The 115,343-nt window shown below is 67.9% G+C and carries 105 protein-coding genes and 3 tRNA genes (1 of these 108 running past the window's edge); 55 read left to right on the top strand and 53 right to left on the bottom strand.

From position 1 onward, the window contains the following. The 3 genes in view from RZ1_RS02695 to RZ1_RS02685 are tightly spaced (at most 10 nt apart) and all read right to left on the bottom strand, a layout consistent with a single transcriptional unit that may run on beyond the window. A protein-coding gene (locus RZ1_RS02695; protein ID WP_072808994.1) for a peroxidase-related enzyme crosses the window boundary here: on the bottom strand, positions 1 to 456 show its 5' portion. It extends 117 nt beyond the left edge of the window; 456 of the gene's 573 nt are visible here — the first part of the coding sequence; its start codon is at positions 454 to 456; its stop codon lies beyond the left edge, outside the window. 10 nt (positions 457 to 466) lie between these two features. Then, positions 467 to 1,462, bottom strand: coding sequence for an alpha/beta hydrolase (locus RZ1_RS02690; RefSeq protein ID WP_072808993.1), 996 nt, complete (start codon positions 1,460 to 1,462; stop codon positions 467 to 469). Further along, positions 1,459 to 2,976 carry a flavin-containing monooxygenase gene (locus RZ1_RS02685; protein WP_072808991.1) on the bottom strand — a complete coding sequence of 506 codons (1,518 nt, stop codon included), beginning with the start codon at positions 2,974 to 2,976 and terminating at the stop codon, positions 1,459 to 1,461. Before RZ1_RS02685 ends, RZ1_RS02690 begins: the two co-directional genes overlap by 4 nt. Positions 2,977 to 3,088: 112 nt before the next feature. On the opposite strand from RZ1_RS02685, the gene RZ1_RS02680 reads away from it, so the two are divergent. From RZ1_RS02680 to RZ1_RS02630, 11 genes are all read left to right on the top strand, one after another. Next, positions 3,089 to 4,324: a PucR family transcriptional regulator gene (locus tag RZ1_RS02680; RefSeq protein WP_072808990.1), complete on the top strand. Its 1,236-nt coding sequence runs from the start codon at positions 3,089 to 3,091 to the stop codon at positions 4,322 to 4,324. Between the two features lie 447 nt (positions 4,325 to 4,771). Beyond that, the gene (locus RZ1_RS02675) at positions 4,772 to 4,984 is read left to right on the top strand and encodes an LxmA leader domain family RiPP (protein WP_072808988.1); all 213 of its coding nucleotides are present in this window, start codon (positions 4,772 to 4,774) and stop codon (positions 4,982 to 4,984) included. Between the two features lie 28 nt (positions 4,985 to 5,012). Continuing rightward, positions 5,013 to 5,621, top strand: a complete 609-nt coding sequence (locus RZ1_RS02670) for a flavoprotein (RefSeq protein WP_505358095.1) — start codon at positions 5,013 to 5,015, stop codon at positions 5,619 to 5,621. 499 nt (positions 5,622 to 6,120) lie between these two features. Further along, positions 6,121 to 6,423, top strand: coding sequence for a hypothetical protein (locus tag RZ1_RS30910; protein ID WP_218020432.1), 303 nt, complete (start codon positions 6,121 to 6,123; stop codon positions 6,421 to 6,423). Then, the gene (locus RZ1_RS02660; protein WP_072808983.1) at positions 6,420 to 7,538 is read left to right on the top strand and encodes a phosphotransferase; all 1,119 of its coding nucleotides are present in this window, start codon (positions 6,420 to 6,422) and stop codon (positions 7,536 to 7,538) included. Before RZ1_RS30910 ends, RZ1_RS02660 begins: the two co-directional genes overlap by 4 nt. Further along, positions 7,535 to 8,521: a T3SS effector HopA1 family protein gene (locus RZ1_RS02655; RefSeq protein ID WP_072808981.1), complete on the top strand. Its 987-nt coding sequence runs from the start codon at positions 7,535 to 7,537 to the stop codon at positions 8,519 to 8,521. The genes RZ1_RS02660 and RZ1_RS02655 overlap by 4 nt, the downstream gene beginning before the upstream one ends. After that, positions 8,515 to 9,720 (top strand): hypothetical protein, encoded by a 1,206-nt coding sequence (locus RZ1_RS02650; RefSeq protein WP_072808980.1) that lies wholly within the window; start codon positions 8,515 to 8,517, stop codon positions 9,718 to 9,720. Before RZ1_RS02655 ends, RZ1_RS02650 begins: the two co-directional genes overlap by 7 nt. Continuing rightward, positions 9,717 to 10,295: a hypothetical protein gene (locus RZ1_RS02645; protein ID WP_072808979.1), complete on the top strand. Its 579-nt coding sequence runs from the start codon at positions 9,717 to 9,719 to the stop codon at positions 10,293 to 10,295. Before RZ1_RS02650 ends, RZ1_RS02645 begins: the two co-directional genes overlap by 4 nt. Further along, positions 10,276 to 10,836 (top strand): hypothetical protein, encoded by a 561-nt coding sequence (locus RZ1_RS02640; protein ID WP_072808977.1) that lies wholly within the window; start codon positions 10,276 to 10,278, stop codon positions 10,834 to 10,836. The genes RZ1_RS02645 and RZ1_RS02640 overlap by 20 nt, the downstream gene beginning before the upstream one ends. 25 nt (positions 10,837 to 10,861) lie before the next feature. Then, positions 10,862 to 11,392 carry a peptidase M16 family protein gene (locus RZ1_RS02635; protein WP_139281749.1) on the top strand — a complete coding sequence of 177 codons (531 nt, stop codon included), beginning with the start codon at positions 10,862 to 10,864 and terminating at the stop codon, positions 11,390 to 11,392. Positions 11,393 to 11,403: 11 nt separating this feature from the next. Continuing rightward, positions 11,404 to 13,386 carry an ABC transporter ATP-binding protein gene (locus RZ1_RS02630; RefSeq protein WP_072809151.1) on the top strand — a complete coding sequence of 661 codons (1,983 nt, stop codon included), beginning with the start codon at positions 11,404 to 11,406 and terminating at the stop codon, positions 13,384 to 13,386. A gap of 15 nt (positions 13,387 to 13,401) precedes the next feature. On the opposite strand, the gene RZ1_RS02625 is transcribed toward RZ1_RS02630, so the two are convergent. Beyond that, on the bottom strand, positions 13,402 to 13,998 hold the full coding sequence (locus tag RZ1_RS02625; protein ID WP_072809149.1) for a TetR/AcrR family transcriptional regulator: 597 nt from the start codon (positions 13,996 to 13,998) through the stop codon (positions 13,402 to 13,404). A gap of 47 nt (positions 13,999 to 14,045) precedes the next feature. Between RZ1_RS02625 and zapE the strand changes: the two genes are divergently transcribed. Continuing rightward, on the top strand, positions 14,046 to 15,080 hold the full coding sequence (gene zapE, locus RZ1_RS02620) for a cell division protein ZapE (protein WP_072808974.1): 1,035 nt from the start codon (positions 14,046 to 14,048) through the stop codon (positions 15,078 to 15,080). A 52-nt stretch (positions 15,081 to 15,132) separates the two neighbouring features. Here zapE and RZ1_RS02615 read toward each other — a convergent pair whose 3' ends face one another. Continuing rightward, positions 15,133 to 16,050: a LysR family transcriptional regulator gene (locus tag RZ1_RS02615; RefSeq protein ID WP_238071616.1), complete on the bottom strand. Its 918-nt coding sequence runs from the start codon at positions 16,048 to 16,050 to the stop codon at positions 15,133 to 15,135. A 94-nt stretch (positions 16,051 to 16,144) separates the two neighbouring features. Between RZ1_RS02615 and mqo the strand changes: the two genes are divergently transcribed. After that, positions 16,145 to 17,605 (top strand): malate dehydrogenase (quinone), encoded by a 1,461-nt coding sequence (mqo, locus tag RZ1_RS02610; RefSeq protein ID WP_072808972.1) that lies wholly within the window; start codon positions 16,145 to 16,147, stop codon positions 17,603 to 17,605. Next, positions 17,488 to 18,102 (top strand): NUDIX hydrolase, encoded by a 615-nt coding sequence (locus tag RZ1_RS02605; protein ID WP_083583479.1) that lies wholly within the window; start codon positions 17,488 to 17,490, stop codon positions 18,100 to 18,102. Before mqo ends, RZ1_RS02605 begins: the two co-directional genes overlap by 118 nt. Positions 18,103 to 18,248: 146 nt before the next feature. Here the strand turns inward: RZ1_RS02605 and RZ1_RS02600 are convergent. Continuing rightward, positions 18,249 to 18,331, bottom strand: a tRNA-Leu gene (locus tag RZ1_RS02600). Positions 18,332 to 18,533: 202 nt separating this feature from the next. On the opposite strand from RZ1_RS02600, the gene RZ1_RS02595 reads away from it, so the two are divergent. The 7 genes from RZ1_RS02595 to pknB all read left to right on the top strand — a co-directional run bounded on the left by RZ1_RS02595 (position 18,534) and on the right by pknB (position 28,386). Continuing rightward, complete coding sequence (locus RZ1_RS02595) at positions 18,534 to 19,850, top strand: FHA domain-containing protein (RefSeq protein WP_072808969.1); 1,317 nt, start codon at positions 18,534 to 18,536, stop codon at positions 19,848 to 19,850. Between the two features lie 157 nt (positions 19,851 to 20,007). Further along, a complete protein-coding gene (locus RZ1_RS02590; protein WP_072809145.1) occupies positions 20,008 to 20,469 on the top strand; it encodes an FHA domain-containing protein FhaB/FipA in 462 nt (153 codons plus the stop codon). Further along, entirely contained in the window at positions 20,466 to 22,010 is a 1,545-nt protein-coding gene (locus RZ1_RS02585) for a PP2C family protein-serine/threonine phosphatase (protein ID WP_072808967.1), read from the top strand. The genes RZ1_RS02590 and RZ1_RS02585 overlap by 4 nt, the downstream gene beginning before the upstream one ends. Then, positions 22,010 to 23,458: an FtsW/RodA/SpoVE family cell cycle protein gene (locus RZ1_RS02580; RefSeq protein WP_072808965.1), complete on the top strand. Its 1,449-nt coding sequence runs from the start codon at positions 22,010 to 22,012 to the stop codon at positions 23,456 to 23,458. The genes RZ1_RS02585 and RZ1_RS02580 overlap by 1 nt, the downstream gene beginning before the upstream one ends. Next, the gene (locus tag RZ1_RS02575) at positions 23,455 to 24,939 is read left to right on the top strand and encodes a peptidoglycan D,D-transpeptidase FtsI family protein (protein ID WP_072808964.1); all 1,485 of its coding nucleotides are present in this window, start codon (positions 23,455 to 23,457) and stop codon (positions 24,937 to 24,939) included. Before RZ1_RS02580 ends, RZ1_RS02575 begins: the two co-directional genes overlap by 4 nt. 1 nt (position 24,940) lies before the next feature. Continuing rightward, positions 24,941 to 26,488: a serine/threonine-protein kinase gene (locus RZ1_RS02570; RefSeq protein ID WP_072808962.1), complete on the top strand. Its 1,548-nt coding sequence runs from the start codon at positions 24,941 to 24,943 to the stop codon at positions 26,486 to 26,488. Further along, the gene (gene pknB, locus RZ1_RS02565) at positions 26,488 to 28,386 is read left to right on the top strand and encodes a Stk1 family PASTA domain-containing Ser/Thr kinase (RefSeq protein ID WP_072808961.1); all 1,899 of its coding nucleotides are present in this window, start codon (positions 26,488 to 26,490) and stop codon (positions 28,384 to 28,386) included. Before RZ1_RS02570 ends, pknB begins: the two co-directional genes overlap by 1 nt. Positions 28,387 to 28,461: 75 nt before the next feature. On the opposite strand, the gene RZ1_RS02560 is transcribed toward pknB, so the two are convergent. Then, positions 28,462 to 29,124 (bottom strand): aminodeoxychorismate/anthranilate synthase component II, encoded by a 663-nt coding sequence (locus RZ1_RS02560; RefSeq protein ID WP_072808959.1) that lies wholly within the window; start codon positions 29,122 to 29,124, stop codon positions 28,462 to 28,464. 22 nt (positions 29,125 to 29,146) lie between these two features. Beyond that, positions 29,147 to 29,851: a DUF881 domain-containing protein gene (locus tag RZ1_RS02555; RefSeq protein WP_072808957.1), complete on the bottom strand. Its 705-nt coding sequence runs from the start codon at positions 29,849 to 29,851 to the stop codon at positions 29,147 to 29,149. Positions 29,852 to 29,978: 127 nt separating this feature from the next. Between RZ1_RS02555 and crgA the strand changes: the two genes are divergently transcribed. Next, entirely contained in the window at positions 29,979 to 30,242 is a 264-nt protein-coding gene (gene crgA, locus RZ1_RS02550; RefSeq protein WP_072808956.1) for a cell division protein CrgA, read from the top strand. 41 nt (positions 30,243 to 30,283) lie between these two features. Continuing rightward, complete coding sequence (locus RZ1_RS02545; RefSeq protein WP_238071763.1) at positions 30,284 to 30,769, top strand: PH domain-containing protein; 486 nt, start codon at positions 30,284 to 30,286, stop codon at positions 30,767 to 30,769. On the opposite strand, the gene RZ1_RS02540 is transcribed toward RZ1_RS02545, so the two are convergent. Further along, complete coding sequence (locus tag RZ1_RS02540; protein ID WP_072808954.1) at positions 30,754 to 31,680, bottom strand: rhomboid family intramembrane serine protease; 927 nt, start codon at positions 31,678 to 31,680, stop codon at positions 30,754 to 30,756. The genes RZ1_RS02545 and RZ1_RS02540 overlap by 16 nt on opposite strands. An 11-nt stretch (positions 31,681 to 31,691) precedes the next feature. Then, positions 31,692 to 32,219 (bottom strand): peptidylprolyl isomerase, encoded by a 528-nt coding sequence (locus RZ1_RS02535; RefSeq protein ID WP_072808952.1) that lies wholly within the window; start codon positions 32,217 to 32,219, stop codon positions 31,692 to 31,694. Positions 32,220 to 32,331: 112 nt separating this feature from the next. Here RZ1_RS02535 and RZ1_RS02530 point away from each other — a divergent pair, with 112 nt between their 5' ends. Then, the gene (locus tag RZ1_RS02530; RefSeq protein WP_072808951.1) at positions 32,332 to 32,772 is read left to right on the top strand and encodes a hypothetical protein; all 441 of its coding nucleotides are present in this window, start codon (positions 32,332 to 32,334) and stop codon (positions 32,770 to 32,772) included. 33 nt (positions 32,773 to 32,805) lie between these two features. Here the strand turns inward: RZ1_RS02530 and RZ1_RS30390 are convergent, their stop codons facing one another. After that, positions 32,806 to 32,961 carry a hypothetical protein gene (locus RZ1_RS30390; RefSeq protein WP_169917841.1) on the bottom strand — a complete coding sequence of 52 codons (156 nt, stop codon included), beginning with the start codon at positions 32,959 to 32,961 and terminating at the stop codon, positions 32,806 to 32,808. A 247-nt stretch (positions 32,962 to 33,208) separates the two neighbouring features. On the opposite strand from RZ1_RS30390, the gene RZ1_RS02525 reads away from it, so the two are divergent. Beyond that, the gene (locus RZ1_RS02525) at positions 33,209 to 35,152 is read left to right on the top strand and encodes an acyl-CoA dehydrogenase family protein (protein WP_072808949.1); all 1,944 of its coding nucleotides are present in this window, start codon (positions 33,209 to 33,211) and stop codon (positions 35,150 to 35,152) included. Positions 35,153 to 35,209: 57 nt separating this feature from the next. Here RZ1_RS02525 and RZ1_RS02520 read toward each other — a convergent pair whose 3' ends face one another. Further along, the gene (locus RZ1_RS02520; protein WP_072808948.1) at positions 35,210 to 36,505 is read right to left on the bottom strand and encodes a lipase family protein; all 1,296 of its coding nucleotides are present in this window, start codon (positions 36,503 to 36,505) and stop codon (positions 35,210 to 35,212) included. A gap of 130 nt (positions 36,506 to 36,635) precedes the next feature. Further along, entirely contained in the window at positions 36,636 to 38,279 is a 1,644-nt protein-coding gene (locus RZ1_RS02515; protein WP_174565153.1) for an alpha/beta hydrolase, read from the bottom strand. A gap of 138 nt (positions 38,280 to 38,417) precedes the next feature. Here RZ1_RS02515 and RZ1_RS02510 point away from each other — a divergent pair, with 138 nt between their 5' ends. Next, the gene (locus RZ1_RS02510) at positions 38,418 to 39,527 is read left to right on the top strand and encodes a hypothetical protein (RefSeq protein WP_072808946.1); all 1,110 of its coding nucleotides are present in this window, start codon (positions 38,418 to 38,420) and stop codon (positions 39,525 to 39,527) included. A 71-nt stretch (positions 39,528 to 39,598) separates the two neighbouring features. Here the strand turns inward: RZ1_RS02510 and RZ1_RS02505 are convergent, their stop codons facing one another. From RZ1_RS02505 to RZ1_RS02490, 4 genes are all read right to left on the bottom strand, one after another. Next, entirely contained in the window at positions 39,599 to 40,573 is a 975-nt protein-coding gene (locus RZ1_RS02505; protein ID WP_072808944.1) for a R2-like ligand-binding oxidase, read from the bottom strand. A 41-nt stretch (positions 40,574 to 40,614) separates the two neighbouring features. Next, positions 40,615 to 41,796, bottom strand: coding sequence for a Dyp-type peroxidase (locus RZ1_RS02500; protein WP_072808943.1), 1,182 nt, complete (start codon positions 41,794 to 41,796; stop codon positions 40,615 to 40,617). Continuing rightward, positions 41,789 to 42,307, bottom strand: coding sequence for a copper chaperone PCu(A)C (locus RZ1_RS02495; protein ID WP_072808941.1), 519 nt, complete (start codon positions 42,305 to 42,307; stop codon positions 41,789 to 41,791). The genes RZ1_RS02500 and RZ1_RS02495 overlap by 8 nt, the downstream gene beginning before the upstream one ends. Positions 42,308 to 42,387: 80 nt before the next feature. After that, positions 42,388 to 42,885 (bottom strand): hypothetical protein, encoded by a 498-nt coding sequence (locus RZ1_RS02490; protein ID WP_072808939.1) that lies wholly within the window; start codon positions 42,883 to 42,885, stop codon positions 42,388 to 42,390. 137 nt (positions 42,886 to 43,022) lie between these two features. Between RZ1_RS02490 and RZ1_RS02485 the strand changes: the two genes are divergently transcribed. From RZ1_RS02485 to RZ1_RS02475, 3 genes are read left to right on the top strand one after another with little or no spacing between them, the layout of a single operon-like run. Beyond that, on the top strand, positions 43,023 to 44,153 hold the full coding sequence (locus RZ1_RS02485) for an ABC transporter permease (protein ID WP_072808938.1): 1,131 nt from the start codon (positions 43,023 to 43,025) through the stop codon (positions 44,151 to 44,153). After that, positions 44,150 to 44,836, top strand: coding sequence for an ABC transporter ATP-binding protein (locus RZ1_RS02480; protein ID WP_072808937.1), 687 nt, complete (start codon positions 44,150 to 44,152; stop codon positions 44,834 to 44,836). The genes RZ1_RS02485 and RZ1_RS02480 overlap by 4 nt, the downstream gene beginning before the upstream one ends. A 26-nt stretch (positions 44,837 to 44,862) precedes the next feature. Continuing rightward, entirely contained in the window at positions 44,863 to 45,447 is a 585-nt protein-coding gene (locus RZ1_RS02475) for a TetR/AcrR family transcriptional regulator (RefSeq protein WP_072808935.1), read from the top strand. Here RZ1_RS02475 and RZ1_RS02470 read toward each other — a convergent pair. Continuing rightward, positions 45,444 to 45,686 (bottom strand): LLM class flavin-dependent oxidoreductase, encoded by a 243-nt coding sequence (locus RZ1_RS02470; RefSeq protein WP_238071762.1) that lies wholly within the window; start codon positions 45,684 to 45,686, stop codon positions 45,444 to 45,446. The genes RZ1_RS02475 and RZ1_RS02470 overlap by 4 nt on opposite strands. Continuing rightward, the gene (locus RZ1_RS02465) at positions 45,674 to 46,147 is read right to left on the bottom strand and encodes a carboxymuconolactone decarboxylase family protein (protein WP_072808934.1); all 474 of its coding nucleotides are present in this window, start codon (positions 46,145 to 46,147) and stop codon (positions 45,674 to 45,676) included. The genes RZ1_RS02470 and RZ1_RS02465 overlap by 13 nt, the downstream gene beginning before the upstream one ends. 89 nt (positions 46,148 to 46,236) lie before the next feature. Here RZ1_RS02465 and RZ1_RS02460 point away from each other — a divergent pair, with 89 nt between their 5' ends. Next, a complete protein-coding gene (locus tag RZ1_RS02460) occupies positions 46,237 to 47,226 on the top strand; it encodes a pirin family protein (RefSeq protein WP_072808932.1) in 990 nt (329 codons plus the stop codon). 117 nt (positions 47,227 to 47,343) lie between these two features. Here the strand turns inward: RZ1_RS02460 and RZ1_RS02455 are convergent, their stop codons facing one another. Both RZ1_RS02455 and RZ1_RS02450 read right to left on the bottom strand, forming a co-directional pair. Then, positions 47,344 to 47,970, bottom strand: coding sequence for a response regulator (locus RZ1_RS02455; RefSeq protein WP_072808931.1), 627 nt, complete (start codon positions 47,968 to 47,970; stop codon positions 47,344 to 47,346). After that, the gene (locus RZ1_RS02450) at positions 47,967 to 49,178 is read right to left on the bottom strand and encodes a sensor histidine kinase (protein WP_072808929.1); all 1,212 of its coding nucleotides are present in this window, start codon (positions 49,176 to 49,178) and stop codon (positions 47,967 to 47,969) included. The genes RZ1_RS02455 and RZ1_RS02450 overlap by 4 nt, the downstream gene beginning before the upstream one ends. Positions 49,179 to 49,306: 128 nt before the next feature. On the opposite strand from RZ1_RS02450, the gene RZ1_RS02445 reads away from it, so the two are divergent. From RZ1_RS02445 to RZ1_RS02435, 3 genes are all read left to right on the top strand, one after another. Next, on the top strand, positions 49,307 to 50,374 hold the full coding sequence (locus tag RZ1_RS02445) for an ABC transporter permease (RefSeq protein ID WP_072809140.1): 1,068 nt from the start codon (positions 49,307 to 49,309) through the stop codon (positions 50,372 to 50,374). Positions 50,375 to 50,407: 33 nt separating this feature from the next. Further along, positions 50,408 to 51,115, top strand: a complete 708-nt coding sequence (locus tag RZ1_RS02440) for an ABC transporter ATP-binding protein (RefSeq protein ID WP_072808927.1) — start codon at positions 50,408 to 50,410, stop codon at positions 51,113 to 51,115. A 142-nt stretch (positions 51,116 to 51,257) separates the two neighbouring features. Further along, on the top strand, positions 51,258 to 51,614 hold the full coding sequence (locus RZ1_RS02435) for a hypothetical protein (RefSeq protein ID WP_072808926.1): 357 nt from the start codon (positions 51,258 to 51,260) through the stop codon (positions 51,612 to 51,614). Positions 51,615 to 51,705: 91 nt separating this feature from the next. Here RZ1_RS02435 and RZ1_RS02430 read toward each other — a convergent pair. The 16 genes from RZ1_RS02430 to dnaA all read right to left on the bottom strand — a co-directional run bounded on the left by RZ1_RS02430 (position 51,706) and on the right by dnaA (position 71,253). Beyond that, positions 51,706 to 51,778 (bottom strand) — tRNA-Ala (locus RZ1_RS02430). A 136-nt stretch (positions 51,779 to 51,914) separates the two neighbouring features. Continuing rightward, positions 51,915 to 51,988: transfer RNA gene (locus RZ1_RS02425), tRNA-Ile, on the bottom strand. Positions 51,989 to 52,063: 75 nt separating this feature from the next. Beyond that, a complete protein-coding gene (locus tag RZ1_RS02420; protein ID WP_072808925.1) occupies positions 52,064 to 53,272 on the bottom strand; it encodes a DUF3566 domain-containing protein in 1,209 nt (402 codons plus the stop codon). Next, positions 53,273 to 55,777 (bottom strand): DNA gyrase subunit A, encoded by a 2,505-nt coding sequence (gyrA, locus tag RZ1_RS02415; protein ID WP_072808923.1) that lies wholly within the window; start codon positions 55,775 to 55,777, stop codon positions 53,273 to 53,275. It abuts the gene before it with no gap. Between the two features lie 155 nt (positions 55,778 to 55,932). Then, positions 55,933 to 56,766 (bottom strand): MHYT domain-containing protein, encoded by an 834-nt coding sequence (locus RZ1_RS02410; protein WP_072808922.1) that lies wholly within the window; start codon positions 56,764 to 56,766, stop codon positions 55,933 to 55,935. A 145-nt stretch (positions 56,767 to 56,911) separates the two neighbouring features. Then, on the bottom strand, positions 56,912 to 57,718 hold the full coding sequence (locus RZ1_RS02405; protein WP_083583477.1) for an MHYT domain-containing protein: 807 nt from the start codon (positions 57,716 to 57,718) through the stop codon (positions 56,912 to 56,914). Beyond that, positions 57,718 to 58,272 carry a GTP-binding protein gene (locus RZ1_RS02400; RefSeq protein WP_068159210.1) on the bottom strand — a complete coding sequence of 185 codons (555 nt, stop codon included), beginning with the start codon at positions 58,270 to 58,272 and terminating at the stop codon, positions 57,718 to 57,720. Before RZ1_RS02400 ends, RZ1_RS02405 begins: the two co-directional genes overlap by 1 nt. Before the next feature lie 13 nt (positions 58,273 to 58,285). After that, the gene (locus RZ1_RS02395; protein WP_072808921.1) at positions 58,286 to 58,660 is read right to left on the bottom strand and encodes a DUF742 domain-containing protein; all 375 of its coding nucleotides are present in this window, start codon (positions 58,658 to 58,660) and stop codon (positions 58,286 to 58,288) included. Between the two features lie 13 nt (positions 58,661 to 58,673). Then, positions 58,674 to 59,090, bottom strand: a complete 417-nt coding sequence (locus RZ1_RS02390) for a roadblock/LC7 domain-containing protein (RefSeq protein WP_072808920.1) — start codon at positions 59,088 to 59,090, stop codon at positions 58,674 to 58,676. Further along, the gene (locus tag RZ1_RS02385) at positions 59,087 to 62,542 is read right to left on the bottom strand and encodes a sensor histidine kinase (protein WP_072808918.1); all 3,456 of its coding nucleotides are present in this window, start codon (positions 62,540 to 62,542) and stop codon (positions 59,087 to 59,089) included. The genes RZ1_RS02390 and RZ1_RS02385 overlap by 4 nt, the downstream gene beginning before the upstream one ends. Positions 62,543 to 62,867: 325 nt before the next feature. After that, a complete protein-coding gene (gene gyrB, locus RZ1_RS02380; RefSeq protein ID WP_072809135.1) occupies positions 62,868 to 64,904 on the bottom strand; it encodes a DNA topoisomerase (ATP-hydrolyzing) subunit B in 2,037 nt (678 codons plus the stop codon). Positions 64,905 to 65,062: 158 nt separating this feature from the next. Continuing rightward, positions 65,063 to 65,956 (bottom strand): alpha/beta fold hydrolase, encoded by an 894-nt coding sequence (locus RZ1_RS02375; RefSeq protein ID WP_072808917.1) that lies wholly within the window; start codon positions 65,954 to 65,956, stop codon positions 65,063 to 65,065. A gap of 133 nt (positions 65,957 to 66,089) precedes the next feature. Continuing rightward, the gene (locus RZ1_RS02370; RefSeq protein WP_138999038.1) at positions 66,090 to 66,644 is read right to left on the bottom strand and encodes a DUF721 family protein; all 555 of its coding nucleotides are present in this window, start codon (positions 66,642 to 66,644) and stop codon (positions 66,090 to 66,092) included. A gap of 8 nt (positions 66,645 to 66,652) precedes the next feature. Beyond that, positions 66,653 to 67,870 (bottom strand): DNA replication/repair protein RecF, encoded by a 1,218-nt coding sequence (gene recF, locus RZ1_RS02365; RefSeq protein WP_072808914.1) that lies wholly within the window; start codon positions 67,868 to 67,870, stop codon positions 66,653 to 66,655. A 25-nt stretch (positions 67,871 to 67,895) separates the two neighbouring features. Continuing rightward, on the bottom strand, positions 67,896 to 69,080 hold the full coding sequence (gene dnaN / locus RZ1_RS02360) for a DNA polymerase III subunit beta (protein WP_072808913.1): 1,185 nt from the start codon (positions 69,078 to 69,080) through the stop codon (positions 67,896 to 67,898). Between the two features lie 568 nt (positions 69,081 to 69,648). Further along, positions 69,649 to 71,253: a chromosomal replication initiator protein DnaA gene (gene dnaA / locus RZ1_RS02355; RefSeq protein ID WP_072809133.1), complete on the bottom strand. Its 1,605-nt coding sequence runs from the start codon at positions 71,251 to 71,253 to the stop codon at positions 69,649 to 69,651. Positions 71,254 to 71,854: 601 nt separating this feature from the next. Here dnaA and rpmH point away from each other — a divergent pair. The 9 genes from rpmH to RZ1_RS02310 all read left to right on the top strand — a co-directional run bounded on the left by rpmH (position 71,855) and on the right by RZ1_RS02310 (position 78,761). Then, a complete protein-coding gene (gene rpmH, locus RZ1_RS02350; RefSeq protein WP_071932098.1) occupies positions 71,855 to 71,998 on the top strand; it encodes a 50S ribosomal protein L34 in 144 nt (47 codons plus the stop codon). Between the two features lie 21 nt (positions 71,999 to 72,019). After that, positions 72,020 to 72,397: a ribonuclease P protein component gene (gene rnpA, locus RZ1_RS02345; RefSeq protein WP_072808912.1), complete on the top strand. Its 378-nt coding sequence runs from the start codon at positions 72,020 to 72,022 to the stop codon at positions 72,395 to 72,397. Continuing rightward, positions 72,394 to 72,687 carry a membrane protein insertion efficiency factor YidD gene (yidD, locus tag RZ1_RS02340; protein ID WP_072808911.1) on the top strand — a complete coding sequence of 98 codons (294 nt, stop codon included), beginning with the start codon at positions 72,394 to 72,396 and terminating at the stop codon, positions 72,685 to 72,687. The genes rnpA and yidD overlap by 4 nt, the downstream gene beginning before the upstream one ends. A gap of 51 nt (positions 72,688 to 72,738) precedes the next feature. Beyond that, positions 72,739 to 73,860, top strand: a complete 1,122-nt coding sequence (yidC, locus tag RZ1_RS02335) for a membrane protein insertase YidC (RefSeq protein ID WP_072808910.1) — start codon at positions 72,739 to 72,741, stop codon at positions 73,858 to 73,860. Positions 73,861 to 73,882: 22 nt separating this feature from the next. Continuing rightward, positions 73,883 to 74,431 (top strand): Jag family protein, encoded by a 549-nt coding sequence (locus tag RZ1_RS02330; RefSeq protein WP_072808908.1) that lies wholly within the window; start codon positions 73,883 to 73,885, stop codon positions 74,429 to 74,431. A gap of 108 nt (positions 74,432 to 74,539) precedes the next feature. Next, positions 74,540 to 75,220, top strand: a complete 681-nt coding sequence (gene rsmG, locus RZ1_RS02325) for a 16S rRNA (guanine(527)-N(7))-methyltransferase RsmG (protein ID WP_072808906.1) — start codon at positions 74,540 to 74,542, stop codon at positions 75,218 to 75,220. Positions 75,221 to 75,888: 668 nt separating this feature from the next. After that, positions 75,889 to 76,860, top strand: coding sequence for a ParA family protein (locus RZ1_RS02320; protein ID WP_072808904.1), 972 nt, complete (start codon positions 75,889 to 75,891; stop codon positions 76,858 to 76,860). After that, positions 76,857 to 78,008, top strand: coding sequence for a ParB/RepB/Spo0J family partition protein (locus RZ1_RS02315; protein WP_072808902.1), 1,152 nt, complete (start codon positions 76,857 to 76,859; stop codon positions 78,006 to 78,008). The genes RZ1_RS02320 and RZ1_RS02315 overlap by 4 nt, the downstream gene beginning before the upstream one ends. Before the next feature lie 57 nt (positions 78,009 to 78,065). Continuing rightward, on the top strand, positions 78,066 to 78,761 hold the full coding sequence (locus tag RZ1_RS02310) for a hypothetical protein (RefSeq protein WP_072808900.1): 696 nt from the start codon (positions 78,066 to 78,068) through the stop codon (positions 78,759 to 78,761). A gap of 85 nt (positions 78,762 to 78,846) precedes the next feature. On the opposite strand, the gene RZ1_RS02305 is transcribed toward RZ1_RS02310, so the two are convergent. From RZ1_RS02305 to RZ1_RS02290, 4 genes are all read right to left on the bottom strand, one after another. Continuing rightward, the gene (locus RZ1_RS02305) at positions 78,847 to 80,022 is read right to left on the bottom strand and encodes an N-acetylmuramoyl-L-alanine amidase (protein WP_072808898.1); all 1,176 of its coding nucleotides are present in this window, start codon (positions 80,020 to 80,022) and stop codon (positions 78,847 to 78,849) included. A gap of 154 nt (positions 80,023 to 80,176) precedes the next feature. Then, positions 80,177 to 80,500 carry a thioredoxin gene (gene trxA, locus RZ1_RS02300; RefSeq protein WP_072808896.1) on the bottom strand — a complete coding sequence of 108 codons (324 nt, stop codon included), beginning with the start codon at positions 80,498 to 80,500 and terminating at the stop codon, positions 80,177 to 80,179. A 56-nt stretch (positions 80,501 to 80,556) separates the two neighbouring features. Beyond that, positions 80,557 to 81,525, bottom strand: coding sequence for a thioredoxin-disulfide reductase (gene trxB / locus RZ1_RS02295; RefSeq protein ID WP_072808894.1), 969 nt, complete (start codon positions 81,523 to 81,525; stop codon positions 80,557 to 80,559). A gap of 241 nt (positions 81,526 to 81,766) precedes the next feature. Beyond that, positions 81,767 to 82,966: an NADH:flavin oxidoreductase gene (locus RZ1_RS02290; protein WP_072808892.1), complete on the bottom strand. Its 1,200-nt coding sequence runs from the start codon at positions 82,964 to 82,966 to the stop codon at positions 81,767 to 81,769. Positions 82,967 to 83,065: 99 nt separating this feature from the next. On the opposite strand from RZ1_RS02290, the gene RZ1_RS02285 reads away from it, so the two are divergent. Further along, entirely contained in the window at positions 83,066 to 83,623 is a 558-nt protein-coding gene (locus RZ1_RS02285) for a TetR family transcriptional regulator (protein ID WP_072808889.1), read from the top strand. Between the two features lie 6 nt (positions 83,624 to 83,629). Here RZ1_RS02285 and RZ1_RS02280 read toward each other — a convergent pair whose 3' ends face one another. From RZ1_RS02280 to RZ1_RS02260, 5 genes are read right to left on the bottom strand one after another with little or no spacing between them, the layout of a single operon-like run. After that, positions 83,630 to 84,310, bottom strand: a complete 681-nt coding sequence (locus RZ1_RS02280) for an RsmA family anti-sigma factor (protein ID WP_072808887.1) — start codon at positions 84,308 to 84,310, stop codon at positions 83,630 to 83,632. Positions 84,311 to 84,365: 55 nt separating this feature from the next. Next, on the bottom strand, positions 84,366 to 84,947 hold the full coding sequence (sigM, locus tag RZ1_RS02275; RefSeq protein ID WP_072808885.1) for an RNA polymerase sigma factor SigM: 582 nt from the start codon (positions 84,945 to 84,947) through the stop codon (positions 84,366 to 84,368). Positions 84,948 to 84,996: 49 nt separating this feature from the next. Continuing rightward, the gene (gene murJ, locus RZ1_RS02270) at positions 84,997 to 88,896 is read right to left on the bottom strand and encodes a murein biosynthesis integral membrane protein MurJ (protein WP_072808883.1); all 3,900 of its coding nucleotides are present in this window, start codon (positions 88,894 to 88,896) and stop codon (positions 84,997 to 84,999) included. Next, a complete protein-coding gene (locus tag RZ1_RS02265) occupies positions 88,893 to 91,253 on the bottom strand; it encodes a DUF6049 family protein (RefSeq protein ID WP_083583476.1) in 2,361 nt (786 codons plus the stop codon). Before RZ1_RS02265 ends, murJ begins: the two co-directional genes overlap by 4 nt. Continuing rightward, positions 91,250 to 91,843, bottom strand: coding sequence for an NUDIX hydrolase (locus tag RZ1_RS02260; protein WP_072808881.1), 594 nt, complete (start codon positions 91,841 to 91,843; stop codon positions 91,250 to 91,252). The genes RZ1_RS02265 and RZ1_RS02260 overlap by 4 nt, the downstream gene beginning before the upstream one ends. A gap of 75 nt (positions 91,844 to 91,918) precedes the next feature. On the opposite strand from RZ1_RS02260, the gene RZ1_RS02255 reads away from it, so the two are divergent. From RZ1_RS02255 to RZ1_RS02230, 6 genes are all read left to right on the top strand, one after another. Beyond that, complete coding sequence (locus RZ1_RS02255) at positions 91,919 to 93,373, top strand: CCA tRNA nucleotidyltransferase (RefSeq protein WP_072808879.1); 1,455 nt, start codon at positions 91,919 to 91,921, stop codon at positions 93,371 to 93,373. 172 nt (positions 93,374 to 93,545) lie between these two features. Next, positions 93,546 to 97,625, top strand: a complete 4,080-nt coding sequence (locus RZ1_RS02250; RefSeq protein ID WP_072808877.1) for a bifunctional nitrate reductase/sulfite reductase flavoprotein subunit alpha — start codon at positions 93,546 to 93,548, stop codon at positions 97,623 to 97,625. Between the two features lie 90 nt (positions 97,626 to 97,715). Beyond that, the gene (locus RZ1_RS02245) at positions 97,716 to 98,120 is read left to right on the top strand and encodes a TOBE domain-containing protein (RefSeq protein WP_072808876.1); all 405 of its coding nucleotides are present in this window, start codon (positions 97,716 to 97,718) and stop codon (positions 98,118 to 98,120) included. Next, positions 98,114 to 98,902 (top strand): molybdate ABC transporter substrate-binding protein, encoded by a 789-nt coding sequence (gene modA / locus RZ1_RS02240; RefSeq protein WP_072809130.1) that lies wholly within the window; start codon positions 98,114 to 98,116, stop codon positions 98,900 to 98,902. The genes RZ1_RS02245 and modA overlap by 7 nt, the downstream gene beginning before the upstream one ends. Then, entirely contained in the window at positions 98,899 to 99,699 is an 801-nt protein-coding gene (locus RZ1_RS02235; RefSeq protein WP_072808874.1) for an ABC transporter permease, read from the top strand. Before modA ends, RZ1_RS02235 begins: the two co-directional genes overlap by 4 nt. Beyond that, positions 99,696 to 100,754 (top strand): sulfate/molybdate ABC transporter ATP-binding protein, encoded by a 1,059-nt coding sequence (locus RZ1_RS02230; RefSeq protein WP_072808872.1) that lies wholly within the window; start codon positions 99,696 to 99,698, stop codon positions 100,752 to 100,754. The genes RZ1_RS02235 and RZ1_RS02230 overlap by 4 nt, the downstream gene beginning before the upstream one ends. Before the next feature lie 18 nt (positions 100,755 to 100,772). On the opposite strand, the gene RZ1_RS02225 is transcribed toward RZ1_RS02230, so the two are convergent. The 3 genes from RZ1_RS02225 to RZ1_RS02215 form a co-directional block, all read right to left on the bottom strand. Continuing rightward, on the bottom strand, positions 100,773 to 102,278 hold the full coding sequence (locus tag RZ1_RS02225; protein WP_072809129.1) for a glycoside hydrolase family 183 protein: 1,506 nt from the start codon (positions 102,276 to 102,278) through the stop codon (positions 100,773 to 100,775). Positions 102,279 to 102,341: 63 nt separating this feature from the next. Next, positions 102,342 to 103,619, bottom strand: a complete 1,278-nt coding sequence (locus tag RZ1_RS02220; RefSeq protein WP_072809127.1) for an MFS transporter — start codon at positions 103,617 to 103,619, stop codon at positions 102,342 to 102,344. A 37-nt stretch (positions 103,620 to 103,656) separates the two neighbouring features. Then, positions 103,657 to 104,604 carry an NAD-dependent epimerase/dehydratase family protein gene (locus tag RZ1_RS02215; protein WP_072809126.1) on the bottom strand — a complete coding sequence of 316 codons (948 nt, stop codon included), beginning with the start codon at positions 104,602 to 104,604 and terminating at the stop codon, positions 103,657 to 103,659. A gap of 134 nt (positions 104,605 to 104,738) precedes the next feature. Between RZ1_RS02215 and RZ1_RS02210 the strand changes: the two genes are divergently transcribed. Next, a complete protein-coding gene (locus RZ1_RS02210) occupies positions 104,739 to 105,476 on the top strand; it encodes a TetR/AcrR family transcriptional regulator (protein WP_072808870.1) in 738 nt (245 codons plus the stop codon). A 21-nt stretch (positions 105,477 to 105,497) separates the two neighbouring features. Then, positions 105,498 to 106,103 carry a YqgE/AlgH family protein gene (locus RZ1_RS02205; protein WP_072808868.1) on the top strand — a complete coding sequence of 202 codons (606 nt, stop codon included), beginning with the start codon at positions 105,498 to 105,500 and terminating at the stop codon, positions 106,101 to 106,103. A gap of 49 nt (positions 106,104 to 106,152) precedes the next feature. Here the strand turns inward: RZ1_RS02205 and gad are convergent, their stop codons facing one another. From gad to RZ1_RS02190, 3 genes are all read right to left on the bottom strand, one after another. Beyond that, on the bottom strand, positions 106,153 to 107,541 hold the full coding sequence (gene gad, locus RZ1_RS02200) for a glutamate decarboxylase (protein WP_072808866.1): 1,389 nt from the start codon (positions 107,539 to 107,541) through the stop codon (positions 106,153 to 106,155). 108 nt (positions 107,542 to 107,649) lie between these two features. Next, positions 107,650 to 108,612, bottom strand: coding sequence for a DUF1648 domain-containing protein (locus RZ1_RS02195; protein WP_072808865.1), 963 nt, complete (start codon positions 108,610 to 108,612; stop codon positions 107,650 to 107,652). 55 nt (positions 108,613 to 108,667) lie between these two features. After that, positions 108,668 to 109,072 (bottom strand): SdpI family protein, encoded by a 405-nt coding sequence (locus RZ1_RS02190; RefSeq protein WP_072808863.1) that lies wholly within the window; start codon positions 109,070 to 109,072, stop codon positions 108,668 to 108,670. A gap of 104 nt (positions 109,073 to 109,176) precedes the next feature. Here RZ1_RS02190 and leuS point away from each other — a divergent pair, with 104 nt between their 5' ends. Continuing rightward, positions 109,177 to 112,023, top strand: a complete 2,847-nt coding sequence (gene leuS, locus RZ1_RS02185; protein ID WP_072808861.1) for a leucine--tRNA ligase — start codon at positions 109,177 to 109,179, stop codon at positions 112,021 to 112,023. Positions 112,024 to 112,054: 31 nt separating this feature from the next. Here the strand turns inward: leuS and RZ1_RS02180 are convergent, their stop codons facing one another. Then, on the bottom strand, positions 112,055 to 112,870 hold the full coding sequence (locus RZ1_RS02180; RefSeq protein WP_072808859.1) for an alpha/beta hydrolase: 816 nt from the start codon (positions 112,868 to 112,870) through the stop codon (positions 112,055 to 112,057). A 147-nt stretch (positions 112,871 to 113,017) separates the two neighbouring features. Here RZ1_RS02180 and RZ1_RS02175 point away from each other — a divergent pair, with 147 nt between their 5' ends. The 3 genes from RZ1_RS02175 to RZ1_RS02165 form a co-directional block, all read left to right on the top strand. Beyond that, positions 113,018 to 113,401, top strand: coding sequence for a nuclear transport factor 2 family protein (locus tag RZ1_RS02175; RefSeq protein WP_072808857.1), 384 nt, complete (start codon positions 113,018 to 113,020; stop codon positions 113,399 to 113,401). Next, the gene (locus tag RZ1_RS02170; protein ID WP_072808855.1) at positions 113,401 to 114,372 is read left to right on the top strand and encodes an alpha/beta fold hydrolase; all 972 of its coding nucleotides are present in this window, start codon (positions 113,401 to 113,403) and stop codon (positions 114,370 to 114,372) included. Before RZ1_RS02175 ends, RZ1_RS02170 begins: the two co-directional genes overlap by 1 nt. Before the next feature lie 81 nt (positions 114,373 to 114,453). After that, a partial coding sequence (locus tag RZ1_RS02165; protein WP_072808853.1) for a DUF6777 domain-containing protein occupies positions 114,454 to 115,343 on the top strand: 890 nt, incomplete at its 3' end.

The raw sequence follows: 115,343 nt of genomic DNA, 5'->3' as shown, positions 1-115,343 counted from the left end.
GTCCTCGTCGGTGAATCCGTGTGCATGCAGGGCTTCGAAGTCGTCGTCGCAGATCTCGTGCGACCGTGCGTTGACCTTGCTCGCGAAGTCGAGCATCGCGCGCTGACGGGGCGTGATGTCGGCAATGCGGTAGTTGGTTGCCACCTGCTCGGCGACGGTCGGCTTCTTCTCATAGATGCGGAGGATCGCCCCGTGCGCGACGACGCAGTACAGACATTTGTTCGCCGCCGAGATGGTGGTCACGATCATCTCGCGGTCACCCTTCGTCAACCCTGATTCGTCGCGCAACATGATCGCGTCGTGATACGCGAAGAACGCTCGCCACTCGGCGGGTCGCCGCGCGAAGGCCAGGAATACATTCGGGACGAAACCCGACTTGTCCTGCACCTCGAGGATGCGCTCGACGATGTCCTCGGGCAGATCCGCGAGGTCGGGCAGCGGGTAGCGTTCACTCATGCCGTGAAAGTTAATCGCAATTAACCGAACTGTCCAGAGTTGCGGCTCGCCGCGGGCCTGCATGGATCGGTCGAACCGACACGATCGAATCAGCCTCGGTCGCGGGTCGGAGCACGCGGGTGAGGAAGTCGAGTTGATCGGCGAGTACCTGCCGCTGCCACACACCTCGGTAGAACTCGAAGTGATCGACGGGGTACGTGCGGAGCCGCGCCCACCTGCCGGCCTTTTGCGCAGTGCGGCGCGCTGCGTCCGGCGGGGCAACACGATCGTCGGTGCCGACCTGGAGCAGGATCGGGCACGTCAGCCGGGAAGCGTGGATGGTCGGGCGGTTCAGTCCGACTTCCAGGGCCGTGCGCGCACAGACTTCGTTGCGCCAGGTGGGCCCGGCGATCGAGAGGTAGGCGTCCTCGGCGCCCGGTGTGCTGATGATCGCTGTCGACCCCGGCTGCGCGACGACGGGCACGTGATACGGCGGTCGGCCGGTGAGGGCGCGCGCCGCATCGCGCAATCCGTGCCCGGCTGCCCGGACGAGTTGGCTCACCCCGGCGTAGCGCGCGATCTGGACGAGTGCGGCGAACCCGTCGGTAGCCGGGTTCATCGACACCACTGCCGCGACCCGCTTGTCCTGGGCGGCGACCGCGATGACATGCCCGCCCGAGTAGGACGTACCCCACAACACGATTCGACCGGGATCGACCCCGGGCAGATGTCGGGCAGTGTCGATGGCCGCGTGGTAGTCCTGCCGCTGCCGGCGGAACCCGACATTCTGACGTGGTTCTCCGGCGGAAGCGCCGAAGCCGCGGTAGTCGAAGACGAACGCGTCGATTCCGGCGGCTGCGAATGCCTCGGCGTAGGCCAGCAGACTGGTGTCTCGGGTGCCGCCGAACCCGTGCCCCAGGACGATGCAGGGCCGGCCCGCCTCACCGGCAAACGCGTCGGTACTCGCCGGGAGGTGCCAGGCGGCGCAGGTGACACCGTGGCTGGTGAACGTCAGGTCGTGCATCATCGTCGTCCTTCTCGCTGCCCTGCGAGCACGCTCGACCGAGGGGAGGTGAATTTCAGCGCTGGATCCTCGACCGGGCCGGCGCGCAGCCGTTCGACATCGGCTTCGTAGGACATCTCGGCCGCCCAGGGACCGCTGGTGCCCGCCTGCGGGAACGCCGCGATCCCGCGCTGGATGTACCCCGAACTCAGGTCGAGGAGGGGGACCCGCTCCATGTCGGGATCGTCGAGAACGGGTTCGACGATGGCATGACCCTGGGAATCCATGTGGTCGAGCAGTCGGCAGAAGTGCTCGCAGACCAGATCCACCTTGAGCGTCCAGGAAATGTTCGTGTATCCCATGGCGAACGCGAAATTGGGCACACCGGAGAGCATCATGGCCTTGTAGACCGTGGTGTCCGGCAGATGCACCGGCCGTCCGTCGACCACGATCGTGATCTTGCCGAGGGCTGACATGTTCAGGCCGGTTGCCGTGACGACGATGTCGGCGGCCAACTCCCGGCCCGACTCCAACCGGATTCCGGTCTCGGTGAATCGTTCGATCCGATCGGTGACCACCGAGGCCTGCCCCGACGAAATCGCCTTGAACAAGTCACCGTTGGGAACCATGCACAGCCGCTGCTCCCACGGGTTGTACCGCGGGGTGAAGTGGGTGTCGACATCGAAGTGCCGGGGCAACTGTCGCCGCACGTTGGCAATCAACAGCGTGCGCATCAGTTTCGGGGCGCGCATACAGGCCTTGAAGATGCCGCGGTTGAGCATGATGTTCTTGCGCCGGACGATTCGATACGCGCGCTCGTGGCCGAGGACCGTGTTCAACGTGTTGGCGATCGCGTCCTCGGCAGGGATCGAGAACACATAACTCGGGGAGCGTTGCAGCATGGTGACATGACCTGCTTCGCCCGCCATCGAGGGAATCAGGGTCACAGCGGTTGCGCCGCTACCGATCACGACCACCCGTTTGCCCGTGTAGTCCAGATCCTCGGGCCAGTGCTGCGGATGAACCAGTGTCCCCCCGAAGTCCTCGACACCGGCGAACTCGGGGGTGAACCCGGATTCGTAGTCGTAGTAGCCGGTCCCCGCGAACAGGAACCGCGCGGTGAATTCGGTCGTCTCCCCGGTGCCGGAACGCTGCGCGGTCACCGTCCACAGGCCTTCCGTGGAAGAGAACTCCGCACCGAGTACCCGGCAGCCGAAGTGGATGTTCTCCGCCAAATCTCTCTCGGCGACGGTCTGCTCCAGATAGTCCATGATGGCATGGCCGTCGGCGATCGCCTTGCGATGCGTCCAGGGCTTGAAGCCGAAACCGAAGCTGGGCATGTCCGAATCCGAGCGAATGCCCGGATACCGGAACAGATTCCATGTTCCGCCGATCGAGTCGCGGCCTTCCAGAATCGCGAACGAGGTGCCCGGGCGACGCATCTTCAGATGGCAGGCAGCACCGAGACCCGAGATTCCGGCACCGATGATCAAGACGTCGAAGTGGGTGGTCACCGTCTCTGCGGGAGTGCTCCTCATCGATCCTCCTTCTCGAATGTGATGCGTTTCACGTTAGGGAGGTATTCACCGCAGAGGAATGTTTGCATGCTCAGTCCTTTCGGCTCGATATGTGCGCTGGCACAATTTGCTCATGAGCGGAGAATCCCCCGAGGTGATCGAGCTGATGGGTGAGGTCGCCGAGCTGATGCTGGGCGAACTCGACGAGCTGGTCGCCGAGATGGACGCCGCCGAAATCGAGCTGACGCCCGCACTGGGTGCAGACGCCGCGATCGCGGCGGACATGTCGGCGAGCAACCGCGCGAATGCCCTGCGTCTGCTCACCACCCTCACCCGACGAAACGACCGAACCGCACCGATCGACGTCCCACCCGAAGCACTCGATATCGCCCGCACCATCGCTCGACGCGGCATCGACTTCGAGGCGATCTTCCAGTCCTATCGCCGCGGACAGAACATCGCCTGGCAGCGCTACATGACACTCGTCGCCGCGCGCGTTCCGGCGAGCCCCCTGCTGATGGACCTGCTGAACGCCTCCTCGCAACGCATATTCGAATACGTCGACCACGTTGTGGCCTGCGTCCTCGCCGAAGCGCAGCGGGAGCGGGAACAGGTGCTCGGCGGCGCTCTCGCACGCCGCACCGAAACGGTCCGGTTGATCCTGGACGGTGCACCGATCGACAGCTCCCGGGCCGGCGAGAGACTCGGCTACGACCTCGCCCGTCACCACACCGCGCTGGTGCTGTGGTCCCAACCGGTCGGCGAAGTCCAAGGCGCCCTGGAGGCGGCTGCCACCATTCTGGCGCGTGCCGTCGGCGCTCGTCACCCCCTCACCCTGCCCGCCGGAACCTCCACACTGTGGGCGTGGCTGGGTACCGAGGCCGACCTCTCCCGCGACGCGATGCGAAACGCTATCGCGCAGGCCCAATCCCACGTCCGGGTCGCTGTGGGACCCACCCGATCCGGCATCACCGGGTTCCGCCGATCCCATGCCGCCGCAGTGGCCATCCAGCGCCTGCTCGCCGGTCACCCCGGCGGTACCCGACTCGCGCTGTACCAGGACCTGGAAGTCACCGCACTGACTGCCCAAGATCACGACCGCGCAGCAGAATTCGTCACCGACACACTCGGATCACTGGCCGCGGACACTCCCACAGCCGAGCGCCTCCGCGAAACCCTTCGGATATACCTCGACGAAGCCGAAAACGCACCCCGCGCGGCAGTACGCCTACACACACACCGCAACACCGTCCTGCAACGAGTCGCCCGCGCAACCGAACTGCTCGGCCACCACCCCGGCGAACACCGACTGGCACTCATGCTCGCCCTCGAACTCGCCCACCAATTGGGTCCCCGAATCCTGCACTGAGCCGACCGGGCTCGAACAACCGGAAACTCTGCGGGTCCCTGAGCCTGCTCCAGCCCCTTCCCCAACGCTGCCCGGTCGCCATGCCCCGATAGACCGTCTCGGCCAGCCCTCGTAGCCCCACGTCGCGGAGGACGTGCGGCAGGTACTGGACCCGGTCGTTCGTGTCGACCCGCACGATCGGGTGCTCCACCACCAGCTGCGGAGACGAGGGAGTGGACTCCCGAGCCGCAAGACTATCCGCTCCAGCCGAAGATGTGTGCACGAGTTCTATTGGTGCAGAGCTTATTTCTGCCACCATGATTCCCGTGCGGTTCACCGTCCCGCGGACCCACCGGATCTCATATGTGTCGTACATCACACAGCAGCACCGGAACCGTAGACGGTGTTCCGCGCATCCAAATCTCCGACGGCACAAACAGTCGTCGGAAAAGGACCGAAAGGAATCAGATGGCACTGTCCGATGGATACCGGATGTACACGACCGATGACGAATTGGCGGCAGGAGGTGCCTCCGGGGTGGGCGCTCCGGCAACCACTCCCGTCCTGACGCCGTTGCTCCTGCGCGCGACTCTCATCGCCCAGAAGTCGTCGCAGCAGTGCGCAATCACGCTCGCCGGCGGAACGCCGAACGTCAAGAACACGATCCAGAAAGTCTGCTGACCGGCGGACCTGGTTGTAGAAGGGGGGCTTGGTTGGCGCGTATTTCCGTGCGCGCCAACCAACATCCGCGATGAAAGTTCTGTTCTATGTCACCGGCGCAGCCATGGCGCCCCTGACTCCCCTCTGCCTGCAGACGCTTCGTGCAATGCGCCCCGCGGACGAGGTACGCGTCGCGCTGTCCGCCGCAGCACTCCGATTCGTCACACGCGATGCCTGTGCGATGCACGCCGACCACGTCCTCCTCGACGACTGGGATCGGATACGGAACGGGCAGCACGTGGAACTCAGCCGATGGCCGGACGTAATCGTGGTCTATCCGGCGAGTTTGAACTTCGTCACGCGATTCTCGCTGGGCACCGTCGATACGCCGGTCATGCTGTCGATCCAGTGCTCCGCGGCCCGAATCGTGATCGCCCCGGCGCTCCCGCCCGGCGGTGCCGAATCGTTCTCGTTCGAGCAGGCGACGGCACGACTCGAGGGCCACCGGCGGGTCGAGTTGCTGCCGACCATCGTCGCACCGAGCGCGGTGCTGGGAACCGAGGTCCGTGGTGCACCCGTCCCGTTCACAGACGTCGTCGAGTTGCTGGACCAGATTGGAAATCATGAAGACATCCGACCCGGTGTCGGTCTCCGTTAGCCGAAACCTCGTCTCCGTCCAACACCGCACTCCCGATTCTCTGAACATCGTGCGGATTCGTTCCGACCGCGGCGAACGAGAGACACCCGATCTCACACGTGTGCAACGGGTATCCGGCGCGGTCGTGCCCTCCGCAACTTCCGACGAGTTCGAGTATCGGCTTCCGGCGGATTCTTCGATCGCGCTGGACGCAGACTCGGCCGAGGATGCACGGATCGCGGTCACCGCGATCGGACATGTGCTCGACGAACTCCATCGAAGCGGCCAGGACATGGTGACATCGGGTGTCCCGACCGGTCCTCCGTGGATTCGGAGACTCGAAGCACACCTACGTGAGCTTCGCTGTGCTGCAACAGAAGTTGATGAGATATTACGGCGCGAGATTCCGGCGGAGTATTTCGATCTCCCCCTGATGCCGCAAGCGTCGTCCAGGCCCGGCCTGCTGCACGGGGCACCCTCCTTGGCGTCGGTGTATCTGACCGCGGACCGGGGAGTCGTCTTGACCGGCGAAGATCTCTCGATCGGCCCGCCCGAGACGGACTGGGGGTTTCTGATCGGGGAGCTCGGAGAAATCGCCCTCTTCGAGTCGTTTCCGATCGCTCACCACTGCCGGGCACTGAGCACGATCATCGACACCCACACGGCGGGATTGGATCGCCGGTCGATCATGGCCTTCGCCCAGCACCGCAGCGTGCTCCACGTCCTGGATTACGCGGACACGTTCGTGGCGACCGCCGACGACCTGACGGACGAGCTGTTCACACTACTGAGGAGCATTCAATGGGACGGGATACTCCCGTGACCGACTGGGTCGAGGCACCACTGCGATACGCCGCCGAGGACTTGGACGACTACCTGGACGTACGCGAGGTGCTGACCGCGGCTGCTGTCGGAACGATGGTCGACCCGATCCAGCTCGGGGGCCGAAATCCGAACTGGGTCAGCAGGACCACGAAGGGTCATTCCCTCTTCGTCAAGTACGAGACGACCGCACCGCCGGCACCGCGAACATGTTCGCGTGCAAAGACTTTCCACGATCTTCTCGACGCCGATGACCGTCTGCGCCGGAACATCTCGACGCCGACGCTGCGCGCGATGTCCGAGGACGGCCGGGTGCAGGTGTACGACGTCGTTCCGCAATCTCCCACGGCGCAGCAGAGATTGGTGGAACGGACCCTGCATCCACGGACAATGTATCGGATCGGGCAATCGGTGGGAGTGCTCCATGCCGCGCGCATCGATACAGCCCCCGCGGTACATCCCGCCGGTGCGATGCCGTCGAGTTTCGCGGTCGGTGACGTCGACGACGCGATCGTGCCCGGGCTGTCCGCAGCGCAACTGGTCGCGCTCCGTCTGCTGCACGGCGATCGTGCGCTTCACACGGCGGCGACCCGCCTGCTGTCGGATCCCTCCCCCACGCCGAGCGGCCCCCTGCACGGAGACCTGCGGCTCGACCAGATCTTGATCTCCGACGACGAACACCACTGGATCATCGACTGGGAGGAGTTCGGGACCGGACCGACCGCCCGGGATCTTGGTTCGTTGATCGGGGACATCGTCAACACCTCGGTCATCGCATCGCTGTGCAGCCTCGGCAGCGACCCATCCGGCAGGGAAGCCCACGAGACGGCCGTCCGAACCGGTCTGGAGAACGCGAAGACGCTGGCAAAAGAGTTGTGCTCGGGCTATCAGGAAGCATGGTGCCGCACCCGTCCGCGACGACTTCTGGACCGGGTCTGGGCCGCGGAGATCTCGCGATTCGCCGGCTGGCACCAGCTCGATCGACTGCTCGCGAACGCGGCCGGCGTAGTCACGCTCACCGCGCAGTCCCGCGCACTCGCCGGGATCGGACGAGCACTGCTCCTCGATCCCGACGCCTTCATCGAAGAGTTCGAGTTGGATCGGATCACGGCATGACGACGAACAGCAGCGTTGCCGTCGCGGAGACACTCCGCGCTGTGCTGGAGCACACCGGCCGGCGCGGAGACGACGTGACGATCACCCTGGAGGGCACCGAGCTGACCGGACCCGCGAGCGTCGTCCGGCACAAGCTGGCTGCGGTCCTGTACGACATCCTGCACGCGCGACACGGCATGCCCGCCTCGACCCGGAGGCGACCACAGTGGTCCGACGAGGCTCTTGCACCCAAGCCTGCCAACGGTTCTCGTATGGAACTCGCTCTCCTTCAGGAGTTCGCCGACCGCACGTTCGTCGTGCGCCGCCCTCTCGTCGAGGAACGAGCAGACTCCGTGGTGTACCTTCAGAACGGGGTTCGCGTGCGGACCACACGGGACAAGGCTGTCCGTTTCCACGGATCCGAGGTCGACATCCGGCTCCAGCACCATTCGAGCGCCGTCTCGCCGGGCTTCTTCTATGTCTACGGACCTTCCTCCCTCGACGAGAGCCGGTACCGGGAGAAGGAAACCCGTGTCTACCTGTCCATCGGCGACCCGGACGCGGCGGTACGACTGTTCGTGGACGTCGTGCGGTGCCTCGACGTGTGGGGCATCGACTTCGATGTGAAGCTGCTGACCTGTCCCGCCGACTATCCCCGCAGCGACTCCATGGTGCTCTATGTCGATCAAGACCCGGACGAGATCTGCGACGCGGTTCACGCCTGGAGCACCGAGCATCGGGACCACTTCGTGGCCGGTTCACTGTTGACCCGGCAGTGTCACCCCGGAATTTCGACGGCACAGGAACCTCCGGTGAATTTCGACGACCCGACGCTGCGGAACCTGAGCTTCGGCCAACATCGCAGCCTGATGATCGCCGACGCCGTGATCGAATTCGCCACTACGGGAGGCACATTGGATGCTGCACTGGAACGTTCCGCCCTCGTGTTCGGCGTTCATCCGCACGACTACTCGTCGAACCTTCCCGTCGAGGCACGATGCTGACGGCGGCCGGCACCCACACGATCGACTTCTCCGCCGCGGCGATGCGGGGAGCGCAGCGGAATCCGATGGTGTCCGTGATCATCGACGGAGGCGCCCACGACGACGTGGAGTACGGTTCCGGGTTCGCCCATCTCCGCGAACACTGGGCGCTGGCTTCCCTCCGCCGCATGTACGGAGATCGCCTCGTCATGTGCAGCGCCAAGACTCTCCAGTACCAGACCGAACTGTTGCTCTTCGTCGATTCGTCGGCGGCCACGCCCCTGGACACCATCGACTGGTGGCAGTGGACCGAGGGGGATCTGGCTCACGAGGTGTCGGTGATCGACGAAGAAATCGTGTCTGCGGAATCGGAGGCGGTGGGCTGCGCATTCGATCGCGAACTGCCACGACGTCTCGGAGTCTACGGCCCCGGGACGGACTGGGGATACGGGCATCGTGCGCTCCTCCACGAGTGGACGGTCGACAGCCTGGCGGCGGCCGTACAGCAGACCTGGGGCCCACGGCCCACCATGTTCTCGACGTCGACCCCCGAGGTCGTCCGGTGGCCGCGCACAGCGAACGAGGCAGCCCACCGTGACGGCACGTCCGGGCTGGAAACCGTGGCGACCGCAGCAGCAGGCGGCCACTGTCCCGATCCCGACACCGGACGGATCGCCTTCTGCGGCTGGCTTTTCCGATACGACGAGTGGCATAGAGCGGCAGAACTCGACGACCTGGCCACACTGATGCGCCTCGTTGTGCACGACCGTCCGGTCGCTGGCCTGGGCCCTTCCCGATGGGAAATTCGGGTGAGCCAGTTCGGGGAGAGACACGTGACTCGCGGTGCGGACTACCTCGGGGTCGGCATTTCCCCGGATCGCGAACTCCCCGCGGAGGAGTATCGGCGACTGGCCCGGCGACCCCTCGAACAAGCCCTCTCCTTGCTGCTCACCGAGATCCGTGCTGTCCGACCCGGCCTGATGGCGGCATTGGATCGCCATCGGCTGTTCCGGTGCGCACGGCTGAATCAGGCGCTGCCGCAGCGCGCAATCGCCCGCAACCGCGCGAAGGTCCACGACGACGTCGCTCATCCCGACCTCCGGACGACCGGACGCACCGAATCCGAGAATCTCGTTCTGGCGAGAAGCCTTGCGGTCCTTGTCGAACAGATGCTGGCGACAGACCCCGAGGTGGTTCCGGTAGGAGTGAGGCCACGATGACACTGCAATGTCGGTCCGTACCGTCGTCGAGCGGCATCGCGACGATCGTCATCGGCGACCCGGGCAATCCGCTCGTGGAGGCGCGGTTCGTGCGGATGGTCGAGACGTGGCCGCGTCACCTCGTGCGGGCCGTCTACCGACGCGCGGTGGACACCCTCGAGGCGGCGACGGACCCGGACGCTGCGTCACCGGACCGCGTGTCGACCGGCTGGGCACGCGGGTCGTCCCTGTCGGTCTCCTACGACGAACGGACGATCATCGTCTCGGCGAGCTGTATCGAAAGCGGGTGGGAACGCACACGCGCGCTCGCGCTGGCAGTCTTCGATGCGACCGCGGAGATCGAGGACCGCGTGTCGCGTCCGGGTGAGGGCGAGCCTGCGGAACCGCACACCGGGCCTCCCGAATCGGCGTATGCACAGCTGCGCCGATCGGTGATGACCCGCGCGCTGGCCACGCCGGAGTGCCTCCCGGTGCAGCTGTACTCTCCAGTCCGATCCTGTTACACCACAACACCATCGGAGTTCGCCGTCATCGGCGGGAATGTGAGGATAGAAGATGACAACAGCAGGTCCTGAACGCACCGCAGTCGACACCCTGATCTCCGGGACGGTGATCATCGAACGATCCGAGAACAGTGTCAGGACGTTCCCCGAGTCCGACGACAGCAATTCCGTCGTCATCGAGCGGATCGGTCCCCGGACCCACAAGTGCCCCCTCGGCACCCGCGATGCCGCTGCCGTCTCCGCCCGCGTGAACGGCCGTGAACTGACGCTGACGATCGGCAGTGGCCGGCTGTTCAAGCGCAACTACCGCATCGTGGCGGAGTTCGACGGCCGATTCGTGAGCCTGCGTCCCAAGGACATCGAGGCGACCACCTATCTGAACGGGAAGCCCCACGAGATCGAGAAGGAATTCGGCGAATTCACCCTTCGTGCGGGCGGCACCGTCGAAGTGTTCTGGGCTCTTCCGAGGAAGGTGCTGCACAAGACGGTGGAGCCTCCCGTCCCGACAGTGGAGGAACTGCTCGTCGGCTATGCGCTTGCGGCCGCGTTCGGCACCGGGGACCTTTCCCTGACGACCATCGTCATGGGGGCCGTGGCCTCGATGATGCCCTGATGAGCCGCGATCGGAGGTGATCGACATGGGCGACAATCGAATCGTCTTCGCTGCCAGGCCCTACTACGACGAGGACGACGACAGGCATATCGCCGCGCGCATCGCAGCGATGCTGGTGAACAACCCCGGCGGGTCGGTTCTGGAGCAACACCTGGCCGCGGCGGGGATTCCGGCGACCTCGGCGATGTCCACGATCGATTCGGTAGGGGCACGCAACGTCATGGTGATCGAGTATCGGCTGAATACGGCATGTGCCCCGGCCCAGATCGTGGAGCGAACCCGCGCCGCGATCGCGGGTGTGGGACGCATGTCCTTCAGCGACCGCGACCTTGCCCGGGCGAAAGCCTGTGCGCAGAGCCTGCTGGACATCAGCGTATCCGGATTGCCGCAGTTCGTGGACGCGGTGTGCGGTTTCGTCGCCCGGTACGGACGCCCCGACGTCATCGACGATTACCGCCGTCTCATCGATGCCGTCGATCGTGACGCGGTCGCGGCTGTGCTCGCGGAGCTGTATGTCGGAGAGGCGTTCGTCGTCGACCAGGTCCGGGCGGCATAGGCGTGGTTGTCATGTATCCAGAGGAACGAGAAACCTTCGAACCTGCGAAGATTGCCCCCGGGGTGGAGGCGTGGACCACCCACGACGAGGCGGTCCGCACGGCGGGGTTCTGGGTCGTCGTGAGGAAGCTGCCGAAGGTCTACGGCCGGTTGCTTCGCGAATGCTTCCGGGCCGGTCCGATGAACACGGTCGCGATCATCGGAGGAGTCACGAGCGCCGAGATCCTGACCGCCGTCGGCTTGCTCGCCACGACCGATGTCCTGTCGAGCCTGCTGACGGCCGGGCCGACTCCGGAGCGGGTGCGAGCGGCGGCACCCGGCCTGGCCCTGATGCTGATCGCGCTCGTCGTGCGCGCGGGACTGCGGGAGATCGTCGACTGGCAACGCAGCCGATTGGTTCCCAAACTCCAACTGGCGATTCGCACCCGACTGCTCACCCTGACCACCGCCGTCGAACTCGTCGCCTTCGATGATCGTCGCTTCCGCGACGTACTCCATCGGGTGCGCGATCGATCCCCGGACGCTGTGACCGGTCTGCTGTTCAGCGGCCTCGAAACCGTCGCCGGTGTCTTCGGACTCGTCGCCGTGGGCGGCGTCCTCACCGTGCTGCATCCGGTCCTGCTGCCTCTGATGGTCGTGGCTGTCGTGCCGAGCTGGTTCGCGTCGGTGCTGGCCGCCCGGCTGGTCTACAACGTGTATGCCGAGACCAGCGGACCCCAGCGCAGGATGGACACCTTCGCCGATCTGATGTCCGACCGACGCTCCGCGGCCGAGATCCGGGCGTACGCAATGGGCGCGTATCTCCTGGAACGGTTCGGCGCGCTGGCGCGATATGTGCGGGACGCGCAATTGACGTCGGAGAACGCCCAGGCCCGATCCCAGGTATTCGGTATGGCGTTGTCGGGGGCCGGCGTCGGCCTCGTCTACGTGGTGTTGCTGATCCTGCTGAACGTCGGTGCGATGCAGTTGGCTGTCGCCGGCACTGCCGCGGTGGCGATCAGGACGGCGTTGTCGGCGATGCGAGGGTTCAGCGCGTCCACGAATGTCGCCTACGAGAACGCGCTGTTCTACCAGGACTATGTGGATTTCGTGCGAGAGGCCGAGCACCGGCAGGAAAGCTCCGGGAACTCGATACCGTATTCCGACCGATTCACCGTCGCACTGCGCAACGTGTCCTTCACCTATCCGTCGGCGGCGACGCCGGCGCTGCGTGGAATCAGCCTGGACATCGCCCCGGGTGAGGTCGTCGCCGTCGTCGGTGGCAACGGCGCAGGGAAGTCGACGCTGGCCAGGATCATCGCCGGACTGTATCGACCGGACAGCGGGCGGGTCTCGTATTCGGGTGTGCCGATCGAGCAGGTGGATCGGCGATGGCTGCGCGACCGGATAGCCGTTGTCGCACAGGATTTCACTCGCTGGCCGTTCTCTGCACGGGAGAACATCACCATCGGCCGTGCACCGAACACCGAACCGGACGTCCGGCTCCGCCAGGCATGCCTGGCTTCGGGTGCCGCAGAGGTGCTGGCGAGACTGCCCGACGGGCCGGACACGATGCTGGATCCGTCCTATGTCGGGGGCACGGATCTTTCCGGCGGGCAGTGGCAGCGCATCGCCATCGCACGAAGCCTCTACCGCAATCCCGGACTGCTGATCGTCGACGAACCCACGGCCGCGCTCGACGCCCCCGCCGAGCGCATGATCTTCGACATGATCCGGGCCGAAGCGGGCGGGCGTGCGGTCGTCCTCATCACCCACCGGCTCTCCGGTGTGAGTCTGGCCGATCGGATCGTGGTCCTCGACCGTGGCCGGATGGTGGATTGCGGCACGCACGCCGAGCTCATGCGACGCGGGGGGATCTACCACGACTTCTATCGGCTCCAGGCCGAGCCGTACGAGGACCGGATGTGGAACGCCGGAACGGAAGCACTGTCCCGCAACAGTTCCGGAGACCCCAGTCCCGGCCGAGCCGTGAACACCGATGACGCTGCCGGGTGACCGCCAACGCGGATGTCATCGGCTCGTGGCGAGGGTGCCTATCCACAGACGGATCGCGGTCCGCAACGACTCACGATGATCGGTGAAAGACCCGCCGGGTACGAGTGCCCTTGTCCCGGAAGCGAAATCGAAAACCATCCCTTCGAGCAGACTTATGAGATCGCGCGCAGCATCCAGGGGCTCGGATGCACCGAGCTCCTCCATCAGTGCGGTTGCGGCGGGAAGCGAGAACAGGCACGACGCCAACCCTGCCCTCAACTCGTCATCCGCGGACGCGTCGACGACCAGCGCGTACCGAGCCAGTACGTCCCTCCGCCGGTCGGTCAGCAGCGTTTCGAGCTGGTCTGCGATCAGGTTCCCGGCTACTTCTATCGTGGGCGGCACGACAGAGGGTGCGGCACTCTCGAAGTGTTCACGGGACCGGCGTGTCAGGTGCGCGATTGCGGCGGACACCAGCGCGTGACGGGTGCGGTAGTAGTACGAAGTCGAGCCCCGGGCCAGGCCGAGGCGTGCATCGATGCCCTGATGTGTCAGCGCATGGTTCCCGCCTTCGGCAGCCAGATCCAACGCGGCCTCGCAGATCAGGTCCCGGCGGGAGCGACGATCAGCCATGTCTACCTCCATTTCCCCGAAGCTCTACGATGCTAGAGTCTCGGACCATGCGTTGGACTCGCCGGACGGCCCCACCGCGTCGTTCACTGCACGTACACGACGCTGCATTCGACACCGCCGCACGAGGTCTGGGATTCACCCTCGACGATTCGCAGCTGGAAGCCGCGGCGGCCCTCGCCGCCGGCGATCTGAATCTGTATCTGTGGGGTCCCGTCGGGCGGGGCAAGAGCTGGCTGATGGCGACGTACTTCGCCGCGCTGCCGACCGATCGGAAGGTGCGGGTTCACTTCCACGAGTTCTTCCGCGACCTGCATCTGGGCATCCGACGGCACGGCAACAACCTTGCCGCTGCCCTGGACGAGCTGTTGGGCGGTGTGGATCTCGTGTGCTTCGACGAGTTCCACGTCCACGATCCCGCGGACGGCAAGTTCATCGCCCGTCTCCTGCCCGCTCTTCTCGATCGGCAGATTCGGGTGATCCTGACTTCGAACTACCCGCCACGTTCCCTGATGCCCAACCCGCTGTTCCACGACGACTTCGTTCCCTCGATCGAGTTGATCGAGCAGTTCTTCACCGTCATCTCCGTCGACGGGCCTGTGGACTACCGCACCGTCTCCGGCCACGAGGCCGGTTTCGCCGCCGGATGGTGGGTCAGCCCCGGCACGCAGGAGCAAGGGGACCGGCTGGGACTGCGTTCGCCCACGCCCGACGAACGCACAATTCTCACTCCGGCCGGACATCCCGTCCATGTCCTGCGCGCAGCTGAGTCATTCCTCTGGGTGGACTACGCCGACCTGTGTGAGAACACCACAGCCCCGGTCGACTACCTCGCCCTCGCGCGACAGTTCAGCACGTGGGTCGTCAGTGCAGTGCCGGACCTTCGAGCCGCGGGGCGTGAGCCTGCTCAACGTTTCGCCAACGTGGTCGACGTGCTGTACGACTGCGACATCACCACCGTCTTCCTCGCAGCCACGCCCCTGAGCGCACTCACCGACAGCGGCCGGCTACCTGTCGACATCGAACGAATCAGGAGCCGACTCGGCCAACTCGCCGAACCCGAACTCGAAGCGGCTGAAAGATAGTCGATTTCGCTGGAAGCGTCACGAATCAGCCACGTGTGCAATCAGGTCCGATCTATCCCCTGCTACAAGGACCGCACAATCGGTCTGCCCGGGCGGCAATATGAGCATGCAGCCGGTTCACCGCCGGTGAAGGATGACGTGTACCGATCGCCAGACCGATAGCCCGATCCCCTATACCGGCCACACGAAGCGTGGTCACGCCGGTGGTCGCGGTCTCGGACGGAGGCAACAGCGCAATCCCGAGTCCTTGCGCCACCAATGCCCGCATCGTGTCGAACTCGCTGATCTCGAACGCGATGTACGGAGCGAATCCTGCTCCAGTACAGCATTCTTCGAGTTCCCTACGGATGTGGTAGGTGGGCGGACCGGCGATGAAGTGCTCGTGCGACAGTTCACCGAGGTCGACTCGTTTACGGCGCGCGAGCCGGTGAGTTTCCGAGACGTGGAGCAGCAGCCGCTGGTGGCCCAGGACGGTCGCGGGTAGGTCGTCCGGGGGTGGGATCATCACAGCGAGATCGAGACGCCCTTCGCGAACCATCTGCGCGAGCGCCTGCCCGTGGGATTGAACCAGGTGCAGGCGGATGCGGGGAGCGATGCGATGGAATTCCGCGAGCACGGACGGCACGCTGACCGGTCCCAGGGTGAGGGGGAATCCGAAACGGACCACGCCGCTGTCGGGGTCGGCGTGACTGCGAACGGTGGTGATCGCGTCGTCGAGCTCCCGGATCATCGACTCGGTGCGCTCGTGGAGGTCACGCCCGGCGGTGGTCAGCGCGACGCCGCGTCCTACCTGCTGGAAGAGCGGCACTCCGAGCATCTGTTCGAGTGACTTGATGCGGCGGCTGACCGATGATTGCGGCACCCCCAGCCGCTCGGCTGCGTGGGTGATGTGGCCTTCTCGGGCTGCGGCGTCGAATGCAGCCAGTAGCGGAACGACCGATGCTGCCTCCTCGGACATGAACCAATCCATATTCGGATGGTAATGCGCATGAAGTCTCATTGGACGGATGAGTTCGGAGCGCGCACCCTGGTAGCACCCACGAGAGGAAGGCAGGTACGCGACCGTGACCATCCGTCGATCCAGCAGTAGTACAAGTCAATTCGATTCTCGTTACGATGTCGTGCTGATCGGCGGCGGCATCATGTCGGCGACACTGGGTGCGTTGCTCACCCGGCTCGAGCCCGACTGGTCGGTGCTCGTCCTCGAACGCCTGGACGACGTGGCCCGAGAGAGCAGTGCGGCATGGAACAACGCCGGGACCGGCCACGCCGGGTTGTGCGAACTGAACTACATGCCTGATCCCACCGATTCGTCCCGGGCCGAGGAGATCGGTCGGCAGTTCCTGCTCTCACGCCAGTTCTGGGCAGCGCTCGTCGAGGCGGGGGACCTGAGCGCTTCATTCGTGACCGCGACCCCGCACATGACCGTGGTGTTCGGCAATCGCGATGTCGCCTACCTGCGCCGACGCTACGAGACCCTGCAACATTCGCCGCTGTTCTCGGCCATGGAATACAGCGAGGACCCCGAGGTGATCGCCAGGTGGGCGCCACTGGTGATGGACGGACGCGACGAGTCCGTCCCGATCGCCGCGACCTTCCACGAGGCCGGCACCGATGTGGACTTCGGCGCTCTGACGCGAGACCTGATCCGGGGCATGCGCGATCGGGGCGTCGAAGTGCGGACAGGGCACGAAGTGACCCGCTTGCGTCGCGTACCGGACGGCTCCTGGATCGTGGCCGGCCGCTCCGGATCCGGCCGCTTCTCGGTGCGCTCGCGGTTCGTGTTCGTCGGCGCGGGGGGTCACGCGCTCAAACTGCTCCAGAAAGCCGGTATTCCCGAAGCGCGCGGCTGTGCTGTGCTTCCCATCGGCGCACAGTTCCTGCACACCGACCGCCCTGATGTCGTGTCCCGCCACCAGGTCAAAGTCTACGGTCGGGCGGACGTGGGTGCCCCGCCGATGTCCGTGCCGCATCTGGACAAACGGGTGATCGACGGACACGACTCGCTGATGTTCGGCCCCTACCCCACATTCAGTACACGACTGCTCAAACAGGGACGGCTCACCGACCTGTTCACTACGATCCGACTCGGCAACGTGGCGCCGTTGATTGCGGTCGGGATTCGAAACCTGGGGTTGGTGCGCTATCTCGTCGGACAGCTCCTGGCCTCACGTGGCCGGAAACTGAAGCAATTGAGACGTTTTCACCCCACTGCCCACGACGGCGACTGGTCGTTGATCGATGCCGGTCAGCGGGCGCAGTTGATCAAGCCTCATCCCCGCAAGATCGGGGTGCTGGCCTTCGGCACCGAGGTCGTCACCGGCGCCGAAGGTACTATCGCGGGTTTGCTCGGCGCCTCGCCCGGGGCCTCGATCGCTCCGGCTGCGATGGTCGAACTGTTGAACACATGCTTCCCGGACCGAACACAGTACTGGCGACCTACACTCGAGCAACTGATGCCCGATCCGGCGCAGCCGGATGGCGCCGGGGTCACGGGCGGACACGACGTGGCTGTCGGTGGGTGATGAGATCCTCACCCGATGGACCCCGCCGAAGCAAGCCGGCGATCCCGCCGCAACACCTCGTGTCCTACGTCGTCGTGATCGATCCGAGAGACTCGAGTGTCTTCCTCATCGACCACATCGGAGCCGGCGTGTGGCTCCCCACGGGTGGACACGTCGAACCCGGTGAACACCCGCTCGACACCGCAATACGGGAGACGCGGGAGGAACTCGGCATCGACGCCGATTTCGGCCTCACAGGTACCGCCCCGGTCTTCCTCACGGTCACACGGACGACCGATATCGTCGGCACACACGTCGACGTCAGCCTCTGGTACGTCATCACGGCCGGGCAGGAAACCGAGTTCACATTGGATTCAAGGGAATTCCGAAGCGGTCGCTGGTGGACCGTGGACGAATTCGGGAACAGCGACGTTCGGCGGTTCGATCCGCACTTTCTCCGTTTCATCGCGAAGGTGCGTTCCTCGGCTTCTGGCTCGAGTCCCCATATTCGGCCGTGACCTCGATGCCTCGCGACGACACGGCCAACTCTTGGCGAGGTCTCGCTTCAGGATCGAGCAGGCGTCGACCATACATACGAGAACGAGGTCACGACCTCTTTCGAGTTCGTGACCTCGTCCGTCGCAGTTCGTGGAACTGCTCTCTGTGGGCGAAGGGGGACTTGAACCCCCACGTCCCGAAGGACACTGGCACCTGAAGCCAGCGCGTCTGCCATTCCGCCACTCGCCCGAGCGACTGGAGAACAGTAACACACCTTCTCCAGATATCACGATTCTCCTGGTCACGCCACGTTTTGGAGGGCTTTCAGGCAGCATCGGGGGCCGAGTTGGACATTCGCTCACCATCCCCCGAGCCGGATCGGGCGAAAAGTCGATACCATGCAGGGGCGAGAACTGCATCGCGACACGCACAGTCCGGAAAGGGGGCCGCCATGGGAATCGCGCAGCGTTTCGAACGCAAGCTTCAAGCCGCAATCGGCGACGCATTCGCGCGCGTCTTCGGAGGCGGTGTGGTCCCCCAGGAGGTCGAAGCCGCGCTTCAACAGGAGGCTACGGACGGTGTCCAGCAGCTCGATCGTGGGCTCATGCTCGCACCGAACAAGTACGTCATCACCATCAGCGAGTCCGATCACGAGGCCCTGGCAGCAGACAGGGACTTGACGGTGAAGGCATTCTCCCGTCACCTTGAGGACTTCATTCGCGAACAAGGGTGGCAAACCTACGGTGAGATCCATGTTGCCTTCGAGTCGTCGTCGGCGCTGCACACGGGGCAGTACCGCACTCGCGGCTCGGTCGATCCCGATACCGGGCGCGCATCCGCGCGTGCCCCGGCCTCGCGTTCGCCCCAGAATCGCCCGACCGTGAAACCTGACCCAGGAGTTGCCCCCATGACGCAGAACCCCGGCTACGAACCCGGCCGCGAGCCCGCCGACCGCGCGGAGCCGCAGTACGCGCGCAACGGTCACGCGCACGTCGGCCAGGATCAGCGCTATGCGCAGGGCTACCGCAACGAGGGTGGCGCTGCCTACCCGCCGGCCGAGGCCTACGGCGGCGAGCGCGGCGGTTACACCGACCAGGGTTACGCGGATCAGGGCTACGACCAGCAGGGTTACGGCCAGCAGGGCGGCTACGACGACCGCAACTACGGTGGCGGCTACGGCGACCAGCAGCAGGCCTACAGCCAGGACTACGGCCGCAACGACTACCAGCAGCAGCCGTACGGCGAGGACCGCTTCCAGGGCGGTTACGGCCAGCCGGGCGCAGCCGGCCCCGCCGGTTACGACCAGGGCTACGCCGACCAGGGCTACCAGGGCCAGGCGTACGGCCAGCAGGGCTACGGCCAGCAGGGCTACGCGGATCAGGGCTACGACCAGCAGGGTTACGCCCAGCAGGGCGGCTACGACGACCGCAACTACGGTGGCGGCGCCGCCTACCCGCCGGCCGGTGCTGCACCGGGTCGTGTGCTGACCGCGACGCTGCAGCTCGAGGACGGCAGCGGCCGCTACTACCAGCTCCGTGAGGGCAGCAACATCATCGGTCGCGGCCAGGACGCCCAGTTCCGCCTCCCCGACACCGGTGTTTCCCGTCGCCATATCGACATCCGCTGGGACGGGTCGGTCGCGATGCTGTCCGATCTCGGTTCCACCAACGGCACCACCGTCAACGGCGCGCCCGTGCAGGATTGGCAGCTCGCCGACGGCGATGTGGTCCGCGCGGGTCACTCGGAGATCCTGGTCCGCATCCTCTGAACGGGTTTCGACACCCGATCGGACCCGACTCGAGACCGGTCCGGCGCGTAACCGACGCGTCGGACGGTGCGTCGAGCCGTGCACAGTCCGTATTGTGGGTGACCTCAGCACACCGGATGCGAGCGCGCCGGTCGACCATGCCGAAGGAGGACGAGCCGTGCAGGGGCTGATTCTGCAGCTGACCCGGGCGGGTTTCCTCCTCCTGCTGTGGCTGTTCATCTGGGCTGTTCTGCGCACGTTGCGCTCGGACATCTACGCCGGTGCGGCACGACCGCTCCCGCGCTATTCGGGCAAGCAGTCGGTGCTGCCGTCGCTCAGTCGCAACAAGACCGCGAAATACCTGGTGGTGACGCAGGGCGCGCTCGCCGGCACCCGCATCTCGCTGGGCACCCAGCCGGTGCTGATCGGACGTGCCGACGATTCGACGCTGGTACTCACCGACGACTATGCCTCCACCCGCCACGCCCGGCTCTCGCCGCGTGGCTCCGACTGGTACGTCGAGGATCTGGGTTCCACCAACGGGACCTACCTCGATCGTGCGAAGGTCACCACCGCCGTCCGCGTACCCCTGGGCACCCCGGTCCGGGTCGGGAAGACCGTGATCGAGCTCCGCCCGTGACCCTTGTATTGCGCTACGCCGCCCGCAGCGACCGCGGCCTGGTCCGCTCCAACAACGAAGACTCCGTGTACGCCGGTGCGCGCCTGCTCGCGCTCGCCGACGGCATGGGCGGTCACGCCGCCGGTGAGGTCGCCTCGCAGTTGATGATCGCGGCGCTCGCCCACCTCGACGACGACGAGCCGGGCGACGACCTGCTCGGCAAGCTCGCAGCCGCGGTCCGCGAAGGCAACGCCTCCATCGCCGATCAGGTCGAGGAGGAACCCGAGCTCGACGGCATGGGCACCACGCTCACCGCGATCCTGTTCGCCGGCAGCAAGCTGGGCCTGGCCCACATCGGCGATTCGCGTGCCTACCTGCTGCGCGATGACCAGCTGACCCAGATCACCCGCGACGACACGTTCGTGCAGTCCCTCGTCGACGAGGGCCGCATCACCGCCGAGCAGGCGCATTCGCATCCGCAGCGGTCGCTGATCATGCGTGCCCTGACCGGCAGCGAGGTCGAGCCGACCCTGACGGTGCGGGAAGCCCGCGCCGGCGACCGTTACCTGGTGTGCTCGGACGGGCTGTCCGACGTGGTCAGCGACGAGACGATCGCCAACACGATGCGCGAGGGCAGCCACGACGAGTGCGCCGACCGGCTCATCGAACTGGCGCTGCGCAGCGGCGGCCCCGACAACGTGACCGTCGTCGTCGCCGATGTCATCGACCTGGACTACGGGCAGAGCCATCCGATCGTCGCGGGTGCCGCGTCCGGTGATGACGAGGACACCCCGCCCCCGAACACCGCCGCCGGCCGAGCCGCGGCGATGCGGCCGCCGCGTGCCACACCGAAGCGGGTGATCAGCAAGCCCGAACCCGAACCGAAGCGCAAGCGCAGCCGCCTGTGGTGGCCGGTCGCCGTGCTCGTCGTGCTGGCTCTGCTCGCGACGGCAGTTGTCGTGGGGCGCATGATGATCCGCAACTACTACTATGTCGGCGCCGACGACGGCCGGGTCACCGTGCTGCGCGGCGTGCCCGGCAACGTCCTCGGCTACTCGTTGCAGGAACAGGCACTCGTGGGTTGCATCACCGACGAGGGCTTGCTGACTTTGATGGAACCCGGCAGCGCCAACTGCCGCGTCATGGTCGTCGACGACCTGCAGCCCGCCGCGCGCGAGCAGGTACGGGCCGGTCTTCCGTCCGGCAACCTCGAGGACGCGAAAGCGCAGATGGGCCGGCTCGTCGACGGTGATCTGCTGCCGGTGTGCGTGGAAGAGAAGCCGGAACCGGCACCGGCACCGGCACCGGCGCCCGGCCCCGTCGCGACTGCCACCCCCGCCCCGGACGGCACGCCCGCCCCGGCGCCCGCCCCGGAAACCCCGCCGGTCACCACTGCCGCGCCGCCCCCGGCGGAGATCCCGGCACCCGCAAGCGCAGCACCCGGAGGCCCGGCACCGGGCGAGACACCCGCTCCCGCGGCCCCGGCCGCTCCGGAGCAGACACCCGAACCGACGCCGGCCGTACCGCAGGTACCGGGCCAGAACTGCAGGGTGGGAGCCTGATGTCGGTGTCTCACGTCGCGGGGGCTTTCCCGAGCCCTCCGGGTGGATTCGCCCCTGCACCACCACAATCCACCCGCCGCAACACCGAACTGCTGCTGATTCTCGCCGCGATCGGCATCACGCTGGTGTCGCTGTTGCTCGTCGAGGCCAGCCAGGAACAGACCTTCACCTGGGACCTCGCCAAGTACGGGCTGACGTACGCCGTGATGTTCCTCGTCGCGCATCTGGCGGTGCGACGGTTCGCGCCGTACGCCGATCCGCTGTTGCTCCCGATCGTCGCGCTGCTCAACGGGCTGGGCCTGGTCCTGATCCACCGTCTCGACCTCGCCGACGAGGAGAACGCCCTGTTCATGGGCGATCCGATCCCGTCACCCGACGCGAACCAGCAGGTCCTGTGGACCGCGCTGGCCATCGCCGGGTTCGTCGCGGTGCTGGTGCTGCTGCACGACTACCGGCTGCTTGCCCGCTACAGCTACACCCTCGGCCTGATCGGCCTGGTCGCGCTGGCCATCCCGGCGCTGCTGCCGTCGAGCCTGTCCGAGGTCAACGGCGCGAAGATCTGGATCCGGCTGCCCGGCTTCAGCATCCAGCCCGGCGAATTCTCGAAGATCCTGCTGATCATCTTCTTCGCGTCGGTGCTCGTCGCGAAACGTGACCTGTTCACCACCGCCGGCAAGCACTTCCTCGGCATGGACTTCCCGCGCGCCCGCGACCTCGGTCCGATCCTCGCCGCGTGGATCCTGTCGATCGGCGTGATGGTGTTCGAGAAGGATCTGGGCACCTCGCTGCTGCTGTTCACGACCGTGCTGGTGATGCTCTACATCGCCACCGAACGGGTGGGCTGGCTGCTCATCGGCTTCGCCCTGCTCGCCGTGGGCTTCTTCTTCGCGTACCAGATGTTCGGGCACGTGCGGGTACGGGTGCAGACCTGGCTCGACCCGTTCTCCGATTACGCGAACACCGGCTACCAGATCTCGCAGTCGCTGTTCGGCATGGCGACCGGAGGTGTCGGCGGCACCGGCCTGGGCAGCGGCCGGCCCGCGCAGGTGCCGTTCGCGAAGACCGACTTCATCGTCGCGACGATCGGTGAGGAACTCGGACTGATCGGCCTGGCCGCGATCCTGATGCTGTTCCTCGTGCTGATCGTGCGGGGACTGCGCACCGCGCTGGCGGTGCGCGACAGCTTCGGCAAACTCCTCGCCGCGGGCCTGTCGTTCACCCTCGCGATCCAGATCTTCGTGGTCGTCGGCGGCGTCACCAAGCTGATCCCGCTCACCGGCCTGACCACCCCGTTCGTCTCGTACGGCGGGTCGTCGCTGCTCGCGAACTACCTGCTGCTGGCTCTGCTGATGAAGATCTCGCACTCCGCTCGGGAACCCGTCCTGCCCCGCAAGAGGCCAGCACCGCCGATCGCGGACGCGCAGACGGAGATGATGGGGCGCGAATGAACGGTCCACTCCGCAAGGTCGCGATGGCCGTGATGTTCATGGTTGCCGCTCTCCTCGCCAATGCCACGTACGTGCAGGTCATCAAGGCCGACGACCTGCGCACCGATCCGCGCAACTCGCGGGTGCTGATCGACGAGTACTCCCGCCAGCGCGGGCAGATCTCCGCGAGCGGACAGGTGCTGGCCGTCTCGGTGCCCACCGACAGCCGCTACAAGTACCTGCGGACCTACCCGGCCACGCCCGAGCAGCCGATGAGTCCGCTCGCGTACGCACCGGTCACCGGCTTCTACTCGATGCAGTACGGCAGCACCGGCCTGGAACGGTCCGAGGATGCCGTCCTCAACGGGTCGGATCCCCGCCTGTTCGGGCGTCGCTTCTTCGACCTGGTGTCGGGACGCAACCCGCGTGGCGGCAACGTCGTCAGCACGATCGACCCGATCATGCAGCAGGTCGCCTACGACGAATTGACCGCCAAGGGCTACACCGGTGCGGTCGTCGCGATCGAACCGAGCACCGGCAAGATCCTGACGATGGTGAGCACGCCGAGCTACGACCCGAACCGGCTGTCCGGGCACGACGGTGCCGCCACGAGCGCCGCCTGGGACGAACTCAACGCCGACCCGGACAAGCCGATGCTCAACCGGGCGGTGTCGCAGACCTACCCGCCGGGTTCGACGTTCAAGGTGGTGGTCACCGCCGCGGCCCTCGCGAACGGCGTCGGCCCGGAGGATCGGTTCACCGCTGCCCCCAACATCACGCTCCCGGACACCACGACGACCCTCGAGAACTACGGCGGATCGACGTGCGGTTCCGAACCGACGGCGACGCTGCGCGAGGCGTTCGCCCGCTCGTGCAACACCGCGTTCGTCGAGATGGGCATCAACACCGGCAGGGACGCCCTCGCCGCCCAGTCCGAGGCGCTGGGGATCGGCGAGAACATGTCGATTCCGCTGTCCGTGGCGGAAAGCACACTCGGCCCCATTCCCGACGGTGCGGCACTCGGACAGTCCAGCATCGGGCAGCGCGACGTGGCCCTGACGCCGCTGGAGAACGCGGTGATCGCCGCGACCGTCGCGAACGGTGGTGTCCGCATGAAGCCGTACCTGGTGGATCAGCTGCAGTCCCCTGACCTGTCGGTTCTCTCCGAAACGCAGCCGGAGTCCGCCGGCCAGGCGATCGCCCCGGAGGTTGCCGCGATCCTCACGGAACTGATGATCGGCGCCGAGAATTACGCGGGCGGCGCGGGCAAGATCCCCGGTGTCCAGATCGCATCGAAGACCGGCACGGCCGAGCACGGCAGCGACCCCCGTAACACTCCGCCGCACACCTGGTATATCGCCTTTGCGCCCGCGCAGCAGCCCACGGTTGCGGTGGCGGTGATCGTGGAGGACGGCGGCGACCGGGCGCTCGCGGCAACCGGCGGCTCCGTGGCCGCACCCATCGGACGTGCCGTCATTTCGGCCGGATTACAGGGAGGCTGACATGGCTGTGAACAGCGGCACCATGATCGCCGACCGATATCGTCTGCAGCGGCTCATCGCGACCGGCGGTATGGGCCAGGTGTGGGACGGACTCGACACGAGGCTCGACCGCCGGGTCGCGGTGAAGATCCTCAAAGCGGAACTGTCGGACGACCCGGACTTCCTGACCCGGTTCCGGTTCGAGGCGCGCACCACCGCCCAGTTGAACCATCCCGGTATCGCCGGGGTGTTCGATTACGGCGAGATCCACGACGCCGAAGGCCAGTCCATCGCCTACCTGGTGATGGAACTCGTGCACGGCGAACCGCTCAACGCGGTGCTGGCTCGCGTCGGCCGGTTGTCGCTGGCGCACAGCCTCGACATGCTCGAGCAGACCGGCCGTGCCCTGCAGGCCGCGCACAACGCGGGCGTCGTGCACCGCGACGTCAAACCGGGCAATATCCTCATCACCCCGACCGGCCAGGTCAAGATCACCGATTTCGGCATCGCGAAGGCCGTCGACGCGTCCCCGGTGACGCGCACCGGCATGGTGATGGGCACCGCCCAGTACATTTCGCCGGAGCAGGCCCTCGGCCAGGAGGCGACCTCCGCGAGCGACGTGTACTCGCTGGCCGTCGTCGGCTACGAGGCCCTGTCGGGCCGGCGACCGTTCCTCGGGGACAGCGTTGTCACCGTCGCGATGAAGCACGTGCAGGAGGTGCCCGCGCCGCTGCCCGCGGATCTGCCGGCCGGCGTGCGCGAGGTCGTCGAGATCGGCATGGCGAAGGATCCGGCACACCGCTACTCGAGCGGCGGCGAGTTCGCCGACGCCGTCGCGGCGGTCCGCGCGGGCCGTCCGGCGCCGCCGCCCGGCAATGTGCCGCCGATCACGAACGCCAACCGGGTGCTGCCGCCGGGCGTGCCGGGCACGACACCGCCGACCGCGGCGACGCGGGCGATGGCGACGCCCCCATCGCAGGCCTACACCGGCGACGTGTATTCGGGTGCGACCCCGCCGCCGCAGACCCCGTACACGGGCCAGAACTATGTGACGGGCACCCAGCCGCCGATCGGCGACTCCGGGGGCGGACGGTCCCCCAAGGTGCTGCTGTGGGCCGCAGGTATCGCGGTCGCGCTCGCGGCGATCGCGCTGGGAGTCGTGCTGTTCGACCGGGCCGGCTCGGACGAACCGGTACAGGCTCCGTCGCCGACGACGCAGATCACCACGACGGTCAAGCCGACGACCACCACGACGCGGCCGCGGGTGACCACGACGACTGTGGAGCCGACGATCCCGGTGCCGCCGCCGGTGACGACGATCCCGACGACCACACCGGAACCGACGACCACACCGCCGCCGACGACCACCACGGCTCCGACGACCACACCGCCGCCGACCACCACGACCACCACCACGACGGCTCCGACCACCACCACGACCACCACGACCACCACCACGACCGAGCCCGCCGCCGGAGGCGGCACCGGGGCCGGGAATAGTGGCGGGGAGGTCGCACCCGGGGCCAGCAACAACACGAATTCGAACATCGAGCCGGAAACAGGAACGTGATGACCACACCGCGCAAGCTCTCCTCCCGCTACGAGCTGGGTGAGATCCTCGGCTTCGGTGGCATGTCCGAGGTGCACCTTGCTCGCGATCTCCGGCTCGGTCGCGACGTGGCGATCAAGGTTCTGCGCGCCGATCTCGCCCGCGACCCCACGTTCTACCTGCGGTTCCGCCGGGAAGCACAGAATGCGGCGGCACTGAACCACCCGGCGATCGTCGCCGTCTACGACACCGGCGAGGCCGAGACCGAAACCGGGCCCCTGCCCTACATCGTCATGGAGTACGTCGAGGGCGAGACGCTGCGCGACATCGTGCGCGGCACCGGACCGATGGCGCCGAAGCGGGCGATGGAGGTCATCGCCGACGTCTGCGCGGCCCTGGACTTCAGCCACCGCAACATGATCGTGCACCGCGACGTCAAACCCGCGAACGTCATGATCAACAAGGCCGGCGCCGTGAAGGTCATGGACTTCGGTATCGCCCGTGCGATCTCGGACGCGGCCAGCCCGATGACGCAGACCGCCGCGGTGATCGGCACCGCGCAGTATCTGTCGCCCGAGCAGGCGCGGGGCGAACAGGTCGACGCTCGCTCCGATGTCTATTCGGTGGGCTGCGTGCTCTTCGAAATCCTCACCGGCGAGCCTCCCTTCAAGGGCGATTCGCCGGTCGCGGTGGCCTACCAGCATGTGCGGGAGGATCCGCCGCTGCCGTCGTCGGTGAACCCGTCGGTGCCGCCGGAACTGGATTCGGTGATCCTCAAGGCGATGGCGAAGAACCCCGCCAACCGGTACCAGAGCGCCGCCGAGATGCGCAGCGACCTGATTCGCGTTCTCAGCGGGCAGCGGCCCAGCGCACCGATGGTGATGACCGACGACGAACGCACCAACTTCCTCGGTGCCGTCGACTCCGACTCGAACTACCGGGACGGGGCCGCTCCCGCCGCGGCCGCATCTGCGGGCGGATCCGGTGGGGGCTCGGTCACGAAACGCGTCCTGCTGGGTGTGGCCGCTGCCGTCGTCGTCGGCATCGTCGGCCTGTTCCTGTGGTCGCTGGGTCCCGGATCGTCCGCGGCCCAGGTCGCGGTGCCCGACGTGCGGAACCTCGCGCAGCCGATCGCCGAGGCGCAACTCCAGGACGCGGGATTCCGCGTGTCCGTGCAACCGAAACCGGACGCGGTGGTCGCGACCGGCAACGTGATCAACACCCGCCCGGTCGCGGGCGCTCAGGTCGAGGAGAACTCGACGGTGACGTTGGAGGTGTCCAGCGGCCCGGAGCAGGTGCAGGTCCCGAAACTCAGCGGGATGAGTCAGCAGGAGGCGGCGCGGGCGCTCGCCGAGATCGGTCTGCGGCTCGACACGAACATCGGAAGGGCGGCGTCCACGCAGGCGCAGGTCGACACGGTCGTCAAGCAGGACCCTTCGTCCGGCAGCAACATCGACCGCGACAGCGCCGTCACCATCACCCTCGGTTCCGGCCCGGAACAGGTGCGGGTGCCGAACGTCGCCGGTCAGACGCTCGAGGTGGCGCGGGAGAACATCGAAAGCGCCGGTTTCACCGTCGAGGTGCAGGAGATCGAATCCGGTCAGACCGCGGGCACCGTCGTCTCGACCAGTCCGGCGGGCGGCGCGAATGCCACGAAGGGCCAGACCGTCACGATCCAGGTGTCCAACGGTGACCGGGTCGAGATGCCGGTGATCACGAACCGGTCGGTGTCCGAGGCGCTGGCCGCGTTGCGGGCCGCGGGCTGGACGGGCTCGGCGTCGCAGTTGCAGCAGACCCGGGAGGCGACGCTCGCCCCCGAACTGGTCGGCATGGTCATCACGCAGCAGCAGCCTCCGGGTTCGGAGATTTCCAAGACCCAGACGATCACGGTCGGGGTCGGGGCGCTCGGTATCCGCTAGCGCATTCGATACGAGCGAGGGGCTCGGGCACCATGCCCGAGCCCCTCGCTTTCGTTCTGCGGCGGTTCCGTCCGGTCAGGCCGCTCCACCGTCGAGGGCACGCGCCATCTCGGCCTCGAGCTGCGCGACGAGGCTTTCCTCCGGTGCCCGGCCGCACACCGACAGCCAGTTCGCGAGCATCCGGTGACCGCCCTGCGTGAGCACCGACTCCGGATGGAACTGGACACCGTGGATCGGCAGGTCGGTGTGCCGCAACGCCATCACCACACCGGACTCGGTGTGACCGGTCGGTTCCAGCTCGGCCGGCATCGTCTCGGGCAGCACCGTCAGCGAGTGGTAGCGGGTCGCGGTGAACGGGTCGGGCAGTCCAGCGAGGACCCCGGTGCCGTTGTGGTGCACCAGGCTGGTCTTGCCGTGCAGCAACTCGGGAGCCCGGTCGACGGTCGCGCCGAATGCGACACCGATGGACTGGTGACCCAGGCACACTCCGAGCAGCGGCGTCGCGGTGTCGGCACACGCCTTCACCAGGTCGATGCTCGCCCCCGCGCGTTCCGGGGTGCCCGGTCCGGGGCTCAGCAGGATCCCGTCGTAGTCCCTCGCGACGGTCGAGAGCGCGCCGGGGGCGGTGAGGCGTTCGTCGTCGTTGCGCCAGACCTCTGCTCGCGTTCCGAGCTGACCCAGGTACTGGACCAGATTGAACACGAAGCTGTCGTAGTTGTCGACCACGAGAATGCGCATGACACGCAGCGTACCGACCGGGTCAGCGAACGGTCGCGCTGCCGGTGTAGGCGGGGACGGTCAGGTCGTCGGACGCCTGCTGCGTGTATCCGAGACCGAACCGGGCCGCGTACTGCTTGTAGACATGGATGCCCGGTTCCGCGGCGAGTGCCGCCTCGAGCCGCGCGCGGTCGCCGAGCGCGGTGATCACGTACGGCGGCGAATAGGTCCGTCCGTGCAGCAGCAACGTGTTGCCGATGCAGCGCGGCGCGGACGTCGCGACGATCCGCTGGTCCTGCATCGCGATCGCCTCGGCGCCTCCCGCCCACAGGGCGTTGAGCACGCTCTGCACGTCCTGCTGGTGCACGACCAGATCGTCGGGTGCAGCATCGGTCGGGTAGCGGCCGTCGGGTCCGCGCGGGGCGTCCGTGAGAGTGACGGTGACGCCCGGCCCGCGGCGGGCGGTGAGTCCCGCCGGCTCGGCGAGGGCGTCCGCGGTGGACAGCACGCCTGCGACATCGTCGTCGGTGGTCGCGGCCTGGTTCTGCAGGGCGGCGACGCGGGCGGCGAGGTCGTCGCGCAGCACGCCCAGCTCGTCGACCTTCACCTGTGCTGCCCGGACCAGATCGGACAGGCGAGTGGAGTCGGAGGCGCGCAGTTCGTCGCCGTCGGAGACCCCGCGCGTGGTGCCGAGCAACAGGCCGGCGACCAGGCACACGGCCAGTGCTGCGGAACCCCAGGCCAGCATGCGTATCCGCCCGTCGGACACCCCGAGCCTCCCCTCCCCGGTCTGCGTTAGCGTGTACTGGACACACACGTAGCTGCCCAACCTACTCTGCCCGCCGCGCGGGCGGTTCCGCACGAGCGAGGACACCATGCCCAAGTCGAAGGTCCGGAAGAAGAGCGATCAGCCGCTCAAGTCGGTGAGCCGCACTCCTGTCAAGATCAAGGCCGGACCGTCCAGCACCGTGTACGTCGCGGTGATGCTGGGTCTGATGATCGTGGGCTTGCTGTGGCTGGTCGTGTACTACCTGGCCGCCGAGCAGATCTCGTGGATGAACGATCTGGGCGCGTACAACTTCCTCATCGGGTTCGGTTTCATGGTGGTCGGGCTGATCATGACCATGAAGTGGCGCTGAGATTACACAATTGTGATTCATCCCCACCTGTGGAGAAACCTGTGCACTACCAGTGCATCCGTGCCGGCACGGGTCCCGCGGTGAGCGAACTGCGGTGGTCCACCCCACCCGTGGCGATCGCCGCGCTCGTCGTCGGTGGCGGGGTGCTCGCGCTCGCCGCGGTGGCGTTCGCAACGGACCCGGCGGGGCGTTTCCTCGCGGGTACGGCCGCGCTGCTCGTCCTGGCGACCGCGGGGCTCGCGACCCGGCAACGGCCACGACTCGAGGTGCTCGGGGACGGTTCCGGGCTGGCGTGCACACGCCTGACCGGCCGCCGCGTGTTTCCCCGCGAGGCGCTGATCCGGGTGCGGATCGTCGAGTATCCGCGGTTCGGCCGGCGGGTGCCGATGCTGGAGATCGACGCACGCGACCCCGACGGCACCGAACGGCTCATGATCTTCGGCCGCTGGGATCTCGGTGCCGACCCGCGGGACGTGTACGACGCGCTGGTGCTGCGCGACCTGGCGCCCGATCAGAGTCCGAGCTGAGACCGCAGCCGCAGCACCCCGAGCGCGATGACCAGCACGACCGCGACCGCGACCGCGCCGAGCGCGATCCAGCCGGTCCGGACCACGCGATTGCGATCGGTACCGGCACCGAGCAGTTGCGGTCCGTACAGGAACGCCGCGGTCGCCGCGGCGCCGATCACCAGGCCACCGAGATGTCCCCACAGTGAGATGCCGGGGATGGTGATGCTGATGAACACGTTGACGGCGACGACGGTGAGTACCGGGGCGGGACTGCGCCGCAGCCGGAGCAGGATGACGGCCTGGGCACCCATGAGTCCGAACACCGCGCCGGAAGCGCCAGCGGTGACCGCGTCGGTCTGCATCAGCATCACCGCCGCCGATCCGCCGAGGATCGACAGCAGGTACACGGCGATGTAGCGGGCGCGACCGAGCACGATCTCGGTGTCGCGGCCGATCACCCACAGGGCGAACATGTTGACCGCGAGGTGGATCGGCCCGAAGTGCAGAAAACCGCTGCCGAGCAGACGCAGATATTCGTCGTTGCCCGCGATCATCGGCGGCCACAACGCGAAGTCGTGGAACAGGCCGGACCGCAGCTGGTTGTTCATCACGCTCGACGACTGCGCGGCGGTGATCGCGAAGACCAGGACGTTCAGTCCGATGAGGAGGTAGGTGACCAGCGGGATCGGATGGTCGCTGCGTGCGGGGGCGCCGGCGACGGTGCGGGCCTGCGGGGTGGAGGCGCGGGCCGCGGCGACGCAGTCCACGCACTGTTTCCCGACCGACGCGTCCCGCAGGCAGTCGGGGCAGGCGGGCCGCCCGCAGCGGGTGCAGGAGAGCAGGGTCGGACGGTCGGGATGGCGAACGCACCGCGGCTGGGGCGGATGGCCGCCCCCTTCGGCCGCCGGGCCCCAGCCGGGGTTCGTCATGGAGTTCCTTCTCAGGCGATGGTGATGCTCTCGATGACGACGGCGTCGACGGGGCGGTCGGCCCGGTCGGTCGCGGTCGTCGCGATCGCGTCGACGACCTTGCGCGACGCCTCGTCGACGACCTCACCGAAGATGGTGTGGCGGCGGTTGAGGTGCGGCGTGCGGTCGACGGTGATGAAGAACTGCGAGCCGTTGGTGCCCGGGCCGGCGTTCGCCATGGCGAGCAGGTACGGACGGTCGAACTGCAGCTCCGGGTGGAACTCGTCGCCGAACTGGTAGCCCGGGCCGCCGCGGCCGGTGCCGGTGGGGTCGCCGCCCTGGATCATGAAGCCGTCGATGACACGGTGGAAGACCGCGCCGTCGTAGAACGGACCGCTGGTCTCGCCCTTGGCGTTCTGCGTCTTGTATTCCTTGGTGCCGTCCGCCAGGCCGACGAAGTTCTCGACGGTCTTGGGTGCGTGATTGCCGAACAGCGAGATCACGATGTCGCCGCGGTTGGTGTGCAGCGTGGCGGTGGCGGTCTGATGAGGTGAAGTCACCTCCCCATCGTGCCATCCGGACATCTTGTGCGGGGCGAGTGCCCGAACCGGGGCGCGTATGGGCATCCCTGCGCGCCCGATGTGTCTGCGCCCGTTGTGTCACAGTGGAACGATGACGCGTTCGAGAGAGTCCAGCAGTCACGGTGGATCCGGCACCGGGCTCGTGCATCCACTGAAGGAATCGACCAACCTCGGCGGTGCGCTGCACGTGGTGGGTCAGGGCGCGCTCGCGTTGGCGCAGGGTTCTTCGAGTGCGGCGCTGTGCGTGGCCCGTCGGTCGGTGGATCTCGCGAAGTCGGTGGCGAGCCGCGCGCGGCGTGCGTCTTCTCCTACCAATGTGGTGGCGTTGGTGCAGCCCGTCGACACCCGCACCGGCCGCGGTCGCAAGGCTCTGATCATGGCCGGCACGGTGGGTGCCGTGGTTGCCGGTGGTGTGGTGTTCTTCCGTGTGCGGCGGTTCGAGCATCCGCCGGTGGCGCCGGAGCCGCCGCGCGTCGATCAGGTCCCGCCGGTGGCCGATCAGGTCCCGCCGGTGTCGGGGGGCACCGACTGACGTCGGTTCGACGAGTCCGGATCGACCACCCGGTCACTTGCTGGTACAGGTGACCGGGTCGTCGTTCTCGGTCTGCTCGTCGATCTCGCGTGCGGCAGCGCGGATCTGGTGGTCGACGATGAAACAGGACAGGACGTAGACCGCTGCGAGGAGTACGAACAGGATCGGTACTGCAGCAATGATTTCCATGTGACGCCTCCGTCGGCGACCGGGGTCACCGGGGGAAGTGGACGGTCGAGGGATGTCTGCGTCGACGTTGCTCAGACTACGGACTCACCGGCGGCCCGGCAGGCTCACAATCACCCGTGAGCCGTGATTCCGTTCACATGCCACGTCGACCTCGGGTTACCGGTCGGTACCGATATTTCGGAATACGTGTTTTACCTCACATCGACGTGGATACTGGCCGGTAGGAACCCGATCGTGGAGGCCTGCGATGCCAGAACCAGTCCAGATCAGCGAAGAAGTAGCCCGGGCGGTGGCCGAGGAGGCCCGCGAATCCGGATGGGAAAAACCCTCGTTCGCCAAAGAACTGTTCCTCGGCCGACTCACCCTCGACCTCGTCCACCCGTTTCCGCGTCCCACGCCCGACGAGGACGCCCGAACCGAGGCGTTCCTGACTAAACTGCGCCGGCTCTGCCTCGAGATGGACGGCGCCCGTATCGAACGCGACGCGCAAATCCCCGACGAGTACGTCGCCGGGTTGACCGAACTGGGCTGCTTCGGCATGAAGATCTCACCGGAGTACGGCGGGCTCGGACTGTCGCAGGTCGCCTACAACCGTGCCCTGATGCTCGTCGCGAGCGTGCACCCCAGCCTCGGGGCACTGCTGTCCGCGCACCAGTCGATCGGCGTTCCGGAGCCGTTGAAACTCGCCGGGACACCGGAGCAGAAGCAGGCATTCCTGCCGCGCTGCGCGCGCGGCGCGATCTCGGCGTTTCTGCTCACCGAACCGGACGTGGGCTCGGATCCCGCCCGGCTCGCATCGACCGCGACCCCGGTCGAGGACGGCGCTGCGTACGAACTCGACGGCGTGAAGCTGTGGACCACCAACGGGGTCGTCGCCGAACTGCTCGTCGTGATGGCCCGGGTGCCGCGCAGCGAGGATCGCCGCGGCGGCATCTCCGCGTTCGTCGTCGAAGCGGACTCGCCGGGCATCACCGTCGAACGCCGCAACGCGTTCATGGGCCTGCGGGGCATCGAGAACGGGGTCACCCGTATGCACCGGGTGCGGGTTCCGAAGGAGAACCTGATCGGCCGCGAAGGCGACGGCTTGAAGATCGCGCTGACCACGCTGAACGCGGGACGGCTCGCGATCCCCGCGATGTGCGCGGGGGCCGGAAAGTGGTCGCTGAAGATCTCCCGCGAATGGTCCGCAACGCGGGTGCAGTGGGGCCGGCCGGTCGGCGATCACGCCGCGGTCGCCGCGAAGATCTCCTACATCGCCGCCTCGACGTACGCGCTCGAGTCCGTCGTCGAGCTGTCCGGGCAGATGTGCGACGAGAACCGCAACGACATCCGCATCGAGGCGGCGCTGGCGAAGCTGTGGTCCAGCGAGATGGCCTGCCGGATCGCCGACGAACTCGTCCAGATTCGCGGTGGTCGTGGCTACGAGACGGCCGCGTCCCTCGCGGCGCGTGGCGAGCGGGCGGTCCCGGCCGAACAGTTGCTGCGAGACCTGCGCATCAACCGGATCTTCGAAGGCTCCAGCGAGATCATGCGGCTGCTCATCGCCCGGGAGGCCGTGGACGCGCACCTGAAGGCGGCCGGCGAGCTCGCCGACCCGAAGGCGGGTGTCGAGGAGAAGGCGAAGGCCGCCGCGAAGGCCAGCGGTTTCTACGCGAGGTGGCTGCCCAAGCTCGTCGCCGGCAGGGGGCAGTTGCCGACCTCGTTCTCGGAGTTCGGGCAGCTCGCGCAGCATCTGAGGTACATCGAGCGCTGCTCCCGCAAGCTCGCCCGATCCACGTTCTATGGGATGGCGAGGTGGCAGGCCGGTCTGGAGAAGCGGCAGAACTTCCTCGGCCGGATCGTCGACATCGGCGCCGAACTGTTCGCGATGGCGGCGTGCTGTGTGAGGGCCGAGCGGCAGCGGGCGGACGGCCACCCGGACTCGGCCGGCGCCTTCGAGCTGGCGGACGTGTTCTGTCGTCAGGCCCGGCTGCGCATCGACACGTTGTTCGACGAGTTGTGGACGAACACCGACGACGCCGACCAGCGCCTGACCGGCAGCGTTCTCGAGGGCCGGTACGCGTGGCTCGAACACGGCGTGATCGACCCGAGCGAGGGCACCGGGCCGTGGATCGCGGATTGGGCGCCGGGACCGTCGACCGAGGAAAACCTGGCCCGCCACTTCACCGAGACCCGGAACCGAACCCAGTAGATCCCCGAAACCGCGAAAGGCCCGCACTCCAGAAAGTGCGGGCCTTTCGTCAGGGCGTCAGAACCCGCCGCAGTTCGAGGGTGCCGGCTTCCCGTGGAAACGGTCGATCATGTACGACACCGACTCCGGCATGCTCATCAGCATCGGCGACAGGTGGTTGATCACGAAGCCCGGCAGGATCGGCGGGGTCAGGTTCGGCGAGAACTGGACGGTCGCGCCCTGTGCGCACCAGTCCAGTGCGAGCTGACGACCCTGACCGTAGGGAACGGCGTCGTCCTGGGTGCCGTGCTGCACCAGCACCGGGACCTGCGGCTTCAGGCGGCCGATGCGCTGCTCGTCGACGACGGCCTGCGCCTGGGGCAGGCGCTCGAGGACGACGGCGAGCGGCTCGCCGGTCCTGGTGTAGTCGCTCGTGCGCTGGAAGCCGTGCCGGAAGATCGTCTCGGGGACGCATTCGTTCGCGACCTGCGTGAGCATCTCGCGGCCGTGGTCGTTGATCTCGGCGTCGATCTCGTCGGTGATCTCCGGGTACGCCTCCTGCAGGCCGTTGATCGTGTAGCCGATCACACCGGTCAGCGCGGTGCCGTCGATCTGAGCGAGGGTCGCGGCGAGGTCGGCGGGCGGGGCACCCGCGTAGACGCCACGCAGGTCGAGGTCGGGGGCGTAGCTCGGAGCCAGTTCGGCGGCCGCCGCAGCGGCGCCACCGCCCTGCGAGTAGCCGAAGAGGCCGACCGGGCCGTTGTCCGGGATGGATGTGCCGGGAAGTTGCTGCGCCGCGCGCGCCGCGTCGAGCACGGCATGGCCCTCGGCGAGGCGGTTCACATAGGTGTGATGTCCCGGCGTGCCCAGACCGTCGTAGTCGGTGACGACCACGGCGATGCCTTGCAACAGCATCACGTTGATGGACAGCAATTCGTATTCGGTGAACAGGTCCAGGGGCGGGTTGTAGTCCACCAGGTAGTTCAGGGCCTTCGACGGCGCGCACCGGTCGCCCTGACCCTGGGTACCGGGCGCGAGCACGACGAGGGGTCGCTCGCCCGGACCCGACCACGGGGTGGACGGCTCGAGGTAGGTGCCGCCGACCGCGTTCGGAACACCGTTGGCGTCGTGGCTGCGGTACAGCAGGCGGGTGCCCTGGGCTGGGAAGACCCCGTTGGTCGTGGGGACGCGGATCGCGAGGTCCGAGGGTTCGCTGCGCAGCACGTCACCCGGGTTGCCGGCGGGCAGCGGGCTCGGCGGCGCGTAGAAGTCGCCCGCGGCGTCGGCGATCGCGGGAGCCGCGAGCACGCTTCCCATCACCGCGGCGGACGTCACCGCCGCCGAGAACCAGCGTCCGACACGGCCGATCGCCATATTCCCCCCAGATGTTCTGTGTTCCGATCCGAAATCTGTGCCCTGCGACACAAGCGGTACGGACTGTAACACGTAACTTACCGGTCCGTAAGATCCGATCGAGACAGCCTGGAAGCGACGTAGAACCAGGTCAGCCACCCAATGCGGCACGCACCGCGTCGGTATCGGCCTGCGTCCATCCCTCGGGGGCGAGGATGTCCGCCCACAGGTCCGCCGCCTCCGGGCCGTACGAATGGCCGAATCCGGCGGGCACCTCGGCCGAGAACACCATGTCGAGGGTCACCTGCCAGAACGTCACGAACGGTATCCAGCGCATCCCCGGATCCACATCGGGCCCGAGCGGTTCACGCAGCCAATCGGGCTGGTGCAGCAACAGATCGAACGACCACCAGGTGATCGGGTCACTGCCGTGCTGCCAGAACACGATCCGCGGAAATTCCCACGGCTCGGGCAGATTCGCATCGTCCGGGTTCGAGGCGAAACGAATGTTGCGGCCCTCGTCGACGATCGGCAGCCGTTCGAGCGAACCCGGGTCCCGCTGCTCGGTGATCCGCCCCCACGGCTGCGCGAAGTTGGGGGTGCCGACAAGCAACGCCCCGTCGGTCCGCGCGACCAGGTCCGCACCGGACGCGAACGCGGACTGGCCGCCGTACGACCCGAGACTCTCGCCGAACACCACGAGCTTCGGCCGGGCATCCTCGGGAAGATCGATCCACACGGCGTAGACGGCCTCGAACAGGGCCTGTCCCGCCTCCATCGGTGACTCCCGGTCGGCGATGAACGCGAGCGGGCTCGGCAGATACGAGTACTGCATCGCCGCGATCGCCGAATCCCCGCCGTTGAGGTATTCGAAGGAGGCCGCGACTCGGCCGTTGACCCAGCCCCGGCCGGTCGTCGTCACGACCGCGAGTGCCTTGCGGTCGAATGCACCCGTGCGCTTCAACTCGGCGACGACCCGCTCGGCGATGCCCTCCATCGTCTCCGCCGACTCCCGGCCCGCGTAGGCGCGGATGGGTTCGAGGGCCGGTCGTCCCGTCACGGCCTCGATCTGTGCGGCATCCGGACCACCGGCAACGAACGTGCGTCCCTCCTGGCCGAGGGTGTCCCAGGTCTCCCCCGATTCCGGCGACCCGGAGCGTTCCGGCGCGGTCGGCTGTTGCACACCCTCGGCGGTCCCGGCGTCGGCGGCCTCGAACGCCTCCTCTGCGGTGCCGAGAATGCCGCGGTAGAGCGCACCGTTGACGAGCACGACGAGCAATACCACGACGACCACGAGTGCGGTCACCCGCGCAACCGGCGTCGGAGTGTAGCGGTCGACGAACCCTGTGAGCTTGTTCGTACCGGCCCGCAGGCCTCGCCCGATCAGCAGCAGCAGCAGCGCCACCGCCAGCGCGATCAGCAGAACCGGCAGATAGAGGGACCGTTCGACCCGCTCCATGGTCACGAGATCGCGCACGATCTGCTGCCACCACGATCCGAGGATCAAGAATGTCGGTATCACCACGGCCGCGACACCCGCGAGCACCCACCAGCCGATGCGGCGCGTCCTCGGCGACCAGTCCGGCTGCACACCACAGCGCCGCAGTATCCACGCGACCAGGCAGCCGATGCCGTACCCGGTCACCATGCTGATCCCGGTCGCGACGCCCTGGAGGTACCACGCGCGCGGCAACAGAGAGGGGGTCATCGACCACACGAAGAACAGCAGCGCAAAAGCGAGTCCGACCGGGTGGAAGGAGCGCGTGAAAGGCCGGGCGCGCATCGGAACCGTCATTTACCGGAGTGTATGAGGTGAAACCGTCCGGTCCGTATCGACACGCCGTAACACGGATACTGTCCGGTATGGGCCCCGATCGGCGGTTTCGGTAGCAAGATGTAGGCGGTTCGTTACCTGTGAGGGGAGAGGGCTGTCATGGCAATCGGGGTCGGGCTCCGGATCGGCAGGGTCGTTTCCACGGCAGTGGTGGCGTCCAACGAACCCGGCACCCAGGATCCGGTGGTGATCGCCCGCGACACGGTCCTGCACATCGACGAGGACGGCACCACCTCCCTCGGTTCCCGCCCGTCCGACAACGAGGCGCGCACCCTCGCGGGGTTCCTCGCCCGCGTCGGCGAGCCCGCAGGTGTCACGGCGAGCGACGGCCGCGTGTACCGGGCCGAGGACGCGATGGCGACCGCCATCCAGTGTCTGCTCAACGAGACTCAGCCGCTGCCGGCGTTCGGCGGCGACGACGACGGTTCCGAACCCGGCTACACCGCGACCTATCCCTCACACTGGGATTCCGACTCCGTCGCGTCGTTGCGCGCGGCTCTCGACTACGCGGAGTTGCGGCACGTCGACCTGGCCTCGGACGCCCAGGGCGCCGCGACCTGGTACGCCTCCGAGATCTCCGAGTCCCCGGGCCAGCTGATCGGTGTCTTCCACATCGACGACGCCGGTTCGACGGTGACGCTGGTGCGATCCGGAGTTCCTGCCGGCAAGGCGTTCCGGGTACCGACGAAGGGCGCACCGTCTCCTGCCTCGCAGTTGGCGACCGCGCTCGGTTCGTTCGGGTGGCTACCCCCGAATCTCGACGCGGTCGTGGTGATGGGCGACGGGCTCGTCGCCCGCGACCGTTCGCGCATCCAGGAGATCGCGAACAGCATCTCGACGAAGCTGACGGTCCGCACCCTCGTCGGCCCGGGCCCGGAGCAGACCGCCGCGCTGGGGGCGGCCATTCTGGCAGCCGGCTTCGTTCCGGCACGCGAAACGAACAGTGCCCGCATCGGGCTTCCCCCGTCGTACGACCAGACCGATGTGCTTACCGGTGGGCTCGCGCGGATCCGGGCCCAGGAAATGCTCGAGGCCGGGGAGAACGACATCGTGGCGGCGCGACTGCTCGCCGTCCAACCGGCGGACGAGGACGAAGTCGCGGTCGAGAACGCTGAGGACGACACCGACTCGCCGCCGCGGAAGCCGCTGATCCCGATCCTGATCGGCGTCGTGCTGATCGTCGTGCTGCTGCTCGTATTTCTCCTCTGAGCACCGAGGGGTCCGGTTGTCCACTGCGACCGTCGTGGGGGCGGCTGAGCGCCGACCGGATACCCGAGGATCTACCCGGTGCCCGATCGCTTTTCGGTAATCTCCGCGAGTTCGGCGGCGTCCTCTGCACCGAACTTCTCCTCGAGCGTCTCGGGCGTGTAGTCCAGGTCGATCTCCTCGACCGGGCGACCGCGCGCGGATTCGATCGCCCCGAGCCGACGCTGCGCCCGGTCCGCGGCGTACGCCACGAACTCGTCGGGGTCCAACCCGAACGGCTGTTCCTCGAACTGATCGTTGATCCACTGGATCACGCCGAGCGCGTGCGGTAGCAATTCCCCCATACGTTGTTGCACCACATCCCAATTCGCGTCGTCTGCGGCGACGTGCCGTCGGCAGGTGAACGTTCCCCACGCCATGTGGCGGCGCTCGTCGTCGCCGATCCGCCGCACGAGTTCCTGCATGCCGGGCAGGATTCCGCGGGTCGTGCACACCTTCTGCCACGCGTAGTAGCCGGTGAGCGCGAGGCTGCCCTCGATGACGTGGTTGTAGGTGACGCTCGCGCGCACCTGGTTCGCCGGACTGGGATCGTGTTCGAGGATCCGCAGGGAGTCGGGCAGTTCCTCGTAGAACAGGGCGCGGTAGTGGGGGTTCTCGGCGACGTAGGGCAGCAGGTCGCCGGTCAGACCCACCGCGTCCATCCACAACCGGAACACCTGGGTGTGTTTGGCCTCCTCGAAACAGAACTGCGTCAGATACATCTCGTCGCCGAGCCGGTTCTCGGTGGCCATCGCCCGCAGGAACGGCTGGATGTCCTGGGTGACGGCCTCCTCCCCCGCCGCGAAGTGCGTCACCAGGTAGGCGGAGCTGCGCTGCTGTTCGCTGTTCAGATCCACCCAGTCCGCAGCGTCCTGCGAGAAATCGAGGTCGAGCGGATCCCAGAACTTGGCGTTGCCCTTCGCGAACAGGCGCAGCGGGAAGGCGTCCCAATTGAGTCCGCCTTCCCGCAACGACGCGAATCCTTCTCGCCGCGGTGTCACCTCGGTCACCCGTCCAGGCTAGCCCCGCTCCACCGCCACGATCGGCGTTTTCAGCCTTCGAGCAGCGTCTCGCCGGGATAGCCGTCGACGCCGAACCCCGGTGGGATCGCGAACACCGCCGAACCGATCGGGGTGATCCACCGGTTCAGGGCGTCGTGGTCGGCCAGACGCTGCTGCACCGGCACGAACTGCCGGTCGACGTCGGCCTGGTACGACGCGAAGAGCAGGCCCGTCCCGTCGACGTCGTCGTAGTTGTAGCCGCGCCTGAGGAACTGCTCGTCCGCGTTGCGCGGCCGGGCACGCGCCATGTGCGATTCCGGTGGGATCACCGGGATGCCGTTCCGGTCGACCGCGTCCAAATCGGGATCGTCGCGCTCGGCCGTGCCGGTGAGCGGAGCACCGTTCGACAGTGTCCGCCCGACCGTGAGTTCCCTTGCCGGACGGTCCAATTCCTCCCAGGTGTCGAGTTCCATGCGGATGCGCCGGAACACCAGCGACGAACCACCGGCCAGCCACGGCGGCGACCCCGGGTTCCACACCCGGCTGTCGAATTCGGGGCTGTGAGGGGCGGGATTGACGGTGCCGTCGACCTGGCCCATGAGGTTGCGCATGGTCGTTCCCTCGGGGAGGGTGCCGACGGCGTTCCGGAAGCCGCGCTGCACCCAGCGCACCGAGACCTGCGAGCGCACCGTCCGGGTGAGCGTCCGCACCGCGTGCGCGACCGTGACGGGGTCGTCCGCGCACACCTGCAGCAGCAGATCGCCGCCGTTCCAGCGGTCCTCGAGCCGGTCGATCCCGAACGCGGGCAACGGTCGCAGCCATTCGGGCCGAAGTTTCGCCGCGTCGTCGGGCGCAAACACCCCCGGACCGAACACTCCGGGACCGAATCCGACGGTGACGGTCAGGCGAGCCGGGTCCTCCGCGAGTTCGGGTTCGGAGTCGCCGAGCCCCGCAACACCGGTGGTGAGCCGGTGCGCGTCCTGCGCCCACACCTTCAGGACACCGACGAGATCGCGCCGATCGGTGCCGGGCCGCAGGTCCAACGCCACGAACGCCGCGAATGCCTGCGGTTCGGTCTCGATACCGGCCTGGTGGTTGCCGTGGATCGCGACGATGCGGGATTTCTCGTCGCGGGTGGTGGTGGCACGGCCGATCCCGGCGGCACCCAACCCGACCACGCCGAGCGCGGCGGCGCCACCCCCGAGCAGGCGCCGCCGGGTCAGCTCAGCCACCGTGATTCGCGCCTTCGGGAGTGCTCGGCACGTACTTCTCCCGACCACCGGCGAAATCGCGTACCTGCGAGGTGAATTCCGTCGACGACCCATCGCTGAACGTGAGGGTCAGCGCGATCTCGGTGCCGGGGGTGACGGGCTCGAGCAGATCCATCAGCATCAGATGGTCGGCGCCGGGTGCGAGGCTGTGCTCGCCTCCGGCGGGGATGGTCAGCCCACCATCCATCTGGCGCATCGCCATCCCACCGTCGGCGCCGGGAGCCATCTCGTGCAGTTCGGAACGACTCGAGACCGGACTCGAGACGGCCACCACCTGTACGTCCTGGTCGCCGGTGTTCTCCAGTTCGGCGAAAGAGCCGGTCATGCCGGATTCGGCTGCTTTGGTCCACGCCGACGACACGACGATCGTGTCGGCCGCGGTCGTGGGCGCGGTGTCCTCGGATCCACATCCGGCGGTGAACGCAACCGCTGCGGTCGCGGCGAACGCGAGGATCTTCGTCGTCTTCTTCATGGGGGTCTCCCGGATCGGTCTGTTGCGCACTCGGGCGCGCGATCGCCCGCGGGGCGATCGTGGAAGGAAAGGAATCGGGGTCAGACCGTGACGGGTGGGCCGCGCGGGACGATGCCGGCGGACCGGAGCAGACCGCGCAGGACCGGCGGCCGGAAAGAAGGTGCGGGCGCCGCGACGCGCACCGGGAGGGGTGTGAACGGTTTCGGCGCGACACGACGCAACGCGGCGATCGCGATCCGGCAGCCCCGTTCGGCGGCCGCAACCAGCAGCGCCGCCACCGCGGTCGCGGCGGCGTGACCGGCGATCATCGCCGGCCCGGGGATGTGGGCGTGGCCGGCGTCGAAGGAGAGCACGAGGTGGCCGAGCACCTGACCGGCGACGAGGACCCCAGCGAGCGGCAATCGGGTGCCGGCGGCCACCACACCGACGGCGAGGGTGGTCGCGATCAACAGCGCGACGGCGCTCTGGGTGGGGGTACCGCCGCCGCCGAGTGCGTGCGCCGCGATGCTCACGGCTCCGGAGGTGGCACCGGTGAATCCGCCGCGCACTCGCGCGACGAAATTCTCGGCGGTACTCATGTGCACAGGATACGCAGTTCCTACTACTGCGGGTAGTAACCTCCCTCACCCAAGTTGTCGACACCATGTCGGTATGATGGCGACAGTGCGTCGACAAACTCGATGCACCTCACCGACCCCGTCTGCGAAGGACCAGCATGTTCCTGACCCTGCGCGAACTGTGGTTCGCGCGCACCCGATTCCTTCTGATGGGTGCGGTCGTCGCGCTCATCTCGATCTTGATGGTGATCCTGTCCGGCCTGTCCTCCGGCCTGGTCACCGACGGCGTGTCCGCGCTGCAGCGCACCCCGGTCCAGGCCTTCGCGTTCGCGGAAGGCACCAAGACCGATTCCGCGTTCTCCCGCTCCGTCGTCACCGACGAGCAGGCCGCCGCCTGGCGTGAACGGCCCGACGTCGCGGACGCCGCCCTGTTCGGCAACGCGATCGTCAACGCCAAGACCGGCGCCGGCATCCCCGTCGACCTCACCCTGTTCGGCATCGAACCCGGATCGTTCCTCGAGCCGGCCGCCGCCGAGGGAAGCGCCCTGCAGGGCGACACCGACATCATCGTCAGCGACAGTGCCCGCGACGCCGGCATCGAACTCGGCGACACGGTCATCCTCGACCGGCTCGGCACCGAGCTGACCGTCGTCGGGTTCACCGCCGACAAGCGCACCTTCGGGCACGTCGACGTCGCCTACGTGCCGCTGTCCACCTGGCAGGAGATCCACGCCGGCGTCAAGGTCGGTGAGCAACCGCAGCCGGACATCTACCACGAGGCCAGCGTCGTCGCGTTGCAGGGCGTCGACGGTGAACTGCCCGACCTCGCCGCCGGAGATTCCGCCGCGGGCACCGCGTCCAAGACGCTCGAGGAGTCGTTCGACGCGTCGCCCGGCTACTCCGCCGAGATGATGACCATGTCGATGATCAAGGCATTCCTGTACGCGATCTCCGCGCTCGTCGTCGGCGCGTTCTTCAGCATCTGGACCGTGCAGCGCAGCCGCGAACTGTCGGTGCTGCGCGCGATGGGTGCCTCCACCGGCTTCCTGCTGCGCGACGGACTGCTGCAGGCCGTCGTCGTGCTCGTCGCCTCCGTCGCCGTCGGTGTGCTCCTCGGTCTCGGACTCGGCTCCGGCCTCGACGGCTCCGGCATGCCGTTCGCCCTCGAGAGCGGACCCATCGTGCAGGGCGCGATGCTGCTCATCGTGCTCGGTCTCGTCGGAGCCGCCGTCGCCGTCGTCCGCATCACCCGAGTCGATCCCCTCACCGCACTGGGAGAAAACCGTTGACCGCCGCAACCACCACCCGCGCCGGACTGGCATTGAACGACACCTGCCTGAACTTCGGTGACGGCGACAGCACCGTGCACGCCCTCGATCACGTGACCCTCGAGGTCGCGGCCGGGGAACTCGTCGCGATCGTCGGGCCGTCCGGCGCCGGCAAGTCCAGCCTCCTCGCGGTCGCGGGCGGCCTGACCCGGCCCACCTCCGGCACCGTCACCGTCGACGACGTCGATCTCACCGACCTGAAGCCGCGCGAGCTCACCCGGCTGCGCCGCGAGCGGATCGGGTTCGTCTTCCAGTCCGGGAATCTCATCCCGGCGCTCACTGCCCGCGACCAGCTCCGGCTCGTCGAGAAGATCACCGGACGCGACGGCCGCAACCCCGACGAACTGCTCGAATCCGTCGGCATGGGTCACCGCGCCGACCGTCGGCCGGGGCAGTTGTCGGGCGGCGAACGCCAGCGCGTCGGCATCGCCCGGGCACTGATGAGCCGGCCGTCGCTGCTGCTCGTGGACGAACCGACGGCCGCGCTGGACCGCAAACGCAGCCACGAGGTCGTCGAGCTGCTCGCCCGCGAAACCCACGATGCCGGGGTCGCTACGATCATGGTCACCCACGACCACGACGTGCTCGAGCACTGCGACCGGGTCCTGGAAATGGTCGACGGCGGGCTGCGGCCGCACGACTGACACCGCCGGATACGAGAGGAGGGTCCGTGCCGAAGATCTCCGCGGCGACGGTCGTCGAACACCGCGCCGCACAACGCCGGGCCCTCCTCGACGCCGCGCGTGAATATCTGGCGGAAACCCCGGACCGGGCCCCGTCCCTCGGCGATGTCGCCGTGCGGGCGGGTCTGGCCCGGACCAGCATCTACCACTACTTCGGGTCCCGCGACGACCTGCTGCGCGCCGTCGTCGAGGACATGTTCCCGCGCTGGAGCGCCAGGATCGTGGCGGCGATGAGCGCGGTCGCCGAGCCCGCCGAACGGGTCCTGGCCTACATCGAGGTGAACCTGCAACTCGTCGCGGACGGCGAGCACGCCATCGTCGGCGCCCTCGCGACCTTCACGCCGCAGGCGTTCACCAACGAACGCATGCACGCGATGCACGAGGAACTGGTCCTCCCCCTGCTCGACGCGTTGCGGGAGCAGGGCCGGCCCGATCCTGAACTGACCGCGGAGTTCATCAACGCGCTCGTCTACAAGGGCACCGAGCTGATCGAAGCGGGCCGCAGCCTCGACGAGGTCCTGGGCACCATCCGGAATCTGGCCGCGTTGGGATCGGAGCGCACCGCTCTCTAGTCGGCGCGTGTTTCACGTGAAACAGTGCGTTCGGTGCGGGCTGCGATCCAGGTCAGCAACGTCCAGGTGTCGAGGAACCGCGGCTGGTACAGGTGATCCTGGACGGTCACCAGATCCAGCCCTGCCCATTCCGCGACGAGCGCAAACTCCACCACCGCCGCCGGATCGGCGGCGGACGGGGTGAGGGATGTCCCGAATCGCAGTTCCTGACCGCAATCCGGCATGGTCAGGACTTCCACGACGCCGGGTCGACACGGTGCCGGCTGACGATCGAGACCCGGTTGAACGCATTCATCGCGATCGCGACCCACACGATCGCGGAGAACTGATCGTCGGTCAGATGCCGCCGCGCCTCGGTGTAGGCGCGGTCCTGCTCGTACGACGACGGCAGCGTCGTCACCGCTTCGGCCAGTTCGAGCGCGGCGCGTTCGGCGCCGCTGAACAGTTCGGTGTCCCGCCACGCCCGCAGCACCGCGATGCGTTGCGGCTTCTCACCGCCCTTCAACGCGTCGCGGGTGTGCACGTCCAGGCAATAGGCGCAGCCGTTGATCTGTGAAACCCGCAGATTCACCAGTTCGACGAGCGTGCGGTCCAAACCCGCCTCCGACACCGCGTCGCGCACGGCCACCGCGACGGCGACCTGGGCCCGGTACACCGCGCGGGTCTGCTTGTCGATGGGGATGCGTCCCGGACCCGTCATGGAACGATTGTCTGCCATCGTCCCCGACGGCGACCGCCGATTCCGGCATCGGCTTCTCGCCCGGCCGAGATCGATGGCAGGCTCGGACCATGAGCAACGCCGATGTCCATCCCGTCGAAACCACCTGCGAGACCCGCCCGTCCCCGCACGACGAAGCCGGTCATCCCCGCGTCGAGATCCTCACCTCCCGCGAGGTGCCGCTCGGCGGTCCCCGCGCGATGCCGGTCCGGCGGACCCTCCCCCAGCGGCAACGGTCGCTCATCGGCGCATGGTGCTTCGCCGACCACTACGGACCCGACGACGTCGCCACCACGGGCGGCATGGATGTGGCGCCGCACCCGCACACCGGGCTGCAGACGGTGAGCTGGTTGTTCACCGGCGAGATCGAGCACCGCGACAGTCACGGTGTCCACGCGATCGTCCGGCCGGGCGAGGTCAACCTGATGACCGGCGGCCACGGAATCTGCCATTCCGAGGTGTCCACCCCGGACACCACGACGCTGCACGGGGTCCAGCTGTGGGTCGCGCTGCCCGACGCCGCCCGCGACGCACCCCGCAACTTCCAGCACCACGCACCCGAGACGACGCACCTCGACGGCGGTACCGCCAAGGTTTTCCTGGGCTCGCTCGCGGGCGCCACGTCGCCGGTGGAGACGTTCACCCCGCTACTCGGCGCCGAGATCACCCTCGACGCGGGCGCGGACCTGCGCCTCGACATCGACCCGGCCTTCGAGCACGGTGTCCTCGTCGACACCGGCACCGTCCGTCTCGCCGGCACGCAACTGTCGCGCAGCATGCTCGGCTACGTGGGCACCGGCGCGTCGTTGCTGACGCTGGCGAACCTCGGCGACTCCCCCGCCCGTGTCGTACTGCTCGGCGGCACCCCGTTCGGCGAGGAGATCGTCATGTGGTGGAACTTCGTGGGACGCAACCACGAGGAAATCGTCCGTTTCCGCGACGCGTGGCAACGCGAATCGGACCGGTTCGGCCGGGTCGAGGGCTATCGGGGAAAGGTCGCGAGACTGCCCGCGCCCTCGCTGCCGAACGCGCAGCTGCGTCCGCGCCGGAATCCTCGCTAGCCGCCCGCTACCGCGATCGTGCCGGCAGCAGCCCGATCGTCACGAGCATGCGGATCCGCTTGGTCGGACTTCACCATCTCCGCTGGGGCACTTGACAATTCGGGTCGGTTTCCGGCCTCAGCTGATCAGGCCTCGTTCACGGGCCGCGACCACCGCGGCGGTGCGATTGTCGACATCCAGTTTGGTGAACGCATGCACCAAATGAGATTTGACGGTCGCTTCGCTGACGAAGAGCCGCTTGGCGATGGCCCGATTCGACAACCCCTCTGCCACGAGCGAGAGCACCTCGATCTCGCGGGCGCTGAGATCGGCGCGGGGCTGCTGCATGCGACGGTAGAGGCGCTGCGCCACGTCCGGATCCAGGACCGTTTCCCCCCGCGACGCCGCGAACACCGATTCGATCAGGACTTTCGGGTCGGCGTCTTTGAGGAGGTAGCCGGCTGCGCCTGCCTCGACGGCGCGCAGGATGTCCGTGTCGGTGTCGTAGGTGGTGAGCACGACGACCCGTGGCGGATCGGCTGCCGCCATGATCTCCGCCGTCGCCCGGGCTCCGTCGATCCCCGCTCCCAGACGCAGATCCATCAGCACCACATCCGGTTTCGCTTCCGGTACCAATGCCACCGCCTCTTCCCCGGATGCCGCCTCCGCCACCACCACGATGTTGTCCTGCGACGACAGCAGGGCATTCAGCCCCGCCCGCACCACGGGATGATCGTCGACGAGCAGCACCCGCACCGCGCTCATGCGACTCTCCCGATGGGAAGCGTTGCCGCGACCGCCGTTCCGTCGCCGGGGGCCGATTCGACGACAAGGGTGCCGCCGAGTTCGACCAGCCGATCCCGCATCGACCGGAGACCGAAACCACCGGACTCACGCTCTCCGAAACCCACACCGTCGTCGACGATGTCGAGCCGGACCTCGTCGGCCGCGTAGCTCAAGGTCGCCCGCACCCGCCGGGCCCGCGAATGCAGACGCACGTTGGCGAGGGCGCTCTGCGCGACCCGCAACAGCGCAACGTCGTAGTCCATCGGCAGCGCCACCGTTTCGCCATCGGTAAGCAACTCACCCATGATCCCGGTCTGCTCGGTGAGCTGGTCGAGCAGCCGCCCCAGCGCGGCCTCGAGCGGCGCGGCCTCGAGCGCAGCGGGCGCGAGGGCATCCACGACCCGGCGGGCCTCGACGAGGTTCTGCTGTGCGGTGTCGGCGATCTGCGTGAAGATCACCGCGGTGTCGTCGGGGGCGCGCTGCCCGGCACGCGAGAGCAGCAAAATCGACGAAAACCCTTGCGCCAGAGTGTCGTGGATGTCGCGGGCGAGCCGAGACCGTTCGGCCAGCGCCCCGGCTTCGCGCTGCAGGGCAACCAGTTCGTCCTGTGCGGCGAGCAATTCCCGGTGCGCTTCGGTGAGCTCGTCCACCAACTGCTGCCGCTGCACCGACTGCCGCACCAACTGCTGATACACGACGGCCATGCCGGCCGCGACCGCCCCACCGAACACCGGCCCCAGGATCGAGGCGGTGGTGTTGGGGGCGCCGTGCCACAGCGACGCCGCGATCGACACCCCGGTCAGCGCGATCGTCACCGCCAGCGCCGCCGGCGTCGGAAGCAGATGGAAGCACAAGAAGAACAGCGCGAAGGCCACCCACACGAAGTTGGGGTCCGACACCACCAGCACCAGCCAGCCCACCACGAGCACCGCGAGCCAGATCTGCCCGGGCCGCCGCTGGATCGGCCCGGACCGCGCCCCGCTGCGTCGGACGAACCAGATCCCGGCGACGTACCACCCCGCCACCGCAACGGCGAGGACGACCACCGGAACGGGACGGGTGCCGTCGACCACGGTCCTGCCGACACCGACCGCGAGGAGCAGGAAGAACAGGAGGTGAGCGCCGACCTGTATGGCGCGCAGCACAGGTGCGACACCGCCCGGGTGGTACACGTCGGTTGTGTGCATTTCGCCGACGCTAACACCGTCTCTGCGTCGTCGGGCCGCCCCGCACACCGATCTCCAACTTTCGATGGATCGGCGAACCCAACCGATGCGCGATGCCGCACCTGCTTCTCTCCACGACGCTGGGATACATGTTCCTGAGCCTCCGAGATCTCCGCTTCGCCAGGGGTCGATTCGCCCTGATGGGTTCGGCCCTGTTTCTCATCTCGCTGATGGTGGTCATGCTGTCCGGACTCACATCCGGCCTCGGTGACCGATCCGTCGCCGCGATCACGAGCATCGGCGCCGACCACTTCGCGTTCGGCGCGCCCAACGACGGGCAGGCGCTCTCGTTCGCCGAGTCGACGGTGACCACGCGGCAACTGTCGGAGCTGACCGCCGCGAACGGTGTCGAGGCCGCGGCGATCATCGGGATCGCTCCCACCCGGATCAGCGTCGACGGCCGCGAGGTCACCGCGTCCGCCTTCGGCGTCGACGGGCACTCCTTCGCGTCCCCGGCAACGCTCGATCCCGGCTCGGTAGCGATCGATGCCGGCCTCGCCGACGACAACGGCTGGCCGACCGGCACCCGCATCACGATCGGCGGCGCGGACTTCACCATCGCCGCCCTGGTCGAGGATTCGTTCTACAGCCACCAGGCGGTGGTCTGGATGGACCACGACTCCTGGATGTCGCTGCCGTCGGCCACCGGCAGCGACGGCACCGTCGTGGCCCTGCGCACGGCCGGCGGATTCGACGCCGGCACGGTCGGCGCCGCAACCGGGACCGAGATCACCGACACCGGCAGCGCGCTGAACGCGATCGGGTCGTACTCCTCCGAGCGTGGATCACTGCTGCTGATGCAGGCGATGCTGATGATCGTCAGCGCCCTGGTGGTCGGCGCGTTCTTCACCGTGTGGACCATCCAGCGCAGTCAGGACCTCGCCCTACTCAAGGCGGTTGGAGCCTCCACCCGCTACCTCCTCCGGGACGCGCTCGGCCAGAGCCTGATCGTGCTCGTACTCGGTGCCGGATTGGGAACCCTGGCCGCGCTCGGTCTGGGCGCTGTTGTCGCGCAGACCGTTCCGTTTGCACTCACGGTCTCGACCACGGTGGCGCCGTTCCTCGCCCTCGTCGCGATGGGCACGATCGGCGCAGCCGCCTCCCTGATCCGCATCGTCAAGGTCGACCCGCTCACTGCGCTCAGCGCCGCCCGATAACTCACCCCGACCGAAGCCGAAAGGACCCCGCACATGAGCATCTGTCTGAGCAACGTCGTCCTCACCTATCCCGACGGCGACGACCGCCTGCGCGCCCTCGACGATGTGGATTTCGACGTCCAGCGAGGCGAGTTCGTCGCCGTGACCGGCCCGTCCGGGTCCGGCAAGTCGAGCCTGCTCGCCGTCGCCGGCCTGCTCATCACCCCCGATTCCGGGCGCGTGGTCATCGATGGCACCGACATGTCGGGCCTGGGCCGCGGCGAGCGCACCACCATGCGACGCGAGAAGATCGGCTTCGTGTTCCAGCAGGCGAACCTGCTGCCGTCGCTGACCGCGGTCGAGCAACTGGAGATGATGGCACACCTCGCCGGTGGATCGGTCCGCGACAGCCGGGCCCGCGCCCAGGAACTGCTGCGGTCGCTGGGATTGGAAGACCAACTCAACCGGCGGCCCCATCAGCTGTCGGGCGGCCAACGGCAACGGGTCGTCATTGCCCGTGGGCTGATGAACGACCCCTCGGTGTTGCTGGTCGACGAGCCCACTTCCGCCCTCGACGAGGACCGCAGCCGTGAGATCGTTGCCCTGCTCGCCGACCTGAGCCGAGACCTCGACGTGGCGACCGTGATGGTCACCCACGACCTGAGTCAGCTCACGTTCGTCGATCGTGTCTACGGAATGCGCAGTGGTGCTTTGTTTCCTACATTCAGCCACGTGTCCACAGCAGCCTCCGGACAGAGGTAGGCGACTCCGTGCCTGCCGGCGGCGCACGGACTCGGCCGCCCGGCACGCACGCACCAGCGCAGACCTGATCGACGCCGCGCGGGCGCGCCGGCTCTCGTCGAGATCGGCCCGGTGAGCGCGATACCGCGAGATACCGTGCGATATGCCCACAATCGCCAGCCGGCGTCGCTCCCAGCCACCACCACCTCACGTGGTCTACGAAGCGATCATCGATCCGGACCGCGACCCGACCCGTCCGTGGCTGCTTCTGCGCGACGACGAACAGCGACCCGTCGTCCTCGATGCCGTCGAACCGAGTCTGGTCGTGTGGAGCTCGCTGTGGCCGTGGCGTCCCGATGCACGGATTCGCTTCGAGCTCAGCGGCGGGCGCGGTGGCACCAGTCTGCACTGGTCGTTGTTCGTCGACGACCCGGTCCCGGACGATGAGGTTGTTGTCCGCATGCGGAAGCGGATCAACGAGTTGATCAACGCCGATCTGCGCTTCACGTTCGGGCAGTAGAAGTTCCCGGACCTGGCTCGGAGTGGGCAGGAACGAGCGAAGGGCGCTTCCCGATCTCTCGGAAAACGCCCTTGACCTGTGTCTTCGATTGTGGAGCCTAGGAGATTCGAACTCCTGACATCTGCCTTGCAAAGGCAGCGCTCTACCAACTGAGCTAAGGCCCCGTCCGCCGTCAGCGGCTGGTGACCTCGTGCCACTCGTCTTCGCTGCGGAGCATCCGAGCGATTCCGATGACCACCAGCACGGCAGCTCCCACGAATGCGAGAACCTTCATGCTGGCTGCCCTTTCGGCACGGGGAGTGGGCCTAGGAGGACTTGAACCTCCGACCTCTTCGTTATCAGCGAAGCGCTCTAACCGCCTGAGCTATAGGCCCTCGAACCGATTCGGAACACTACCCCACCGGACCTCGAACAACAAAATCGGTTCGGCGGGGCAGTGTTTTCCCAGGTCAGTCCGGGTCTGCGAGAGTGACCTGCACACCGCCGACGAGATCGGTGCACAGGTTGTAGATGAACGCACCGAGCGTCGCCATGGCCGTCAGCAGGATCGTGTTGGCCAGGCCGATCACCGTGGCATAACCGAAGACCTGACCGGCGCTGATCAGGCCACCGCTTCCGGATTCGGACACGATGTCGGTGAATGCGCTGTTCAGACGCTCCCACACACCCATGCCGGCGAGGATGCCGTAGAGCAGACCCACCGCGACCATCCACACGAAGAACAGTGAGAGGGAAATCACGGAGGAGACCTTCAGCATCGACCACGGATCGATGCGGCGGACCTGCACGGTCGCGCGCAACGGATCCCCGGCCATCGGCACGGCCGCGGCCGCAGCAGCCGGGGACGACGCGGCAGGAACCGCAGTGGATGTCTCCACAGGTGCCGGTGCCGCGGCCGGAAGCGGGTGCTTCACCGTCGACAGGTCCGGCAGGTCCTTGGCCAGGTCCTTGCGTTCGATGTGCCGCGTCGGCCCGTCGATCACCGCCGACTTGGCCTTGGCCGCGGACCGATCCGCACCACCGGTGAGCGACGCGGCCGCCGTACCGGTCACCACCGGTCGGGTCGGTGCCGTCGGGGCGCTCTGCGTCGGCCTCGGCGCTCCGGATTGCGCCGAGGCGCGCTGCGGCGCGGCATTCCCGGCGACTGCCCTGTCGACACCCTGACCACGACCCGGCAGGTTCGTCTGCGGCGTGCTCTGCGGTGTGGCCGACGGCTGCTGCCCCCGCTGCCACGGCGGCGCCTGACCGCCGGCCGCCGGGCGCTGGGCACCGGGCTGCGCGGGCTTCGCATCCTTGTCCTCGGGCTGCCGGACCGTCGGCGTCGTCTGCGCGGCCGGGTTAGGCGTGCCCGCACCGGCCGCGGCTGATTTTTCTGCACCGGCTGTCGCGGGCTTGTCGGCACCGCCCGGGTTCGCAGGCGGATCCGGCGGCTCGGCCTGCTCCGGCTTCGCCGACGACTGCGCAGTCGGGCCCGCTGGCGCCTTCGGAGCATCGGGTGCCTTCGGGGCGTCCGGAGCCGGTGCGGCATCCGGTGCCTTCGCCGACGGCGGCTTCACTGCGTCCGGCTTGGCCGGGGCGTTCGCCGTCTCCTGCCCATTAGGGCCCTTCGGTGCCGGGGACCCCTGCTCGGCACCGTTCGGTCCATGGGGAGTGCTCACTTACGACTCCTTCGCATCTGGTGTGGCGCCCTCCTCGGGCTCATCGGCGTTGCGTGCGATCGCAAGCAACGTGTCGCCCTCGGCCAGGTTCATCAACCGGACGCCCTTCGTCTGGCGGCCGGCCTTGCGCACCTGCTTGGCGGCGGTACGAATGACCCCCCCGCCCGAGGTGATCGCGTAGAGCTCGTCGACATCGTCCACGATGAGCGCTCCGACCAGGGTGCCACGCTTGCGGTCGTATTGGATCGTCAAGACACCCTTACCGCCACGGCCCTGGACCGGGTAGTCCTCCATCGGTGTGCGCTTGGAATAGCCACCGGACGTCGCGACCAGCAGATACGTTCCTTCGCGGACCACGTTGAGAGACAGCAGCTTGTCGTCCCCGTTGAACCGCATGCCCTGCACACCGGACGTCGCGCGACCCATCGGCCGCAGCGCCTCGTCCGTCGCCGAGAACCGGATCGACTGTCCCTGCTCGGACACGAGCAGCAGGTCGTCGTCGGAGGAGCACAGCACCGCGCCGACCAGTTCGTCCTCGTCGCGCAGGTTGATCGCGACGATGCCACCGGACCGGTTGGAATCGAAGTCCGCGAGCCGCGACTTCTTGACCAGGCCGTTGCGGGTGGCCAGCACCAGGTAGGGCGCATCCTCGTACGTCTTGATGCGGATCACGCCCTGGATACGCTCGTCCGGCTGGAACGCCAGCAGGTTCGCGACGTGCTGACCGCGTGCGGTGCGGCTGGCCTCGGGCAGTTCGTACGCCTTCGCCCGGTAGACCCGGCCCTTGGTGGTGAAGAACAGCAACCAGTCGTGCGTCGACGTCACGAAGAAGTTCTTCACGATGTCGTCCTGCTTGAGCTCGGCGCCCTTGACGCCCTTCCCGCCGCGCTTCTGTGACCGGTACAGATCGGTCTTGGTGCGCTTGGCGTAGCCGGTCTCGGTGATCGTGACGACCACGTCCTCACGGGCGATGAGATCCTCGTCGGACACGTCGCCGTCGGACGCGATGATCTTGGTGCGTCGGTCGTCGCCGTACTTGTCGACGACTTCCTTCAGCTCGTCACGGACGATCGCGCGCTGCCGCTCCGGCTTCGCCAGGATGTCCTTGTAGTCGTCGATCTCGCGCTCGATCTCGGCCAGCTCGTCGATGATCTTCTGACGCTCGAGGGCGGCGAGGCGACGCAGCTGCATCGCGAGGATCGCGTCGGCCTGGATCTCGTCGACAGTGAGCAGGTCCATCAGGCCCGTGCGGGCGACGTCGACGGTCTGCGAAGCACGGATGAGGGCGATGACCTGGTCGAGCGCATCGAGCGCCTTGACCAGACCGCGCAGGATGTGGGCGCGCTCCTCGGCCTTGCGCAGCAGGTACCGGGTCCTGCGGACGATGACCTCGATCTGGTGGTTGACGTAGTACCGGATCATCTGGTCGAGGCGCAGCGTGCGCGGCACCCCGTCGACGATCGAGAGCATGTTGCAGCCGAAGCTGGTCTGCAGCTGCGTGTGCTTGTACAGATTGTTGAGCACAACCTTCGCGACCGCGTCCCGGCGGACCGTGATCACGATGCGCATACCGACACGGTCCGAGGACTCGTCGTGGATGTCGGAGATGCCGGCGATCTTGCCGTCGCGGACCTGCGTCGCAATCGAGGTGATCAGGTTGTCCGGGTTCACCTGGTACGGCAGCTCGGTGACGACGATCGTGGTGCGCCCCTTGGCATCCTCCTCGATCTCGACGACCGCGCGCATCCGCACCGATCCGCGACCGGTGGTGTACGCGTCGTGGATGCCCTGGCTGCCGACGATCAGACCCGACGTGGGGAAGTCCGGGCCCTTGATGTACTCCATGACGGCAGCGAGGGTGGTCTGCTCGTCCGCCTCGAAGTTCTCGAGCGCCCAGTAGATCGCGTCGGCGACCTCGTTCAGATTGTGCGGCGGAATGTTCGTCGCCATACCGACGGCGATGCCGTTGGACCCGTTGATCAACAGGTTGGGGATACGGCTGGGGAGAACCGCCGGTTCCTGGGTGCGGCCGTCGTAGTTCGGCTGGAAATCGACCGTTTCGTGGTCGATTTCACGGAGCATCTCCATCGCGAGCGGCGTGAGCCGGCACTCGGTGTATCGCATCGCGGCGGCACCGTCGTTGCCGGGGGAACCGAAGTTGCCCTGGCCGTCGACGAGCGGATACCGCATCGACCACGGCTGCGCGAGACGCACGAGCGCGTCGTAGATGGAGGAGTCGCCGTGCGGATGGTAGTTGCCCATCGTCTCGGCGACGGCGCGGGCCGACTTCACGTAACCGCGGTCCGGGCGGAAACCGTTGTCGTACATGGCGTACAGGACGCGGCGATGCACCGGCTTGAGGCCGTCGCGTACGTCGGGCAGGGCACGGCCCACGATCACGCTCATCGCGTAATCGATGTAGCTGCTCTGCATCTCCTGCTGGATGTCGACGGGCTCGATGCGGTCGTGCCCCGGCCCCTCCGGCGGCAACGTGGTGTCGGTCATGAGCTCCTTCTTCTACTCGGCTCGAACGTCTGCCCGGGACCGTCGCCCGGTGGACGTCTCGCAACCACCCGAGTCTATAGGTGCAGGTCAGCGATCACCGAGAAGGACGGCACTTTCCTCCTTCAGGTTGCGTGCAGGATGCTGCGGTCCGGCACTCACACGGTCGGACCGTCCCCGGATACTGCGGGGGTTCCGCTCTCCATCCCGGCGCTCCACTTCGCGAGGGACGCTTCGAGTTCGGCTTCTTCACGGCTCGGAGCCAGACCGAGGGCGACGATCGCACCGGCGAGGACGAAGATACCGATGATCAACGCCGGGAACAGGAGCGACAGGACCGTCATGCCACTGGGCATCGGCGCGGACGGATCGACCGCGACGCGCACACCGGCCATGCCGGTGTAGTGCAACGCCACGACCGCGAGGCCCATGACCAGCGCGGCGGGGATACGCACGACGATCCGTTCGGAGATGCGACCGAGCCACAGCGCCGCGTTCGCCGCAACGAGACCGATGACCACCGACGCCGCCACGTACGCCGTCTCGTGCTCGACGGTGCCCTGGATACCGAGCGCGGCCATGCCCGTGTAGTGCATGAGGCTCACCGCAAGACCCATGATCGTCCCGCCCACGAGCAGACGGATCATCGGAGGAATCTTCACGAACACCGTGTCACCGAAGCCCGCGATCCACAGGCCGACCATCGTGGCGCCGACGGCGAGCACCACCGAGATCAGTGTCAGCGCAAGGTCGTAGCGGACGACCGTGCCGGGAACGGAGAACCCCATCATGCCGAGGAAGTGCATCAGCCAGATACCGATACCGCCGATCGCCACCGAGGCCAGTGCGATCCAGGCGGTGCGCCGGCCGGGCTCTGCCTTCACCGACTGGCGGACACACGACAATCCGACGAACGAACCGACGACAGAGACGGCGTAGGCGAGCAGGAGCACCCACGACCCAAGGGAGAAATGGTGCATTTCGTGCGACATCACAGGATTCCTCGACTGCGGCACGCAACAACGTCCGCAGCGGGGTGACGTGCCGCACCGGCCGAAACGGGCTGCAACCCCAGCCCCCCGAGCAGCGGAAAGAACCATATCGCACAAATCGGTCGGGACCTTGGTCCCGACGAAACTAGCCGATCGGCGCGCCGTCCTTGTCGGCACCATCGGCCACCCACTGGTCCGCCTCCCGCTCGAGCTGCGCTGCAACGCGATCGGGATCCATGAGGACCAGCACGATGGGAACCGTGATGACGACCATGCCTACGACGAACACCGCGAACAACACCGAGAACAACTCGGCTCCCTCGGGCATCGCCATCGTGGTGTCCGGTGTCACGTCCACCGATGCCATTCCGAGGAAGTAGACGCCGAGGACAGCCGCACCCGTCACGACGCTGCCGCAGATGCGCAGAAGCGGACGGTCGGCGACCTCCACGAGCCACAGGAACGAAAACGCCACGACGAGCGACACCGCAGCGGTCGCGAGAACGAACGGCGTGTCGAAGCTGGACGTGCCCTGCAGTCGAACCGACCAGATGAGGGACAGGAACACCACACAGATCCCGGCGCCGAACAGCACCCCGCCGACGAACAGCCGGCCGGGTGAATGCCGGTCACGGGAAATCGCGACGACCATCGCGACGAACGAACTCACCAGCGACACCGCCAGCGAGAACGCGATGGTCACCAGGTCGTGACGGACGACGCTGTCGGCGACCCCGAATCCCGCGACCGCGAGAAGCAGGGCCAGCCATATCCCCACACCCCCGGCGGTCGCAGCAGCCAGCAGCAGCCAGTACAACCCTTGCCGTTCGGTGGCGGCGAAACGTGCCTTTCTGGCGCTCACGAGTCCGACCAGCAACCCGATCGACGACGTCGCGAACGCCAGGGCCACCACCCACGACCCCATGGAGAAGAGCTGAACGTCGGCGTCCACTAGCGAGCCACCGGCTGGTGCAACTTCCTCAGTGCGTACTCCGTAACGGTGACCAGAGCGGACTTCGCCGATTCCCGGGCCCGGGCGTCGATCGAGACGATCGGGACCTCGGCCGAGACGGCCAGCGCCTGGCGGATGTCCTCGACGGGGTAACGAGGGGCATCGTCGAACTCGTTGATCGCGACGATGAACGGAAGGTTCCGCGCCTCGAAGAAGTCGACGGCGGCGAAGCTCTCGTCCAGACGACGGGTGTCGATCAGCACGATCGCCCCGATGGCACCGCGGATGAGGTCGTCCCACATGAACCAGAACCGATGCTGTCCCGGCGTACCGAACAGGTACAGCACGAGATCCTCGGCCAGGCTGATACGACCGAAGTCCATGGCGACGGTCGTCGTGGCCTTCTGCGGCGTAGCGCTCAAGTTGTCCACGCCGTCGCTGGCGTTGGTCACCAAAGCTTCCGTGCGCAGCGGGACGATCTCCGACACCGCCCCCACCAACGTGGTCTTTCCGACTCCGAAGCCGCCGGCGATCACGATTTTGGTCGAGGTCACCCGCTTGGGGTCGTTAGAGTTCGCGAAGTCCACTGAGGACCCTTTCAATCAGCTCGCGACGCTCGGCGTCGCTCGAATCGTCTTTGAGCGTGGCCAAGATCTGGACGTGTCCGGCCTCGACGAGATCCGCGACGAGGACGCGTGCCACCCCGATTGGCACACCCACCCGAGCAGCGATCTCGGCTACAGACGGGGACTCCTTGCACAACTCCAAAATGGTGGCGTTGATGTTGTCCAGGTCCCGGGCCCGGTCATCGGTGCCCGGGATCGCCTGGATCAACGCCTCCAACGCCAGTTCGACTGCGGGATTCGTTCGCCCCGAAGTCAATGAGTACGGGCGCACCAGGCTGGGCTGATCCGGCACCGACTCAGGTTTGCGCGATTCCATGGCCACCTCGACGTCAGGCCCCCTGGCCGACCCGCGGGGTCGCCTCGACCGACGCTCCCACGCGGTCGACCAGGAGTGCCATCTCGTAACCGACCTGTCCGATGTCGCATTCCGATGCGGTCAGCGCGGCCAGATGAGAACCGTCGCCCACGCTCATGAGCAGCAGGTAACCGTGCTGCATCTCCACGACGGACTGCAGAACACCGCCGCCGTCGAAGAGCTGGGAGACGCCGTTGGACAGGCTGGCGAGACCGGACGTCACCGCCGCGAGCTGCTCGGCGCGGTCGACCGGAAGATGCGCGCTGGCGGCCATGAGCAGGCCGTCGGCGGACACGAGTACTGCGTGCGACACGCCGGGAACTTCGCGAGCGAAGTTCGACACCAACCAGTCCAAAGGACGAGTTACATCGGATCCGTGGTCAATATTCATCGAACTCCCTGTTCGTCGTTCTCACGTGTGGTCGCGTTCACCGTAGACCGGCCGTTGCGGACGCCCTGCTGGTGACGGCTGAGGTTCGCCCGGATGGATTCCGGGTCGCGCCTGCGGATGGCCGGCCGTTCCACGGGTGCCGCGGGTTCGACCGCACCAGGCACCAGACGGTGGCCGGGGGCGCGCCGAGGCAGGCCTGCGGTGGTGTGATCGTCCACAGAAACCTCGGCCGCGCGCTGCGCTGCCTGCCATCCTGCATCGGCCGGCGACGTCCATTCCCGCTTGCGTCGGTCCTCCGGCAGGCTCGTCGGGTCGACGAGCCAGTCCGACATCATGTCGCTGAAGATCGGCGTGCCTGCGGGTGGGCGACGGAGAGCTCCGGTTTCGCCGCGGGGCTGGAAGAACGAGGCGGTCTTCGCCGAGTTCGTCCGGTACCGGTGCCGTGCGGCCTGGCTGGCCTCACTGTGCGGGGAGACCGAATCGCCGTTGGCGATGCTCGGCACAATCTGCGCAGGGTCGGCGAAAGGCGCTGGCGCATCGATCGATCCCGACTGATGGGCCGGTTGACCGGGCGTGCCGGACCGGCGCTGCGGCAGACCCGGAGTCGACCCCGGCTCACGCCGCGGCAAACCGCTGATCGGACCGCTGACCTGCGCCGGAGACGCCGGCTCGACCGGAGCTTCCACAACCGGTTCGGGCCGACTCACCGGCTGCTGCGCATGACGCTGCGGCAGACCCGGGATACCCGGCTCACGCTGCGGCAGACCGCTGATCGGTCCGCCGCCCGGAACCGGCGCAACCGGCTCGGAAGCCGCCGGTGCACCGGCACCGGAAGTCGACGGAGCAGAAGTCAGACCGGGCGTCGCACCGGGCTGACGCTGCGGCAGACCCGGCGGGGGCGACTGACGCGGCGGTGCAGGCGGTTGGGGGACACCGTGCTGGGGGACACCCTGCTGCGGTGCCGGCCGCTGCGGCAGACCCGGCGTGGTGCCCGGCCGGCGCTGAGGCAGACCGGCGTCCTGCGGACGCTGTGCAACACCGGCGTCCTGCGGACGCTGGGGCAGACCGGGGTCGGAAACGCTCGGCGTGACCGCCGTACGTTCCGAATCCGACTCGACCGGCGGCCGCTGACGCGACGGGAGCGCGGAGGCCAGGGCCGCAGCCGCGCCCGGCTGAACCCGAGGAGCCGGCGAAGGCGAAGGTGCCGGCGACGACGGCGACTGCGGGGTCGGCAGACCCGGCGTCGCACCGGGCTGGCGACGAGGCAGACCCGGCGTCGCACCGGGCTCCCGCTGCGGCAGACCGTCCACCGGCCGGCCGTTGGGGGCCTGATGGTGACCGTTGCGTTCCTGCTGCGGCTGACCGTTCTGCTCCGGCTTCTGCAGCGACTGCGGCTGGGGCCGGACCGGGAGTTCACCCGAAACCTCGGGATGAGCCTGCCCCGGCACCTCCGGAATCTCGCCGGAGGCGTGAGCCGGCCGTGCCGAAGCCGGAAGCTGCGGCATCTCGCGCTCCGCGCGCCGCAGCGCCGGCTGCTCCTGGCCATCATCCTGCATGTCGGGACCGCGCCACGGCTGCGGACCCGTCTGGGACAGCGCAAGCGGCGAGACGAGCAGAACGTCCGGGATATGCACGCTGGCAGTGATGCCGGGGTTGCGTGCGGTATCGAAAGTCGGACGAAGCCGCACGGTGAGACCGTGCCGGTCCGCGAGCCGCGACACCACGAACAGACCCATGTGGCGGGCCGAGTCGGGACCGACCTCGCCGCCCTGGGACAGGCGGTGGTTGATCGCGTCGAGTTCCTCGGCGGGGATGCCGATACCGCGGTCGGCGATCTCGACGAGCAGACCACCGTCGACAGCACGCGCGAAGCTGAACGTGACGTTGCTGTCCGGCGGCGACGCGCGCAGCGAGTTGTCGACGAGCTCGGCGAGCAGGTGGACAATGTCGGTTGCAACGGCACCACTGAGGGCGCCGTCGGGCGTCGAACCGATCTGGACGCGCTGGTAATCCTCGACCTCGGACATCGCCGCGCGGAGGATGTCGCCGAGCTGCACCGGCGCGGAATGACCGCGACGCACCCGGGTTCCGGAGAGAATCAGCAGGTTGTCGCCGTTACGGCGCATACGGGCCGCGAGGTGATCGAGACGGAACAGACTCTCGAGTCGGCTCGGATCCTTCTCCTCGAACTCGAGTCGCTCGATGAGACCGAGCTGCTGTTCGACGAGCGATTTGCTTCGCCGGGCCAGCGTCTCGAACATTTCGTTGATCTGGAAGCGGAGGTGCGCCTGCTCACCGGCGAGACGCAGGGCCTGCCCGTGCATGTCGTCGACGGCGCGGGCGAGCTGACCGATCTCCTCGGTGGTGTACACCGGAACACGCGTGAACTCGATGTCCTCGATGTTGTCGCCGAGCTTGATGCGGTCGACAGCCTCGGGCAGTTCCTGACGGGCGACCTTGAGGGCACCGTAGCGGAGCCGGCGGATCGGTCCGACGAGCGAACGCGACACCAGCAGTGCCAGCACCAGAGCGGCGAGGAGTGTTGCGAGAACGATCGCGGTGTCGCGCAGCGCGGCCGAACGCGTTTCCGCGGCGCGTTCCTCGACGGCGCTGGTGATGCCCTCGGTGGCCTGCTGGATCATCGACCCGTAGATCTCGAGGCTGCGCAACATCGACGTGCGCAGGTTCAGCAGCGGCAGGGGGCCGTCGTCGGCCGCGTCGACCATGTCGGATCGGGAGTTCACCGAGGCACGCAGCTCTTCGATCTTGCTGTCGGCCAGGGGGTAGGAGCGCGCAAGCGTCTCGAGCATGGCGAGCTCGGCACCGGACGCGGAGATCAGCTCGGTACCCGGGTGAGTCGGATCCCGGAGGATCGCGACGATACCCAGCACCTGATCGAACAGGTAGCGCTGAGTGGCCCAGGTGTCGACGAGCCGGGTGCCCTCGAGCAGCACCTCTTCGTCCTCGATCGGCTCGACGATCGCGCTGACGATGTTCGACAGGTCGCTACGCACCTCGGTGGTGCGCTGGCTCAGTGCCGCGATCGGAACCTGGCCGGCCTTCATCTGATCGCGCAGAGCTTCGGCGCCGGCGAGCACGCGGGTGAGGTCCGCCGCGATGACCGGATCGAGCTCGGGATTCATCGAGACGGTACGGACGTTCTCGAGTGTTTCGTCGAGCCGGGCGGCCTCCTCCGGCGTGCTCAGTCCCGCCGCGGTGGTACCCGCGAGAGTACCGAGCGCGGTACCGAATTCGACGAGATCAGGGACGTGCGCGACCTGGTCGGCAGCCTGCGAGAAGTGGACAGCGTTGGTGAGTTCCTCCTGGATACGCATGCCACCCAGCACCATTGCCACCGTTACCGGGATGGCGAGGACTGCGGTGACCTTCCAGCGAAGACCCCACCCCTCGATGTTCCACCACCGCTGCCGGGGCGGCGAATCGTCACTCATGGATCAAGCTCTCCTTCCACCCCGATCACGACCCTGCACTGCACTCCACACGACCCGACGATCGAGCGCGAGGTACCGCGTGGATGCAGTCGAATGAGGCGTTCCTGGGTGAGGGCACCTTAGCGGGACATACAGGGAATACGGAAGAACCTTCCATTTCCCCCGGCACCGCCGTCCCCCGATCGACAATCGCGAACACACGATCGCCCCAGATAGTACTCACGGGTAAGGTGCCCGCGCCATTGCGCCTGCCATCGACACGCCGAAACGGCAGGGCAAATGCTGTGATTTCTGACACAACTTCTGCCCTGCCGTCACACCAGCATCACACGTCGAGGAACCTGACGTCCTTCGCGTTGCGGGTGATGAAGCTCCGCCGGGCCTCGACATCCTCGCCCATCAGGACGCTGAACAGCTCGTCCGCCGCGGCGGCGTCGTCGAGGCTGACCTGTCGCAGGACCCGCACGCTCGGGTCCATCGTGGTTTCCCACAGCTCGGTGGCGTTCATCTCACCGAGACCCTTGTAACGCTGGATGCCGTCGTCCTTGTTGATCTTCCTGCCGGACTCGAGACCTGCCTTGAGCAGTCCGTCGCGCTCGCGGTCCGAGTAGGCGAACTCCGGCTCGGAACGCTGCCACTTGAGCTTGTACAAGGGCGGCTGAGCGAGATAGACGTGGCCGTTCTCGACCAGCGGACGCATGAACCGGAACAGCAACGTCAGCAGCAGCGTCGCAATGTGCTGGCCGTCGACGTCGGCGTCGGCCATGAGCACGATCTTGTGGTAGCGCAGCTTCGAGATGTCGAACTCGTCGTGGATGCCGGTGCCGAACGCCGTGATGATCGACTGGACCTCGGTGTTCTTGAGGACACGATCGATGCGGGCCTTCTCGACGTTGATGATCTTGCCGCGCAGCGGCAGGATCGCCTGGTACATCGAATCGCGACCGGACTTGGCGGAACCACCTGCGGAGTCGCCCTCCACGATGTAGATCTCGCACTTGCTCGGATCGTTGGAACGGCAGTCGGCGAGCTTGCCGGGCAGTCCCCCGAGGTCGGTGGCGCTCTTGCGTCGTACCAGCTCACGAGCCTTGCGAGCTGCGACCCGGGCCTGTGCCGAGGACACGGCCTTCGTCACGATCGTCTTCGCATCGGCGGGATTCGACTCCAGCCAGTGCGTCAGGTGCTCGTTACACGCCTTCTGCACGAACGACTTGACCTCGGTGTTACCGAGCTTGGTTTTCGTCTGGCCCTCGAACTGCGGTTCCGAGACCTTCACCGAGATGATTGCCGCGAGGCCCTCGCGGATGTCGTCGCCGGTGAGGTTCGGGTCCTTGTCCTTGAGGAGCTTCTTGTCCTTCGCGTACTTGTTGACCACGCTGGTCAGCGCCGCACGGAAGCCTTCCTCGTGGGTGCCGCCCTCATGGGTGTTGATGGTGTTGGCGAAGGTGTGGACGGACTCGGAATACCCCGAGTTCCACTGCATCGCGATCTCGAGTTCGTGGCCGGTACCGCGCGCGGTGAAGCCGACGACCGAGTTGTGGATGGGCTGCTTGGTGCGGTTGAGGTGGCGCACGTAGTCCTCGAGGCCACCCGGGTAGTGGTAGACGCGGGACTTGACCTTGTGCGGCGCTTCCGGCGACTGCTCCGATTCCTGCTCCTCGGCGGTCTTCGGCGCCTCGGCGAGTTCGCTGACGACCTCCTCGGTGACTTCCTCGGGGGCGACGCGCTCGTCGGTGAGCGTGATCGTCAGGCCCTTGTTGAGGAACGCCATCTCCTGGAGGCGCCGCGCGACGGTCTCGAAGTTGTAGGTGGTGGTCTCGAAGATCTCCGGGTCCGCCCAGAACCGGACGGTGGTGCCGGTGGCCTTCGCCTCGGCACCGCGGACCAGCTCACCGGGCTTGGACGCGTGGTAGGTCTGCTCCCAGTGGTAGCCGTCGACGTCGATCTCGACCTCGAGTCGCGTGGACAGCGCGTTGACGACCGAGATACCGACGCCGTGCAGGCCACCGGAGACGGCGTAGGCGTCCGAATCGAACTTGCCGCCGGCGTGCAACTGGGTCAGGACGACCTCGACGGTCGGCGCACCGGAGGCGTGCATCCCCACGGGGATACCGCGGCCGTCGTCGACGACCTGGACGCCGCCGTCCTCGAGGAGCGTCACCTCGACCTTGGTGGCGTAGCCGGCCATCGCCTCGTCGACGGAGTTGTCGACGACCTCCCAGATCAGGTGGTGCAGGCCGCGTTCACCGGTCGAGCCGATGTACATGCCGGGGCGCTTGCGCACCGCCTCGAGACCCTCGAGGACGGTGATGGACGAAGCACCGTAGTCACTCTTGCTCTTGTTCGACTTCTGGGCAGCCACGGGTGGGTAGCTCTCCTTCTCCGCCTCGGCCTCGCGCGCGTTCGCGCCACGCATGTCAGCTCATCCTACTTGCAGCAACGACAAGCGCCGGGGACGACACAGGATGCGCTTGCAGCACCGCTCATTGCCACGCAGCGGCAATCGCGCGGCTCGGTGCATCAAATTTGCCGCGGGGAATCCCTCTCGGCTGCCTGCCGCACGAACTCCGCGGTCAGCCGGGCGAGCTGCGCCGGGTGGGTCCGGGGCGACCAGTGCCCCGCATCGAGCTGTTCCCGGCGCAGATTCGGCACCCGGTGGCCCGTGTCCTCGTATCCGACAGGCCGCACCGCCCGGTCACGGCGGGCGAGCACGAGTTGGACGGGTACCTCGGTGACGCGCTCACGCGGCGAGACCAGCCGACGACGGATGTTGGCGCGGTACAGCATCAGGCCGTGCACCATGTCGTCGCCGAGGGTGGGCGCCGGGGAGATCACGGACGGATCGGCGTGGTCGAACAGGCCGACGAACCGCGCCCAGTTCGGAGCGAGCACCCACCGCAACACCGGGATCGGCACGCCGGGAATCTGGAACAACACCGTGTACGCGGACGCGACGGCCTGCGCGAGCGGACCCGCGAATCGGCCCGAGCGCAGGCTCCTGCGCATCCACAGACCCAGGTGATCCAGGTTCGGACCGGACACCGACGTGTACGAGGCGATGCGGCCGGCCGCGCCGGGCTCGCACACCGCTTCCCAGCAGATCACCGCACCCCAATCGTGACCGAGCAGGTGCACCGGCTCGCCGGCACCGACCGCGTCGACGACCGCGAACAGATCCCGTGCCAGTTCCTCGAGCCGGTAGTCCCGCACCCGCGCCGGGACACTGGACGACCCGGCACCACGGTTGTCGTAGCGCACGACGCGGAATTCACCGGTGAGCAGCGGCACGACGCGGTCCCACAGGGCGTGCGTGTCGGGCCACCCGTGCACGAGCACGATCGTCGGGCCGTGGGGATTCCCCTCGACGACGACCTCCAGCCGGATCGAGTCGCGGGTAACGGAGATGGTGGACACGAACCCTCCCGAGTGGCATGAGCGACGAAAACTATTGGAAAACAACAATTTCCGAATACCGATGCACCCCGGAGCGCACTTCGAACCGAGGGCGAAGTTAACGTAACACGAGGTTATATATAAATCTACGGGTTCACCCGTAGGTGTCCCGCGGCCCCCGGCCCCGGATGTGCCGCTCGCCCTTGCGCCAGCTCGGCGCCGTCGGACCGGTGATCCGCAGTTCCTTGACCACCCCATGCCCGACCGCCGCAGCGATCTTCGCGAGAATCTGCGACTGCATCATCCTCAACTGCGTCGCCCACGCCGTCGACTCCGCCGACACGTGCAGCACGCCCTCGCGCAACGTGGTCGGCGACGCGTGCGCGGCGATGTCCTCGCCGACCACACGAGCCCAGCTGCCGAGCACCGTGCCCTCCGACACGCGCCCGGACCATCCGCGCTGCTTGGACAGGGAGTTCACGAGCGCACCGAACGGCTGCGGATCGCGCTCGTCGGGACCGGGACCGGACCACCCGCGGCGCCGGCGACGCGGCCGCAGCGAGCCCCGCGACGCGCGCCCCTGCCCGACGGACTTGCCGCTGGCCTTCGCCGCCGCTCGAGCCTCCTCGAGAGCGCGGCGTGCAAGATCGATGCCGCGCAACGGTTCCTGTGGATCGTCCTGTGGATGATGTGGAGAAGCGTGTCCGATTTCGTCGCTCACGGCCGCACCTCCTCGACCTCGGTTCGGGTCAGCACCGACAGCCGCCCCCGATCGGTGTCCTCGGCACGCACCGAGAACCGGACCCCCGCCAGCTCCGGCGGCACGTCCTCCGGAACCGCCGCGGTGATCAGTACCTGCTCGGCCGACTCCGCGACCGCCGCGAGCGCGGTGCGCCGTCGTCGATCCAGCTCCGCAAACACGTCGTCCAGCATGAGCACCGGATCGGTGCCGTCGGACCGCAGCAGCTCGAACGCCCCGAGCCGCAGCGACAGCGCATACGACCACGATTCCCCGTGGCTGGCATAGCCTTTCGCCGGCTGATCCCCCAGGATCAACTCGAGTTCGTCGCGGTGCGGGCCCACCAGGCAGACGCCCCGTTCGATCTCCCGGGTCCGGGCGGCCGCCAGCGCCGCGACGAACGCCGTCTCGATCGTCTCGCGGTCGCCGGGTTCGGGACGGCGCGCCGGATCGGCGAACTCCGGGGACAGGGCATCGCCGAGGCTGCTGCGGTACCGCAGCAGCGCCGGACGCGACTCCGGCGCGATCGACCGGTACGCCGCGACCACGTGCGGCGCGAGATCGTGCAGCAGCGCGATGCGCGCGGCGAGCAGCTCGGCGCCGTGCGACGCCAAGTGCCCGTCCCACACGTCCAGGGTTGCCAGCGCCCCGGCGCCGTCCGCCGAACGTGCACCCCGGCGCAGGGCACCACCGGCGGTCTTCAGGAGTGCCGACCGCTGCCGCAGTACCTTGTCGTAGTCCGCCCGGACGCCACCCAGCCTGGGGATACGGGTGGTGAGCAGCTCGTCGAGGAAGCGCCTGCGCTCCGCCGGATCGCCGCGGACCAGCGACAGGTCCTCGGGGGCGAACAGCACGGTCCGCAGAATTCCCAGGATCTCCCGGGGTCGCCGCGTCGGCGACTGGTTGATCCGGGCACGGTTGCTCTTGCCGTCGTTGATCTCCACGTCCAGTGCCAGTTCGCGGCCCGCATTGACGACGTGCGCGCTCACCAGCGCCCGCGACGTGCCGGCACGCAACAACGGTGCGTCGCCGGAGACGCGGTGCGAGGTCAGCGTCGAGAGGTATCCCAGCGCCTCGAGCAGGTTGGTCTTCCCGTGGCCGTTGCGGCCGAGCAGCACCGTCGGACCCGGAGCCAGGTCCACCGAGACGGCGTCCCAGGATCGGAAGTCGCGCAGTGAGAAGGTGCGAACATACACGGGCCGCTCACCTCGTCCGTGCCGGTCAGCCCGGCAGACGCACAGGCATCAACAGGTAGGTGTAGTCGCTCTCCGGAGCCGCGAAGGTGCCCGACGCATCCGGCTCCGGCTCCTCGTCGAGCGCCGGGCGCAACACGGCCGGTCGGCTCGACGTGGTGAAGCCGAACGACACCCTCCCGGTGTGGAGAGAGCCGAGTCCGTCGAGCAGGTAGCCGGGGTTGAACGCGATCACGAGCGGCTCGCCGTAGAACTCGGCGGGCAGCGATTCCTCGGCCCGGCCGGCATCGTCGCCGCCGGCCGAGAGCAGCAGCCCGCCGTCGGCGAACTCGAGTCGCACCTGCGCACCGCGCTCGGCGACCAGCGCGACGCGCTTGATGGCGTCGACGAGCGGCGCGATCTCGACAGTCGCCATCGCGGTGTGCTCGGTCGGCAACAGTTGGCGGAACTTGGGGAATTCGGCGTCGAGCAGGCGCGTGGTGGTGCGACGGCCGTCGGCGACGATGCCCAGAAGCCCGTCCGCACCGACCGCAGAACCACTGCCGAGCGCGAGCTGCACAGGCGAATTACCGGAACCACCAACAGTTTTCGCCGCCTCGGAGAGCGTCTTTGCGGGGACCAGCACGGCGGAGCTGGTGGATTCCGTGGTGGGCATCCACTCGACCTTGCGCACCGCGAGACGGAACCGGTCCGTGGCCGCGAGGACCATGTCGGTGCCGTCGATCTCGACGCGGATGCCGGTGAGCATCGGGAGCGTGTCGTCCTTGCCGGCCGCGACCGCGACCTGACTGATCGCTTCGGAGAACACGTCGACAGGCAGCGAACCGGTCTGCTGCGGCAGCTCCGGCAGCTGCGGGTAGTCCTCGACGGGCATCGTCGGCAGCGAGAACTTCGCGCTGCCGCAGTTGATGAGCACGCGGGTGCCGTCGAGCACCACGTCGACGGGCTTGTTCGGCAGGGCTCGGGTGATGTCCGCCAGCAGCTTGCCCGACACCAGCACCTGGCCCGGGGTGATCACCTCGGCCGAGACGTGCACCTGGGCGGAGACCTCGTAGTCGAAGCCGGAAACGGTCAGACCCTGCTCGTCGGCCGCCAGCAGCACGCCACCGAGTACCGGGACCGGAGGACGCGACGGGAGGCTGCGTGCCACCCAAGCGACAGAGTCGGCGAAGTCCTCGCGAGCAACACGAAACTTCATGGTTCCAAGCTCCATCTGCCGGTGGATCCTCTCGTCCGAGCTGACGTGCTCCAGCGCACGTCGGGGGGTGACAAGTCCTAAGAAGTCTGACACAGGGCCCCGACACCGGGACGCGGCATCGGAGACCGTCGCTTCACGTTATGCCTTCGGCTGCGGGTTGGAAAGCCGAGGGCTCGAGCGAGCGGGTGCTCTCGAGAGGCCTGTGGACTCGAGTGCTCCACACCCCTGTTTTCAAAGAGATTTTCTTGGAAGAGAATCAAAAACAGTAATAGGGGGTGTGGAAACTGTGGACGAACGACCGTCTACGCTGGTGAAGCGCGGTCCGACGGGGTGGATTACTCGAGGATGAACTCGAGGACTACTCGAGGATGAATGTGGACATCTCGAGACTATCCACGTTCGGTGCACCGTTCGTCCACAGAGATTCCACGTTCTGCACATGCTAGTCCACAGGTGTGAGCACATTTTGGAATCTCGAGATTCGGGATGCCCCACAGCTGTGCAGAGCCTGTGCACGAACTGTGGACAAAAGGAACGGGTCCGGACTCGAGAGCCCGGACCCGTGCGGTGTGTGTTGCGTCTGTCAGCGCTTGGACCGCTGCTTGATGCGTGCCGTGAGCTCCTGCACCTGGTCGTAGACCTTGCGGCGCTCGGTCATCTCCTTGCGAATCTTCTTGTCCGCGTACATGACTGTGGTGTGGTCGCGGCCGAATGTCTGCCCGATCTTCGGCAGCGACAGGTCTGTCAGCTCCCGGCACAGATACATGGCGATCTGTCGTGCCTGCGCCAGCGGCCGGGCTTTGCCGGGGCCGCACAGGTCGTCGATCGAGGTACCGAAGTACTCCGCGGTCACGGCCATGATCGTCGCCGAATTGATCTCGAGTGCCGTGGAGTCCGGGATGAGATCGCGCAGCACCACCTCGGCGAGCGTGAGATCCAGCGGCTGCCGGTTCAGCGACGCGAACGCCGTGACGCGGATCAGCGCACCCTCGAGTTCGCGGATGTTCCGTTCGATCCGGCTGGCGATCAGCTCGAGCACGTCGTGCGGGACGTCCAGCCGGTCCATCCGGGCCTTCTTGCTGAGAATCGCGATGCGGGTCTCGAGTTCCGGCGGCTGCACGTCGGTGATCAGACCCCACTCGAACCGGGTACGCAGGCGCTCCTCGAGCGTCGCGAGCTGCTTCGGCGGCCGATCCGACGACACGACGATCTGCTTGTTCGCGTTGTGCAGGGTGTTGAAGGTGTGGAAGAACTCCTCCTGGATACCTTCCTTACCCTCGATGAACTGGATGTCGTCGACCAGCAGGATGTCCGTCTCGCGGTAGCGCTTCTTGAACGCCACCTTGCGGTCGTCGCGGAGACTGTTGATGAAGTCGTTCGTGAACTCTTCGGTGGAGACGTACTTGACCCGCATGCCGGGGAACAGGCGCTGCGCGTAGTGGCCGGCGGCGTGCAGCAGATGGGTCTTGCCCAGGCCCGATGCACCCCAGATGAACAGGGGGTTGTAGGCGCGGGCGGGTGCCTCCGCGATCGCGACCGCCGCGGCGTGTGCGAACCGGTTCGACGCGCCGATGACGAACGTGTCGAAGGTGTACTTGGCGTTGAGGCTGCTGCTGCCGCCCGACGGCGCCGGTGCGCTGGGGGCGGGCGGCTGCGTGAAGTACGACGGCCACGATTCGCGGACGGCCGTGATGGCCTCCCGATCGTCGTCGACCTCCTCGAGTTCGCCGGCCTCCACCTCGAGCACCTCGTGGTCGAGGGAGGACAGGCGACGGTGCCGGAAGGGCGGGACCATGTCGCGGGGGCTGGGTTTGCGGGTGCGCGGCTCGGCCGGCCGGGATTCGAGCGGCAACCCTTCCAGCGGAAGCGTGTCGCGCGGGACCGCGTACGGGTCCTCACTGGGGTTGGTGGTGTCCTCGGTGGCCTCGATGCGCACACCGAGGCCCTCCACCCGGTGCCCCAGATTGCGGTTGAGCGAGCGCAGGATCGGCTCACGCAGATCGCGCTCGATGGCCTCCTGCGCGAACGACGAGGGGACCGACAGCAGGGCGAACCCCTGCGCCAGCGTCAACGGCTTGACCAGCGCAAGCCATGCCTTCTGACCCTTGGTCAGCGCACCGCCGTCGGCAGTGAGTTCGGCGACGACGTCCGACCACACATCGGCCAGCGCGTTCGGCTCGTCGGTCACGTAGATGTCCTCCACTGTCCCTCGGTTCGAGTTTCCACACAATTATCCACAGGTGTGGACAAGCAATGGTGCCACGCCCTGCTGCGGTGCGCGGAGGGTGCAGGGCGCGGATGAACGATCTGTTCGGGTGAACCTGCGGGTCCGATGTGGCACGTGGTCGGCGCCTACGAGCGGCGGCGCTCGATGCACCACCGTGCAGAGCCCGGGATAGTCGGTCCGTTCAGGGTCGTTCTCGGGTGCAGACCGCGACCGGTGGCCGGGCACATCGCCGGTGGCCCGGCAGCGACCACGTCTGGTGATGCGCGTGAACATGCGTCCCCTGCAAAGCCATGATGGGGAGCCTACACCGCACGTGACCGCCATCACATGCATTGCGTGACATGGGGAACCGCGGTCCGGCGGCGTGTCGGGTTGCGTCCGCCGACGTTGCGCGGTTTGATTTCGCGCCCCGCTCCGAGTAGCCTCGAACAGTCACTCATACGGCAGTGACGGATCCGTGCTGCGTTGCTCTACAGCCGCGTTCGGTACGGGTCATGCGATTTCCGTAAATGTTAGACCGCTGACGCCCGCAAGCGTCACAGAACTTCGAGGAGTGTCGACCGTGGCCAAGGGCAAGCGGACGTTCCAGCCGAACAATCGCCGCCGCGCGCGCGTTCACGGCTTCCGTCTCCGGATGCGCACCCGTGCGGGTCGCGCGATCGTGTCGGCGCGTCGCCGTAAGGGCCGCTCCGAGCTCACCGCCTGATCCCGGTAACGGGAGCTCGGGGTGCTGCCTGAGCCGCACCGCCTGCGTCGTCGCGCGGACTTCTCCGAGACAGTCCGCCACGGCCGCCGGCAAGGACGGCGCGATCTCGTCGTACATGCGATCGAGAGGGATAGGTCCGAGTTCGTGGTGAACAACGACGGCCCTCGTTTCGGGCTGGTCGTGAGCAAGGCTGTCGGGCCGGCGGTGATTCGACATCGAGTCGCCCGCCGGCTTCGTCATATCTGCGCCGGAATCGTGAACGACCTTCCGTCCGACGCGGACATCGTCCTGCGCGCCCTTCCCGGAGCGGCCACCGCGACCTCCCGGGATCTCGACCGGCAGGTCCGTTCGGGTCTCACCAAGCTCGGCCTGTTCCACGCCTCGGGGCACTCGGCATGACCGCTGCCTGGTCCAGGATCCGATCGGCGCCGGCCCGGGCGTTGATCTTCTGCATCGAGCTGTACCGCACATACGTGTCGCCGACGCGGATGCCGACCTGCCGATTCACCCCGACATGCAGCGAATACGCGGTCGAGGCGTTGCGCACGCGCGGTGTCGTCGTCGGATCTTCTCTGGCGATCGTGCGCCTGCTCAAGTGTGCGCCCTGGCACCCTGGTGGGTGGGATCCGGTGCCCGTTCGTCGGCCCCGCTCGCCCGACCGAGTTCTCGACGGGCGAGCGAAGACCTGAGACCGACGCCGTGGGTGGCGATCATGGACGACAAGAGGAGTACATAGAGCCGTGCTCGACTTCATCTACTATCCCGTGTCCTGGATCCTGTGGGTCTGGCACAAAGTTTTCGCCGCGATCCCCTTCCTCGGTCCCGACAGCGGCGTCACCTGGGCCCTGTCCGTGGTGTTCCTCGTGTTCACGCTCCGGGCGATCCTGTACAAGCCGTTCGTCAAGCAGGTCCGCACGACACGGCAGATGCAGGAACTGCAGCCGCAGATCAAAGCGCTGCAGAAGAAGTACTCCAACGATCGCCAGCGGCAGGCGCTCGAGATGCAGAAGCTCCAGAAGGAGCACGGCTTCAATCCGTTGATGGGTTGCCTGCCGGTCCTGCTGCAGGTACCGGTGTTCATCGGCCTGTTCCACGTGCTGCGCTCCTTCAACCGCACGGGTACCGGCATGGGGCAGCTCGGTCTGGACCCGGTGACCAACGCGCAGATCGGTAACTACGCGTTCAGCCCGGAGGACGTGCAGTCCTTCCTGAGTGCTCGCCTGTTCGGAGCGCCCATCTCGGCGTGGATCACCCAGCCGATGGCCTCGCTCGAAGCGTTCGCACCGTTCGGTGGCATCCCCACCCGGTGGGAGATCGCCGCGGTCGCGATTCCGCTCATGGTCATCGCCGGCATCGCGACGCACTTCAACTCCCGCGCGTCGGTCGCGCGGCAGAGCGAGCAGGCCGCCGCGAACCCGCAGGCCGCGATCATGAACAAGCTCGCGCTGTACGTCTTCCCGCTCGGCGTGCTCGTCGGTGGCCCGTTCCTCCCGATCGCCATCCTCATCTACTGGGTGAGCAACAACATCTGGACCTACGGCCAGCAGCACCTCGTCTTCCGCAAGATCGACCAGGAGGAAGCGGAGAAGAAGGCGGCTGTTGTCGCGCGTCGCAACGAGAATGCCCCGAAGCCGGGCGCTCGGCCGGATCGTACGAAGAAGAAGGGCGCGGCCCCTACGACTCCGGATGACTCTGCGACTCCGGGCAGCTCCGCGACCCCCGACTCTGCGAGCGACGAGAAGGAAGTATCGCTCGAGAAGCCCCCTGCAAGCGACGAGCCGGCGAAGCCCTCGGGTGGTTCCGGGTCCACGACGCCGAAGAACCAGGGCGGTTCCAAGAACTCCAAGCGCAAGCGGCGCTGACCGAAGTAGAAGAGGGCGAACCATGGCCAGTGACCTGGACAAGGCACAGGAGGACATCGACGTGACGGCCGAATCCGCGGAGCTCGACGCGGACCTCGACACCGAGGACGACGACTACCTGGTCGAGGAAGGCGAGATCGCCGGCGACTATCTCGAGCAGCTTCTCGACGTGCTCGACTTCGACGGTGACATCGACCTGGATGTCGAGGGTGATCGCGCGGTTGTGAGCATCGACGGCGGCGCCGACCTGACGAAGCTCGTCGGCCGTCAGGGAGAGGTGCTCGATGCGCTGCAGGAACTGACCCGGCTGGCGGTGCAGCAGGCCACCGGTGAACGCAGCAAGTTGATGCTCGACATCGCCGGTTGGCGCGCGGGGAAGCGTGCGGAGCTGACCGAGCTCGGCACGGCCGCGGCGCAGCGCGTGCTGGAGTCCGGTGAGCGTGAGTCGCTCGCGCCGATGACGCCGTTCGAACGCAAGATCGTGCACGATGCCGTGGCCAAGGTCGCGGGTGTGTCCAGCGAGAGCGAGGGCGCCGAGCCGCAGCGTCGCGTCGTCGTCATCAAGGACTGAGTGCCACCGGGATCGGTGACTACGAGCGGAGGGGTACCGACGGTCACGTCGGACCCCTCCGTTCGTGTGTCAACCCCGGTGGTCGGGACCACTGGTTGTAGGGAGAGGATGTTTCACGTGGAACATGACGAGGAACGCGTCCTCGAGGTCGCGCATCAGGTGTTCGGCGAGCGGTTCGCTCTCGCGCAGGAATATCATCGGTCACTGTCGACCGACGGGGTCGAGCGGGGGCTCATCGGGCCCCGTGAAGTCCCGCGCCTGTGGGACCGGCACCTGCTCAACTGTGCGGTGCTCGGTGAGCTCATCGAGAAGGACGAGAGCGTCGTCGACGTCGGTAGCGGTGCCGGTCTCCCCGGTATCCCGCTCGCGATCGCGCGGCCGGATCTCCACGTCACGCTCGTCGAACCGCTGCTGCGCCGCTCCGTCTATCTCGCCGAGTTCGTCGAAACACACGGACTCGAGAACGTTCTGGTGGTGCGTGGACGCGCTGAACAGCCCGGCGTTCTGCAGGAGGCGGGCGGTGCGGATGTCGTCACCTCGCGTGCTGTCGCACCCCTCGCGAAACTCGCCAAGTGGTCGCTGCCCCTGATCCGGGAGGGCGGCCGGATGCTCGCGCTCAAGGGCAGCTCCGCTGCCGAGGAACTCGAACGTGACCGCGAGGAGCTCGAACGACTCGGTGCCGGCGGTCTCGAGGTGCTCGAGTGCGGTGTCGGATTGCTCGAAGTGCCCACCATTGTGGTGAAGGCCGAACGAATGGCGCGCCCGCCGCGACGGCGCAAGAAGCGGTAGCGCGCACGTTCCACGTGAAACATCGGCCCCTCCCCTCCCCCACCCGGGAAGTGGAGGGGCCTCTTCGTGCCCGGTGTCCCCGGTCCCCGGCTCGAGGTTCTGCCGGCCCGGCGAACTCCTCGAGCATCTCGAGCTCGAGTGATTCTCTCGAGATCTTCCGGTGCGTGACGTCGGGAAGTCGCAACCGCGGAAAAAATCAATGTGGCGGCCGGTACCCACGGGGTCGGTTGCATTTCGTCACTGTGACATCTACTGAAGTCCCCCGGGGACGGGAAGGCACATTCTTCTATCGAAATCTTTGAAAGACAATAGATTTGGATAGAAAGACGACGAAAGTCGGCTCCGTGGAACTGTTTCCGATCAGCGAAACTCCTCCCGCGGCGGTTTCACGTGAAACGTCGTCGCTGCTGGGGCGGTGACCTCCCCGACGATCCATGTTTCACGTGAAACATGGATCCGGGTCCCCATGTGTTTCACGTGAAACCGGAAACGTCGGCGATGTCACCGTGTCCCCATAGAATGCGGGATGGAATACTGAACGAAAAGAGGACGATGCGACAACGGTGGTCGGCAGGCCTCGGGCGTCGCATCGAGATGCTCGATCTCACGCCTCAGCCAACGTCAACGCCGACCGTCCCGGGTGCGGGTCGACGATAAAGGAGCGTTCAATGTCGGGTGGATCCGAGTCCGCTGTTTCACGTGAAACCGAAGCCATCGACGACGATTTTTTCCCGGTGCCGTTCGACGGAATCTCCGCCGCGGACACTCCGATCGGGGCCGCAGCCCATCGTGCGAGCCAGATCCTCCACCCGAGCGCAGCAACCTCCCTGCCGAGACCGTCCGAACGTCGGATCATCACCGTCGCGAATCAGAAGGGTGGCGTCGGCAAGACCACGACGACGGTGAATCTTGCCGCCGCCCTCGCGGTGCAGGGTCTGACCGTGCTCGTCGTGGATCTCGATCCGCAGGGAAACGCGAGTACCGCGCTCGGGGTGCCGCACTACTCCGGTGTCGCGTCGAGTTACGAGGTTCTGCTCGGTGAGGTGAAAGCGGCCGACGCGGTCCAGCAGAGCCCGCACAGCGAGCGGTTGTTCTGCATTCCCGCGACGATCGATCTCGCAGGCGCGGAGATCGAACTGGTGTCGATGGTCGCCCGGGAGAACCGGCTCAAGAACGCACTGACGGTCGCCGCTCTCGGCGATCGCGACTACGACTACATCATCATCGACTGCCCGCCGTCGTTGGGCCTACTCACCGTTAACGCGCTCGTCGCGGCGAAAGAGGTGCTCATTCCCATCCAGTGCGAGTACTACGCGCTCGAGGGTGTCGGTCAGTTGCTTCGCAACATCGAACTCGTGCAGTCACACCTGAACCCGGAGTTGCACGTCTCGACCGTGCTGCTGACCATGTACGACGGGCGCACCAAACTCGCGGACCAGGTGGCGGCCGAAGTGCGCTCCCACTTCGGGGACGCGGTCCTGCGGTCCGTCATTCCTCGCAGCGTGAAGGTTTCCGAAGCTCCCGGGTACGGAATGACCGTTCTCGACTACGATCCAGGTTCGCGCGGTGCGATGAGCTACCTCGACGCAGGGCGTGAACTGGCGGCGCGGGGTCACCACAAGAATCAGGGGAACGAATGAGCGCGACACGCAAGGGTGGTCTCGGGCGGGGTCTGGCAGCGCTCATCCCGACCGGACCGGTCGAAGCACCTCCGGCGCCCGCGACGGCTCCCGCCGGAACCCGGACCGCGACGGCACCGGCCGCACCCGCTGCGCCGGCTCCCTCGGGGACCGCGCCGATCAAGAACACGACGTCCGGTAAGTCGGTCACGCCCCGTAAGGCGGGCGGGATGTCCGGCATGACGATTCCGCCGACCGGCCTCGGCTCCGCCGCCGCCGACGTGATCATCGGCGACGGCACATCCCCGGCTGCCCCGGCCCCGGCTGCCACGGATCAGCCCCTCCCCTCCCCCACCGGTGCGGTGTACGTCGAGGTGCCGATCGACCGGATCGAAGCCAACCCGAAGCAGCCGCGTCAGGTGTTCGACGAGGAAGCACTCGCGGAGCTGGTGCACTCGATCCGCGAGTTCGGGCTCATGCAGCCCATCGTGGTGCGCCGTCTGGAGGGCGACCGCTTCCAGCTCGTCATGGGCGAGCGGCGTTGGCGGGCCTGCCAGGAGGTCGGCCTGGAGACGGTCCCGGCGATCGTCCGAGACACCGACGACGACGCGCTGCTGCGCGACGCGCTGCTCGAGAACATCCACCGTGTCCAGCTCAACCCGCTCGAGGAAGCCGCCGCGTATCAGCAGCTGCTCGAAGAGTTCGAGGTGACCCACGAGGAGCTCGCGACACGCATCGGACGGTCGCGGCCGGTCGTGACCAACATGATCCGGCTCCTCAAGCTCCCGGTTGCGGTGCAGCGCCGGGTCGCCGCCGGAGTCCTGTCCGCCGGGCACGCGCGGGCTCTGTTGTCCCTCGATGCCGGTGCCGACGCTCAGGAGGTGCTGGCCGCGCGCATCGTCGCGGAGGGCATGTCGGTGCGGGCCACCGAGGAAGCGGTGATGCTCGCGAACCGCGGCGGCGGTCCCGCGGCCACGCCGGTGCAGCGTCGGAAGCCGATCCAGATGCCCGGTCTGCAGGACGTCGCGGAGCGGCTGTCCAGTTCCTTCGACACCCGCGTCACCGTGAGCCTCGGCAAACGCAAAGGCAAGATCGTCGTCGAGTTCGGATCGGTCGACGATCTGCAGCGGATCGTGACGATGATGGAGTCCCAGGTCGATCCTTCTTGACGGGCCGCCGATGCAGGACGACAGTCGTGAATACGGACGTGGAGGCGAAGTAGACCGGTGTCGACTCGAGTCACATCACTCACGCTGAGTGGAATCGACCAGTTGCCCGCGCATGCGCGGCGCTGCGTGTTCTGGGAGATGGATCCGGGGGCCGTCCGCGGTGCGCGCGACTACTGCGATCCGGAGTTCGAGAAGGAGGCATGGCTGTCCATGGTCATGCTGCAGTGGGGTTCGTGCGCTCAGCTCGCGACGGTCGACGACAAGCCGGCCGGGTGCGCGTTCTACGCTCCGCCCAACATGGTTCCACGCGCCCAGCTGTTCCCGACCTCACCGGTCAGCGCCGACGCCATCCTGCTGACGAGCATGCGGATCGAACCGCATGCCGACGACCTCGATCTGGGTACCGGGTTGATCCGCGCGGTCGTCGACGATCTGGTCCGGCGCAACGTGCGTGCGCTCGAGGCGTTCGGGATCCGTGCCATCGACGAGGCCGGGCAGAGCACCGGGGTGCCGTCGGCGACGGCGGCACTCGACTGCTCCCCCGTCGAGTGCATGATCTCCGCGGAGTTCCTCGAAGACATGGGGTTCGAGGTGATCGCCCCGCATCCGCGCTTCCCCCGACTGCGCCTGGAACTGGATCGAGATCACGGGTGGAAGGAAGAGGTCGAGGCCGCTCTCGACCGGCTCATCGAGGCCGCGTCGATCACGATCGCGGAACTCGACGGCAGCCGCACCCCGGTCGGGGCACGCTGACAGGGCACGCGCTGTTTCACGTGAAACAACAAACCCCGCCGGGCCTCCAGGCCGGCGGGGTTTGTCGATGTACGAGCGGCGACCCTCAGCGGGTCTCGGTGATGGACAGTTCCTCGGCGAGCAACTCGGCGAACGTGTAGGTGCCCGTCGGCTGGTCGTCCTGCCCGAGCAGATACAGACGCTTGACGGCGATGAGAATTGCCTCGGCGATGACGTCCCGCGACCGCGGATCCGCGAGCAGCGCCGCATCCTGCGGGTTGGTGAGGTAGCCGAGATCGATCTGCACCGTGGGCATGTTGGTCAGCCGGAGCAGGTCCCATGTGCGTCCGTGGCTGCGGCAGTCCTGCAGCGCGGTACGGGCGACGATCTCACGCTGGATGTAGCCGGTGAGGACCTGCCCGATCATCGACTCCGAGCCGTGCGAGTTGCCGTAGTGGAAGCTGGCGATGCCACGCGCCGCGGGGTTGGGGCTCGCGTCGCATCGCAGCGAGAGCATCAGGTCCGCGCCGAACGCGTTCGAGGTGCCGGCTCGTTCGATGTCCGTCGGATTCGAGTGGTACGGCCGCGAGAGGAACGTCTCCATACCGGTGGCGGCCATCCGGCCTTCCAGCCGCCGGGCCAGATCCCACAGGATGTCCGCCTCGGAGATCGCGCCGTGCCGGCTCCGCACGATCACGCCGTGATCGTTGCCGCCGAGACCGGGATCGATCACGATTCGCTTGCCGCTCAGCTGCGGCCCGGACCGGCGGACGATCTCCTCTTCGCTGATCGCGTGCGGCGAACCGCCCGATACGCGAGTGCCGAGCAGGTCCAGAGCCCGCAGAGTCTCGGGGCCGCAGATACCGTCCGAGGCGAGGCCGATCTCCCGCTGGAACGAGCTGAGGCCTTCGTGGGTGCGGGGACCGAAGTAACCGTCCACCCGGTCCACGTAGAACCCGAGGTCCTGCAGGCGGGTCTGCAGCGCGGCGACATCGTCGCCGTACAGCGGCGCCGACAGCTGGTAGATGAGTGTGCGGGCGCCGAGACGGTACGACGCTTCCTTCAGCGAGCGGTAGGTCGCGGGGCCGACGACGCCGTCGACGAGTAGTCCTCGCTGCTGCTGGAAGGCGCGCACGGCGCCGTCGAGCTCACGGTCGAACACGACGTCCGAGCCGACCCAGTCGCGGGGTGCGGTGTTGTCGTGGAGAAAGCCCAAACCGGCCAGGGTGCTGCGAATCTCGGCGACAGCGGGTCCGTGGTCGCCGTGACGCAGTCGGTGCATGTCTCGGGCCTTTCCGTGCTGACCTGACGGTGCCCGCCGCGGGGCAGGCAGCATCGCTCGATTGTCTCAGATATGCCCGGAGCTGGAGAAATCCGGGCGTACCTGCCGCGCGGCCGCCGGGTCCGGCGACCGCGCGTCGATCGGTGGGACGCTACTACAGAACGTCGCCCAGGTCGCGCAGGAGTGCCGCCTTGCCCTTGGCGCCGACGATCGTCTTCACCGGCTTGCCGCCCGAGAACAGAATCATCGTGGGGATCGACATCACCTTGTAGTCCTGGGCCGACGACGGGTTCGCGTCGATATCGAGCTTCGCGACGGTCAGCTTGTCGCCGTGCTCCCCGGCGATCTCCTCGAGGACGGGCGCGACCATCTTGCACGGACCGCACCAGGTGGCCCAGAAATCGACGAGGACCGGCTTGTCGGACTGGAGGACATCCTCGACGAACGAGGAATCGGTGATGGTGATGGTATTGGCCACGATGTCTCCTGGAGATTCGATGGGGTGAAACGAATGGGTGGGTCGGACTCCGCCGGTCAGGCCTGGGCGGCGGCCGCGGACAGGTCGACGTCGGCGTGCTCGGCGAGCCACCGCTCGGCGTCGATGGACGCGGAGCAGCCGGTGCCTGCCGCGGTGATGGCCTGCCGGTAGGTGCGGTCGACGAGGTCGCCGGCGGCGAACACGCCCGGCACGGACGTGGCCGTGGTCGGCGACTGGACGCGCACGTAACCCTCGGCGTCGCGGTCGACCTGATCGGCGACGAGGGTGCTGCGCGGGTCGTGGCCCACCGCGACGAACAGGCCGGTGACGGCCAGGTCGCTGCGCTCGCCGGTCACGGTGTCCTCGAGGACGAGCCCGGTGACGCTGTTCTCGCCCTGCACCTCGGCGACCTGTGCGTTGGTGACGAAGCGGATCTTCTCGTTGGCGCGGGCACGCTCGAGCATGATCTTCGATGCGCGGAACTCGCCGCGGCGGTGGATCAGGGTGACGCTGCGCGCGAAGCGCGTGAGGAAGGTGGCCTCCTCCATCGCGGAGTCGCCGCCGCCGACCACGGCGATGTCCTGGTCGCGGAAGAAGAAGCCGTCGCAGGTCGCGCACGCGCTGACGCCGCGGCCGAGCAGCCGCTCCTCACCCGGTACGCCGAGGTACCGGGGTTCGGCGCCCATGGCCAGGATGAGCGCGCGGGCCCGGTAGGTCTCACCGTTCGCGACGACCGTCTTGACGGGTCCCGTGACGTCGAGCTCGTCGACGTCCTCGGTGCGGATGTCGGCCCCGAAGCGCAGAGCCTGCTCGCGCATCTGTTCCATGAGGTCGGGGCCCATGATGCCGTCCTTGAAACCGGGGAAGTTCTCGACCTCGGTGGTGGTCATCAGGGAGCCACCGAACTGGGTGCCCTCGAAGACGAGGGGAACGAGCTCGGCGCGGGCTGCGTACACCGCGGCCGTGTATCCGGCCGGTCCCGAACCGACGATGATGAGGTCGTGAATCGTGGGCGGAGTGGTCATGCGGGCCTTCCGGTTCGTCTGTGACTGGTGGTGCGATTCGCGTCGGTCTGCCGCGACGAAAGAAACAACACCAGGGTAGAGGGTGTTGTTCCGATCGTGCCGTGCGTCACGCCACACTCGCCCCGTTCCGGGCCCGGTCGAGCGCCCGCACCCCTCCCCTCCCCCGCGCACCGACCCCATATGCCGGGCGCCGCCGTCGCCGTGCGCGCGGCACGGCGACGGCGGCGCCGCAGGGGCAGTGTCAGACCGCCTGCGGGGTCTCCCGGAGCGCTTCGCGGATCACGCAGCGGGTGCCGGTGTAGATGGTCGGCATGCACTTGTTGCAGTGGATGCACAGACCTTCGTCGGCCTTCTCGTCCCGGAACTTGTTGACCACGTCGGGGTCGCGCAGCAAGGCCCGGCCCATCGCGACGAACTCGAAACCCCCCTCGAGTGCGTGCTCGATGGTATCGAGCCGGTTGATGCCGCCCAGCAGGATGATCGGCAGCTTCAGTTCGGCGCGGAACTGCCGTGCTTCCGGCAGGAAGAAGCCTTCCTCGAAGGGGTAGGTCGGGAACAGCTTCGGACCGTAGAACTTCAGGCCCCACCCGACGACCTTCGGCTGCGAGGCCATGAACTCCCGCAGCGGGACCTCACCGCGGAAGAAGTACATGCCGTTGAGCAGCGAGCTGCCGCCGGTCAGTTCCATCGCGTCGATGTGGCCGTCGGCTTCGATCATCTTGGCGATGGGCAGGGACTCGTCGATCCACAGGCCCTGGGGCACGCCGTCGGTCATGTTGAACTTCGCGATGACCGCGATCTTGTCGCCGACTGCCGTGCGCACGGCTTCGAGGACGCGGCGCGGGAACGCGCTGCGCTTCTCGAGGGAGCCGCCGTAGCGATCGGTGCGCTTGTTGAGGTTGGGGCTCATGAAGGAGCTGAGCAGATAGTTGTGGCCGAGGTGCACCTCGAGAGCGTCGAAGCCGGCCTCGACGGCGTTGCGGGCGGCGTGCTCGTAGTCCTCGACGACTCGGTCGAGCTGTCCGAGGGTGGCCCCGCGGACCAGGCCCATCCCGGGTGGGCTGATGCGAGTGGAAGGGGCGAGCGATCGGACGCCGTTGGAGATCTGGTTGGCCACCAACCCGGCGTGGCCGATCTGTGCGGAGGCGAGTGCGCCTTCGGCGTGGACGGCGTCGGTGAGGCGGCGCAGTCCGGCGATGCTCTCACGGTCGAGGACGAGGGTATCGCGGTGGACGCGACCTGCCGGGGACACCGAGCAGTAGGCGACGGTGGTCAGTGCCGTGCCACCGCGCGCGACCTCGGCATGGAACTCGACGAGCTCGTCGGTGATCGCACCGTGCGGCATGACCCCTTCGAAGGTGGCCGCCTTGATGATGCGGTTGCGAAGTGTCAGTGGTCCGAGGCGTGCGGGTTCGAATACTGCGGGTCGCGACGGAGACATGGCCCCTACTTTCGATGCCAGTGGTATCGTATTGTCGTTCAACTATAACCCCCGAGCGATGGTCTGGATCACATCGCATACCGAAAAGATACACACTGTATGTCCCAGGCTCCTGCCCCAGGTCGTCCGCGCGAACCGCGTATCGACGCCGAAGTCCTGGCGGTGACCAGGGAAATGTTGATCGAGCTCGGTTGGGATCGACTGAGCATGCGGGGCATCGCCGCCCGGGCCGGCGTCGGCCGCGCCGCCCTCACTCGCCGCTGGTCGAGCAAGGAGCACCTCGTGCTCGACGCACTGCTCGGTTCCGCCCCGGACCTCGAACCGTACGACGGCATCGATCGTCGCGGATGGATCGAATGGGTGGTCACCGGCAGCGCCGAGTTGTTCGCCCGCCCCGACGTGCGGGCCGCCCTCCCTGGGCTGCTCACCGCGCTGCGCGACCACGAAGATCTGCGGAATGCGCTGTGGCGCACCTTCAGTGGGCCCAGCACCGCCCTGTTCTCCGAGGACACCGACCGGGGCGCACTCGACGCGCGCGCGGTCCTCGTGATGGCCGCGGGCGCAGCGCTGTTCGGCAGTCTCATCGCGGCGGAGGACGACACGCCGGCGCTGCGGGCCAGGATCCTGGAAATCCTGCTGCCGGTCGCAGACCGCTGACGGCCCTCACCCGATCGTCGTCACCGACAGCGTCTCGGGATGTGTTGCATCGCAACCAGTTCCGACAACAATGGCGGTGAGTTGCGGGGGCAGGTCGCCGGGCACCAGCAACAGCACCGCGTCCCGGTCGCCGTACTCGAGCGTCGTGGACCCGAGCAGCGGACCCGCCGGGTCGATGCCGTTCGCGGTCAGACAGCCGGTGAGCGCGCGGTCGTCGGACAGCGGCCCGAGATCGGTGGAACCGATCAGGCTGCGCAGGCTGTCCGGTTCGAGGACGGCCGCGCCGCTCGGGCCGACCGCGACCGGTGCCGTCTCGTCGCTCGACGGACCGATCACGCCGACGACCACGACCGCGACGACCGCCACGACTGCCGCGGCAGCACCGACGACCGCGCCGGCGAACACCCGGCGACGTCGCCGCCGGGCCCGGACGTCCCCGAGGACCGCGTCGTCGAGTCGCATCGCGACCTCGGGTGGCATCGACCCGGTCCCGGGCGCATCCCGATGCGCGAGATCCCGCAGGCGCTCCTGCACGCCGTCGAGGGCGACGATCACCGCCATGGCGTCGGCGTCGCTGCGGACCAGCGGCCACAGGCGCTCGGCGACGTCATCGGCGAGCACGCCCGCGTGAAGGTCGGCGAGCAGGTCCGCAGGGTACGGCGGACGCGGCAGTTCGCCTGCGTTCATGCGAAGTCCTCCTCGGCGGCTCGATGCCCTCTCATCACAATTAGACGGTCCGGAGTCAGGTTCGGTTCCCCGGCCCCTGCAGATCACCGAGGAGCACCGCCAGTTTGTACCGGCCACGTGCGCAGCGGCTCTTGACGGTGCCCTCCGGAACGCCGAGGCGCCGAGATGCCTCGCGAACCGAGTAGCCCTCGATGTCGACCGCGATCACCGCGACCCGCTGATCGTCGGGAAGGGCCTCGAGGGCGGCCTCCACATCGAGCGCGGTCTCGGCCTCGGTTATGTAGTTGCGTTCGGTTTGCGGTTCGTCCCCGTCGTCGAGATACAGCGGAACGGTGGGTCGTGCCCGGTTGCGGCGGATCCGGTCCAGGCACGCATTCACGACGATCGTGTGCAGCCAGCTGCGCACCGCCGCGTCCTTCCGGAACGACGAGGCGGTCCGGTGCGCCGACAGCAGCGCCTCCTGCAGGGCGTCGGCCGCGTCCTCCGGTGAATAGCTGGTTCGTCGCGCGACCTGCCACAGATGGTCGTAGTGGCGGCGCAGCAGCGTTGCGAACGCCTGGTCGTCCCCGGCCGCATGCGCCGCCAGCAACTCGGCATCGGACACGGCGATATTTGCGATCCCCCCGAAAATTCGCACGCGCGGATGGTATCCGATCCGCCCGGAGAATCGGCGGTGAGCGAAAGCGTTATCCGCTTGCGGTGAAGGTGACCTCGGCGATCGTGCTCTTGTTGCTGCCACCGCTCTTACCGAGTTCGGTGATCCACAGCAGCACGTTCGACGTACGGCCCTCGGCGGAGATCGGGATCTCGGTGACACCGGAACCCAGAGTGGCCGAACCGATCACCTGAGTCTGATCCAGTGAGGCCTGATCCGAAGGCGCACTGCGGATTTCGACGACGGTGCCCGGATCGTCGGTGGTGACCGAGACCGATTGCAGCGCTACCGGATCCGCGAGGTCGAACATCAGGCCGACACCGTTCTTGAGCGACGGGAACGGATCGAAGTACGCGTCGGTGCTCCACTGCGTGGCGGGATCACCGTCGATCGCCAGAGGCGCTGTCGCGGGCGAATCCGGGGTGCCCTGCGGCGAGAACACCGTGACCGATGTCGCCTCGATCGGGCCGGCCGTGGCCGGCGCCGCGGTGGGCGCCGCCGCCTCGGGTTCGGGTGCCTCTGCGGTCTGGGTGAGCCCGAACTCCTGGCTCGTGAGAGGTTCGTCGCTGCTGCCTCCGGCCAGAAGGTTGGCTATCCACCAGCCGATCAGCGCGAGCAGCACCACGGTGGTGACGCTGAGCCCGACCAGGGCCATGAGCATCCGCTCGGAGCGCTTCTTCTTCTCGGCGAGGGCTTCCGGGTCGGACAGCGCGTGCGGCTCGACGCCCGCCCGTTGCCCCAGCCGCAGCGCCGGGATCATGTCGGTCTTCTGGTCGACGACCGAAGCTTGATCGAGAATGTGCTGCACGGTCGCCGCGGTCCGGATGCCACCGTCGTTCTGCAGGGCCCGCACCGCGACCGCGGAGATCTCGAACGGGACCTCGGGACGCAGGGCGCGCGGTTCGACGAGTGCGCCGTCAGCTCCGTGCTCGGCCGGTGTCATGCCACCGACGGTTCCGCCCGCCGGTGCCGGCGCGCCCGGTGCCGTGGCGTCGGGCAGCGGCCACCTCGCGGTGATCAGGCCGTACAGGCTCGCGCCGAGGCCGCGCACGTCGGACATCGCGTCGGAGTCGGCGAACGTGGCGGGGAATGCGAGGACCGCGTCGCCGGCGACGCTGATGCGGATGCGGTCGGGATGGTCGATCGACAGCGCGCTGCCGGCACGGTGAGCTGCCTCAGCGGCCCCGGCGAGCGCCCGCACGGCACGGGCCGCGCCGATCGGGGAGGGTTCGGTTCCGGACATCTCCCGCAGCGAGCGGCCCGGCGTCCATTCGGACACCACGATGCCGCCGGAGCTGCCGCGAACCACGTCGAGCACGCGGGCCAGGCCCGGCGAACTGATGCGGCCGAGGCGCAGCGTGCGCGACAGGATGGCCTGCGGTCCGTCGGGACCGGTGACGTTCGCGGACTGCTGGTCGGCGTCGACGAACGTCAACGCCACTTCACGATCGAGCTTGACGTCCTGGGCCTGCCAGAAACGCAGCCCACGGGCGCCGCCGTGCGGGGCGAGCAGCCGGTAGCGGCCACCGGCGACGGAGGCACCCGCAATGAGCTCGGGCCCACGCATCTGAGGCCGCGGTGTCGAACCGGAGACTCGCAGCGGCGGAAGCTGCGGCGATCCGATCGGGATGACACCGGTGTCGTAGTTGGGATCGCGTTTCGGACGTGCGGTGCTCTTCGGTGCGGGACCCATCGTCCCCCGGGGCCCGGCGTCGGCCGGTGCGGCACCCGAGCCCGGTTTCGGTGCACCGGCAGGCGGCGTCGCCTGCTCGTTCTTCGCCGCGGCGGACTTGTCCGCGGGTCCGGACGGCGCGTTCGCGTCCGTGCGTGCGGCGGCATCGATCGTGGACTTGCCGGCAGCGTGGTCGTCGCTCACCCTGACTCCTTCTTCTTCGACTCGTCCACCTTGTGCGCGGAAACGGGCATCGCCCGGCCTCGTGAACTGCTGCGACCCGTATCGCGAGGGCCGAACCTGCCGGTCACCAGGGTACGGGAGGTGCTGCTGAGCATCGAGTTCCCCGGGTCGATCCCGGATGACTGGGATGACTTCTGTGATCGCGTCGTACGGAGAGCCCCCGTACGAGAGGTAGTCGAGGCGCGGCAGCACGACGGTCTTCTCGGCGTCGCTCTCGGGGTAGTACCGGCGGCCCGCTGCCGGGGGATGCGGCGGCAGCGCCCGGGTCGTGTCCGCGTCGGTGCCATCGGGAGCCTCGGGCGCACCGCGACCGCGCAGCGCGTCGACCTTGCGGCGCACCGCGGCCACGATCGCGAGGATCTCGGGGACCTTGAGAACCCACATCACCGTCAGCGCGACGAGGATCATCAGCACACCGGTGATGCCGACGCGGACGATCGATCCGACACCGCCGAAGCGTTCGCTCAACACGTCGAGCTGCAGCAACCGGTCCGCAAGCAGGATCGACGCGGCGGCCGCGGCGGACGCGATCACCACGTTCCACACGGTGCGCCCGACGTTCGCCATCTCGAGGTCGCCGAGCGTGCGATGCAGCAGGAAGCCGCCGATGCACGCGCCGACCGTGAACGCGATGCCGGTGGCGACGCCGAGCAACAGCACGACGTGTTGGTCGTTGCTCGCCAGGACCGGTGCGAGGGCGGACAGGCTGATCTTGACGGCGGTGATGCCGAGGATGATCCACGTCGGCGTCCACGCCTGTTGCCGCGCGTAGAACACCCGCAGGTGGATCAGGACCAGCGCGTACGGGATCAACGTGAAGGCCGACCAGCTCACCGCCTGCCCGAGCAGGTCGGCGTTCCCGGAACCGAAGCTGCCGTACCCGTACAGGGCGGTGCCGATCTGCGGACCGGCAATGGTGAAGAACGTGACGATCGGGATCAGCGCGATCATCGTCAGACGCGTCGCGACGGACAGATCGTCGACGACGGCCGGGGTGTCGTCGTCGGCGGCGTTGCGGCTCAACCGCGGCATGATCGCGGTCAGCACCGTCACGCCGAGCACGCCGTACGGCAGCTGCAACAGGGCCCACGCGTTGTTGTAGATCGCCGGGCCCGCCTCGTCGGCGCCGGACGAGATGTGCGTGGCGAACACCGTGCCCGCCTGGCTGATCAGCACGTACAGCACGATCGCGGCGGCCATGCCGCCGAATTGACGGAGGCGGTCGTCCAAACCCCAGAGCGGCTTCAGGCTGATCTTCTCGCGCCGCAGCGCGGGAACCAGCGACAGGGCCTGGGTGACGACACCGAGCGTGACGCCGACGCCGAGCAGCAGCAGCTTCGGATCGCTCATCCGCACCGGATCGAGGGTGATCTCACCGGGCAGCAGGAAGTACAGGATCAGGACCGCGAGCACGACGAGATTGTTGAGCACCGGCGCCCACGCACCCGGTTTGAACACCTGTCGCGTGTTGAGGATCGCGGTGAGCAGCGCGGACAGACCGTAGAAGAGGATCGCCGGCAGCAGCAGGAACGTCAGTGCCGTCGTCAGCGACGTCGAGACCTTGCCGGAGTCGTCCAGGAAGAACCGGGTCACCAGGAACGGTGCCGCGGCGGTCGCGAGCAACGCGGCGATGGCGAGGACCGTCAGCGACAGGGTGAACAGGCGGCGGACGAAGGCCGCACCGGCGTCCGGGTCCTCCCGTTCCGCGCGGACCAGCACGGGAACGACGATCGAGGTGAGCACGGCGCCCAGCACCAGCTCGGAGATCATGTTCGGGATCTGGTTCGCGACCGTGAACGAACTCGCGACCCCCGCACCGAGCAACGTCAGCAGCAGTACCTGCTTGAAGAATCCGGTGATGCGGCTGACCAGGGTGGCGATCGCGATGGAACCGGACGCGGCGAGCAGGCCCGAGGGCTTCCGGGAGCCGGGGGTGGCGCCGGTGTCCGCACCGCCTGCCGGCGCACCGCCGGGCGTGGGCGCCGCGCGACCGTCGCGGGTCGGGTTCCCGGTCATGGTTTTTCGTACCCTTCGTCGGCTGGATCCGGTTCACCGCGGAACCGGTGCAGGAGTCGCCGGCCTGCCAGGAACAACAGGAGCGCCCCCGCACAGCCGGTGACGATGGCGAGGATCTGGCCGTACGCGTTGGAACGTACCGTCACACTCGTCGGCGTGCCGAGAGACAAACCGGACTCGGTGGTGAGAGCGAACTCGACACCGAGCTTCCGCGAGTCGCTGATCTGGGTGGGCACCGTCAGTGTGCGGCTCCCGCGCGGCGGCAGCTGGGTCGGCCCGATGTCGGTGATCTCCATCTCCGGGGGCGCGTCCACGTGCAACCGCACGGTGATGCCCACGGGCAGATCGTTGCGCGCGACCAAGACTAGGGGACTCTGCTCCGACGTCAGCGTGTAGACACCGCCCGGTGAGAGGACCGTCACGCCCTCGAACATCCGGTCCACGGCGTCGTTCACGGCGGTCGACCGGGTGTAGGCGGCGTGCTCGGCGGCTCCCGGATCGGGTCCGCGGCGACCGGCCAGGCTCATCGATCGCAGCAGGTCCTCCCGCAGCGGCGCCAGGAACCGCTGCGGTGTGAGCTGCGCCTGCGGGTCCTCGACGAGCGCGAGCTGCAACGCGTCCAGGCGCGGAGCCTGTTCCGCGGCGTGCCCCACCACGACGTCCGATGCGCCGTCGACGATCGCCTGCTCCGGGTACGACAGCAGCACGGTGTCCGGGGCGTTCGCGGTTGCCGCCGCGGAGCCGACGACCTGCTCGAACGGGCGCGGCACCGCGAGTCCTGCCCGGATGAGGGTCTCGAGCAGCGACAGCATGTCGGTGGCCTCGTCCTCGCTCGGCGCCCACGTCTGCGCCGGCGCGAACAGCACGGAACTGTTCGCCGTGCCGCCGGCCTCCTCGGACCCGTACGTGGCCGACCCGCCCAGCGCCGGCCATGCGAGAGCACCCAGCGCATCCTGCAAGCGCGCGGTCGCCGAGTCCTCGCCGAGTTCGTACCGTGCGGACTCGGGCACGAACGACGGTGTCGACGGGTTGTGTCCCACGGCGGCGAGCGCCGCTGCGGCCGAACTGTCGAACAGTGCGGCGGTGAGTCCGTCGACACCCGAGACGCGGGTCGCGGACGGTGCGGTGGTGGAGGTGTCGACGGCGCTGTCGGCGAGGAGGGTGGTCACCGGGCCGTCCTGGGCGAGCAGCAGGCCGGCCTTCTCGGTGAGGACGCCGGAATCCGGCCACACGACGTCGCGCATCGATGTGACGCCGAGGATGTTGTCGACGAGGTCCGCGGGTGCGGTGAGGGCCGCCGCGGTCAGCGACGCACCGGCAGGCGACGATTCGGCCACATCGGCCAGCGCGACCGGATCGACCTGGGCGAACGGCACCGCGACTGTGCACATCGACGACGCGACGGTGCGCAACCGGCCCAGCCAGGCCACCGCCGCCTCCGTGCCCTCGCCCTCACTCGCATCGCCCAGCGGATCGGCCGGATCGTCGACGACGAGATAGTCGCGTGTCATGTTCGCCACGGTCACCAGCAGGTCGGGATCGATCGCCAGGCACAGGGCCCCGGCGAGCCGGCCCGGGTTCTCGTCGCCGGCGACGGATTCCACGGCCGCGAGCAGACCGTCGAGGCGACCGCCCGGCGCGAGGGAGGTGGCCAGTTTGTCGTCGACGAGCCGCACCGGTTCGTTCACGGATCCGGCCACGCCCGCTGCGAGCCGGGGTTCGTCGGCCAGGGGCCACAACATCGTCACGGCCGCCGGACCCCCCTGCGGCGGTGCCACCGGGGGCAGATCCTTGCCGTCACCGGGTACCGCGAGAACCGGGAGCAGGAACCGGGCGTCGTCGAGGCGCGCCTCCCCGCCGTACTCGGGGGTGCCGTTGATGTTGACCAGCAGCGGATACACGCCGGGCGTGTCGATGCCGAGCGAAAGCCCGGTCGCCGAACGCAACGGCATCTCGAGGGAGAAGTGCTCTTCGTCGCCCTGTTCGAGCAGGTCGACCATCGATTCGAATTCGCCGACCGTGTCGTAACCGCCCTGGTCGAGCGTCAGGGTGGTGCGCAGTTCGGTGGTGTCCGTGACCATCGGTGCGCGCTGTAACCGCACGCTGACGTCCGAGACGTCCCGGTCGCCGATGTTGCGCACGGTCCCCGACACCGCCACCACCGGTTCGCTGCCGTCGGTCACGATCGACGGGGTGACGTCGTCGATGTGCAGTTCCAGGAACCGCGACGAGTCGGTGTCCGCGTGTGCGGCGGCGCCGCCGATCGTCGTGAGGACGACGGTGCCGCCGATCGTCGCGAACACGAGTGCGAGCACGACAAGGACCGCAGCACCGGTCCGGTGCATCAACAGCGTCATCCGAGACGGGCCTCCGGTCCGCCGGTGCCGAGCCGCCACGCGGCAGTCATCTCGGCGATCAGTTGATCCGCGACGTCCGCGAGTTTGCGTTCGTCGGCGTAGGCGAGCCGCGAGCGCAGCTCTGTCAGGGGCACCCACGCGACCTCGGTGACCTCGATGTCGGCGTCGGACAATTCGCCACCGAGATAGCGGAGCAGATAGTGATGGACGGTCTTGTGCACGCGACGGCCTTCGGTGACGAACCAGTAGTCGATGCTGCCGAGCTCGGCGAGGACCTTGCCGCGGATACCTGTCTCCTCGTGGACTTCGCGCATGGCCGTTTCCTCGGCCGTCTCGCCCTTCTCGATGTGCCCCTTCGGCAGCGACCACAACAGCCGGCCGCGCCGGTCGGTACGTCCGATCAGCGCAGCACACAATTGGTCGGGGGGACCACCGAGCCCGTCGACGACCAGTCCCCCGGCCGACGTCTCCCGCACCGTCCTCAACTGGGGTTTGGCGGGATTCGCCGGGGAACGGACGGGTGATCCGCCGCTGCCGCCACGCCGCCGCGAGCTGCGGCGGTTGCGGTTGGCACGTTCGGCGGGCGACACCTTGTCGATAGTAGTTGGCGTGACGTGGCTGCCGGCCGAACCACGCGTTTGCCCGCCTCGGTAAGGTTCGAAGACGTGAACTCTCCCTCCGCAGATGCCGATCGGCGCACCCGGTTGCTCGCCGGCGCCGAGGTCACGCTGCGTGCCCTGTCGGACGTGCTGGCACCGCTCGGTGAGCGTTTCGCCGCTGCCGGTCACGAGCTGTACCTGGTGGGCGGCAGCGTCCGCGACGCCCTGCTCGGCCGCCTCGGTACCGACCTCGACTTCACTACCGACGCGCAACCCACCCGGGTGCAGGAGCTGCTCCACGGCTTCGTCGACCACCAGTGGGATACCGGCATCGATTTCGGGACGGTCAGTGCCGTCAAGGGTGTCGAGCAGATCGAGATCACCACGTTCCGGACCGACGCGTACGACCGCGTCACCCGGCATCCCATCGTCGAATACGGCACCCGGCTCGAGGACGACCTCGTCCGCCGTGATTTCACCGTCAACGCGATGGCGGTGCGGATCGGACCCGGCGGCGTCGGAGAGTTCGTCGACCCGCTCGGCGGAATGGATGCGCTGCTCGCCGGGGTCCTGGACACCCCCGCGTTGCCGCAGGACTCGTTCCACGACGATCCGCTGCGGATGCTGCGCGCGGCCCGGTTCGTCTCGCAGCTCGGCTTCACCCTCACCGAGCGGGTGCACACGGCGATCGAGCAGATGGCCGACGAGATCCTGCGCATCAGCCCCGAGCGGGTGCAGGCCGAACTCGACAAGTTGATCCTCGGCGATCACCCCGTCGACGGCATCGAGTGCATGGTCGAGACGGGACTCGCGGAGCGGGTGCTGCCGGAGATCCCCGCGTTGAAACTCGAGATCGACGAACACCACCAGCACAAGGATGTCTACTGGCATTCGCTGACCGTGCTGCAGCAGGCCATCGGCCTCGAGGACGGTGACCCCGACCCGGTGCTGCGCTGGGCGGCGCTGCTCCACGACATCGGGAAGCCCGGGACCAAACGCAACGAAGCGGGCGGTGGAGTCAGTTTCCACCATCACGAGGTGGTCGGCGCGAAACTCGTGCGCAAACGCATGAAGGCACTGAAGTACTCGAAGCAGATGGTCGAGGACGTCGGACAGCTCGTGTACCTGCACCTGCGGTTCCACGGTTACGGCAAGGGACAGTGGACGGACTCGGCGGTGCGCCGGTACGTGCACGACGCCGGGCATCTGCTGCCGCGGCTGCACAAACTGGTCCGCGCCGACTGCACCACCCGCAACAAGCGCCGCGCGGCCGCGTTGCAGGCGACCTACGACGACCTCGAGAAGCGGATCGTCGCGCTGGCGGAGAAGGAGGACATGGCCAAGGTCCGCCCCGACCTCGACGGGAACGCGATCATGGAGATCCTGGGGATCTCGGCCGGACCGCAGGTCGGTAAGGCCTGGAACTTCCTCAAGGAACTGCGTCTGGACCGCGGCCCGCTCGAACGGGACGAGGCCGAGGCCGAGCTGCGCCGATGGTGGTCCGAGCAGACCGCTGGCTGAGCCGGGCAATCGCGACACTTCGGGACTGTTTCGTCCCCCTCACCCGATCCCCCAGGTTTTCGTGAGCCAGATGTCACGGGGGACTCACCGCTGTTAATGCTCCTGCAACACCGCGTCCGCAGCATGGAACACGGCCGGAATCGGACGGCCGGTTCGGACGAGGGGCGGTGCAATGCGGGGCGACATCACGACGGTGAGGACTGCCTGCTCCTACTGCGGCGTGGGGTGCGGCATGGTGCTCGACGTCGAGACCGACGCGGTGACCGGCACCCGCCGTGTCGTGAAGGCATACGGCGACAAGGACCATCCCGCCAATTTCGGTCGGCTGTGCACGAAGGGCGCCACCAGCGCAGAGATGCTGGTCGCCGGCGGCCGGCTCGAGACCGCGTACCGCCGCGGTGAGCGCGGCGGCGATCCCGTGCCGATTCCGGTGGCGGCGGCGATCACCGAGACCGCACAGCGTCTGAGGAGCATCGTCGACACGCACGGCCCCGACGCGGTGTCGCTGTACGTGTCCGGGCAGATGTCCCTCGAGGCGCAGTACCTGGCGAACAAGCTCGCCAAGGGCTTCATCGGCACCAACCGCATCGAATCGAACTCGCGGCTGTGCATGGCCGGCGCCGGAACCGGCTACAAACAGTCCCTCGGATCGGACGGTCCGCCCGGGTCGTACGAGGACTTCGATCACGCCGACGTGTTCTTCGTGATCGGCGCGAACATGGCCGACTGCCACCCGATCCTCTTCCTGCGCATGATGGACCGCGTCAAGGCCGGTGCGAAGCTCGTCGTCGTCGATCCGCGGCGCACCGCGACCGCCGACAAGGCGAACCTGTTTCTGCAGATCAACCCGGGGACCGACCTTGCACTGCTGAACGGACTGCTGCACCTGATCGTCGAGAACGGGCACGTCGACGAGGAGTTCGTCGCCGAGTTCACCGACGGCTGGGATGCGATGACCGAGTTCCTCGCCGGCTACCGGCCCGCGACGGTGTCGGAGATCACCGGGATCGCCGTGGAGGATCTGCGTACGGCCGCGCGATGGATCGGCGAGGCCGGCGACTGGATGAGTTGCTGGACCATGGGCCTGAACCAGAGCACCCACGGCACCTGGAACACCAACGCCGTCTGCAACCTGCACCTGGCGACGGGGGCGATCTGCCGGACGGGCAGCGGACCGTTCTCGCTGACCGGCCAGCCGAACGCCATGGGCGGTCGCGAGATGGGCTACATGGGGCCGGGCCTGCCGGGGCAGCGCACCGTCCTCGCGGAGGCCGATCGGGAGTTCGTCGAGGACGTCTGGGAGGTCCCGCGCGGCACGCTGAGCACCACCGTCGGCGGCGGCACCGTGGAGATGTTCGAGAAGATGGCGGCCGGCGAGATCAAGGCGTGCTGGATCATCTGCACCAATCCCGTTGCCAGCGTTGCGAACCGGAAAACCGTTCTCGAGGGTCTCGAGAACGCCGAAGTGGTGATCACGCAGGACGTGTTCCTCGAGACCGAGACCAACGCGTACGCCGACATCCTGCTGCCGGGCACGTTGTGGGCCGAGTCCGAGTACGTCGCGGTCAACTCCGAACGTAACCTGACGCTGCTGCAGCAGGCCGTCGACCCGGTCGGCGAGGCGCTGCCGGACTGGGAGATCATCGCGCGGGTCGCGTGCGAGATGGGCTACGCCGAGTCCTTCACCTACGCGGGCGCCGAGGAGATCTTCGAGGAACTCAAGGCGTTCTCGAACCCACGGACCGGGTACGACCTGCGGGGAGTCAGCTACGAGCGGTTGCGCGGCGCGCCGGTGCAGTGGCCGTGCCCGCCGGACGCCGGCAGCGACCGCAACCCGATCCGCTATCTCAACGACGGGACCAGTCGCGCGCTGCTCGTCCGGGAGGACGGCACGGTCCCGCGCCTGGCGTTCGGAACCGACAACGGGCGGGCGGTGTTCTTCCCGCGCCCGCACATGCTGCCCGCCGAGATGCCCGACGACGACCATCCCGTCGTGCTCAACACCGGCCGCGTGCAGCACCAGTGGCACACCCTGACGAAGACCGGGAAGGTCGCCAAGCTCAACAAGCTCGACTCGGGTCCGTTCGTCGAGATCAATCCGGTTGATGCGCAGCGGTATTCGATCACGGACGGGGATCGGGTGGAGATCGCGTCCCGGCGTGGGCGGGCCGTGTTGCCGGCCGTGGTCACCGATCGGGTGCTGCCCGGCACGGCGTTCGCGCCGTTCCACTGGAACGACATCTACGGCGAGTGCCTCGCGATCAACGCGGTGACCAACGATGCGATCGATCCTGCGTCGCAGCAACCCGAATTCAAGGTGTGCGCGGTGTCGCTGACGAAGGTCGCGCCGGCTTCCGAACCGGACCAGCCCGAGGTGCCCTCGGCGGCGGCGGTGGATCGTCTCGCTGCCGCACTCGGTATCGACGAGCAGGCCGTGCCGGTCTTCGACGGCAACGAGCAGGTCTATCTGGCGGGTCTGCTCGCCGGCCTGCGCAACGCACCCGCCGAGGTGGTTCCGGTGCTGCCGGAGTCCGCGCCGTTCCCGCCGGCCAAGCGGGTGTGGCTCGACGGGCTGCTCGCGGGCTTGTTCTCGCATGCTCCCGTCGCGGTTGGATACTCGAATTCTGTTTCTCGACAAGATGATTCGATTCCCCCGATTGTCGTCGCGTGGGCTTCGCAGACGGGCAACGCCGAGGAGTTCGCGCAGCTGTGCGTGGACCGTCTCCGGGCGTCCGGGCGGGCTGCGACGCTCATGGGAATGAACGACCTGGACGTGGCCGCGCTCTCCGGGATCGAGGATCTGCTCGTCATCACCAGCACGTTCGGCGACGGTGACGCCCCGGACAACGGAAGCGCGTTCTGGAAGGCGCTGAGCCGGGAAGACGCGCCGAAACTCCCCGGAACACGTTATGCGGTACTGGCCTTCGGCGACTCCGCCTACGACGACTTCTGCGGTCACGGGCGCCGTATCGACGAGCGGCTCGCCGAACTCGATGCGACCCGCCTGGCCGATCGCGTCGACTGCGAACCCGACTACCAGGATGCCGCGTTCGCGTGGCTCAACGGTGTCGAGGAGATGTTCCGGGGCGGCGCGCCGGGTCCGGGCGTCGCACCGAACGCGGTACGCGGACCCGTGTTCACCCGCAAGTCCCCGCTCGTGACCCGGCTGACCCGCAATGTTCCGCTCAGCGGCGCGAGCTCGTCGAAGGACGTGCGGCAGTTCGGATTCGAACTCTACGACGCAGCCTTCGACTACGAGGCCGGCGACGCCCTCGGGGTGATGCCGACGAACGGCCCAGCGACCGTGGACGAGTGGCTGCAGGTGTCCGCGCTCGACCCGGAATCGCCGATCGAACTCGGCGATATGCCGACGATTCCGTTGCGCGAGGCCGCCACCCGATTCCTCGACATCACCCGCGTGACGAAGGACCTGTTGCGTTTCGTCCAGAAGCAGAGCGACAGCGCGGAATTGGGTAAGCTGCTCCGCCCCGGCAACAAGATCGAACTGCAGCGGTGGCTGTACGGCAGGCAGGCGATGGACGTGATCTCGGAGTTCCCCTTCAAGGCCCCCATCGAGGAGTGGATGCCGGTCCTCACCCGGCTGCAGCCACGCATGTACTCGATCTCGTCGAGCCCGAAGACCGATCCTCGCGAGGTCCAGCTGACCGTCTCGGTGGTGAGGTACGCGTACGAGGGACACGAACGCGCGGGCGTGTGCTCGAGCTTCCTCGCCGACCACAGCAAGGGTGTCGACATCCCGATCTTCGTGCAGCGCAGCCCGCATTTTCGTCCACCGTCCACCGCGGACACCCCGATGATCATGGTCGGGCCGGGCACCGGAATCGCGCCCTTCCGCGCGTTCCTGCACGACCGGCGCGAACTCGGGCACGCCGGCGCGAACTGGCTGTTCTTCGGCGATCAGCGGTCCGAGACCGACTACCTGTACCGCGACGAGATCGAGGCGATGCACTCCGACGGATTCCTGACGAAGCTCGATCTGGCCTTTTCCCGCGATCAGCGGCAGAAGGTGTACGTGCAGGACCGCATGCGGGAACACGGTGCCCGGTTGTGGAAGTGGCTGCAGGACGGCGCGCACTTCTACGTGTGCGGCGACGCGAGCCGGATGGCCAAGGATGTGGATGCGACGCTGCGTGAGGTCGTCCAGACGCACGGTCGCCTCGACGCCGCCGCCGCCGACGAATACGTCGACAAGCTCGCGTCGGACAAGCGGTACGTCCGCGATGTCTACTGACAACCGCATCTACGGGTATATTGTCTGATCTATGGCGCATGTGCGGACAAATGTTCTCGGCGTGCACGTAGACGCGGATCGGCGGCGGCCGTGACTGCCCTCCGGATCCGCGATGCAGCGGCGTTGCTGGGGGTCAGCGACGACACCGTCCGCCGCTGGATCGAGCAGGGCGCACTCGCCGCGGGCAAGGACGAGTCCGGACGCAAGATCGTCGACGGCAAGGTCCTCGCCGAGTTCGTCCGGAACCAGGCCGCCGCCGCCCCGGATCTGCTCGGCGTCGGCAGCTCGGCACGGAACCGGTTCGTGGGCATCGTGACTCGCGTCGTCACCGACACGGTCATGGCTCAGGTCGAGCTGCAGTGCGGACCACACCGGGTCGTCTCGCTGATGAGCACCGAAGCGGTCGACGAGCTCGGTCTCGAGCCGGGCAGTATCGCGGTGGCTGTCGTCAAGGCGACCACCGTCATCGTCGAAACTCCGGGAGGAATATCGTGAATCGTACGAAAGTCGTTGCTGCTCTGGCCGGCACCGTGCTTGTCCTGGCCGCGTGCGGCACGAGCGGCGACTCGACGTCGACCACGACCGCGTCCGCACCGGAGAACGCGGAGACCGTCACCGTGTTCGCCGCGGCGTCACTGAAGGCGACGTTCACCGAACTCGGCACGCTGTTCGAGAGCGCCCACCCGGGTACCACCGTCGAGTTCAACTTCGCGGGGTCGTCCGACCTCGTCGCACAGCTCACCCAGGGTGCGCCCGCCGACGTGTTCGCCTCCGCCGACACCGCGAACATGGACAAGGCAGTCGCAGCCGGAGTTGTCTCCGGCGACCCGGCGAATTTTGCGACCAACACCCTCACCATCGTGACCGAACCCGGAAATCCGAAGGGCATCACGTCGTTCGCCGATCTGGCCGGAACCGGCCTGAGCGTCGTCGTCTGTGCTCCGCAGGTGCCGTGCGGCAACGCGACGACCCGGATCGAAACAGCCACCGGCCTCGACATCACGCCGGTCAGCGAGGAATCGTCGGTGACCGACGTGCTCGGCAAAGTGACCTCCGGACAGGCCGACGCCGGACTCGTATACGTCACCGACGCGAAGGGTGCGGGCGACAAGGTCACCGCGGTGCCGTTTCCGGAGTCGTCCGATGCCGTGAACACCTATCCGGTCGCGCTGCTCGAGGAGTCGCAGAACCCGGAACTGTCGTCGAAGTTCCTGGAATACGTCACCGGTGACGAAGCACGGACGGTCTTCGCGGAAGCCGGTTTCGGGGCGCCGTGACATCGCGGACGGGGACGCCGACCGGCCTGCCGGCCTGGATCTACCTGCCCGCGGCTGTGGGGGGCGTGTTCGTGATCCTGCCCCTGCTGTCGATGGTGCTGGCCGTCGACTGGGCACGGTTCCCCGAGCTCATCACCTCCGAGGCGTCCCTTCAGGCGCTGGCGCTGAGCCTGCGCACCGCGATCGTCAGCACCGCACTGTGTGTCCTGGTCGGGGTCCCGATGGCAGCAGTCCTGGCGCGCAGCACCTTTCGGATCATCCCGGTCCTGCGGTCGCTGGTGCTGCTGCCGCTCGTGCTGCCACCCGTCGTCGGCGGCATCGCCCTGCTCTACACATTCGGCCGGCGCGGGCTGCTCGGCGAGTACTTCGAGGCGTTCGGTCTCCGCATCGCGTTCTCCACCACTGCCGTCGTTCTGGCCCAGACGTTCGTCGCGTTGCCGTTCCTCGTGATGAGCCTCGAGGGTGCGTTGCGCACCGCGGGACGTCGCTACGAGGCCGTCGCCGCGACCCTCGGTGCGCGCCCGACCACCGTGTTCCGGCGGGTGACGTTGCCGCTCGTGCTGCCGGGACTCGCGTCGGGTGCGGTGCTCGCGTTCGCTCGTGCACTCGGTGAATTCGGCGCGACCATCACGTTCGCGGGAAGCCTGCAGGGGGTCACCCGCACCCTGCCGCTCGAGATCTACCTCCAGCGCGAGACCGATCCCGATGCGGCTGTGGCGTTGTCGCTGCTGCTCGTCCTCGTCGCGGTCGTGATCGTGGTCGCCGCGCGCGGACGACGCATCGCAGGTGCGCTGTGAGTGCCCTGCACGTGGAGGCCCGGGTCGAGGCGCGGGGCGTCGATCTGTCCCTGGACGTCGAATCCGGGGGTGCCCTGGCGGTTCTCGGGCCCAACGGCGCCGGGAAATCGACGCTGCTGAATCTGGTTGCCGGGCTGCTGCGCCCCGACACCGGACGCATCGTCCTCGGCGACCGGGTCCTCACCGACACCGGAACGGGTGTCGACGTGCCGCCGCACCGCAGGTCCGTGGCCCTGCTGGCGCAGGAGGCGCTGTTGTTCCCACACCTGACGGCGGTCGGCAACGTGGCGTTCGCGCCGCGCAGCGTCGGCACCGGTCGGCGGCAGGCCCACCGCGAGGCGATGCGTTGGCTCGACGCCGTCGACGCGGCGGAGTTCGCGGATCGTCGTCCGCGCGAGTTGTCGGGTGGACAGGCTCAGCGCGTCGCGATCGCCCGTGCACTCGCCGCACGCCCGCGGCTGCTGATGCTCGACGAACCGATGTCGGCGCTCGATGTCACCGCCGCCCCCGCGATCCGCTCGCTGTTGCGCCGCATTCTGCGTGAGCGCGACCGCACCGCGCTCGTGGTCACCCACGACCCGCTCGATGTGCTCGCTCTGGCCGACCGTGTCGCTGTGATCGACGGCGGCACTGTCGTCGAAACAGGTTCGGTCCGTGAGGTTCTCACCCGCCCGCGGAGCGCGTTCGCGGCCCGCATCGCCGGGGTGAATCTGGTCGCGGGCACCGCCGCCGCCGACGGCCTGGACACCGATCTCGGACCCGTTCACGGCATCCTCGACACGGGTTGCCGCCCCGGCGACCGCGCGGTCGCGGTGTTCTCCCCCGCCGCGGTCGCGGTGTACACCGATGAGCCACACGGCAGCCCCCGCAACAGTTTCCGGGTCACCGTCGCCGACCTCGAGGCCCACGGAGCCACAGTGCTCGTCCGCGCCGCCGGGTCCGGCCTCGCCGCCGAGATCACTGCCGCGGCGGTCGCCGATCTTGTCCTCGAACCCGGCGCTCAGGTGTGGTTCGTCGTCAAGGCCACCGAGATCGGCATCCACCGCTCCGCGTGACTTCGGGCGGTGTTCCCGTCACCCGGTGACGTGGGCGCGCATGAGGTAGACGTTGTAGCTGTCCCACTCCGACATCGTGAAGTACAGGTCGTCGCCGCTCGACCAGGGGTGGATGAATCCCCCGTACGCTTTCGGGTAGTCCGAGGTGCGTACCAGAACGGCCGGGTCGGACCACTGACCCTGCGGGGCGGTGGCCTGGCGGAGCACGATGCTGCCGGCGACCGGGTCGAGGTAGCTCATCTGCCAGCGATCGTGCTCGTCGTCGAAGCGCACCGACAGTTCGGACGCGGCGCCGGCGAACAGCGGTGTCGCGACGTGTTCTGCGGCAGGTACCCAATCGCCTGCGACCCAGTACTGGTACGCGGTCGGATTCAAGAGGTCGGCGGTGGGGACCCGGGCGAGCCCGACGGTGCCGATGCGTCCGTTGGGGGTGCCGAACATGTAGACGTGATCGCCCTGAGGCACCATGGTCGCAACCTGGAACCGCCCGACGCCGAACAGGTTGTCCCAGCGGGCGTGCTGATCCTTCGTCCACGTCTGCCCGTGGTCGTCGGACCAGGCGATGCCGCCGAGGTTCGTGTACCACATGCCGGGGATCGTGCTCCACCGCCGCACCGACATGTAGCTGAGGTACTGACGGTCGCCGATCGCGAATCCCGAGGTGGGGATGACGGTGGTCTCGAAGTTGCGCACGTGCCGCGAATCGAGGATCTCCGCGGCGTGACACGCGCTGTCCTGGACCATCGAATCGATGGTCATGCCGTCGGACAGGTCGGTGTCGGAACTGAACGCGAGGACGTTGCTGCGCCAGTCGCCGCCGACGGCACCCGGCGGCTCCCAGTCGCGGCCGAACGTGTCGCCGAACGCGACGGACACCTCACCGGGCCGCGACTCCCACATGATGCCGAGGTCGGTGCCGTTCACCTGCCAGCGGGCATCGGTGCGATTCTCCGAGCCGGGGCCGGTCAACTGGGACACCAGCGAAACCTCGCCCACCCCGGGCGCGTCGAGGCGCGGGACGGCCGGTTCGGGCTCGACGGGCGGGGCGACGGGCTCCGGAGCAGGCTGCGGCAAGGGAGCCTCGCCACCGGGAACCGGGATCGGGATCGTCTCGGGCTGCGGATCGATCTCGATGCGCGGCAGAACGGAGGAACCGCCGCTCGAACCGCTCGAACCGGTACCTCCCGGCGCACCCCCGATCGGGTCGTCGGGCTGCGCCGCGGTCTCCGGGCACGGGTCCGCGCACGGGTCCGCGGGCAGCGGGGCCTGCGGCACCCGCGTGGTGTCCGGGACGGGTCCCGGAACCTCGACCTGCACGAACTCCGGGTACGGCACCGGCAGCGTCAGGACCTGCGGAATCTCGATCGCCGGTCCACCGGATCCGGGCTTCTCGGCGGCCGGATCGAAACCGGTCTCGCCGCACGAGTTCACCGGACCCGCGCCGTCGGCATTCGCGGGCACCGCGAGCAGCGGCAGCGTCAAGGAGACGAGCGCCAGCGACGTGAGCACCACGCGACGGGACAAGGACGCCTCCTGAGGGAACTGCACTCATGCGCTGAACCAGGAGAACCTAGCAAATCGGGCCCCTCACATCCGGAGGCGGCGCACGGCCAGCACCCCGATGAGCCCGGCCAGGTAGATCCCGACCCCCGCGACCGCGAGACAGGGTGACCGTCCGTCGGGTGCGACGACGACGGCGGCGGCAGCGATCGCGGCCAGGAACGCGATGTTGAACACCGTGTCCTGCAGTGCGAAAACCTGGCCGCGCCGGGCGTCGTCGATCTCGATCTGCATCGCGGCGTCACCCGAGAGCTTGACGACCTGCCCGGCGAGACCGAGCAGGAATGCGGCGACGAGCAGCGCCGCCTGGGTGAGGAGGGTGACGAACACCATTTGCACGACCGCCGCCGCCAGCAGTGCCCCCGTGATCGTGCGGGGCCGGCCGGCCCGGGGCAGGAGGATCGGCGTGACGATCGCGGCCACGAGCATGCCCGCCGCGGTCGCCGCGACCGCGACCCCGAACCCGGCGAGTCCCTCGCCCGCGGAGCCTGTGCCGCGGTCACGCAACACCAGGACCATGATCAAGGTGTTCATGCCGAATACGATGCGGTGGGTGCCGATCCCGATCATGGCGACGGTGACGCCGGGCGCCTGCCAGACCGCGGTGGCGCCGGTGCGCAGTCCGTCGACGACGGATCGGATCGCGCTGCCCGGCAACGTCCCGTCCGGTCCGAGACTGTGCCGCGCGAAGCCGCCCGCGGCCACCGCCGCGACCACGGACCCGGCCGCCCCCAGCGCGACCGCGACTCCCGATCCGGTGTCGCCCGCACCGATGATCCCGATGGTGCTCACCGCGACCGCGGCACCCGCGGCCGACACCCCCGAGCCGACGGTCGCGAGCACGGAATTGACCGGGACGAGCCAGGATTGGGCCACGGTGTGCGGGAGCGACGCGGACACCCCGGCGAGCACGAACCGGCTCACACCGACGGCCGCGAGTGCCAACAGCAGCAGCGTGGTCTCCCCACCGCCGGTGAGCAGCACCGCGGCAGCCGCGAGGATGAACGCGCCGCGCAGCATGTTGGCCCACAGCAGCACGAGGCGTCGATCCCACCGGTCGAGCAGCGCACCGGCGAACGGTCCGACGACGGAGTACGGCAGCAGGAGTACCGCGAATCCGGCGGCGATGGCGGTCGGGTCGGCATGTCGTTCGGGGTTGAACAGGATCGCCCCGCCGAGCGCAGCCTGGAACAGGCCGTCGCCGAACTGGCTCGCGAAGCGGACGAGGGTGAGCCGGGCGAGGTCCGGTGAGTGACGGAGAGCCGTCGCCGTGGATCGCCATGCCTGCCGCTTCGACTCCTGCACGATGACACTATCCCCCGCCCCGGACGCGATGGGTATGTCAGGCTGCCGCTGCCTCGCGCTCACGCCACCATCGCACGGTTTCGGCGGCGGCCGTCGGCAGCGGCGTGGCCGTCACACCCAGCTCGTGCTCGCTGCGCCGGGAGTCCATCACGAACGGGTCGGTGAACTGGTAGAGCATCTCCGCGAGTTCGCGCACGTCGCGGTTGACCAGGCCGCCGCCGCGCAGCAGCCAGGCGGGGATGGTGCCGACCTTCGGTACCGGCACGCCCGCGGCGGCGGCGAACGCGGCGACCATTTCGCGCTGGGTGACGGCCGGTGCGGTGGGTGCGTGCACGACGGTGTTCCACACGGCGGGGGTGCCGGCGGCGGCGATCATCGCGGCGGCCAGGTCCGGCACGTAGGTGAACGAGTGCGGGACGTCGGCCGAGCCGAGCACCCGCGGCGCGCGTCCCGCGAGGATCGTGGGGACCATGCGTTCGCCGGCATGGGCATTGAGCGCGCGGGGGCCGAAGTAGTCGGATGCGACGACACTGACCGTCGGGGTGGTGTGTGCGGCCCGCTCGGCGAGCAGGCGGGTACGGACGCCGCGCTTGCCGGCGGTGGCGTTGCGCGGGGAATCCTCGCGCATGACCCGGTCCGGTTCGCTGTAGGAGTAGAGGCTCTCCGGGAAGACCACGACGGCCCCGGCCTTTCCGGCCGCGTCGAGGACGGCGCGTTCGGCGGCCGGGAGTTCGCGTTCCCAGGTCTCGGCCCGGTAGGCGGAGCCGTGGATGCACAGGTAGACGGCGGTGACGGTGTCGTCGCCGAACGCGGCGGTGAGGGCGTCCGGGTCGGAGACGTCGGTGCGGACGCGTTCGACGAGCGGATGGTCCGGTCCGCTGCCGGAGCGGGTGAGGACGCGGACGCGGTGCCCGCGGTCGGCGAGTTGCCGGGCGACGGTCCAGCCGACGGGTCCGGCACCGCACACGATCTGGAGTTTCGACATGGTGTCCTCGCTCTGCATTCGAATTGTGAGCACTGCTCTCGGTATGGAACGAGCATGCGCCCGCCCGGGGCAAGTGTCAAGAGCACTGCTCACTTTTGTTGACAGTGCTCACGGATGAGGGCAGGCTCGGAGCCATGGCAACGACACCGCGCGCCCGTGCCCGCGCCCAGACGATGGCCGACATCCTGCGCATCGGGCGCGAACATCTCGCCGTGCACGGTGCCGCCGCGCTCTCGCTCCGTGCCGTCGCCCGCGACCTCGGCGTCGTGTCGTCCGCCGTGTACCGCTACGTCGCCAACCGCGACGACCTGCTAACCCTCCTCGTCGTCGACGCCTACGAGGAACTCGGCAACGCCGTCGACAACGCCGTCGCCGTCGTCGACCCGCACGACGCGCTCGGACGTTTCCGCGCGCTCGCCCGCGCCGTCCGGCGATGGGGGCTGCGTGAACCCGCGCGTTACGCCCTGCTGTTCGGTAGTCCCGTCCCCGGCTACCGCGCCCCCGCCGAACGCACCACCGAACCCGGTACCCGGGTCGTGGTCCGACTCGTCGACATCCTCACCGCCGCATACGCGGACGGCATGTTGCGATTGCCCGCCGCGGGCGAGATTCCCGACACCCTGCACACCGACCTCGACCGGATCCGCACCGAAACCGGCACCGATCTCCCCGATGCGGCACTGGCCCGCGGTGTCCTGCTGTGGTCGGCGCTGTTCGGCGCGGTGAGTTTCGAGGTGTTCGGGCAGTACGGCGAGAACACCTTCAGCGCCCCCGACGACCTCTTCGAACACCATCTCGCGATCCTCGCCGAGACGGCCGGACTCGGGGCCGCACCGACAGATCGTGAGTGGGGCTTACGGGCGCCGGAGTGACGACAGTGGGATGATGTCCCGGTGGCGCAACACCAGGACGAACCCGAGGACCGAACGGCAGCAGCGCCGAACGTGCGGGCCGGGAGCCTTCTGGTGTCGGCCACCGACCTCGCCGAACCCACCTTCCGTCGAACCGTCGTCTACATCGTCGAGCACAACGACTCGGGCAGTTTCGGTGTCGTGCTGAACCGTCTGAGCGACACCGCTGTCGGTGCGGTGCTGCCCGCCTGGGCACCCGTCTCCGCCGAACCGAAGGCCCTGTTCGTCGGCGGCCCGGTCCGGCGCGACTCGGCGCTCTGCCTCGGCACCCTCCGTCCCGGGGTCTCCGCGGCCGGCGTACCCGGGCTACGCCGTATCGACGGACGTGTCGTCATGATCGACCTCGACTCCGACCCGCACGTCGTCGGACCGCTCGTCGAGGGGGTCCGGATCTTCGCCGGCTACGCGGGATGGAGCGCCGGCCAACTCGACGGGGAACTGAAGAACCGCGACTGGATGGTCCTGTCCGCCCTGCCGCAGGACCTGCTCGCGCCGGCCGGCCCGGACCTGTGGGCTCGCGTCCTGCGACGCCAGCCGTTGCCTCTCGCACTGCTCGCGACGCACCCGATCGAGGTCGAACGCAACTGAGTCCGGTGTGCCTTCCGGCCCCCGGAGGGCCGATACGGCACACCAGTTGTCAGTGCGCGAAATGCTTTTCCGTCGAGTGCTTTCCGGGCCCCCGGCTGCGCAGTTCGGCGCACACCTCCACGAGGTCCACGTGCAGCATCCGGGCCAGGTCGGCGCTGAACCCCTCGCGCACGACGATCCGCAGTACGGCGACGTCCTCGGCGTCCGCGGGCATCGTGTACGCCGGAACCTGCCAGCCGCGGGCCCGCAGTTCGTGTGAGACGTCGAAGACCGTGAAGCCCGGGTCGCCGGTCAATTCGAAGGCCAGCACCGGAATCGCCCTGCCGTCGGTGATCACGTTCATGCCCTCGATCTCGGCGATCTGCTGGGAAAGCCGGAGCGCGGTGGACCGCAGGGTGCTCATCACCCGCTGATAACCGGCGTGGCCGAGCCGCAGGAAGTTGTAGTACTGGCCGACGATCTGATTGCCGGGCCGCGAGAAGTTCAGGGTGAAGGTCGGCATGTCGCCACCGAGATAGTTGACCCGGAAGACGAGGTCCTCGGGCAGGGCTTCGCGGTCGCGCCACACCACGAAGCCGATCCCGGGATAGGTCAGGCCGTACTTGTGTCCGCTGACGTTGATCGACGCGACGCGCGGTACCCGGAAGTCCCATTCCAGCTCGGGATGCAGGAAGGGCACCACGAATCCGCCGCTGGCCGCGTCGACGTGCAGCGGCACATCCGGCCCACCCGACGCAGCGACCTCGTCGAGGACCCCGGAGATCTCCGCCACCGGTTCCAGTTCGCCGGTGTACGTGGTGCCGAGGATCGCGACGACGCCGATCGTGTTGTCGTCCACCGCCTCCCGTACCTGCTGCGGTGTGATCGAATAGCGGCCCCGTTCCATCGGCAGGTACTTCGGTTCCACGTCGAAGTACCGGCAGAATTTCTCCCAGACCACCTGAACATTGCTCCCCAGAACAAGATTCGGACGGGACGCGTCCCGCCCGGCAGCCTCGCGACGCTGCCGCCAGCGCCACTTGAGGGCGAGCCCGGCGAGCATCACCGCCTCGCTCGAGCCGATCGTCGACACTCCCGTGGCCGAGGACGGGTCGAACTCCGTGAGCCCCGGCGCGTTGAACAGGTCCGCCACCATCGCCACGCAGCGTTCCTCGATCGCCGCGGTCGACGGGTACTCGTCCTTGTCGATGAGGTTCTTGTCGAAGGTCTCCGCCATGAGACGACCCGCCTCCGGCTCCATCCAGGTCGTGACGAAGGTCGCGAGGTTGAGCCGGGAACTGCCGTCGAGCATGAGTTCGTCGTGGATGAACCGGTACACCGCGCCCGGGTCCATCGATCCCTGAGGAAGTATCGCCGCGGGAACCGGGTCGGTGTCGAGGCGGCTCGTATACGCGGGCGCGAGAACCCCGTCGGGGTGCGATCGTTTCCGATGACTCACTGGAACCTCCGAGGGTCCGGTCGACTGTGCTCCATGGAAATCCGTGTCCCATTGAACCGGAGCCGCCCGGCCGCCGTGCGCTGTTTCCACGGCTCGATCCGTGCCGGGTCAGCGGGCGCGGGCGTCGGCGAGGCTGTTGAGTGCCCCGGCCATCTCCTGTGCCCGGTCGGTGGTCACGGTGAACTCCTGACCGCCCGCGGTGGTGAATACCAGGGCCGGGCCGGTGTTCGTGACCAGCCCGTACCGGCCGCGGCCCTTGGCCCGCAGCCCCCAGCCACCCCAGTCCTGGAACGGCCGGGTCTCGGTGACCTTCGCGCCGATCATCTCGTCGAGGTGGTACTCGACCGCGGTCATGCCCAGGTTGCGGACGCGGACACCGGACTCGTCGACGGTCACGCGGAACCGCAGCAGGCTCAGCACCAGCACGCCGACCGGAAGGAAGACTGCGAGCGGCCACCAGGATCCGGTGGCGCCGCACACGATCACGACCGGGCCCAGCAACACCAGTGCCAGCACGGCCGTGGTGCGCGTGCCCGTCCCGACCTGGTCGACGATCGGCAGTTCCACGCGGCCGCGGGGAAGCCGCGCATCCGGAGCACCGGTCGCCGGCACCCGTTCCCGGTAGTCCCGCAGCAGCGCAGCGCCCACGAATCCGGCCGCGATCCCGATCAGGACGCCCAGCCCGACCGGCCACATCGGCAGCCGCGCCTGTGCCGCGTCGGACAGGTCCAGCTGCGCCGCCAGCATCGTCAGGTGGAGAGTGGCCAGCAGCCCGGTGACGCCCAGCCCGACGACGAGCATGTACCGCCGCATCATCAGCATGGCTTGCGCGAGCGCCGCGATCGCGCTGCATCCTCCGCCGATCAGAACGATGACCAGGGCCATCGCCCATGCGCTCGACATCGGCGCGGAGAACCCGACCGGATCCGGCCCGGACCAGTGCGTCGCGATCTCGGCGGGCAGGCGGGGCTCCCACACGACGGTGAGCAGCACCGCGGCCACGGCGGTGGCGATCGGAAGGGCGATACCGAACAGGGCACCGGCGGGATCGATGATGCGGCGGGTCGTCACCGCCCCAGCGTAGGGACTGCCCGACGATCCGCGGCGGCGTCCGGGTGGTGGGTCGTCAGGCGGTGGGTTCGCAGGCGCCGCGCAGGCTGCACGCGCCGCAGGAGGTGCCGCAGCCCTCGGTCTCCTCGGGCTTGGTGGCGGCGGCCACACGTGCCGCGATGGATCCGCCGGCCCCGGCCGTGACGAGCGCCGCGACGATCGTCACGACAACGGCGATCACACCCGCGACGGTCGGCAGCGTCAGCGCAGCCACACCTCCGGCGACGAGCAGCACCGCGGCACCGAGCACGCTGGGGGCCGCGACCTTGTTGGCCAGCGCGAACGTCTCGTCGTCGCGCAGGGTGTCGGCGGTGCGGACACCCGCCCAGCGGTTCCGCTCGAGCCGTCCGGTGAGCCCGGCGACGGCGACGGCACCGACAACGAGGGCGAGTACGAACAGCACGATGGCGACGATCAGCACGGCGACCAGGATACCGCCGGACGCAGCCGCCGGTCCGGTCGGGTTCGGCCACGTTCTACCCTGGTCGGAGGTAACAGACGCCAGCCAAGTAGATAGCGACCGCCGTGACTCGTCCTGATCAGACTTCCCCTCCGTCGTCCGACGCCACCCCGCAGCATCGGTACACCGCCGAGCTCGCCGGGCGGATCGAGCAGCGCTGGCAGGAGCTGTGGCGTGACCGCGGCACGTTCGACGCGCCGAACCCGGTCGGTCCGCTGGCCGGCGAGGTGCCCGCCGACAAGCTGTTCGTGCAGGACATGTTCCCCTACCCGTCCGGTGCCGGCCTGCACGTCGGGCATCCGCTCGGCTACATCGCCACCGACGTGTACGCGCGCTACCACCGCATGCTGGGCCACAACGTCCTGCACACCCTCGGGTACGACGCGTTCGGGCTGCCCGCCGAGCAGTACGCCGTGCAGACGGGCACGCATCCGCGGACCACGACCGAGGCGAACATCGCGAACATGAAGCGGCAGCTGCACCGTCTCGGGCTCGGCCACGACGAGCGTCGTGCCGTCGCGACCACCGACGTGGACTTCTACCACTGGACGCAGTGGATCTTCCTGACCATCTACAACGCGTGGTACGACCCGCAGGCCGGCAAGGCCCGCCGCATCTCGGAACTCGAGTCCGAACTCGAGTCCGGCGTCCGCACCCTCGACGACGGCCGCGACTGGGCCGGTCTGCCGGATGCCGACAAGCAGGCCGCCCTCGACGGCTACCGCCTGGTGTACCGCTCGGATTCGCTGGTCAACTGGTGCCCCGGCCTGGGCACGGTGCTCGCGAACGAGGAGGTCACCGCGGACGGCCGGTCCGAGCGCGGCAACTTCCCGGTGTTCCGGAAGAACCTGCGGCAGTGGATGATGCGCATCACCGCGTATTCCGACCGGCTCATCGACGATCTCGAGTACCTGGACTGGCCCGACAAGGTCAAGACGATGCAGCGCAACTGGATCGGCCGCAGCCACGGCGCCCAGGTGAAATTCCGTGTCGCCGGTCACGATTCGGAGGTGGAGGTCTTCACGACCCGACCCGACACGCTGTTCGGCGCCAGCTACGTCACGCTCGCCCCCGAGCACGCCCTGGTCGACGAGATCGTCGGCGCCGCGTGGCCCGAGGGCGTCGACGAGCGCTGGACCGGTGGCGCCGCCACCCCCGCCGAGGCCGTCGCCGGATACCGCGCGTCGATCGCGGCCAAGTCGGACCTGGAGCGGCAGGAAAGCAAGGAGAAGACCGGCGTCTTCCTCGGCGCGTACGCCGTCAACCCGGTCAACGGCGAGAAGCTGCCGGTGTTCATCGCCGACTACGTGCTCACCGGCTACGGCACCGGCGCGATCATGGCCGTGCCCGGCCACGACCAGCGCGACTGGGAGTTCGCAACCGCGTTCGGCCTGCCGATCCGCGAGGTCATCTCCGGTGGTGACATCACCGCCGAGGCGTACACCGGCGACGGCGCGCTGGTGAACTCGGACTACCTGAACGGGCTCGACGTCGCGGACGCGAAGAAGACGATCGTCGCGAAGCTCGAGGAGTCCGGTTCCGGCACCGGCACCATCCAGTACAAGCTGCGCGACTGGCTGTTCGCACGGCAGCGCTACTGGGGCGAACCCTTCCCGATCGTGTACTCCGCCGACGGACGCCCGCATCCGCTGCCGGAATCGATGCTGCCCGTGGAACTTCCGGATGTGAAGGACTACGCGCCCGTGTCGTTCGACCCGGATGACGCCGCGTCGGAGCCGTCGCCGCCGCTCGCGAAGGCCACCGAGTGGGTCGAGGTGGACCTCGATCTCGGTGACGGCCTGCAGCGCTACACCCGCGACACGAACGTCATGCCGCAGTGGGCGGGCAGCTCGTGGTACCAGCTGCGTTACATCGACCCCACCAACCCGGAAGAGTTCTGCGCCAAGGAGAACGAGGCCTACTGGACCGGTCCGCGTCCGGAGATCCACGGCCCCAACGACCCCGGCGGTGTGGATCTGTACGTCGGCGGTGTCGAGCACGCCGTGCTGCACCTGCTGTACGCGCGGTTCTGGCACAAGGTGCTGTTCGACCTCGGCTACGTCACCTCCTCGGAGCCGTACCGGCGCCTGTTCAATCAGGGCTACATCCAGGCGTACGCCTACACCGACGCGCGCGGCGTCTACGTTCCCGCCGACGAGGTCGAAGAGCGCGACGGCGCGTACTTCCACAATGGCGAACAGGTCAACCGCGAGTACGGGAAGATGGGCAAGTCCCTGAAGAATTCCGTTGCGCCGGATGAGATCTGCGACGACTTCGGCGCCGACACGCTGCGTGTGTACGAGATGTCGATGGGTCCGCTCGACCAGTCCCGCCCGTGGGCGACCAAGGACGTCGTCGGTGCTCACCGCTTCCTGCAGCGCGTGTGGCGCGTCGCGGTCGACGAGGAGAGCGGCGCGCTGCGCGTCACCGACGCCGACCCCGCGGAGGACACGCTGCGGGCCCTGAACCGGACCATCGAGGGTGTGTCCGACGACTACGCGCACCTGCGGGACAACACCGCGATCGCGAAGCTCATCGAGTACACCAACCACCTCACCAAGACGTACCCGGACGGGGCGCCGCGGGCCGCGGTCGAGCCGCTGGTCTCGATGCTCGCGCCGGTGGCGCCGCACCTCGCGGAGGAGTTGTGGTCGCGGCTCGGGCACACCGAGTCGCTCGCGCACGGCCCGTTCCCGGTCGTCGACGAGAAGTGGCTCGTCGAGGACAGCGTCGAGTACCCGATCCAGGTCAACGGCAAGGTGCGCAGCCGCATCACGGTGCCCGCCGACGCCAAGCCCGACGCGATCGAGGCGGCGGCGCTGGCGGACGAGAAGATCGTCGAGCTGCTCGCCGGTGCCGCGCCGCGCAAGGTGATCGTGGTGCCCGGCAAGATGATCAACGTGGTGCGCTGACCCGAGCGTCGCGCGATGGCGTTCTGCCGGATCAGTTCCGTTCCGGCAGAACGCTGTTCACGAAATCGAGGACGTCCCCGAGGACCTCGTCACGGTTGGTCTCGTTGAAGATCTCGTGGCGCGCACCGGTGTACACCCCGGCGCGCGCGTGGGCGCCCGACAGGGTGGACCAGCCCTGCACGGTGCCCTCGATCGGTACGAGTCCGTCGTCCGAGCCGTGCAGCCACAGCACCGGGACGGAGTCCACCGGTCCGGCGGCCGAGATCGTGCCGAGGCAGTCCTTCAGCGCCTGCACCGTAGGGCGCTTGAACGGACCGTGCCACACGAACGGGTCGGCGACGTAGGCGCGTCCCACCGCGGGGTCGCGCGAGAGCGTATCGGGATCGATCGGAGCGTCCGGGATCTCGTCGGCGGCAAGCAGGGCGTCGACCGCGGCCCAGGTGCCGAGCACCGGCGCGGACAGGACGACCGCGGCGAGGCTCTCGCCGTACCGCTGTGCGTAGCGGGCGGCGATCATCCCGCCCATCGAATGCCCGACGAGCACGACCGGCAGGTCCGGATTGTCGCGTCGTGCGGTCAGGTCGAGCAGATGGAAGTCCTCGACGACCTTCTCGAAGTCCTCGACGAGGACGCGTTCGCCGTCGCTGAGCCCGTGCCCGACGTGGTCGATCGCGTAGACGACGGCGCCGTCGGCGACGAACCGGGTCGCGACGTACTCGTACCGTCCGGTGTGCTCGCCGTAGCCGTGGCACAGCAGCGCGATGTAGCGCGGGTTCTCGCAGGGCCAGCGGCGGCCGGCCAGTGCTCCGGCGTGACCGTCGAGCGTGAACGCGGTCGTCTCGTCCATCGGGACTCCTCTCGGTGCGTTGCTCCCGTGTCAGCCAAGCACTCCGCGCGGCGGGGTGGAGCCGATTCGCCGGGGGATCTGGTCTGTCGGGCCGGGGGACACTAGTCTTTCTGATCTAGAACGTGTTCTATTCGAGGAGGCATTTCCATGGCACCGTCCAGCGAGGCGATCCGCACCACCGTCGAGAACTACATCCGTTCGGTCGCGAAGGGAACGACCGACGATGTCCTGGCCCTCTACGCGCCGGGCGCGACCGTCGAGGATCCGGTCGGCACCGAGCCGCGCACCACCGAGGAGGCATTGCGCGAGTTCTACGGCGTTATCGAGCCGCTCACGCAGACCGGCGAACTGCTCACCCTCAAGATCGCTGCGAGCAACGCCGCGTTCCTGTTCCGCCTTACCACCCACCTCGGTGAGCAGAACCTCGTGATGGAGGTCGTCGACGTCATGACCTTCGACGACGACGCGAAGATCACCTCGATGAAGGCGTACTGGAGCCAGGACGACATGGTCACGGTGCCCGCGTCCTGATGCGCAACTCCGCCGTCGAGGTCGATGGTTTCACGTGGAACATTGCGGAAGCCGGTGACGCGGACCGGCCCGCCGTCGTCCTGTGCCACGGTTTCCCCGGTCTCGGCTACAGCTTTCGGCACCAGCTGAGGGCACTCGCCGCCGCCGGCTACCGCGCGATCGCGCCGGACATGCCCGGCTACGGGGGCACCGATCGACCGGCCTCGATCGGTGAGTACACCAACATCGCGGTCGCCGATCGGCTTGTCCGCCTGCTCGACGCACTCGGCATCGACAGGGCCGTCCTGGTCGGGCACGACTTCGGGGCACCCGCCACGTGGACCGTCGCACGGCGTCACCGCCGCCGCGTCGCGGGGCTGGTCCTGCTCGCCGTGCCGTACGCTCCCGACCGGCTGCCCGCGCGACCCACCGAGCTGTACGCGGCGATGGCCCGCCGGCACTTCCTGCACCTGCACTACTTCCAGGAGCCGGGCGTCGCGGAACGCGAACTCGACGCGCGGCCGCGCGAATTTCTGCAGCGGCTGTTCCACGCGCTCTCCGGCGAATTCCGGTATCTCGACATCTGGCGGCACCCGTCGGACGGAAACGGCTACCTCGACGTCTTGCCCGACGCGCCGGAACTACCGTGGGACTGGCTGAGCGAGGACGAACTCGACCACTACGCACGGGTGTTCGCGCGAACCGGATTCGGGGGTGGCCTGTCCTGGTACCGCGCGTACGACGCCAACTGGGAATCGTCCGCCGGAGACGAGGACGCACGGCTCGAGGTTCCGACTCTGTTCGTCGCGGGCGCCAACGACCCCGTCATCACGATGGCGGGGCCGAACGCCCTCGAGCGCATGAAACAGACCGTCCCCGACCTGCGCGGCGTGCACCTGCTCGCCGGCGCCGGCCACTTCGTGCAGATGGAACGGGCCCGTCGGGTCGACGAACTGCTCGTCGAGTTCGCGGCGGAGGTGTTCACGGCATAGCCGGTCTGGGTCCACCGCGTCGACCGCGAGCGGTTCGGCGAATCCACCAACCTCACCGGTAGCCCGTCCTACTATGTGCGGGTGGCCACCGATGCCGCCGCGCGCGGATTCGGAATGGTGCTCGTGCTGACCGCGCTCGTGGTGAGTGGATGTTCGTCGGGTGGTTCCGCGCGAACCGACCCGGTGCGACTCGAGGTCGCGACCGCGCAGGACCAGTACCCCTGGACCGGACTACTGCTTCCGGCCCAGGTCCCGGTCGTGGTGCCGCCACCCGGCGATGCGGACGTCTCCGGCACCGGCGATCCGGTCGCCGTGACGGACGACGGCACCGCCGCGGTCGCGGGCGACCGCACCGCGCTCTACGGTGGCAGCCTCAACCGTGAACTGTGCGACCGGCAGGAACTCGTCGACACCCTCGAGCAGGATCCCGCGAAGATCGAAGCGTGGCTCGGTGTCCTGAAGGTCATCGACGCGCGCGAATACGTCCGCAAGCTGACGCCGGTGCTACTGCGCGCGGACACCCGCGTCACCATGCATGAGTACCGCAGCGGCAACGTCGTCGCGGTGCAGTCGGTTCTCGAGTCGGGCACCGTCGTGCTCGTCGACGATCGCGGCACCCCGAAGGTGCGATGCGCGCGCGGCACGCCGCTGACGGCCCCGGTGCTGACACCGGCTCCGGATCTGACGGGCGACGGCTGGGACGGACTGGACCCGGAGCGGCTGTTCGTCGTGCAGCCCGCGGCGACCTCGGTGCCGCAGCTGACGGTCGTGGACATCTCGACCGGCGCTCTGCTGCCGGTCCCGATCGGGGCTGGACCGCAGCAACCGGCACCCGCGCCGCCCCCGGAGGCCGCAGTCGCGAGCCCCGCGCCGCGTCCGGACAACCGGGCACCCGAGGGAACTGCCCCCGCGCCGCGCCCGCAGTCCCAGGCACCGGCCCCGCCGCCTCCCCCACCGCCGCCGCCGGAACC

The sequence above is a fragment of the Rhodococcus zopfii NBRC 100606 = JCM 9919 genome, assembly GCF_001895025.1.
Classification (GTDB): Bacteria; Actinomycetota; Actinomycetes; order Mycobacteriales; family Mycobacteriaceae; genus Rhodococcus; species Rhodococcus zopfii.
Note: the sequence above shows the minus strand (reverse complement) of the source record. Positions and strands in the feature narration are given on the sequence as shown.

Coding starts and splice junctions, on each gene's coding strand:
- RZ1_RS02690 (WP_072808993.1), bottom strand. CDS start 1,462: ATGATGCACGACCTGACGTTCACCAGCCACGGTGTCACCTGCGCCGCC.
- RZ1_RS02685 (WP_072808991.1), bottom strand. CDS start 2,976: ATGAGGAGCACTCCCGCAGAGACGGTGACCACCCACTTCGACGTCTTG.
- RZ1_RS02680 (WP_072808990.1), top strand. CDS start 3,089: ATGAGCGGAGAATCCCCCGAGGTGATCGAGCTGATGGGTGAGGTCGCC.
- RZ1_RS02675 (WP_072808988.1), top strand. CDS start 4,772: ATGGCACTGTCCGATGGATACCGGATGTACACGACCGATGACGAATTG.
- RZ1_RS02655 (WP_072808981.1), top strand. CDS start 7,535: ATGACGACGAACAGCAGCGTTGCCGTCGCGGAGACACTCCGCGCTGTG.
- RZ1_RS02650 (WP_072808980.1), top strand. CDS start 8,515: ATGCTGACGGCGGCCGGCACCCACACGATCGACTTCTCCGCCGCGGCG.
- RZ1_RS02645 (WP_072808979.1), top strand. CDS start 9,717: ATGACACTGCAATGTCGGTCCGTACCGTCGTCGAGCGGCATCGCGACG.
- RZ1_RS02640 (WP_072808977.1), top strand. CDS start 10,276: ATGACAACAGCAGGTCCTGAACGCACCGCAGTCGACACCCTGATCTCC.
- RZ1_RS02635 (WP_139281749.1), top strand. CDS start 10,862: ATGGGCGACAATCGAATCGTCTTCGCTGCCAGGCCCTACTACGACGAG.
- RZ1_RS02630 (WP_072809151.1), top strand. CDS start 11,404: ATGTATCCAGAGGAACGAGAAACCTTCGAACCTGCGAAGATTGCCCCC.
- RZ1_RS02625 (WP_072809149.1), bottom strand. CDS start 13,998: ATGGCTGATCGTCGCTCCCGCCGGGACCTGATCTGCGAGGCCGCGTTG.
- zapE (WP_072808974.1), top strand. CDS start 14,046: ATGCGTTGGACTCGCCGGACGGCCCCACCGCGTCGTTCACTGCACGTA.
- RZ1_RS02615 (WP_238071616.1), bottom strand. CDS start 16,050: ATGGATTGGTTCATGTCCGAGGAGGCAGCATCGGTCGTTCCGCTACTG.
- RZ1_RS02605 (WP_083583479.1), top strand. CDS start 17,488: ATGCTTCCCGGACCGAACACAGTACTGGCGACCTACACTCGAGCAACT.
- RZ1_RS02595 (WP_072808969.1), top strand. CDS start 18,534: ATGGGAATCGCGCAGCGTTTCGAACGCAAGCTTCAAGCCGCAATCGGC.
- RZ1_RS02580 (WP_072808965.1), top strand. CDS start 22,010: ATGTCGGTGTCTCACGTCGCGGGGGCTTTCCCGAGCCCTCCGGGTGGA.
- RZ1_RS02575 (WP_072808964.1), top strand. CDS start 23,455: ATGAACGGTCCACTCCGCAAGGTCGCGATGGCCGTGATGTTCATGGTT.
- RZ1_RS02570 (WP_072808962.1), top strand. CDS start 24,941: ATGGCTGTGAACAGCGGCACCATGATCGCCGACCGATATCGTCTGCAG.
- pknB (WP_072808961.1), top strand. CDS start 26,488: ATGACCACACCGCGCAAGCTCTCCTCCCGCTACGAGCTGGGTGAGATC.
- RZ1_RS02560 (WP_072808959.1), bottom strand. CDS start 29,124: ATGCGCATTCTCGTGGTCGACAACTACGACAGCTTCGTGTTCAATCTG.
- RZ1_RS02555 (WP_072808957.1), bottom strand. CDS start 29,851: ATGCTGGCCTGGGGTTCCGCAGCACTGGCCGTGTGCCTGGTCGCCGGC.
- crgA (WP_072808956.1), top strand. CDS start 29,979: ATGCCCAAGTCGAAGGTCCGGAAGAAGAGCGATCAGCCGCTCAAGTCG.
- RZ1_RS02540 (WP_072808954.1), bottom strand. CDS start 31,680: ATGACGAACCCCGGCTGGGGCCCGGCGGCCGAAGGGGGCGGCCATCCG.
- RZ1_RS02530 (WP_072808951.1), top strand. CDS start 32,332: ATGACGCGTTCGAGAGAGTCCAGCAGTCACGGTGGATCCGGCACCGGG.
- RZ1_RS30390 (WP_169917841.1), bottom strand. CDS start 32,961: ATGGAAATCATTGCTGCAGTACCGATCCTGTTCGTACTCCTCGCAGCG.
- RZ1_RS02525 (WP_072808949.1), top strand. CDS start 33,209: ATGCCAGAACCAGTCCAGATCAGCGAAGAAGTAGCCCGGGCGGTGGCC.
- RZ1_RS02520 (WP_072808948.1), bottom strand. CDS start 36,505: ATGGCGATCGGCCGTGTCGGACGCTGGTTCTCGGCGGCGGTGACGTCC.
- RZ1_RS02515 (WP_174565153.1), bottom strand. CDS start 38,279: ATGACGGTTCCGATGCGCGCCCGGCCTTTCACGCGCTCCTTCCACCCG.
- RZ1_RS02510 (WP_072808946.1), top strand. CDS start 38,418: ATGGCAATCGGGGTCGGGCTCCGGATCGGCAGGGTCGTTTCCACGGCA.
- RZ1_RS02495 (WP_072808941.1), bottom strand. CDS start 42,307: ATGAAGAAGACGACGAAGATCCTCGCGTTCGCCGCGACCGCAGCGGTT.
- RZ1_RS02490 (WP_072808939.1), bottom strand. CDS start 42,885: ATGAGTACCGCCGAGAATTTCGTCGCGCGAGTGCGCGGCGGATTCACC.
- RZ1_RS02485 (WP_072808938.1), top strand. CDS start 43,023: ATGTTCCTGACCCTGCGCGAACTGTGGTTCGCGCGCACCCGATTCCTT.
- RZ1_RS02465 (WP_072808934.1), bottom strand. CDS start 46,147: ATGACGGGTCCGGGACGCATCCCCATCGACAAGCAGACCCGCGCGGTG.
- RZ1_RS02460 (WP_072808932.1), top strand. CDS start 46,237: ATGAGCAACGCCGATGTCCATCCCGTCGAAACCACCTGCGAGACCCGC.
- RZ1_RS02455 (WP_072808931.1), bottom strand. CDS start 47,970: ATGAGCGCGGTGCGGGTGCTGCTCGTCGACGATCATCCCGTGGTGCGG.
- RZ1_RS02450 (WP_072808929.1), bottom strand. CDS start 49,178: ATGCACACAACCGACGTGTACCACCCGGGCGGTGTCGCACCTGTGCTG.
- RZ1_RS02445 (WP_072809140.1), top strand. CDS start 49,307: ATGTTCCTGAGCCTCCGAGATCTCCGCTTCGCCAGGGGTCGATTCGCC.
- RZ1_RS02440 (WP_072808927.1), top strand. CDS start 50,408: ATGAGCATCTGTCTGAGCAACGTCGTCCTCACCTATCCCGACGGCGAC.
- RZ1_RS02435 (WP_072808926.1), top strand. CDS start 51,258: ATGCCCACAATCGCCAGCCGGCGTCGCTCCCAGCCACCACCACCTCAC.
- gyrA (WP_072808923.1), bottom strand. CDS start 55,777: ATGACCGACACCACGTTGCCGCCGGAGGGGCCGGGGCACGACCGCATC.
- RZ1_RS02410 (WP_072808922.1), bottom strand. CDS start 56,766: ATGTCGCACGAAATGCACCATTTCTCCCTTGGGTCGTGGGTGCTCCTG.
- RZ1_RS02395 (WP_072808921.1), bottom strand. CDS start 58,660: ATGGAATCGCGCAAACCTGAGTCGGTGCCGGATCAGCCCAGCCTGGTG.
- RZ1_RS02390 (WP_072808920.1), bottom strand. CDS start 59,090: ATGAATATTGACCACGGATCCGATGTAACTCGTCCTTTGGACTGGTTG.
- RZ1_RS02385 (WP_072808918.1), bottom strand. CDS start 62,542: ATGAGTGACGATTCGCCGCCCCGGCAGCGGTGGTGGAACATCGAGGGG.
- dnaN (WP_072808913.1), bottom strand. CDS start 69,080: ATGGAGCTTGGAACCATGAAGTTTCGTGTTGCTCGCGAGGACTTCGCC.
- yidD (WP_072808911.1), top strand. CDS start 72,394: ATGACCGCTGCCTGGTCCAGGATCCGATCGGCGCCGGCCCGGGCGTTG.
- RZ1_RS02330 (WP_072808908.1), top strand. CDS start 73,883: ATGGCCAGTGACCTGGACAAGGCACAGGAGGACATCGACGTGACGGCC.
- rsmG (WP_072808906.1), top strand. CDS start 74,540: ATGTTTCACGTGGAACATGACGAGGAACGCGTCCTCGAGGTCGCGCAT.
- RZ1_RS02320 (WP_072808904.1), top strand. CDS start 75,889: ATGTCGGGTGGATCCGAGTCCGCTGTTTCACGTGAAACCGAAGCCATC.
- RZ1_RS02315 (WP_072808902.1), top strand. CDS start 76,857: ATGAGCGCGACACGCAAGGGTGGTCTCGGGCGGGGTCTGGCAGCGCTC.
- RZ1_RS02305 (WP_072808898.1), bottom strand. CDS start 80,022: ATGCACCGACTGCGTCACGGCGACCACGGACCCGCTGTCGCCGAGATT.
- trxB (WP_072808894.1), bottom strand. CDS start 81,525: ATGACCACTCCGCCCACGATTCACGACCTCATCATCGTCGGTTCGGGA.
- RZ1_RS02290 (WP_072808892.1), bottom strand. CDS start 82,966: ATGTCTCCGTCGCGACCCGCAGTATTCGAACCCGCACGCCTCGGACCA.
- RZ1_RS02285 (WP_072808889.1), top strand. CDS start 83,066: ATGTCCCAGGCTCCTGCCCCAGGTCGTCCGCGCGAACCGCGTATCGAC.
- RZ1_RS02280 (WP_072808887.1), bottom strand. CDS start 84,310: ATGAACGCAGGCGAACTGCCGCGTCCGCCGTACCCTGCGGACCTGCTC.
- murJ (WP_072808883.1), bottom strand. CDS start 88,896: ATGACCGGGAACCCGACCCGCGACGGTCGCGCGGCGCCCACGCCCGGC.
- RZ1_RS02265 (WP_083583476.1), bottom strand. CDS start 91,253: ATGACGCTGTTGATGCACCGGACCGGTGCTGCGGTCCTTGTCGTGCTC.
- RZ1_RS02250 (WP_072808877.1), top strand. CDS start 93,546: ATGCGGGGCGACATCACGACGGTGAGGACTGCCTGCTCCTACTGCGGC.
- RZ1_RS02215 (WP_072809126.1), bottom strand. CDS start 104,604: ATGTCGAAACTCCAGATCGTGTGCGGTGCCGGACCCGTCGGCTGGACC.
- RZ1_RS02210 (WP_072808870.1), top strand. CDS start 104,739: ATGGCAACGACACCGCGCGCCCGTGCCCGCGCCCAGACGATGGCCGAC.
- RZ1_RS02180 (WP_072808859.1), bottom strand. CDS start 112,870: ATGGACGAGACGACCGCGTTCACGCTCGACGGTCACGCCGGAGCACTG.
- RZ1_RS02175 (WP_072808857.1), top strand. CDS start 113,018: ATGGCACCGTCCAGCGAGGCGATCCGCACCACCGTCGAGAACTACATC.
- RZ1_RS02170 (WP_072808855.1), top strand. CDS start 113,401: ATGCGCAACTCCGCCGTCGAGGTCGATGGTTTCACGTGGAACATTGCG.